The sequence below is a fragment of the Sphingomonas sp. PAMC 26621 genome (assembly GCF_000251145.1).
GTDB lineage: Bacteria > Pseudomonadota > Alphaproteobacteria > Sphingomonadales > Sphingomonadaceae > Sphingomonas.
The window spans coordinates 113,746-210,544 of sequence record NZ_AIDW01000036.1; the positions used below are offsets into that span (position 1 = coordinate 113,746).

The 96,799-nt window shown below is 63.5% G+C and carries 124 protein-coding genes, 2 tRNA genes and 2 pseudogenes (1 of these 128 cut by a window edge); 68 read left to right on the forward strand and 60 right to left on the reverse strand.

Features of this window, described 5'->3' with window-relative positions; genetic code table 11:
• Nucleotides 1-54: the 5' portion of a hypothetical protein gene (locus RI03_RS24140; protein ID WP_170318391.1), read on the reverse strand. Its footprint begins 84 nt before the window's first position; only the first 54 of its 138 coding nucleotides appear in the window; the start codon lies at nt 52-54; its stop codon lies off the left edge, out of view.
• 68 nt (nt 55-122) lie between these two features.
• Here RI03_RS24140 and RI03_RS17085 point away from each other — a divergent pair.
• From RI03_RS17085 to RI03_RS17100, 5 genes are all read left to right on the forward strand, one after another.
• Nucleotides 123-197: transfer RNA gene (locus tag RI03_RS17085), tRNA-Thr, on the forward strand.
• Nucleotides 198-1,017: 820 nt separating this feature from the next.
• Entirely contained in the window at nt 1,018-1,416 is a 399-nt protein-coding gene (locus tag RI03_RS22835; protein ID WP_081504246.1) for a sigma factor-like helix-turn-helix DNA-binding protein, read from the forward strand.
• Nucleotides 1,417-2,157: 741 nt separating this feature from the next.
• Entirely contained in the window at nt 2,158-4,521 is a 2,364-nt protein-coding gene (locus RI03_RS17090; protein ID WP_010218819.1) for an FdhF/YdeP family oxidoreductase, read from the forward strand.
• Nucleotides 4,518-5,303 carry a formate/nitrite transporter family protein gene (locus RI03_RS17095; RefSeq protein WP_010218820.1) on the forward strand — a complete coding sequence of 262 codons (786 nt, stop codon included), beginning with the start codon at nt 4,518-4,520 and terminating at the stop codon, nt 5,301-5,303. Before RI03_RS17090 ends, RI03_RS17095 begins: the two co-directional genes overlap by 4 nt.
• Nucleotides 5,304-5,314: 11 nt before the next feature.
• Nucleotides 5,315-6,430, forward strand: a complete 1,116-nt coding sequence (locus tag RI03_RS17100; protein ID WP_010218821.1) for an NADH:flavin oxidoreductase/NADH oxidase — start codon at nt 5,315-5,317, stop codon at nt 6,428-6,430.
• A gap of 114 nt (nt 6,431-6,544) precedes the next feature.
• Here the strand turns inward: RI03_RS17100 and putA are convergent, their stop codons facing one another.
• Nucleotides 6,545-10,201, reverse strand: a complete 3,657-nt coding sequence (gene putA, locus RI03_RS17105; protein ID WP_010218823.1) for a trifunctional transcriptional regulator/proline dehydrogenase/L-glutamate gamma-semialdehyde dehydrogenase — start codon at nt 10,199-10,201, stop codon at nt 6,545-6,547.
• 101 nt (nt 10,202-10,302) lie between these two features.
• Here putA and RI03_RS17110 point away from each other — a divergent pair, with 101 nt between their 5' ends.
• Nucleotides 10,303-10,788: an Lrp/AsnC family transcriptional regulator gene (locus RI03_RS17110; RefSeq protein WP_010218824.1), complete on the forward strand. Its 486-nt coding sequence runs from the start codon at nt 10,303-10,305 to the stop codon at nt 10,786-10,788.
• An 8-nt stretch (nt 10,789-10,796) separates the two neighbouring features.
• Here RI03_RS17110 and RI03_RS17115 read toward each other — a convergent pair whose 3' ends face one another.
• Nucleotides 10,797-11,699 (reverse strand): glycosyltransferase family 32 protein, encoded by a 903-nt coding sequence (locus tag RI03_RS17115; RefSeq protein ID WP_238542427.1) that lies wholly within the window; start codon nt 11,697-11,699, stop codon nt 10,797-10,799.
• Between the two features lie 77 nt (nt 11,700-11,776).
• A tRNA-Val gene (locus RI03_RS17120) sits at nt 11,777-11,852 on the reverse strand.
• A 223-nt stretch (nt 11,853-12,075) separates the two neighbouring features.
• On the opposite strand from RI03_RS17120, the gene RI03_RS17125 reads away from it, so the two are divergent.
• The 3 genes from RI03_RS17125 (at nt 12,076) to RI03_RS17135 (ending at nt 14,083) form a co-directional block, all read left to right on the forward strand.
• Nucleotides 12,076-12,324, forward strand: coding sequence for a hypothetical protein (locus RI03_RS17125; RefSeq protein WP_010218827.1), 249 nt, complete (start codon nt 12,076-12,078; stop codon nt 12,322-12,324).
• A 103-nt stretch (nt 12,325-12,427) separates the two neighbouring features.
• Nucleotides 12,428-12,703: a hypothetical protein gene (locus tag RI03_RS17130; RefSeq protein WP_010218828.1), complete on the forward strand. Its 276-nt coding sequence runs from the start codon at nt 12,428-12,430 to the stop codon at nt 12,701-12,703.
• Between the two features lie 141 nt (nt 12,704-12,844).
• Complete coding sequence (locus tag RI03_RS17135) at nt 12,845-14,083, forward strand: acyltransferase family protein (protein WP_010218829.1); 1,239 nt, start codon at nt 12,845-12,847, stop codon at nt 14,081-14,083.
• A gap of 67 nt (nt 14,084-14,150) precedes the next feature.
• On the opposite strand, the gene RI03_RS17140 is transcribed toward RI03_RS17135, so the two are convergent.
• From RI03_RS17140 to RI03_RS22845, 37 genes are all read right to left on the reverse strand, one after another.
• Nucleotides 14,151-14,456, reverse strand: coding sequence for a hypothetical protein (locus tag RI03_RS17140; protein ID WP_138995705.1), 306 nt, complete (start codon nt 14,454-14,456; stop codon nt 14,151-14,153).
• Nucleotides 14,426-17,506: a hypothetical protein gene (locus RI03_RS17145; RefSeq protein ID WP_138995706.1), complete on the reverse strand. Its 3,081-nt coding sequence runs from the start codon at nt 17,504-17,506 to the stop codon at nt 14,426-14,428. Before RI03_RS17145 ends, RI03_RS17140 begins: the two co-directional genes overlap by 31 nt.
• 253 nt (nt 17,507-17,759) lie before the next feature.
• Complete coding sequence (locus tag RI03_RS17150; RefSeq protein WP_010218832.1) at nt 17,760-18,032, reverse strand: hypothetical protein; 273 nt, start codon at nt 18,030-18,032, stop codon at nt 17,760-17,762.
• Between the two features lie 76 nt (nt 18,033-18,108).
• Nucleotides 18,109-18,387 (reverse strand): hypothetical protein, encoded by a 279-nt coding sequence (locus tag RI03_RS17155; protein WP_010218833.1) that lies wholly within the window; start codon nt 18,385-18,387, stop codon nt 18,109-18,111.
• Nucleotides 18,323-18,838 (reverse strand): hypothetical protein, encoded by a 516-nt coding sequence (locus RI03_RS17160; protein ID WP_010218834.1) that lies wholly within the window; start codon nt 18,836-18,838, stop codon nt 18,323-18,325. The genes RI03_RS17155 and RI03_RS17160 overlap by 65 nt, the downstream gene beginning before the upstream one ends.
• A 338-nt stretch (nt 18,839-19,176) precedes the next feature.
• Complete coding sequence (locus RI03_RS17165) at nt 19,177-19,419, reverse strand: hypothetical protein (RefSeq protein ID WP_010218835.1); 243 nt, start codon at nt 19,417-19,419, stop codon at nt 19,177-19,179.
• Entirely contained in the window at nt 19,420-19,743 is a 324-nt protein-coding gene (locus RI03_RS17170; RefSeq protein ID WP_010218837.1) for a glycoside hydrolase family protein, read from the reverse strand.
• A gap of 62 nt (nt 19,744-19,805) precedes the next feature.
• A complete protein-coding gene (locus tag RI03_RS24145; protein ID WP_170318394.1) occupies nt 19,806-19,961 on the reverse strand; it encodes a hypothetical protein in 156 nt (51 codons plus the stop codon).
• Nucleotides 19,955-20,242 carry a hypothetical protein gene (locus RI03_RS17175; protein WP_010218838.1) on the reverse strand — a complete coding sequence of 96 codons (288 nt, stop codon included), beginning with the start codon at nt 20,240-20,242 and terminating at the stop codon, nt 19,955-19,957. Before RI03_RS17175 ends, RI03_RS24145 begins: the two co-directional genes overlap by 7 nt.
• Nucleotides 20,243-20,506: 264 nt before the next feature.
• Nucleotides 20,507-20,785: a hypothetical protein gene (locus tag RI03_RS17180; protein ID WP_010218839.1), complete on the reverse strand. Its 279-nt coding sequence runs from the start codon at nt 20,783-20,785 to the stop codon at nt 20,507-20,509.
• Nucleotides 20,782-21,192 carry a hypothetical protein gene (locus RI03_RS17185; protein ID WP_010218840.1) on the reverse strand — a complete coding sequence of 137 codons (411 nt, stop codon included), beginning with the start codon at nt 21,190-21,192 and terminating at the stop codon, nt 20,782-20,784. Before RI03_RS17185 ends, RI03_RS17180 begins: the two co-directional genes overlap by 4 nt.
• The gene (locus RI03_RS17190) at nt 21,189-23,657 is read right to left on the reverse strand and encodes a hypothetical protein (protein WP_010218841.1); all 2,469 of its coding nucleotides are present in this window, start codon (nt 23,655-23,657) and stop codon (nt 21,189-21,191) included. Before RI03_RS17190 ends, RI03_RS17185 begins: the two co-directional genes overlap by 4 nt.
• Entirely contained in the window at nt 23,657-24,019 is a 363-nt protein-coding gene (locus RI03_RS24765; RefSeq protein ID WP_238542428.1) for a hypothetical protein, read from the reverse strand. Before RI03_RS24765 ends, RI03_RS17190 begins: the two co-directional genes overlap by 1 nt.
• A 441-nt stretch (nt 24,020-24,460) precedes the next feature.
• Entirely contained in the window at nt 24,461-24,823 is a 363-nt protein-coding gene (locus RI03_RS17200; protein WP_010218844.1) for a hypothetical protein, read from the reverse strand.
• On the reverse strand, nt 24,820-28,722 hold the full coding sequence (locus RI03_RS17205; protein ID WP_010218846.1) for a phage tail length tape measure family protein: 3,903 nt from the start codon (nt 28,720-28,722) through the stop codon (nt 24,820-24,822). Before RI03_RS17205 ends, RI03_RS17200 begins: the two co-directional genes overlap by 4 nt.
• Nucleotides 28,723-28,738: 16 nt before the next feature.
• Nucleotides 28,739-29,410 carry a DUF6441 family protein gene (locus tag RI03_RS17210; protein WP_010218847.1) on the reverse strand — a complete coding sequence of 224 codons (672 nt, stop codon included), beginning with the start codon at nt 29,408-29,410 and terminating at the stop codon, nt 28,739-28,741.
• 132 nt (nt 29,411-29,542) lie between these two features.
• Nucleotides 29,543-30,265 (reverse strand): hypothetical protein, encoded by a 723-nt coding sequence (locus tag RI03_RS17215; protein ID WP_010218848.1) that lies wholly within the window; start codon nt 30,263-30,265, stop codon nt 29,543-29,545.
• On the reverse strand, nt 30,265-31,500 hold the full coding sequence (locus RI03_RS17220) for a hypothetical protein (RefSeq protein WP_010218850.1): 1,236 nt from the start codon (nt 31,498-31,500) through the stop codon (nt 30,265-30,267). The genes RI03_RS17215 and RI03_RS17220 overlap by 1 nt, the downstream gene beginning before the upstream one ends.
• Nucleotides 31,501-31,509: 9 nt before the next feature.
• A complete protein-coding gene (locus tag RI03_RS17225; RefSeq protein WP_010218851.1) occupies nt 31,510-31,941 on the reverse strand; it encodes a hypothetical protein in 432 nt (143 codons plus the stop codon).
• Nucleotides 31,938-32,255, reverse strand: a complete 318-nt coding sequence (locus RI03_RS17230; RefSeq protein WP_010218852.1) for a head-tail joining protein — start codon at nt 32,253-32,255, stop codon at nt 31,938-31,940. Before RI03_RS17230 ends, RI03_RS17225 begins: the two co-directional genes overlap by 4 nt.
• Nucleotides 32,255-32,443, reverse strand: coding sequence for a hypothetical protein (locus RI03_RS17235; RefSeq protein WP_010218853.1), 189 nt, complete (start codon nt 32,441-32,443; stop codon nt 32,255-32,257). The genes RI03_RS17230 and RI03_RS17235 overlap by 1 nt, the downstream gene beginning before the upstream one ends.
• A gap of 83 nt (nt 32,444-32,526) precedes the next feature.
• A complete protein-coding gene (locus RI03_RS17240) occupies nt 32,527-32,859 on the reverse strand; it encodes a DUF2190 family protein (RefSeq protein WP_010218854.1) in 333 nt (110 codons plus the stop codon).
• 5 nt (nt 32,860-32,864) lie between these two features.
• Nucleotides 32,865-33,323 (reverse strand): hypothetical protein, encoded by a 459-nt coding sequence (locus RI03_RS17245; RefSeq protein WP_010218855.1) that lies wholly within the window; start codon nt 33,321-33,323, stop codon nt 32,865-32,867.
• A 59-nt stretch (nt 33,324-33,382) separates the two neighbouring features.
• The gene (locus RI03_RS17250; RefSeq protein WP_010218856.1) at nt 33,383-35,566 is read right to left on the reverse strand and encodes a ClpP-like prohead protease/major capsid protein fusion protein; all 2,184 of its coding nucleotides are present in this window, start codon (nt 35,564-35,566) and stop codon (nt 33,383-33,385) included.
• Complete coding sequence (locus RI03_RS17255; RefSeq protein ID WP_081504247.1) at nt 35,567-37,093, reverse strand: phage portal protein; 1,527 nt, start codon at nt 37,091-37,093, stop codon at nt 35,567-35,569.
• 2 nt (nt 37,094-37,095) lie between these two features.
• Nucleotides 37,096-37,311, reverse strand: a complete 216-nt coding sequence (locus RI03_RS17260; protein WP_010218859.1) for a phage head-tail joining protein — start codon at nt 37,309-37,311, stop codon at nt 37,096-37,098.
• Nucleotides 37,312-37,313: 2 nt separating this feature from the next.
• Nucleotides 37,314-39,449: a phage terminase large subunit family protein gene (locus RI03_RS17265; protein ID WP_051007287.1), complete on the reverse strand. Its 2,136-nt coding sequence runs from the start codon at nt 39,447-39,449 to the stop codon at nt 37,314-37,316.
• Between the two features lie 2 nt (nt 39,450-39,451).
• The gene (locus RI03_RS17270) at nt 39,452-40,060 is read right to left on the reverse strand and encodes a hypothetical protein (RefSeq protein WP_010218861.1); all 609 of its coding nucleotides are present in this window, start codon (nt 40,058-40,060) and stop codon (nt 39,452-39,454) included.
• A 406-nt stretch (nt 40,061-40,466) separates the two neighbouring features.
• Nucleotides 40,467-41,024, reverse strand: a complete 558-nt coding sequence (locus RI03_RS17275) for a hypothetical protein (RefSeq protein WP_238542429.1) — start codon at nt 41,022-41,024, stop codon at nt 40,467-40,469.
• A gap of 200 nt (nt 41,025-41,224) precedes the next feature.
• On the reverse strand, nt 41,225-44,437 hold the full coding sequence (gene dnaG, locus RI03_RS22320; protein ID WP_010218863.1) for a DNA primase: 3,213 nt from the start codon (nt 44,435-44,437) through the stop codon (nt 41,225-41,227).
• A 437-nt stretch (nt 44,438-44,874) separates the two neighbouring features.
• The gene (locus RI03_RS17285) at nt 44,875-45,087 is read right to left on the reverse strand and encodes a hypothetical protein (RefSeq protein ID WP_010218864.1); all 213 of its coding nucleotides are present in this window, start codon (nt 45,085-45,087) and stop codon (nt 44,875-44,877) included.
• Nucleotides 45,087-45,314: a hypothetical protein gene (locus RI03_RS22325; RefSeq protein ID WP_010218865.1), complete on the reverse strand. Its 228-nt coding sequence runs from the start codon at nt 45,312-45,314 to the stop codon at nt 45,087-45,089. Before RI03_RS22325 ends, RI03_RS17285 begins: the two co-directional genes overlap by 1 nt.
• The gene (locus tag RI03_RS17295; RefSeq protein ID WP_010218866.1) at nt 45,307-45,504 is read right to left on the reverse strand and encodes a hypothetical protein; all 198 of its coding nucleotides are present in this window, start codon (nt 45,502-45,504) and stop codon (nt 45,307-45,309) included. The genes RI03_RS22325 and RI03_RS17295 overlap by 8 nt, the downstream gene beginning before the upstream one ends.
• The gene (locus RI03_RS17300; protein WP_170318395.1) at nt 45,504-46,214 is read right to left on the reverse strand and encodes a hypothetical protein; all 711 of its coding nucleotides are present in this window, start codon (nt 46,212-46,214) and stop codon (nt 45,504-45,506) included. Before RI03_RS17300 ends, RI03_RS17295 begins: the two co-directional genes overlap by 1 nt.
• On the reverse strand, nt 46,177-46,464 hold the full coding sequence (locus tag RI03_RS17305; protein WP_010218869.1) for a hypothetical protein: 288 nt from the start codon (nt 46,462-46,464) through the stop codon (nt 46,177-46,179). The genes RI03_RS17300 and RI03_RS17305 overlap by 38 nt, the downstream gene beginning before the upstream one ends.
• Nucleotides 46,461-46,931 (reverse strand): phage regulatory CII family protein, encoded by a 471-nt coding sequence (locus RI03_RS17310; RefSeq protein WP_010218870.1) that lies wholly within the window; start codon nt 46,929-46,931, stop codon nt 46,461-46,463. Before RI03_RS17310 ends, RI03_RS17305 begins: the two co-directional genes overlap by 4 nt.
• The gene (locus tag RI03_RS22845; protein WP_081504248.1) at nt 46,928-47,203 is read right to left on the reverse strand and encodes a carph-isopro domain-containing protein; all 276 of its coding nucleotides are present in this window, start codon (nt 47,201-47,203) and stop codon (nt 46,928-46,930) included. Before RI03_RS22845 ends, RI03_RS17310 begins: the two co-directional genes overlap by 4 nt.
• A gap of 75 nt (nt 47,204-47,278) precedes the next feature.
• Between RI03_RS22845 and RI03_RS17315 the strand changes: the two genes are divergently transcribed.
• The 10 genes from RI03_RS17315 (at nt 47,279) to RI03_RS17350 (ending at nt 52,586) form a co-directional block, all read left to right on the forward strand.
• Nucleotides 47,279-47,884 (forward strand): LexA family protein, encoded by a 606-nt coding sequence (locus RI03_RS17315; RefSeq protein WP_010218871.1) that lies wholly within the window; start codon nt 47,279-47,281, stop codon nt 47,882-47,884.
• 335 nt (nt 47,885-48,219) lie between these two features.
• Entirely contained in the window at nt 48,220-48,486 is a 267-nt protein-coding gene (locus RI03_RS17320) for a hypothetical protein (RefSeq protein WP_138995708.1), read from the forward strand.
• Nucleotides 48,487-48,595: 109 nt separating this feature from the next.
• Nucleotides 48,596-48,877: a hypothetical protein gene (locus tag RI03_RS17325; RefSeq protein WP_010218874.1), complete on the forward strand. Its 282-nt coding sequence runs from the start codon at nt 48,596-48,598 to the stop codon at nt 48,875-48,877.
• Complete coding sequence (locus RI03_RS24150) at nt 48,874-49,032, forward strand: hypothetical protein (protein ID WP_170318396.1); 159 nt, start codon at nt 48,874-48,876, stop codon at nt 49,030-49,032. Before RI03_RS17325 ends, RI03_RS24150 begins: the two co-directional genes overlap by 4 nt.
• A complete protein-coding gene (locus RI03_RS17330) occupies nt 49,029-49,472 on the forward strand; it encodes a hypothetical protein (protein ID WP_010218876.1) in 444 nt (147 codons plus the stop codon). The genes RI03_RS24150 and RI03_RS17330 overlap by 4 nt, the downstream gene beginning before the upstream one ends.
• Nucleotides 49,472-50,473 (forward strand): hypothetical protein, encoded by a 1,002-nt coding sequence (locus RI03_RS17335; RefSeq protein WP_010218877.1) that lies wholly within the window; start codon nt 49,472-49,474, stop codon nt 50,471-50,473. Before RI03_RS17330 ends, RI03_RS17335 begins: the two co-directional genes overlap by 1 nt.
• Nucleotides 50,470-50,904 (forward strand): hypothetical protein, encoded by a 435-nt coding sequence (locus RI03_RS17340; protein ID WP_010218878.1) that lies wholly within the window; start codon nt 50,470-50,472, stop codon nt 50,902-50,904. The genes RI03_RS17335 and RI03_RS17340 overlap by 4 nt, the downstream gene beginning before the upstream one ends.
• The gene (locus RI03_RS17345; protein ID WP_238542430.1) at nt 50,888-51,319 is read left to right on the forward strand and encodes a hypothetical protein; all 432 of its coding nucleotides are present in this window, start codon (nt 50,888-50,890) and stop codon (nt 51,317-51,319) included. Before RI03_RS17340 ends, RI03_RS17345 begins: the two co-directional genes overlap by 17 nt.
• Nucleotides 51,316-51,600, forward strand: a complete 285-nt coding sequence (locus RI03_RS25405) for a helix-turn-helix domain-containing protein (RefSeq protein WP_081504249.1) — start codon at nt 51,316-51,318, stop codon at nt 51,598-51,600. The genes RI03_RS17345 and RI03_RS25405 overlap by 4 nt, the downstream gene beginning before the upstream one ends.
• The gene (locus RI03_RS17350; protein WP_010218880.1) at nt 51,492-52,586 is read left to right on the forward strand and encodes a tyrosine-type recombinase/integrase; all 1,095 of its coding nucleotides are present in this window, start codon (nt 51,492-51,494) and stop codon (nt 52,584-52,586) included. Before RI03_RS25405 ends, RI03_RS17350 begins: the two co-directional genes overlap by 109 nt.
• Nucleotides 52,587-52,650: 64 nt before the next feature.
• Here the strand turns inward: RI03_RS17350 and RI03_RS17355 are convergent, their stop codons facing one another.
• From RI03_RS17355 to RI03_RS17400, 10 genes are all read right to left on the reverse strand, one after another.
• Nucleotides 52,651-53,907, reverse strand: coding sequence for a tyrosine-type recombinase/integrase (locus RI03_RS17355; protein WP_010218881.1), 1,257 nt, complete (start codon nt 53,905-53,907; stop codon nt 52,651-52,653).
• 148 nt (nt 53,908-54,055) lie between these two features.
• Nucleotides 54,056-54,583, reverse strand: coding sequence for a DUF1643 domain-containing protein (locus RI03_RS17360; protein ID WP_037515522.1), 528 nt, complete (start codon nt 54,581-54,583; stop codon nt 54,056-54,058).
• Nucleotides 54,580-54,708, reverse strand: a complete 129-nt coding sequence (locus tag RI03_RS25135) for a hypothetical protein (RefSeq protein ID WP_274517568.1) — start codon at nt 54,706-54,708, stop codon at nt 54,580-54,582. Before RI03_RS25135 ends, RI03_RS17360 begins: the two co-directional genes overlap by 4 nt.
• Before the next feature lie 148 nt (nt 54,709-54,856).
• A complete protein-coding gene (locus RI03_RS17365; protein WP_010218884.1) occupies nt 54,857-55,120 on the reverse strand; it encodes a hypothetical protein in 264 nt (87 codons plus the stop codon).
• Nucleotides 55,117-55,410: a hypothetical protein gene (locus RI03_RS17370; RefSeq protein ID WP_010218885.1), complete on the reverse strand. Its 294-nt coding sequence runs from the start codon at nt 55,408-55,410 to the stop codon at nt 55,117-55,119. Before RI03_RS17370 ends, RI03_RS17365 begins: the two co-directional genes overlap by 4 nt.
• A complete protein-coding gene (locus RI03_RS22330; RefSeq protein ID WP_010218886.1) occupies nt 55,407-55,868 on the reverse strand; it encodes a MazG-like family protein in 462 nt (153 codons plus the stop codon). The genes RI03_RS17370 and RI03_RS22330 overlap by 4 nt, the downstream gene beginning before the upstream one ends.
• Before the next feature lie 5 nt (nt 55,869-55,873).
• Nucleotides 55,874-57,112 carry a phosphoadenosine phosphosulfate reductase domain-containing protein gene (locus RI03_RS17380; protein WP_010218887.1) on the reverse strand — a complete coding sequence of 413 codons (1,239 nt, stop codon included), beginning with the start codon at nt 57,110-57,112 and terminating at the stop codon, nt 55,874-55,876.
• 3 nt (nt 57,113-57,115) lie between these two features.
• Nucleotides 57,116-57,463 carry a hypothetical protein gene (locus RI03_RS17385; protein WP_010218888.1) on the reverse strand — a complete coding sequence of 116 codons (348 nt, stop codon included), beginning with the start codon at nt 57,461-57,463 and terminating at the stop codon, nt 57,116-57,118.
• 175 nt (nt 57,464-57,638) lie between these two features.
• Nucleotides 57,639-58,115, reverse strand: coding sequence for a hypothetical protein (locus RI03_RS17395; protein ID WP_010218890.1), 477 nt, complete (start codon nt 58,113-58,115; stop codon nt 57,639-57,641).
• A complete protein-coding gene (locus RI03_RS17400; protein WP_010218891.1) occupies nt 58,112-58,510 on the reverse strand; it encodes a hypothetical protein in 399 nt (132 codons plus the stop codon). The genes RI03_RS17395 and RI03_RS17400 overlap by 4 nt, the downstream gene beginning before the upstream one ends.
• On the opposite strand from RI03_RS17400, the gene RI03_RS17405 reads away from it, so the two are divergent.
• On the forward strand, nt 58,509-58,796 hold the full coding sequence (locus RI03_RS17405; protein WP_010218892.1) for a hypothetical protein: 288 nt from the start codon (nt 58,509-58,511) through the stop codon (nt 58,794-58,796). The genes RI03_RS17400 and RI03_RS17405 overlap by 2 nt on opposite strands.
• 190 nt (nt 58,797-58,986) lie before the next feature.
• Here RI03_RS17405 and RI03_RS17415 read toward each other — a convergent pair whose 3' ends face one another.
• The 8 genes from RI03_RS17415 to RI03_RS22860 all read right to left on the reverse strand — a co-directional run bounded on the left by RI03_RS17415 (nt 58,987) and on the right by RI03_RS22860 (nt 62,103).
• Nucleotides 58,987-59,193 (reverse strand): hypothetical protein, encoded by a 207-nt coding sequence (locus RI03_RS17415; RefSeq protein ID WP_010218894.1) that lies wholly within the window; start codon nt 59,191-59,193, stop codon nt 58,987-58,989.
• Complete coding sequence (locus tag RI03_RS17420; protein ID WP_037515523.1) at nt 59,193-59,462, reverse strand: hypothetical protein; 270 nt, start codon at nt 59,460-59,462, stop codon at nt 59,193-59,195. Before RI03_RS17420 ends, RI03_RS17415 begins: the two co-directional genes overlap by 1 nt.
• Before the next feature lie 2 nt (nt 59,463-59,464).
• Nucleotides 59,465-59,818 (reverse strand): hypothetical protein, encoded by a 354-nt coding sequence (locus RI03_RS17425; protein WP_010218896.1) that lies wholly within the window; start codon nt 59,816-59,818, stop codon nt 59,465-59,467.
• Nucleotides 59,818-60,252 (reverse strand): hypothetical protein, encoded by a 435-nt coding sequence (locus RI03_RS17430; RefSeq protein WP_010218898.1) that lies wholly within the window; start codon nt 60,250-60,252, stop codon nt 59,818-59,820. Before RI03_RS17430 ends, RI03_RS17425 begins: the two co-directional genes overlap by 1 nt.
• Nucleotides 60,249-60,617 carry a hypothetical protein gene (locus tag RI03_RS17435; protein ID WP_010218899.1) on the reverse strand — a complete coding sequence of 123 codons (369 nt, stop codon included), beginning with the start codon at nt 60,615-60,617 and terminating at the stop codon, nt 60,249-60,251. Before RI03_RS17435 ends, RI03_RS17430 begins: the two co-directional genes overlap by 4 nt.
• A complete protein-coding gene (locus RI03_RS17440; protein ID WP_138995709.1) occupies nt 60,617-60,886 on the reverse strand; it encodes a hypothetical protein in 270 nt (89 codons plus the stop codon). Before RI03_RS17440 ends, RI03_RS17435 begins: the two co-directional genes overlap by 1 nt.
• A gap of 116 nt (nt 60,887-61,002) precedes the next feature.
• Nucleotides 61,003-61,341 carry a hypothetical protein gene (locus tag RI03_RS17445; RefSeq protein ID WP_238542431.1) on the reverse strand — a complete coding sequence of 113 codons (339 nt, stop codon included), beginning with the start codon at nt 61,339-61,341 and terminating at the stop codon, nt 61,003-61,005.
• A gap of 36 nt (nt 61,342-61,377) precedes the next feature.
• Complete coding sequence (locus RI03_RS22860; RefSeq protein ID WP_081504250.1) at nt 61,378-62,103, reverse strand: S24 family peptidase; 726 nt, start codon at nt 62,101-62,103, stop codon at nt 61,378-61,380.
• 311 nt (nt 62,104-62,414) lie between these two features.
• Here RI03_RS22860 and RI03_RS22335 point away from each other — a divergent pair, with 311 nt between their 5' ends.
• Both RI03_RS22335 and RI03_RS17465 read left to right on the forward strand, forming a co-directional pair.
• Entirely contained in the window at nt 62,415-62,606 is a 192-nt protein-coding gene (locus RI03_RS22335) for a hypothetical protein (protein ID WP_010218904.1), read from the forward strand.
• Nucleotides 62,603-63,079, forward strand: a complete 477-nt coding sequence (locus tag RI03_RS17465) for a hypothetical protein (RefSeq protein ID WP_010218905.1) — start codon at nt 62,603-62,605, stop codon at nt 63,077-63,079. Before RI03_RS22335 ends, RI03_RS17465 begins: the two co-directional genes overlap by 4 nt.
• 3 nt (nt 63,080-63,082) lie before the next feature.
• Here the strand turns inward: RI03_RS17465 and RI03_RS24155 are convergent, their stop codons facing one another.
• A complete protein-coding gene (locus RI03_RS24155) occupies nt 63,083-63,502 on the reverse strand; it encodes a hypothetical protein (protein ID WP_170318397.1) in 420 nt (139 codons plus the stop codon).
• Between RI03_RS24155 and RI03_RS17480 the strand changes: the two genes are divergently transcribed.
• The 46 genes and pseudogenes from RI03_RS17480 to RI03_RS17690 form a co-directional block, all read left to right on the forward strand.
• Entirely contained in the window at nt 63,490-64,017 is a 528-nt protein-coding gene (locus RI03_RS17480) for a hypothetical protein (RefSeq protein ID WP_010218906.1), read from the forward strand. The genes RI03_RS24155 and RI03_RS17480 overlap by 13 nt on opposite strands.
• Nucleotides 64,017-65,180 (forward strand): DNA-methyltransferase, encoded by a 1,164-nt coding sequence (locus RI03_RS17485; protein ID WP_010218907.1) that lies wholly within the window; start codon nt 64,017-64,019, stop codon nt 65,178-65,180. Before RI03_RS17480 ends, RI03_RS17485 begins: the two co-directional genes overlap by 1 nt.
• Nucleotides 65,177-65,410 (forward strand): annotated as a pseudogene (locus RI03_RS24770) (DUF2312 domain-containing protein); the annotation flags it as partial. The gene RI03_RS17485 and the pseudogene RI03_RS24770, both read left to right, overlap by 4 nt.
• Complete coding sequence (locus tag RI03_RS24775; RefSeq protein WP_238542436.1) at nt 65,408-65,980, forward strand: DNA translocase FtsK; 573 nt, start codon at nt 65,408-65,410, stop codon at nt 65,978-65,980. The pseudogene RI03_RS24770 and the gene RI03_RS24775, both read left to right, overlap by 3 nt.
• Nucleotides 65,977-66,879: an AAA family ATPase gene (locus RI03_RS17495; RefSeq protein WP_010218909.1), complete on the forward strand. Its 903-nt coding sequence runs from the start codon at nt 65,977-65,979 to the stop codon at nt 66,877-66,879. Before RI03_RS24775 ends, RI03_RS17495 begins: the two co-directional genes overlap by 4 nt.
• Nucleotides 66,876-67,091, forward strand: a complete 216-nt coding sequence (locus RI03_RS17500; RefSeq protein WP_138995710.1) for a hypothetical protein — start codon at nt 66,876-66,878, stop codon at nt 67,089-67,091. The genes RI03_RS17495 and RI03_RS17500 overlap by 4 nt, the downstream gene beginning before the upstream one ends.
• A gap of 114 nt (nt 67,092-67,205) precedes the next feature.
• Nucleotides 67,206-67,913, forward strand: coding sequence for a hypothetical protein (locus RI03_RS23700; RefSeq protein WP_170318398.1), 708 nt, complete (start codon nt 67,206-67,208; stop codon nt 67,911-67,913).
• Nucleotides 67,906-68,433, forward strand: a complete 528-nt coding sequence (locus RI03_RS17510; protein ID WP_238542432.1) for a hypothetical protein — start codon at nt 67,906-67,908, stop codon at nt 68,431-68,433. Before RI03_RS23700 ends, RI03_RS17510 begins: the two co-directional genes overlap by 8 nt.
• Nucleotides 68,430-68,849: a hypothetical protein gene (locus RI03_RS17515; RefSeq protein ID WP_010218917.1), complete on the forward strand. Its 420-nt coding sequence runs from the start codon at nt 68,430-68,432 to the stop codon at nt 68,847-68,849. Before RI03_RS17510 ends, RI03_RS17515 begins: the two co-directional genes overlap by 4 nt.
• On the forward strand, nt 68,840-69,562 hold the full coding sequence (locus RI03_RS23705; RefSeq protein WP_170318399.1) for a hypothetical protein: 723 nt from the start codon (nt 68,840-68,842) through the stop codon (nt 69,560-69,562). The genes RI03_RS17515 and RI03_RS23705 overlap by 10 nt, the downstream gene beginning before the upstream one ends.
• A gap of 228 nt (nt 69,563-69,790) precedes the next feature.
• A complete protein-coding gene (locus tag RI03_RS17525) occupies nt 69,791-70,153 on the forward strand; it encodes an HNH endonuclease (RefSeq protein ID WP_010218921.1) in 363 nt (120 codons plus the stop codon).
• Nucleotides 70,154-70,326: 173 nt separating this feature from the next.
• The gene (locus tag RI03_RS24780) at nt 70,327-70,896 is read left to right on the forward strand and encodes a hypothetical protein (RefSeq protein WP_238542433.1); all 570 of its coding nucleotides are present in this window, start codon (nt 70,327-70,329) and stop codon (nt 70,894-70,896) included.
• 4 nt (nt 70,897-70,900) lie between these two features.
• Nucleotides 70,901-72,046, forward strand: coding sequence for a terminase large subunit domain-containing protein (locus tag RI03_RS17535; RefSeq protein WP_238542434.1), 1,146 nt, complete (start codon nt 70,901-70,903; stop codon nt 72,044-72,046).
• Between the two features lie 153 nt (nt 72,047-72,199).
• Nucleotides 72,200-72,583 (forward strand): terminase TerL endonuclease subunit, encoded by a 384-nt coding sequence (locus RI03_RS24785; RefSeq protein WP_010218924.1) that lies wholly within the window; start codon nt 72,200-72,202, stop codon nt 72,581-72,583.
• Entirely contained in the window at nt 72,555-73,214 is a 660-nt protein-coding gene (locus RI03_RS17540; protein WP_238542435.1) for an HK97 family phage prohead protease, read from the forward strand. The genes RI03_RS24785 and RI03_RS17540 overlap by 29 nt, the downstream gene beginning before the upstream one ends.
• A 17-nt stretch (nt 73,215-73,231) precedes the next feature.
• A complete protein-coding gene (locus RI03_RS17545) occupies nt 73,232-74,626 on the forward strand; it encodes a phage major capsid protein (protein WP_010218927.1) in 1,395 nt (464 codons plus the stop codon).
• A 69-nt stretch (nt 74,627-74,695) separates the two neighbouring features.
• Nucleotides 74,696-74,962, forward strand: a complete 267-nt coding sequence (locus tag RI03_RS17550; protein WP_010218928.1) for a hypothetical protein — start codon at nt 74,696-74,698, stop codon at nt 74,960-74,962.
• A complete protein-coding gene (locus RI03_RS17555) occupies nt 74,962-76,329 on the forward strand; it encodes a phage portal protein (RefSeq protein WP_010218929.1) in 1,368 nt (455 codons plus the stop codon). The genes RI03_RS17550 and RI03_RS17555 overlap by 1 nt, the downstream gene beginning before the upstream one ends.
• Complete coding sequence (locus RI03_RS17560) at nt 76,322-77,605, forward strand: Portal protein (GP3) (RefSeq protein ID WP_010218930.1); 1,284 nt, start codon at nt 76,322-76,324, stop codon at nt 77,603-77,605. Before RI03_RS17555 ends, RI03_RS17560 begins: the two co-directional genes overlap by 8 nt.
• 6 nt (nt 77,606-77,611) lie before the next feature.
• Entirely contained in the window at nt 77,612-78,013 is a 402-nt protein-coding gene (locus RI03_RS17565) for a head-tail connector protein (protein WP_010218931.1), read from the forward strand.
• The gene (locus RI03_RS17570) at nt 78,013-78,363 is read left to right on the forward strand and encodes a phage head closure protein (RefSeq protein WP_010218932.1); all 351 of its coding nucleotides are present in this window, start codon (nt 78,013-78,015) and stop codon (nt 78,361-78,363) included. Before RI03_RS17565 ends, RI03_RS17570 begins: the two co-directional genes overlap by 1 nt.
• The gene (locus RI03_RS17575) at nt 78,363-78,872 is read left to right on the forward strand and encodes an HK97 gp10 family phage protein (RefSeq protein ID WP_010218933.1); all 510 of its coding nucleotides are present in this window, start codon (nt 78,363-78,365) and stop codon (nt 78,870-78,872) included. Before RI03_RS17570 ends, RI03_RS17575 begins: the two co-directional genes overlap by 1 nt.
• On the forward strand, nt 78,865-79,254 hold the full coding sequence (gp17, locus tag RI03_RS17580) for a tail completion protein gp17 (RefSeq protein ID WP_026046827.1): 390 nt from the start codon (nt 78,865-78,867) through the stop codon (nt 79,252-79,254). The genes RI03_RS17575 and gp17 overlap by 8 nt, the downstream gene beginning before the upstream one ends.
• A 63-nt stretch (nt 79,255-79,317) precedes the next feature.
• Nucleotides 79,318-79,743, forward strand: a complete 426-nt coding sequence (locus tag RI03_RS17585; protein WP_010218935.1) for a hypothetical protein — start codon at nt 79,318-79,320, stop codon at nt 79,741-79,743.
• Between the two features lie 33 nt (nt 79,744-79,776).
• Entirely contained in the window at nt 79,777-80,055 is a 279-nt protein-coding gene (locus tag RI03_RS17590) for a hypothetical protein (RefSeq protein ID WP_010218936.1), read from the forward strand.
• The gene (locus RI03_RS17595; protein WP_010218937.1) at nt 80,052-80,480 is read left to right on the forward strand and encodes a GTA-gp10 family protein; all 429 of its coding nucleotides are present in this window, start codon (nt 80,052-80,054) and stop codon (nt 80,478-80,480) included. The genes RI03_RS17590 and RI03_RS17595 overlap by 4 nt, the downstream gene beginning before the upstream one ends.
• Complete coding sequence (locus RI03_RS22865) at nt 80,480-80,599, forward strand: phage tail assembly chaperone (protein ID WP_010218938.1); 120 nt, start codon at nt 80,480-80,482, stop codon at nt 80,597-80,599. Before RI03_RS17595 ends, RI03_RS22865 begins: the two co-directional genes overlap by 1 nt.
• Nucleotides 80,600-80,611: 12 nt before the next feature.
• Nucleotides 80,612-84,274 (forward strand): phage tail length tape measure family protein, encoded by a 3,663-nt coding sequence (locus tag RI03_RS17600; RefSeq protein ID WP_010218939.1) that lies wholly within the window; start codon nt 80,612-80,614, stop codon nt 84,272-84,274.
• Nucleotides 84,274-84,585 carry a hypothetical protein gene (locus RI03_RS17605; protein WP_010218940.1) on the forward strand — a complete coding sequence of 104 codons (312 nt, stop codon included), beginning with the start codon at nt 84,274-84,276 and terminating at the stop codon, nt 84,583-84,585. Before RI03_RS17600 ends, RI03_RS17605 begins: the two co-directional genes overlap by 1 nt.
• Entirely contained in the window at nt 84,582-84,866 is a 285-nt protein-coding gene (locus RI03_RS22345; protein WP_010218941.1) for a hypothetical protein, read from the forward strand. The genes RI03_RS17605 and RI03_RS22345 overlap by 4 nt, the downstream gene beginning before the upstream one ends.
• Nucleotides 84,866-85,453: a hypothetical protein gene (locus RI03_RS17615; protein ID WP_010218944.1), complete on the forward strand. Its 588-nt coding sequence runs from the start codon at nt 84,866-84,868 to the stop codon at nt 85,451-85,453. Before RI03_RS22345 ends, RI03_RS17615 begins: the two co-directional genes overlap by 1 nt.
• A gap of 14 nt (nt 85,454-85,467) precedes the next feature.
• On the forward strand, nt 85,468-85,890 hold the full coding sequence (locus tag RI03_RS17620; RefSeq protein WP_138995712.1) for a DUF6950 family protein: 423 nt from the start codon (nt 85,468-85,470) through the stop codon (nt 85,888-85,890).
• 273 nt (nt 85,891-86,163) lie between these two features.
• A complete protein-coding gene (locus RI03_RS17625; protein ID WP_170318400.1) occupies nt 86,164-89,484 on the forward strand; it encodes a phage tail protein in 3,321 nt (1,106 codons plus the stop codon).
• On the forward strand, nt 89,481-89,897 hold the full coding sequence (locus RI03_RS17630) for a hypothetical protein (RefSeq protein ID WP_010218947.1): 417 nt from the start codon (nt 89,481-89,483) through the stop codon (nt 89,895-89,897). The genes RI03_RS17625 and RI03_RS17630 overlap by 4 nt, the downstream gene beginning before the upstream one ends.
• Nucleotides 89,894-90,172: a hypothetical protein gene (locus RI03_RS17635; protein ID WP_010218948.1), complete on the forward strand. Its 279-nt coding sequence runs from the start codon at nt 89,894-89,896 to the stop codon at nt 90,170-90,172. The genes RI03_RS17630 and RI03_RS17635 overlap by 4 nt, the downstream gene beginning before the upstream one ends.
• A 23-nt stretch (nt 90,173-90,195) precedes the next feature.
• Nucleotides 90,196-90,474, forward strand: a complete 279-nt coding sequence (locus RI03_RS17640; RefSeq protein ID WP_010218949.1) for a hypothetical protein — start codon at nt 90,196-90,198, stop codon at nt 90,472-90,474.
• Between the two features lie 46 nt (nt 90,475-90,520).
• Entirely contained in the window at nt 90,521-90,907 is a 387-nt protein-coding gene (locus RI03_RS17645) for a hypothetical protein (RefSeq protein WP_010218950.1), read from the forward strand.
• Complete coding sequence (locus RI03_RS17650; RefSeq protein ID WP_010218952.1) at nt 90,904-91,479, forward strand: glycoside hydrolase family protein; 576 nt, start codon at nt 90,904-90,906, stop codon at nt 91,477-91,479. Before RI03_RS17645 ends, RI03_RS17650 begins: the two co-directional genes overlap by 4 nt.
• Nucleotides 91,480-91,499: 20 nt before the next feature.
• A complete protein-coding gene (locus RI03_RS17655; protein ID WP_170318401.1) occupies nt 91,500-91,880 on the forward strand; it encodes a hypothetical protein in 381 nt (126 codons plus the stop codon).
• Nucleotides 91,881-92,126: 246 nt separating this feature from the next.
• Nucleotides 92,127-92,471 carry a hypothetical protein gene (locus RI03_RS24165; RefSeq protein WP_170318402.1) on the forward strand — a complete coding sequence of 115 codons (345 nt, stop codon included), beginning with the start codon at nt 92,127-92,129 and terminating at the stop codon, nt 92,469-92,471.
• A gap of 27 nt (nt 92,472-92,498) precedes the next feature.
• The gene (locus RI03_RS17665; RefSeq protein ID WP_010218956.1) at nt 92,499-92,873 is read left to right on the forward strand and encodes a hypothetical protein; all 375 of its coding nucleotides are present in this window, start codon (nt 92,499-92,501) and stop codon (nt 92,871-92,873) included.
• Complete coding sequence (locus RI03_RS17670; protein ID WP_010218957.1) at nt 92,870-93,172, forward strand: hypothetical protein; 303 nt, start codon at nt 92,870-92,872, stop codon at nt 93,170-93,172. The genes RI03_RS17665 and RI03_RS17670 overlap by 4 nt, the downstream gene beginning before the upstream one ends.
• Before the next feature lie 66 nt (nt 93,173-93,238).
• Nucleotides 93,239-94,132, forward strand: a complete 894-nt coding sequence (locus RI03_RS17675) for an Ig domain-containing protein (RefSeq protein ID WP_081504251.1) — start codon at nt 93,239-93,241, stop codon at nt 94,130-94,132.
• Nucleotides 94,129-95,271, forward strand: a complete 1,143-nt coding sequence (locus RI03_RS17680; protein WP_010218959.1) for a glycoside hydrolase family 30 protein — start codon at nt 94,129-94,131, stop codon at nt 95,269-95,271. The genes RI03_RS17675 and RI03_RS17680 overlap by 4 nt, the downstream gene beginning before the upstream one ends.
• Nucleotides 95,272-95,288: 17 nt before the next feature.
• On the forward strand, nt 95,289-96,359 hold the full coding sequence (locus tag RI03_RS17685; RefSeq protein ID WP_170318403.1) for a putative Ig domain-containing protein: 1,071 nt from the start codon (nt 95,289-95,291) through the stop codon (nt 96,357-96,359).
• A 25-nt stretch (nt 96,360-96,384) separates the two neighbouring features.
• Nucleotides 96,385-96,799, forward strand: a pseudogene (locus RI03_RS17690) (IS5 family transposase); the annotation flags it as partial.

Below are 96,799 nucleotides of genomic sequence, written 5' to 3' on the forward strand. Positions count from 1 at the left end.
TTCGCGAAGCGCCGCTGCCAGCCGTTTGGTCTTTTCGTCTTTTGTGTCGGCCATCGTGCATGTGCTCCTTGACATTCGCTGCTCAGCCGTCTCTTACGCCGCTTCCGCTGCAAAGTGGAATTGCTGCCGTAGCTCAGTGGTAGAGCGCATCCTTGGTAAGGCTGAGGTCGTGAGTTCAATCCTCACCGGCAGCACCAGTTTCTCCGAAAACTCAATGACTTAACTTTCCCTTCGGGGGCCCGTTCGGGGAAAAAGCCGAAGTTGAGGCGAACTGGAAGCGTACTGGAAGCAGTTGAACGCAAATTCCGTCGTCGAATCGCAGTGTATTTTTATACAGTAAAGGTGCCCAGGGGCTCGGGCTGTCCTGTCCAAAATGAGTGATTCGCCGTTGGCCAACGGAAAATCGCATCTCTGGCACGCCCGCTGCATTCCCCAATGCCGCTATGTCCCGCGTCGGCGATGAGCCTGTGGATAACCGTTGACCACGCTCGTGCTATCGGAAACCAGGTGGCTCGTGCTATCGAGAACCGAAAGCTCGTGCTTTCGAAAACCGAAATCAGCACTAAGCGTTTGGGATAAATGGCGTTTTCCCGCCCCCTAACTGAGCTAACTTAGAATCCTTCGGATTCTTTCTAACCTTGCTGCGCTCAAACGCGCGGTCGGGCGTCCCGCGCTGCCGCGCGGCCATGCTTTACGGCGCTGCGCGCCGCCGAGCCGCTTTGCGTCTCGGCCCTCCGGGTCACGATCATTGACGCTCTGGTTCGGCCTGCGACCGAACATGCGGACATCGCGGCTACGCCAGCGATGGCGTGTGCCTGCGGCACACGGATTGCCGGGGTGAGCGTCGCTCCCCTCTAGTCCCGCCACGACGGTCAGCAAGCCGGGCTTTGCCCGGCTCCTCCGCTTTGCTGCGGCCCTCCGGGTGCAGCCCGTCGCTTATCCGGGACTGCCGGTCCGCTCCTGCCGCTCACCCCGCCATTCCGGCGCCGGTTGCGCTGCTAGAGAAGGAGAAGGGCAGTGAAGGGGTTTCGTGGCCTGTTGGGGTTGGATCGCCTCCCAGAGGATGCTGGGGGCTTGGAACGCTTGGAGTATGCGATGCTCCAGATTCCGCGAATGGACCGGGAGATATTCCTCGCGCACCGGCTCGATCACATGGGCTATCCGGAGATTGCCGATGCCAGCGGCTTTTCCGTTGAAAAAGTGGAGCGCTCCATTGCGCGAGCGTTGGCCGTCATCGACCGTGCGCTACGGCTACGGGTATCACCTCATCTTCTGCCGCGTCGAGGCCGCAAAGATGGTGATCGTTCACCTTCTGCAGAATGCGCAGACTTTACTGCGATCCTTTCCCGTCGTGACCCGTTGATGCCGATCTTGTACCGACGCTGCCGACCTTCGAAGCGATATTGGAGAACATAGCTGATTCGACCGGCAGGGGAGATCCGCACGCCGAAACCGAGGACATCGAGATCCCAGATTATGCGGTCGCTGCCGTCTGAAGCCAGACGGTCGACGAGCCTTTTGTTGATCCGCTGACGTGTCGCTGCCATCTTCGTCTCCATCGCCGGGCTGCCAAAAGTTCGGGAACTGGAAGCATACTGGAAGCAGTTGGAAGCAAATCGCCGGTTAGAGTCTCGTATGCCGTTCGGTCTAAGTCAATGTGCTAAAGGGATAATCGTAGAATCGAAGAGCATGGAGTAGGCCGATTCGTATTTTGGTAAGGCTGAGGTCGTGAGTTCAATCCTCACCGGCAGCACCAGTTTCTCCTATCGTCGTCGCGCGAACTCCCTTCGGGGGGATCGCAGCGCGGCGGGGGAACGTCGGCGGCGGACGGCCGCAGCGCAACCTCGGTAGCCTTCAGCGAGATTTCGGGTGCTCATTCGCGGGCGGCCTGTGACGATGCCGAGGGAAACAAACGGGACGGCGATGGTTGACTGAACCGAGCACTTAGTAACGCGCTCGTTGTCGTCGTGTATCGTTGGGTTGCCCGTTCGCGCGCGACGGCGATCACGGAACCGTTCCACGAATTAACCCGATCACCGTTTGAGGAATTCTTGTCTTTCCCCAAGCGCGTAGCTTGCATATCGCGCTGCCTGTAAGGGCCCGAATGCAGCGCCCGCCCCTGACAGCCGCGCCGCTCGTGCGCGCCGGAGATTTACCGTGGCAACCAAGCGTCCCGAAGGTATCAAGGATTATACCGGCCCCGCCGGCGGCTGGGGTGCGCTCAAGGCGGTCGCGATCTCGCTCAAGGCGCAGCAGATCGTCACCAGCGGTGCGCAGACGCTGCTCAAGTCGAACCAGCCGCATGGCTTCGACTGCCCGAGCTGCGCGTGGCCCGACCCCAAGCACACCTCCTCGTTCGAATTCTGCGAGAATGGCGCGAAGGCGGTCGCGTGGGAATCGACCGCCAAGCGGATCGGCGCGGACTTCTTCGCGGAACATGCGGTGGAAGACATCTGGAAGCAAAGCGACCACTGGATCGAGGATCAGGGCCGCGTCACAGAACCGCTGCGCTACAACGCCGCGACCGATCATTATGAAGTCGTCAGCTGGGACGAGGCACTTTCCGAGATCGGCGCAGGGCTTGCGGCGGTGCCGCATCCCGACCAGGCCGAATTCTACACCTCGGGCCGCTGTTCGAACGAGGCGGCGTTCCTGCTCCAGTTGTTCGTGCGGCTGTACGGCACCAACAACTTCCCCGATTGCTCGAACATGTGTCACGAGGCGACGTCGGTCGGCCTCCCCAAGTCGATCGGGATCGGCAAGGGCACGGTCAGCCTCGAGGATTTCGATCACGCCGATCTGATCCTCTCGTTCGGCCACAATCCGGGCACAAACCACCCGCGGATGATGGCGACGCTGCGCGAGGTGTCGAAGCGCGGGGGGAAGATCATCGTCTTCAACCCGCTCAAGGAACGCTCACTCGAACGCTTCGAATCGCCGCAGTCGGTGGTCGAGATGGCGACCGGCGGGTCGACCCCGATCGCGAGCACCTATCTGCAGGTCAAGATCGGCGGCGATGCGGCCGCGATCAAGGGAATCGCCAAGGCGCTCATCGCGCTCGACGATGCGGCGGCAGCGACCGAAGGCACTGAGCCGGTGCTCGACCATGTCTTCATCGCCGAACATACCGCCGGGATCGACGCCTATATCGCGGACCTGCGCGAAACGACCTGGGAGGCGATCGAGCGTGGCAGCGGGCTGACCCGCGCCGAGCTCGAGAACGTGGCGGACATCTACGCCGCCTCCAAGGCGACGATCTGCTGCTACGGCATGGGGATCACGCAGCAGCGCACGGGCACCAGCAACGTCCAGCAGATCGCCAACCTGCTGCTGATGCGCGGCAACATGGGTCGCGCCGGCGCAGGGATCTGCCCCTTGCGCGGCCACAGCAACGTCCAGGGCGACCGCACCGTCGGCATCACCGAGCGCCCAAAGCCCGCCTTCCTCGACCGGATGCGCGACGTGTTCGGCTTCGAGCCGCCGCGGAACGACGGCCATTCGGTGGTCGAGAGCATCGCCGCGATGCGCGACGGCAAGGCCAAGGCGATCGTCTGCCTCGGCGGCAATCTCGCGATCGCTTCGTCGGACCCGCAGGCGTGCGCCGAGGGGTTCCGCAACATGGATCTCGCGGTCCACATCACGACCAAGCTCAACCGCACGCACCTGCTGATGGCGAAGGCGACCTACATCCTGCCGTGCCTCGGGCGGACCGAGCTCGACGAGCAGGCGGATGGCCCGCAATCAGTGACGGTCGAGGATTCGATGTCGATGGTCCACGCCTCGCGCGGGTTCCTGCGGCCGCCGGGCGAGAATGTGAAGTCCGAGATCTGGATCGTCGGGCAGATCGCCAAGGCGACGCTCAAGGGCAAGGGCGGGATCGATTGGGACGCGTATGTCGGCAATTACGATCTGATCCGCGACAAGATCGAGGCGGTCTTCCCCGATTTCGTCGACTACAATCGCCGCGTGCGGATGCCCGGCGGGTTCCACTTGACCAACTCGGCCGCGCTGCGGATCTGGAACACCGAGAACAAGAAGGCGAACTTCATCCCCACCCCGACGCTCGAGGATGATTCGACCAACGGCGACCCCGATCTCCTGCGGCTCACCACGATCCGTGCCCACGACCAGTATAACACCACGGTCTACAGCCTCGACGATCGCTATCGCGGGGTGTTCGGCCGGCGCGACGTGCTGTTCATGAACGAGACCGACATGGCGCGGCTTGGCCTCGCCGAGGGTGACATCGTCGACATCGCGACCGCGCTCGAATTCGCCCGCGAAGATCGCGTGGTGCAGAAATTGATGGTGGTGCGTTACGCGCTCCCTAAAGGGTGCTGTGCATCCTATTATCCGGAGACCCAGCCCTTGATCGCGCTCGAAGACCATGATCCGCAAAGCTTTACCCCATCGTACAAGTCGATCCCGGTAACGGTCCGCCCGGCCGGCGCCGATCTCGGTTCCGAAATCGGTGTCGCCCGTGCGGGCGTCGTCGGTAAGACGAAGCGCGTGCCGGCATGAGCGGCTACGCCCCCACGATCGACGCGTACGCAAAACTTGCCGCGGCAAAGGCCGTGGCGTTGCGGCGCTCCCCGCTCGGCTTCTTCGCGGGCGCAATGCTAGCGGGGACGTATATCGGGATCGCGATGATCCTTGCGCTCAGCACTGGCGCGGGGCTTCCCGCCGGGGTCAGGCCGCTGGTCATGGGCGCGACCTTCGGGATCGGCCTGATCCTGACGGTCTTTGCCGGGGCCGAGTTGTTCACCGGCTACGTCATGTATCTCGGCTTCGGCCTCGCGCATCGTACGATCACGCTGTGGGAAGCCGTGCAGTTGATCGTCGTGGTGTGGATCGGCAATCTGGTCGGCGGCATCATCCTGTCGGTTCTCTTCGCGGCAGGCGGCGGCGGTGCCATTTTCGCCAACGCTGACTCGATGTTCCACGCCTATGTGGCGCACAAGGTCGAGGCGAGCGCGCTTGCGCTGCTGTGCCGCGCAATCCTGTGCAACTGGCTCGTCTGCCTCGCGATCTGGACCGCAGCGCGGATGCGGGGCGATGCCGCCAAGTGTATCGCGATGGCGTGGATCCTGCTCGCCTTCGTCGCGGCCGGGTTCGAGCATTCGGTCGCCAACATGACCGGCCTTACGCTTGGCCTGCTCGTCGACCATCCGTCGATCAGCATCGCCGGCATGGCGCGCAACCTTGCGATCGTGTCGCTCGGCAATGCGATCGGCGGGCTGGTGTTCGTTTGCGGTGGTTATCTGATGGCGTCGCGGACCGACGCGGTCGCGGTCGCCAAGTAGAGGACTGAGCCATGCCGGGACCGCGTCTGTTCGAACCGCTCACGATCGACGGGCTGACGCTCGCCAACCGGATCGTGATCGCGCCGATGTGCCAATATTCGGCGGTCGACGGCTGTATGACCGACTGGCATCTGATTCACCTCGGGCAGCTTGCGCTGTCCGGGGCGGGTCTCCTGACGATCGAGGCGGCGGCGGTGGTCCCGGAAGGACGGATCACCTACGGCGACGTGGGTCTGTATGACGACGCGACGCAGGCGGCGATCGGGCGAACGCTGGACAGCGTCCGCCGGCATTCGGACATGCCGGTCGGGATCCAGCTCGCACACGCCGGGCGCAAGGCATCGACCGACCTGCCGTGGCGCGGCGGCGCGCAGATCGCCCCGGGTTCGGCCAATGGCTGGCAGACGGTTGCCCCCTCGACGCTTGGTTTCGGGACGGACGATACCGCCCCGGTCGCGCTCGATCGCGACGGCATGGTCCGGGTTCGCGACGCGTTCGTCGCCGCGACGAAGCGCGCCGCCGATCTCGAGCTCGATCTCGTGCAGCTCCACGGCGCGCATGGCTATCTGCTGCATCAATTCCTCTCGCCGCTCTCGAACAAGCGCGACGACGCCTATGGCGGCAGCCTCGAAAACCGGATGCGCTTGCCGCTCGAGGTGTTCGATGCCGTCCGTGCGGCATTCCCGGCGGGCAAGCCGGTGACGATGCGCGTCTCCGGCACCGACTGGGTCGCTGGTGGCTGGGATATCGCGGAAACCGTCGCCTTCTCCCAGGCCCTGGAGGCACGCGGATGTTCGGCGATCCACGTGTCGAGCGGCGGGCTCGATGCAGGACAACAGATCCCGGTCGGGCCGAACTATCAGGTCCCGCTGGCCCGCGCAGTCAAGCAGGCGATCGGGATTCCGGTCGTCGCGGTCGGACTGATCACCGAGCCCGAACAGGCCGAGGCGATCGTTGGGACCGGCGACGCCGACCTCATCGCGCTGGCGCGCACGATCCTGTACGATCCGCACTGGCCATGGCACGCCGCCGCCGCGCTCGGCGGCACGGTTGTCGCCCCCAACCAGTATCTCCGCTCGCAGCCGCGCCAGTATAAGGACCTGCTGCAACCACCGGCGGCGCGATAGCCGCCAGCGCTTCAGTGCTGGGCTATTGGCTATCTGCTGAAGCAGGCCGTGGCCGGGGGCGCGCATTCGGCGACGAACGCCGCGCTCCCCCTCTCGCCCACTACGCCTGCCCCGTCAGGCAAGCGTCATCAGGCTCGCATTCCCGCCGGCTGCGGTGGTGTTGATCGAGACCGACACTTCCTCGCACAGCCAGTCGAGCCGATACGCGTCCGCCCGTGTCATGAGCGTCTCGCTCGATGCCGCCTGAAGCGACACGATCGCGCCGTCGCGTGCAGCCAGCGCTTGCGAGGCGGCGGCGACGTCCGCCGCATCCCCCTCGACGAGCGCGCCTGCGAGCGCATCGACCTCGGCAAGCCCCCGCGTCGGCCAGCTGATCCGCGCCGCCACTGCCGCAGGCAGGCCCGCCGGGGCCACCGCGAGCGGACCGCCCGGGATCACCACCGCCTGATTCCCGGTCGCGAGCACCGCGCCGATCTGCCGCCAGAGGCCGTGCGCGGTCCGGGCGATGACCGCGATCCGCCCGCGCGGGTGGAGCGCGTAGCGGTTGGTCTCGCCGACCGGACCGGCCAGCTCGACGGCATAGCCAAGCCGTGAGCGATCCGCGATCGCGCCGACCGCGGCTGCCATGTCGGGCTCGCCTTGCGCCCCGAGCCAGATCGCCAGCACGTGCGCGACGGGATCCCCCGTGCCCGCCTCCGACGGCGTGGCAGCTGCAGACGCCTGCACCAGCCGCGTGAGGTACATCGGCCCGCCCGCCTTGGGCCCGGTTCCCGACAGCCCGCGCCCGCCGAACGGCTGGACCGCGACCACCGCGCCGATCGTGTTGCGGTTGACGTAGAGGTTCCCCGCGCCGATCCGCCGCGTCACGTGCTCGATCGTCGCGTCGAGCCGGGTGTGGAGCCCGAAGGTCAGCCCGTAGCCGGTCGCGTTGATCGAATCGATCAATGCGTCCAGCCCGCCGCTGCGATAGCGCAGCACATGCAGCACCGGCCCGAACACCTCGCGCCCGATTTGCGCAATGTCGTCGATCTCGATGATCGTCGGCGCGACGAAGGTGCCGAGCTCGGTCTCGGGCGCAAGCCGCGCCTGCTCGACGCGGTGCCCCGCCACCTTCATCCGCGCGATGTGATCCTCGATCCCGTCGCGCGCCTGTGCGGTGATGACCGGGCCGATGTCGACCGCGAGCCGGTCGGTCTTGCCGATCACCAGCTCCGCCACCGCGCCGCGCAGCATTGCCAGCGTGCGATCCGCGACCTCCTCCTGCAGGCACAGCACGCGCAGCGCCGAGCAGCGCTGCCCCGCGCTGTCGAACGCGGACGCAAGCACGTCGCCGACGACCTGCTCCGCCAGCGCGGACGAATCGACGATCATCGCATTCTGCCCGCCGGTCTCGGCAATCAGCGGGATCGGCGTGCCCTGCGCGGTGAGCCGCCCGGCGAGCTGGCGCTGGATCGTCCGCGCCACCCCGGTCGACCCGGTGAAGATCACCCCCGCGGTGGCGGGCGCGCCGACCAGCGCGGCGCCGACCGCGCCATCGCCGAGCACAAGCTGGACGACCGCTTCGGGCACCCCCGCCGCATGCAGGATCCGCACGGCTTCGGCAGCGATCAGCGGAGTCGGCTGCGCGGGCTTGGCGACGACCGGGTTGCCCGCGACCAGCGCGGCGGCGATCTGCCCGGTGAAGATCGCGAGCGGGAAGTTCCACGGGCTGATGCACGCGATCGGCCCGAGCGGGGTCGCACCGCCGAGCGTCGCGCGTGCCTGCATCGCGTAATAGCGCAGGAAATCGACCGCTTCGCGCACCTCGGCGATCGCGTTGGCGGCGGATTTGCCCGCCTCGCGCATGATCAGCCCCATCAGTGTCGGCATGGTCTGTTCGAGTTGGTCCGCCGCGCGATCGAGGCAGGCGGCACGGTCGCCGACCGGAGTCGCGGCCCACGATGCCGCGGCACCGGCCGCACGCTCCATTGCGGCGGTCGCCCCGACATCCGACTGCTCGAACACGCGACCCACGACGTCGCGGTGATCGGCGGGGTTGCGGACGAGCGCCGGCGCGCGACCGTCGTCGACGCCCGCGCGCCAGTCCTGCTGCGCGCTCGCAACCAGCGCGCGGCCAAGCGCGAGCAGGCTCGCCTCGTCGCTCAAGTCCAGCCCGGCGGAATTGCGGCGCGCGCCGTAAATGTCCGCGGGCAGCGCGATCTCGTCATGCGGCGCGCCGGGCATCGGCATCGCGCGGACGATCTCGACCGGATCGGCGATCAGGTCCTCGATCGGCACCGCAGGATCGCCGATCCGGTTGACGAACGACGAGTTCGCGCCGTTCTCGAGCAGGCGGCGGACGAGATACGCGAGCAGCGTCTCGTGCGTCCCGACGGGGGCATAGACCCGGCACGGCCGCGCGAGGCCATTCGCGCCAACGACCTGGTCGTACAGCGGCTCGCCCATGCCGTGGAGGCACTGGAACTCGTAATCGCCCACCACGAAATCCTCGCCCGCGAGCTGGTAGATCGTCGACAGCGTCTGCGCATTGTGCGTCGCGAATTGCGGAAACACCGCGTCGCGCGCCGCCAGCAGTTTGCGCGCGCACGCGATGTACGCGACGTCGGTGTAGATCTTGCGCGTATAGACCGGGTAGCCCGAGAGGCCGTCGACCTGCGCGCGCTTGATCTCGGCATCCCAATAGGCGCCCTTGACCAGCCGGATCATGATCCGCCGCCCGGTCCGCCGCGCGAGCGCGATGACGAAGTCGATCACCAGCGGGCAGCGCTTGCCATACGCCTGGACGACGAAGCCCAACCCCTTCCACCCGTCGAGCGCGGGATCCTCGGCGAGCGCCTCGAGCAGGTCGAGCGACAGTTCGAGCCGGTCCGATTCCTCGGCATCGATGTTGAACCCGATGTCGTAGCCCTTGGCGAGCAAGGCGAGCCCGCGCACGATCGGCAGCAATTCGCTGATCACGCGGCCCGCCTGCGCGCGGCTGTAGCGCGGGTGAAGCGCGGACAGCTTGATCGAGATCCCCGGCCCGCCATAGACCCCGCGCCCGGCGGACGCCGTGCCGATCGCGTGGATCGCCTGTTCGTAATCGCGCAGATAGCGCGCCGCGTCTGCCGCGGTCGTCGCCGCCTCGCCGAGCATGTCGTAGGAGAAGCCGTAGCCGCGCGCCTCGCGATCCTTTGCGTGCCGCAGCGCCTCGTCGATCGTCTGGCCGGTGACGAACTGCTCGCCCATCATCCGCATCGCGAGATCGACGCCGCGGCGGATCACCGGTTCGCCGACGCGCGCGACCAGCCGCGTCAGCGCGGTCGCGAGGCCCCGGTCGTCCGCACTCGCGGTCAGCTTGCCCGTGACGACCAGTCCCCAGGTCGCGGCGTTGACGAACAGCGAGCGCCCGTCGCCGATATGCGATGCCCAGTCCCCCCCACCGATCTTGTCGCGGATCAGCGAATCGCGCGTTGCGGTGTCGGGAATGCGGAGCAGCGCCTCCGCGAGACACATCAGCGCGACGCCTTCCTGGCTCGACAGCGCATATTCCTGGACCAGCGCCTGCACGCCGCCGCGCGCCTTCGATCCGCGCAACCCCTCGATCAGCGCGCGTGCGGTCCCGGCCGCGGCGCGGCGAACCGTGTCGGAGACGGTCGCGGCTTCGACCAGCGGGGGGACGCAGACCGGTTCGGGCGTGCGGATCGCCGCGGTGATCGCGGTGCGGAGCGGATCGGGGGTCCGGATCATCGGCGCGAAACGGGCGAAGGGCGTCGGCTGGTCGGTAGTCATGGCGATCCTCGGGCTGGAGACGCCGTCATACCAGCCGAGCGTATGGGAAGTCTGGCTTAAAGGGCTTGATAAAGATCGCATATCGCCCGCATTATCGCCTCATGAAAGACGATACGCCTGTAACGGGTGCACACAGAAGTGATCTTGACCGGTTCGATGCCGCGATCGTCGACCTGTTGGCGCAGGATGGCCGGATGACCGTGACCGATCTCGCCGCGCGGATCGGTCTGTCGAAGACGCCGACGCAGGTTCGGCTGAAGCGGCTGATCGACGATGGCTATATCCTCGGCTTCCGCGCGGTAACCAACCGCGCCAAGTTAGGGCTCGACCATGTCGCCTTCACCGAGGTCAAGCTGTCCGACACGCGCGAAGCCGCGCTCCGCGACTTCAACGCGGCGGTGCGCCGGATTCCCGAGGTCGAGGAATGCCATCTGATCGCGAGCAGCTTCGATTATCTGCTCAAGGTGCGCACCACCGACATCCGCCGCTATCGCTATGTCCTGGGCGAGAAGATCTCGAGCCTGCCGCATGTCGCGAGCACCTCGACCTTCGTCGCGATGGAGACGATCCTCGACCAGGACCGGTAGCGCGAGGCTTACTGCCAGGCGACCCCGCCGTCGGGGGTGCGACCGGTCAGCCGCAAGGTCTGCCGGAACACCCAGCCGGACACCGCCGAGGCCAGGCCGCGCCGGACGATCGGCGTGGTCAGCGTCGAATAATGCGCCGCGGCAAACACCGTCGCGCGCTTGTATCCGCTATATTCCAGCGAGAATTGCGTCTCGTTCTTCGCCAGGACGTGGGGATAGGCGTCGCGGATCGGATGGATCGCGCGGGTATAAGCGATCGGCCCGGTCAGCCGCAGCACGCCGATCCGCCCGACATTGGTCATCCACGGGCTGTAAGTCTCGATATTGGCGAGCACCGCAGCGATCACCGCGCGCAGATACGGATGGCCCGCCACGCCGATGACATGCCATTGCTGATATTCGCCACCGGGGATGTCGGCAATATCGTCCAGCAACCCCATGTTGAAATGGAGCTCGCCCGGTCCGTTGCGCCATTGCGCGAGGATGAAGGATTCGTCGCCCCGGATCGCGGCGTTGATCGGTCCGGTAAAACGGCTCTTGATGTCGAGATATGCGCCGCCGAGCGCATAAATCAGGAGATAGCGGAACAGATCCGCGCGCGCCGCGCCATATTCGGGGCGCAGCAGGCGATAGACCGACAGAACTTGTGCGCCATAGGTCGACCCGATGAAGGTCTCGATCGCGTCGTCCGAATAGAGCCGGAAATCCCAGTCCGGGTTTTGCGCGATCGCGTCTTCCCGCCCGACCCGTATCGCCTCGGGCAAGGCATCCGTGGCATAGGTCTGGTGCACGATTCGCGGGATCGCGGTTCCCATCGGGACCGCCAGCAGCGCCTGCGCCCAATGCTCCTCCCGCCGACGCCGCCGCGTCGCATGGAGCGCACCAAGAAACGGAATGTCAGACAGCAGCATGCGCTCATATTGCATATGCACCATGAGCGGGCAACGCGCACCGCCAAGGGCAGAAGATCGAGCATGTGTTCAGGGGGTGGTGGGCGATGACGGGCTCGAACCGCCGACATTCTCGGTGTAAACGAGACGCTCTACCAACTGAGCTAATCGCCCCCGCTACGGGAAGCCGCGTAATAGCGTGGTTTTTGACACGGGCAAGCATGCGATCGCAGAAATTTCGCGGACCAAAAGGGAAACGAACGGACGCTCAGGGAGCTAAGAGTCCCGGACTATCCCCGAACTGATTTGAACGGCTCCCCCGCTTGCCGTCATCGCGGTAGCGGACGCGTTCTTGATTTCGTAGGCGCTCGTGGAATGATGAAACGAGGAGGCCGGAATGAAGCCTATCGTCGCCGCTACACCCGACCAGGTGCGCGAGACGCTACGATCATTGGCCGTGGAGCACCGCGTGACGCTCGCCGCATTGTCGCGCATGTTGCGCCGACCGTCCGGCTATCTGTCGCAGTTCGCGCGCGGTGCTGGTCCGACACGACTGCCGGTCGACGAGCAGCAGCTGCTGGCGCAGTACTTCCGGGTCGATCCGCGGCTGTTCGGGGAACGCGAAGACTGGGAACCCGACCGGTAGCGGCCGCAGCTAGAGCTGCAGCATGGCTCCCCCTCGCTGCAGCCCGTTCCCTGTTCTGAATATGTTCTAGCCGAATCACCGTTGCGCGTGCTTCACGGCGCGGATGGCGAAGCACGACACGGCCCCGATCAACCTTGCTCTCCAGGTGCTGGCCGAGGCGGTCGCGCGGCACCCTGCCGACCCGATTACCACGCAGCCGGTGCAGCTGGCGCTTCGCACGCTGTACCCGTACCTGCGCGATCCGAAGGACCTCACGCGGTTCTGGCAGGATGCAGGCCGGACAGATCCGATATCGCTCAGCAGCCGGCGCGGGGATTACGCGGCGATCGCGACGCGGCTGGTGGCGCTGGGGTTCGAGGTCGATGCGCGGCTGCGGTAAGCGGCAGTGGGCCGGTTGGCGGGAGTAGCGGCAGGCATTTCCCCCTCACTTCCACCTCATGCCAAAGCATGATAATCGAAGCGGGCCGCAACGGTGGTTGCACACCGCGCGGCCCTAACCACCATCGCACGGAGCGCGACAATGGCTGACCTAGATATTAGCGCAACTTCGCGCGTTACGGAACACTCTCAAGCGGCAACGCCTGATACCCGGAGCCCCCACCGGTATCTCGTTCTCGATAGCATGCGCGGTATCTGCGCATGCATCATCGTGTTGCTTCACCTCAGCACCCAAGGATATATCTCGAACAGTCAGTTTGTTCGGAACGGTTTCCTGTTCGTGGACTTCTTTTTCGTACTAAGCGGGTTTGTGATTGCGGCCAGCTACGGAAGCCGCCTCTCCAAAGGGTTCTCTCCGGTAGCTTTTATGGCTCTGCGACTGGGCCGAGTTTACCCGATGCACCTTGTAATGCTGGCGCTGTTCTTGGCGTTCGAGATCGCCTTCGCGGTATCGTCAACGCAGTTTGCAGGCCGCGCTCCCTTCTCCGAGGTTTACGGTCCGGGTCTGCTGGTAGCGAATTTGGCCCTGGTGCAGATTTTCTTTGGCCCCGATCGCACAAGCTGGAATGCGCCTAGCTGGAGCATTGCTGCCGAGGTGTGGACCTATCTGGTTTTTGCGATGATCTTTCGGCTCGCCGGACGCTGGCTCGTACCGATCTGTGCGGCGATTGCCGTCGCGAGTTGCCTCTACCTCGCCATGCTGACCGATCGCTATCTTGAGGTATTTCACAACGGCGCTTTTGCCAGGTGCCTCTACGGCTTCTCGCTCGGCGTAATCGCCTATGCGGTTCAGCAGCGCATCCGATCATCGGCAAGCCAGAAGGGGTCTCAGGGTTTGTGGACGCTTGGTGAAGCTGCAATGGTCGTGGCCGTTATCGCAGCGGTCACGTTCTCCGGGCCTAGCGTTTCCTCTCTCGCGATCCCGCCGCTCTTCCTACTTGTGATCCTGCTGTTCGCTCAAGAGAATGGCCGGTTGAGCTATATTCTTACCCGCAAGCCCTTCGTATTTGTCGGGACGCTATCGTACTCGATTTACATGATTCACAGCTTCCTCGAGCTGCGGTTCGTCAACGTCATTTCCGCGGTGGGACGGATCATACACCGCCCGCTCGTGGTATCGGTTAGCGGCCACAACGAGATCGGCTTCGGTCCGTTATTTGGTGATGCGATGTCGCTGCTGATGCTTGCGATCACCATTGCCTGCGCCATCCTTAGCTACCGCTGGATCGAGCAAAAAATGAATGACCGGACCCGTAAATGGGTGGCATCGCGTTTCCATACCGGAGTGCGCGCGAGCGAGGATGCAGCGCCTACATTCTAATAATTCGGCACTATGGCGATGGGCACAGGTAAGGTTCTTTCCACCGCCATAGTGTGCCTTCCGAATATTATGCGTTCGCCGCCACCGCCGCGATCATCGGGCTGGTGCGATCCAACTCGTCGCTCTGCGACTGCCACGGAAGCTGCAATCCGGCACGACCGTACCAGACGGCATTCCCGCCGACCAAAGCGCGGTAACGCTGCAAGTAGCGCGCCACCGCCGTTCCAGCGCGGCTGTCAGACCGGATAGCTGACATCAAGGCCTGCGACGCAGTGCTATCGGGCCAACTGATCAACGTGTGCGTGTTGAACTCGTAGGACACGAACTGGATTGCATCCACGCTCAGGCCCTTTGACACCAGATATTCTGCCAACTCGTTCTTCCGAGTGCGTGCAAGGTTGACTGCAGTGTCGATCGGATCGTTACGTTAGCATAGAAGGCATCCACGCACGCCGCGAGGTTGGTGGTGTAGAGCGCCTTCGTTCGCGGGGTCCACGTCCCGAAGCCCGCATCGCTGTAGTTGCTCATGGCACTGCCACTGGCCGAGGCATCCCAGTAAGGAGCAACACCGGCCTCCTTGATGACCTTGAAGTTATCGTCAAAGTCGAGCGCGTACTTGATGGCGCTATTAACCTGCTGAATAGCCCACCACAGGAATGCAGGGAGAAGCGTGGAAGTGTCACGCCCGATTGCAGTGTAGGCAGCCTTGGCGATGTTCGACGCCACTACAAGCCGCTGAGAGACCCAGCGCACACGAGCGATGTTGGTGGCATTGGTATCATATACTACCTGCCAGTAGGCGTTCGTGGCTGCCGTAACATTTGCATTGGTATCGTTGGCGGTGACAGGTTGCAGAGCCTTCCACAGCTGATAGCCAACGCCGGGGATATTCCCGAGAACGGTATCGCCGGTGGCGAATGCGCGGGTTGGGGTTGCCGTCTTAGCCGAGCCGCTCACGTTGAAGTTGGCGTCCAGAGGGAGCGGTGTGATAGGAACTGCCCCAGCGGTTGTGGCGGAGATGGTCAATCCTGCCCGAACGCCTCGATCTGCCGAGTCATACCACTGGCTAAATTTGTCGTTCCAGTGCTCGTTGACGAACTCGATGTGGACCGGAAGGCCGGGGTTGAGGTTCGCTGCGATGTAGTCGAACTCGGATCGCATCGAGTCAGCCGTCTGGTCGAGGAACATGCATAGCCACAGGTCCTGTCCCGTCTGGTTGCACAAGTCCACGGCCATGGCCACGGACATGCGGAAGAACTGCTGGACGTTGTTAATCGTCTTGGTGCCGCCGTTGTTGTTGACAGGCCGAGCATCCATCATTCGGAAGATTTTACTCTTCGCAAATGCCATACTTGCGACGACCTCATCGGTGACAAGCTGGTTGGGCTTGGTGTCACCCTTGAGCTTCATCGTTGGACGGAAGCCCATCGTGGTGGCAGTTTTGCCGGTCGGAATTCCGCTGAAATTAATTTCAGACTGCGGCTGTCCGGCAGTGATCGTATAGTTCGTCTTTACGACCAAATCACGGGCTTTGTTATTGGTATCAAACTGGTATTCAGTACCAATTGTGTAATAGTTACCATCAAGATTGTTTGTACCGGCTGCCATACCGTTTGGATATACGATCGGGTAAGTACCGAGTCGCGCCCAGTAATACGGCAGGATCATACGGATAGAACTTTCACCAGCCTTATAGCCGTTGATGTATCCGTTCTTATCTACACCATCCAAGCCGTCATCGCTGTAACCCCAATCGACGTAGCTGCTACCCTTGCGGTAGTCGGAGCGCCGCACTTCGTCCCGGGCATAATCATTCCCGCTGTAGTACGAATAGTTGCCGTCCTGCTGACCAACACGCAGCGGGAAGATCGTCTGGCGCGCAGGGATCGCGAAGTTAAGCGCCCCGAAGGATGTGGGGTTGGAGGCATCGCGGACGTAGAACGTCGACGGGCCTGCGGCACCGGCAGGCAGCGTCGCGCTAAAGCTGTAGGTCTGGCCGCTGATGCCCGAGAAATTCGTCCAGGGCGTGACAACCGTGCCATTTGCGAGGACGACCGCATACTGAAGCTGCGCGATCGTGCCCGTGAACGTCCCGGATACAGTGGTCGTAATCTGGGAAGTGGCCGCGAGGGGGTCCGTGGCGTTCACAACCGAGACAACCGAAATAGCCGTGACATGGTTGTCGTAGATGTTGAGCGCGCGGGTGATCGGGCGCGGATAGGCTGTCGAGCTTGTGTTCTGCGCCCCGCCGATAGCCAAGGCATTCACGGCAGGAACGTCGCGAACGTCCAGGCCAAGTCCACCGCTGGCAGACGCAGACTGCGACATCTCTGCATCGTTGATGTACATTCGCATATAGCCGTTGATGATGGCAAAACGCAGCTTCGAGCCATAGGCCAACGTACCGAAGTTAATGAAGCCCGTGAGAGGAGTGCTGACGCCCCCCACCTTTTTCGAGGGCGTGAAGCCGTGGTAGCCCATATCCACATTGATGTGGTTGTTGGCGTCCGTGTAGCGCAGGCGGTTCAGGCGAACCGACCCAGGATCATCCAGCGGGCTGGTTACATAATCCATGTACACTTCAAGCTCGTGATCGGGGCCTGCCGTCGCGTGCTTCCACAGATCGTTGGCAGACAGGCCGGTGGCTACCAGTGCCCCGCCTTGGATCTTGAGCGTGTCGCTCCCGCCGACAACCTGCGTCCATCCCGCATACCCATTCAGCGAGGTATTGTCCGGGGCCGCAGACAAAGGAGCGGCGTAAGCGAGGGTCCGCAGCGCGGTCATCATCACATTGCTGAAAACGGTCACCCCGCCAACAGTGTCGCCCCGCGCGATGAAGTGGCCATCATCGAGCGTAGAATTCCAGGTATAGGTAGATGTCGTGACCGCCGGGGACATGGCGACCCCATCGCGATACCAGTTGGTCGCGATGGTCGGGTTTCCAGTCCACACCGACGACGTCGAGCTGATCGTGTTCCCGTTGATCGGTGTCCCCGAGATCGCGGGATAAGTCGTGGGAACCGGCGCGCCCGCGACTGGGGTAGCGCTTTGGATAGCCGAGGTCGGACCTTCACCAACCGAGTTGACGGCAGAAAGCGCGTAATACCGGATTGTGCCGTTCGTCAGGCCCGTTTCGATATAGGGCGACGCCGACATGATCGTGCCGACCAACGTAAGCGTACCTGGCGCTGAACCGGCATACAGCTTGTGCGCGGTAATAGCCGCACCGCCGGTAGCGCCATCGTTCCAAGTAAGGGTGTTCTGCGCATTGCCGGGCGAAACAGTGAGCGTTGGAGCTGCGGGAAGGGTCGGGCTTGGCGTAGGTGTCGGCGTTGGGGTCGGAAGCACCGACACCACGTTTCCAACCACTGGCGCGGCCAGGCCGAGCCCCTGACCGGTCTGAAGCACCAGCAATGGCACCATGACACGCGCCAGTCGGTCTTTTGCAGGGCCGTGCTGGATCACCGCGGCAACGGATGCACCACCTCGATCGTGCGCCTGCCATCAGGCTGCCGGCATCCGCCGGGTTGGCGGGGGCAGCCACGCCAGCGCGAACGCATACCGAGGCAAGCGCATCGTCGAGCGTCAGACGATGGGGCGGGTTGCCGGGAAAGCGGGAATCCCAAAGCAGAATGGTCTTCATCGGTAGATCTCCGGAAAGGAACAGGGAGGAAAATTAAGGGCGCGTGCAGGTGACGATCGCGGCGTCCGCACGCTCGCCGTAGCCGCCCGGGCCGCTCCACTCCGCGAGCTTGGCTCCGAGGACGGCAGCTAGGCGCGCGAGCGACGTCGGCAGCGCGCCGAGCGGCACGGGCCGCGCGGGCCGGGTCACGACGCAGGGACGTTGTACCTCGCGCGTGACGGTCACGGTCTTGATCTGGACCGCGGGCGGCGTAACCTTGGCGGCGCACCCGGCAAGCGCCAGCGCGGCGATGATAGCAAAGCGCATCACAGTCCCTTCAGGTTGTTGAGCAGCGCGGTCGGTGCGGCGCAGTCGGGCGAGGTCGGCAGCGTTGTGGCCAACTTCAGCAGCGTGTCGGTCCGGCCCTTGTCGGCGTCGCGCCGCGCGTCCGCCGTGGCGACGTTGGCAGCGTTCTGCGTCTTGCTATCGGCGAAGGCGTCCGCGCGCGCGCGCTGTCCGCTTCCTTGGCTGCAAGCGCTGCCTCGAGGTCCTTGATCGACGCGAGGTTGATCGCGTTCTTCTGGATCTCGGCATCGCGCTCGGCGACGTGCTGCGCATCACGCGCGTGGCACTGGGTAGCATCGGCGCGGGCGAAGAAGACGGCGATCGCGAGCACGGTCATGCCGACCCCGCCAACGATCGCCTGCCAGTATTTGGCGAGGAAAAAGCTCATGCCGTGCCCCCGTTAATTTGATCAGCAGCGTCTGCCGCCGCGCCCGCAACCTTGTCCGCAGCCTGCCCGCGTCGCCGCCGGTGCGCAGCTTCAGCCCCCAGCCCTCCGCGTCGATCTTGGCTTTCAGATCGCGCGTGACGATCGTCAGGAACGCGATCGCGACGACTCCGAGCAATCCGACTGCGGTCCACCCGAGCCACTTGATCAGTTCCATCTCGATCGACGTGCAATCAGCGATCGAGCTAGTTGCGAGCTTCGTGTCGGCCACGCGGACGCTGCACCATTTGACGGGATCGGACAGGATCCAGATCAGCCAGGCGAGGAAAGCGAGCAGCACCGGCAGACCGACGATGATGGCGATCGACGTCCACGACTTGCGACGGTTCGTGACGATGCTCATCGGGGGAACTCCGGCAGGTCGACCGTCTGACCCGACAACGCGTGCGTGCAGTCGCCCAGAAACTGGATGCGGCCATCAGTGACGAAGCTGTGGCATACTTCGGGAGGTCGCCCGGTTCGCGCTGGAACGCGAGATCAACAGCCCGGCCGGTCGTCACAAGCACGGAAGGTGTCAGCGTTGGGCGATCTAAGTCGCATTCCAGCCCCAGGCCGGACGATCGAGCCCCTCCTTGATCGTGCAGACATGCGGGGAGTTGCAACCTGGGCAGTGGAAGGCGAGGCGGGAATGGTCCGAGTTCCAGAGGACTGCTCGCTCACCGCGAATTTGGCGCGCGCCCATCACTGCGCCGCCAGCGCAGCGGCGACGTCGGCGCGAATATCGACCCGCACCGGCTTGCCGGGCAGGAAGCTCGGCTTGCTGACTGGGTAGACGTTGACGATGCCATCGAGGTGCTTCCAGCGGCCGTCGAAGAACAGGGCAGCTTCGTCCATCCGCCGTTGCTTGAGATCGCCGTCGTTCAGGTAGTGCGTCTCGAGGAACTTCCGCGCCTCAGCGACCTTGCCCGCCAGAAACACGCCCACTCAAGTCGTCGCCGCGATCGCGCCGGTGTTGTAATGGATCGACAGCGCCGCGGCGAACTGCGCCTCGGTCAGGGCGCGGCCCTTGAACGCTGCCAAGACCTCGGGCCCGTATTTGGTGCGCAGCAGCCAGATATAGACCTCGAGCACGCGCTCGATCGTCGCAGGCTTGTCCTTGTACCGATCGACCAGATGCCCGGAAGCGTCCGTCACGCCGACGCCCCATGTGCCGACTCCGACGCTGTCGCGGTACCATTCGCGGACGATGCCCTCGGCACCGACGAGTTCGCACGCGATGCGCGCAGTGATGCATCCGTTGATCGTCATGATCTCGGTTTCCCTTCGATTGGTTTGAAAGCGCGCAGCAGGTGCGCGGTCGGCTGGAGGTGTCAGTCTGCCTTCATCATGGTCTCGGCCAGGTGGCCGATCTCTTCCGCGCTTGTGAACGCGGTCGGCAGGATCTCGCGGAGCAAGACACGCGCTTGACGGGCTACCGAATTTCCGGGCGACACCCGCTCAAGCTCATCGATCACGAGCGTCAGCACGAACCGCTGCTGTCCAATCGGGATCGTCTGGCCGCGATTTGCGCCTCAGCGATCGTCATGCGCCGGGACTGCGCATCCTTCGACTGCTTAAGGGACTCGATGTCCTTCCACATCTCGGCACGCATGCGTTCCTCGGCATCGATGTCGATCTTGCGCCAGCCCCCGCGGTTCTTGATCCATGCGACCAGCGCCCCGCCGCCAAGTAGCAAATTGATGAAACCGAAGATCGCACCCCAGCCGATGGGCAGCCCGACCAGGTCCGGGGCATGGTTACCGGTCATGCTTTTGGTACCAAAGCGAGCCGGCACCCATAACCAGGGCAAGGATGAGGGCTGTCGTGTATGAGAGGACGGCGTGCACTCGAAACAGGAACGAAAGCCGGTTCAGTGCTAGAAGGAAAACGATACCCCAAACCGGGTCGAGATAGCGCCCCCGGCGTCGAAATATCCGTGCGACGGCCGGCGAAAGACAGCCGAGGCAAATCAGCCACGCACCAACGGCTGCGCCGCGAAGCGCATCAGCAAGCAACATCACGGTAGCTCCTATTATTTCGGCGCCATGCCCAGGAAGGCCGTCTCGATCGCGCGGGCGCAGTGCCCCGACTTCGATCCGAGCAGCATGAAGAGGTGGTCGATCGCCCAGGCGCATGGCTTGCCCCACCAGGCCCCCGCCATCGCCGCGCGCCCGACGCGCGAGCTTATCGTCTCGTCGGCCGAGGGGCAGTTACCGCCGAAGATCAGGTAGTAAGGCCCGGCGAGCAGCACGTAGGCGAACTGGTCGATCGCGATCAGGATCTGGATGATCCAGCGGCCGAGCCGCTTCATAGCGCCGCGATACGGTCGTAAGTGGCAGCGCTCACCCAACCCTTGCTGACCAGGTAGCCGAGGCCCTCGAGGGTGCGTGCGTCCTTGGGATCGATGTTGCCGGACGCGGATTGCGCCCGATCATAGATCAGCTTCGCTAGGGGATCCGACATCGTCGCCGTGACGATCGCGACCTGCTCTACCAACGGGAAAAGGTCGACCCACTCGTTGAAGGTGTATCGGACCGACACCGGCAGCGTCACGGCTCCCGGCACCAGCACGTCGTCGATGACGTGCCAGCCACGCGGATCCGTCGACGGATCGAATTCGATGTACGCAAACCCGGTCTCGGCATCCGGCACGATCTCTGCCGATATCGTCCCGATCACGGTCCCGGTTGCGATCTCATAAAGGGCAAGGTGGTTCATAGCGCGGTCCAGTAGACAGAGCATTGAGGATTCTGGACGATTGCCCAAGTTCGGTCTGTCGCGCGCGTGGCGACTCGCCAGCGGATCGTCAGGCCTCCCCAAACATTCAGGATGCGGATGACGAAGTTGTCTAGCCGGCCGGCTGGGCCAAACCCGGGGGTCGGCAGGCGGACGCTTGCCAGCACGCTGTTATCGGCCGCGTTCAGGATTTCGAACGACGCATAGATCGAGCCGGTCGCATCGGTCGTTGCCGCGATATTGCCGGTGAAAGTTAGGTAGACTGACCCACCGGACTTGATCGCCATATCGGCACCGAGATTGGGGATATAAGCGATCGAGGGCGTGCCCGCGCCGCCGTACGTGCCCGAGACGCTGCCAGAAGTCGTGGCCGTCATCGTGTTGCGGTCGAGTTCGTTGATCGTCGCCTGATCGAGCGTCGACAATCCGCCCTGGTTGACGAACGACGCCGCCATATTCTCGATTGTACGGTCCGCGAGCGGATCATTGGGGCCTGGCGAATAGGGCGGCAATACCGTCTGCGTCTTCGGGATGACCCCCATGCCGGGCTCCGTCAGGAACAGATACGGGTTGTTGCCCCCGTTGCCGATCATGCGGACCATCAGGATCGCCAAGGCTGCTGTGTCCTCGACAATGTCGTACAGCCCTTCGACGGGCGGACCGAAGTTTGCGGGGTCGCCGAACTGCCCGCCGCCCTGCCGCCCGCCATAGACGCTCGGCGCGTTCAAGAGCTGACCCACCTTGTTGAAGATGAGCAGGAACAGCTGCGCGATAGAACGATGCGGGGCTAGAAGGGCGCGGAAATACGCGCGGTCGCCCTTCTTGACAGGCATCATGTACCCGTTGCCGCTCGCGAGGCTGTCCCCGCCCCATGGCCCGGGGGACCAGAACACGTCGATGTAGTCGTTGTTGTTCCCGTCACCGCGGAGAGTGTCGGTGTAGGTCGCATACGCCACGTTCCTCAACCCCGAGTAGTCGGCGTTGAGGTTGAGTCCGGTGTTAAGGATCGCCGTGGGCGAACCGTTCGATCCATTCGGAGTCACCAGTGCGGACCGAATACCCGGGCGGAGGCCCTGGAGTCCGCGGACAAAGCTGGACAGGACGAACTGGTTCACGCCGGTCGCTACGGTCGTTCCGGTCGCCGCCGAATATTGGAACCAATAAGCGCTTCCGGGACCGGGAGGGTTACCCGCCGTGGGTGTCGTCGCAGTGTAGAGCCAGGTCGACCCATCATCGAGGCTGACAATGTTGCCTTCGCGGTAAGTCGTCAGGCCTAGATATGCCCCGAGCGGCACAAGCGGCGCGGTGAAAGCGATGTCGGACAGCGCGTGGACCGTCCATGCGCGTTCCGCACCGATCGAAATCTTCTGCCATGGTGCTGCGACGTCGATCTGGCTGACCGACGACACCGGTGGCAAGGCGCTGCCGTCCGCGGCGAGCGTGGTGTTGGCTGCGCCGATCGCGACGGGGGCCACGAACAGCTTGCCCAGCCACGACACACCCGCGACCGCGTTTACGCTCGCCGCGATGCTTTGGATCAACTGGCGCGCGGTAGTCTGTTCCTCGATATAGATCGAGATCGGATATGGCCGGGCGGCGTCTAGCGCGTCGAGGGACACATCGTCGATCTTGCCTGCGCCACCGGAAAAGAGCGCAATACGCCGGATGATTTGGCCTGGCAGCCGCGCCCAGCCGTCCTGGCCGGCTGAGTCGCCGCCGACTAGAAAACTGATCAGGCCGGCAGGAGGTGCACCGAAACGGGCCATCCCGACTGCCTTAGCGGTTGCCCAGCGACCTGCAGGGATCGCGGCTCCGATTAGAGCGGCATAGGAAGCATAGTCGCCGACCGAAGGTGCGAACCGGTTCAGCTTCTCGAGCGCCGTGTCGATGCTGCTGATCGCGTTATATGCCGAGATCTGGAACACGTTGTTGATGCTGTCGATCAGCTTCCCCGGGACGTAGCGTGGAGCGCCCAAAGCCAGCGGCTTCGTTTGGCCCTTCATCGTAGCGGCCCCCTCCGCGCCGCTCGTGCCTGCATATGTCGTGAGCAGCGCTGTATCGAGCCACTTGTCGTCGACCGCGAAATCTACAGCGGCGGTGCCGTTTTCGATCTTCGGCTGCGAGGAGATGCGACCGTCGAACCGCAACGTCCAGTTGTCCGGGCTGCCGCTCGTGACCCGAACTCGCGCGTCAGCAAAGGCGTAGCGCGCGAAACTCGGCCATGGCTCCGTTTGCATGATCAGCGACGATGACGGCGCGGTGATCTGACCTTCGAAAGCGCCATCAAATAGGTCGTATCGCAGCGCCGGAAGCTTCGCCAACGCAGGCCACCATACAGAGGGACCGGGTGCATGGCAGGCATCGGTGTCGTCATGGCTGCTGGCATAGAGCGATACGGGCGCGCCTGCGACAGGGTCATAGGCGTTGATTTCGACAAGGACCGCCATCAAAAGATGCTCACGAGATTGGCCTTGGCTTCGAACGCCGCCGCATTACGCCAGGTGTGACCAAGGTCGCCGACGAGCGCGCCGTAATAGGCGCGGTTCTGCCGTTGCGGGTCTGGCGCGGGGTCGGTCAGAAGTGCGACCATTTCCGTGTTGCCGATCTGCTCGAGCAGCGGTTGCGTTACGGCTTCGACCTCCGCCTTGCGGATATTGGAGAAGGTCAACCCGACCGTGCGCAGCTTCTTGGCGCGCCGGCGCAGCAATACGCCGCGCGCGGAGAAATCGAGCGAACCCAGATCGCGAACCCCGAATGCCGCGCCGTAGTTGAAATTGCGATCGAGCTGTATCCGCTTGCCAATCACCATGCGCGCGATCGTTGCGGCACCCGAAGGCAAGCCAATTACTATCCGCCAGTATCTACCAGTGATCGCAGCACCTGGTGCTTGCCACACGGAGACCCCGTTACGCGAAGTCGGCATTTCCGAACCTGCGAGAAACTGCTGAACGTTGCCCGCGGTGTAAGCACCCGGGTTGAAGACAGACCCCTGTGCCTGCGTCGCAACGTCGATCGACATCGTCCATGCCGTTGTCGCGCCCGCTGCGCCGAAGACCATTATGGTGTCCGCAGTGATGTCTGACCCCATATCCGCAACCAGCGCATGGCTTGACGATGCGGCCGCAACTGCCGACGTCCATACAACGCCAGCATAGTCGTTGCCGACAAATACAGGCTCTCCGACAGAGGTCGAACTAGCAAACGCCGCCGTAATCGGCAGCGGTTTGACGATCCAAGCATTCGCCATCGTTCACCCGTACAGTTCGTAGGTGGTCGTCTCGGTTTCGAGATCGAGCTCGACCCGCGCGACAAGGAATGTGCCGTCCACGCTCTGATCTGCGTCGACCAGGCGCACCTGCGGCAGGCCAGTCGACACCGATGGCCAGATCACGTCGGCAACGCCCACTGCGAACCGCCGGCGCTCAACCCCGATCAGCGCGCCGCGTGCAGTTGCCACCGTGGCCGATTCGCCAACGGCATCGAAATAGCCGGTTGACGGGCTTACGCTGCCGTCCCGCGCGGATGGATAGCGCGCCGCAATCGCGGTGTTGGCGAACGTGCCGGTCACGACGTCGCGCGATGCTGCCGCGATGTCCGCGGGAAGCGCACTCATTTGAGGAAGGCCCGCGGCGCGGAGATGAACCCGCCGGAGCCTCCCCCGGTATTGTCCGCGACCTGTTGCATCAGCGTCGCGATCTGCGCGAGCAGGCCGTTGGTGTCTTCGGTCATCTGGTTCCCCGTGTTAACCCCAGCGGCTGTGTCGGCCGCCGCTTTCGCCGTCGCTTCGGCGAACGGCGATGCGACTGCGGCCGTGATGGGAACAGCATTGTCGATCGACGAGATCGCCTTGTTCGTGGCCGCCTGGATCTCATCGAGCGCCTTGAAATAACCGTCGGTCGAGCCGAGCAGCTGCCGTTCAACGTCGAGGAACGACTTGGCCGCGTCCTGATATTTCGTCTGGTCCACGGCTTGGCCCGAATTGATCTGGTCGAGGAACGGCTGCAGCTGCGCGCGCGCGGTCGCTTCCTGATCGCGGAGCGAATAAGCCGACCCGCTGCCGACCTTCAGGCTGGTCATGAAGTCCTTGAGCGACTGGCTGGCGCTGTCGGTGCTGTTCTTCACCTTGTCCAACTGGAGCGTGTAGAGCTGCTGCGCCTGCGCCATTTGCTCTGTCGTCGCGCCACCTTCCTTCAGCGCGTTGACCGTCTTCTGCCATTTCAGGTTGAGCGCATCGATCGCTGCCCCGACCGGGTCGAGCGCTGCCTTCAGATCGCGCGGGACCGCCTCGATCAGCAGTGCCTTCGTGATCGCCGACTGCAGATCCTGCCCCGATGCGAGGATCGTCTGGCTGGCCTTGCTGATCCCGTTGATGACGGCATTGCTGATCGAATAACGCACCGCATACTCGATCGCGGCTTGCTGATCGCTGCCGAAGTCCTTCAACGTGCTGTCGCTGAAATTATTGTAGTTGAGCGACTTGGTCGTGGCTGTGGTGGCGACGCGATACTTGCTGTCGAACGTTCCAAGCGTCAGCGCCGGCAGGCTCTTGATCGTCGCGCCGAGCTGCTCTGCGATAGAATTGATGCCGGACGCAACCGAAGAGGCCACGCCAGTCGCCGCCGCAATCGCCTCCCCGCTCGTGCCGCTTCCTTTGTTGCCGGTTACGGTCCCGGTGCCGTTGAGCGAAACGCTCGAAGTGCTCCACTTCGGGCTATTGAATAGCCCGCCAACGACGCTGCCCAGAACGCCACCAAGCACCGCCCCGATTGGCCCGGCTGCTCCACCCAGCGACTTCAGCAACCCCGAAGCACCATCACCGATCGTCTTGCCCAGCGCCTTACCGGCAACCTGACCCAGTGCACCGCCGATGCCGGACGCGAGCGGATCGCTCTTCCCCCCGGTGATCGAGGAGAACACCGAACCGCTAAGCCCGCCAATGCTCGCGCCCTTCAGGACATCCGGCAGCGTTTTTTTAAGCCCGGCAGTAAGCGTCTGTGGGAGCTTTATACCGAGACCGTCCAAATTCTTGACGAACCGGTCGAACCCGATACCAAACACCCCGCTCGCCGTAAGCAGCTTCTCGGCACTGCGGTCGATCTTGCCAGTAACGACGATATCAGCCGCACCGTCCGGGCCGGGGCCGGATACACCGTTACCGCGCGACAGTAGGTCGTTCAGCGATCCGGTAGGTCCCGTGACACCGTTGCCCTTCATCAGCTTGTCGAGCAGCTCGGGTGCGATCCCGCCGTTATCGTTTGCCGCACCGCTGGCAAACGATGCCGATGCCGATCGGAAAGCGCGCGTCAGTTCGTCGAGCGCGGACACGTTATCGTTCGCGCCAATTCGAAGCACCTTGGCCGCATCGGTCGCCTGGCTCTCTAGAATTTCTGCCGGCGTCTGCCGACCAGTCATCTTACGGATATAGCTCTCGATATCGCGATCGATGCCGCCGAACAGCTGGTTGCTGATCAGATTGCGTTGCAGCGACTTGAAGTCGTTGACGATGCCGCCAAACAGCCCCTTCACGCCATCTGCAACGCGCCCATCTTGCAAGTCGCCGATGAAATCGTCGAAGGTACGGCGCACGTCGCCGAGCGAGTTTTCGTACACTCCGATGACACGGCGCTGATCCTCGATCTGACGGGTGATCGCTTCCTGCTGTTGCGCACCGCGGAGGAGTGCAGCGAGGTGTTCGGCATCGAGTGGGCCTTGCTGTTCCTGCAGGCGGATAGCGGCCTGCAAGGCGTCCGCCTCGGCGTCACGGCCCTGGAGCTGAAGGCGCTGCACCGCAACGCCTTCCTGCTGGTGCTGGATGAAGTCCTGAAACGGCCGGTCGAGACCATCACGGATATGACCCTTGGCAGCCTGCGCATCGGCGATCAGCTTGTCGAACCCGGGCGGCTTGCGACGCGTCAGGTCCTTGATCATATTGTCGAGCTTGAGCGTTTCCAGGCTGGCCTTGTCGACCAGGCGTGGCTGCTTATCCCACTCGGCATTGATGCGTGCGATCGCCTCGGCAGCGGACTCCGCTTCGCGGTTCTGGTCAGGCGCAACCTTCGGCTTCTTCGGCGTCTTCGGTTTGTCGTCAGCCTTGTAGGGTTTCAGGTCGTCGGGGACTGGACCGCCATTCACGACGCCAAGCGCCTGTTTCATCGCGTTCTGGTCGTTCAGCGCGGTGCCGAGCGCCAGAACCTGCTTCTTCACTTCCATCACGTCACGGCCTGCGCTGCCTGCGCTAGCCCCGATCTTGGTCATGGTTTGGTCGAGCGACGCATTGAAAGCGTTGTTGGCTGCGGTGACAGCAGCCGGCGATGCCTTGGGATCGTTCAGAACTGCGGCATAGCTCTCTGCGGCGGTCTTGTACGCGTTCAGATCTCGCGTCAGCGGGCCGAGCTGGTTGATCCGCTTGCCGACCGAGCCCATCAACGATTCGACCGGCCCGGTCATGGTGTTGCTCGAAAGCAAGGCCTTGCCGAAATCGACGAGGGTTTCCCCGGTCCCAATGGTCGAGGAACCTTTGAGAGCGGTCGCGGCCGATTTCTGGTCTTCCTGCGCCTTGAGAATGCCAGCTTGCGCCTGGAGCTTGATCGTCTGGATCAACACCTCATTGTGGGTCTTGAGCTTGCCAGTCGCGAGATCGATCACCTTGCCGATCACCGACTCCGCATTGCCAAACGAGTCAGCCGCAGTGGCCGCGTCCGCGAGGGATTTTGCCAGCTTTTCGCCGCCGTCGCTGCCCTCGAATAGCTTCAGCACGAAGGGAGCGGTAACCACCGTCGCGGCAGTCAGAACAGCGCCCCAAGGCCCCCCAAGGAAGCCGATCAGGCCCTTGGACTCGCCGGCCATGAGGCCGATTGCCTGAATGACCTGTGACCCCTGCTGCGCGAAGATCGTCATGGGCGAAATTCCGCCCTGGAAGCTCGTTGCAACGTCGTTCAGCTGGAAACCGAGTTGCTGCATGCCGGCACGTTGCGCACCCGCGCTTACAACGACCTGCCGCCCCGCATCAGCATAGCCGCGCGTCGCATCAGAAGTATGCGTCAACGCCGTGGTGGCGCTGGTCGTTTGGTTCAGTTCGCGCTGCACCTCCTGCAGCACGACAATGCGGTCGCGATGAGCGGACGCCTCACGCTCGGCTGCGATTGATGCAACTGCCGATGCGTCCGCTTCCAGTCGCAACGCTTCGGTGCCGACGCGCCCGCTACTGGACGCGGAAAGCTGTGCTTGCGACAATTCGCGTAGCGCAATCGCATGCTGGTCCGCCTGATGCGCCGCTTGCGATAGTTGAGCAATCTCTGACGACAGATCGAGCGATCCAGCGGCGGTACGCGGCATCGTGATCGCGGTCTGCGCAGATTTCTGAACCTCGGCAAAGGCCGATACAAACGGCTGGCGAATATCATTGGCCGCGCGCGTCATTCTGCCGGTGATCTCGGCTGCAGCTTTACCGCTTTCGGACGAGAATTGCTGCGCGTTCAACTGGAGGCGCGCGATAATGTCGGTCTGTGCCATGCGTTCCTCCTCTCGTTCAGGGTTGCGTGATTGCGCTTGCGGCAGCGAGGAAGCCCCGCACCATTTCACCTTCGGACGCCGCGACGATCGGCTCGACCGCGAAGGCGTTGCGGAACTTCACCAGGGGCAGCAGCACGAAGATTGGAACCGTCGCGCTAGCCCGGCCCGCCGCAATTCGACGGGCTGTGTTGCCGCGCGCGATCTGCTTGCGTCCGGACAGAACCGCATCGACGGCAACCAGCAACGACGGCTTGCCCGGGCGGTAAACGAACTGAAGCCGCATGCCGGGATTGCGGCGCTCCCATTCCCCCGGGGTCAGGTCGCGCCCTCTTCCGCGTGGTCCCGCCGCAGGCAACGGGATGGCGAGAAACTGGCCGCCCTTGCCCCGGATTGCGCCGGGCTGCGTCCAAAACTGGATTGCCCCACGTGTCCTCGACCCGCCCTTCAACCAGATCGTGCCGACCGGGTTCTGGGCCGGGCCGCTTTGCGGGAACCGTGAAGACTGCCATGCCCGCCAGAGCTTGCCCGGCACCGCCGCCTGTGTTGCGGCCTCGAGCTTTTTCTCCAGGCTGCGCGTCGCTGTCGAAACCGCCACGGTCCCCGCCGTGAGGTACCGCCGCACCAGCTTATCGGTGTCTTTGGCGATCTTCGCCGCATCGATCGAGAGATCCGCACCGTTATTCGGCATCGGGCTTCTCGTGCTGCTCGATCAACATGAAGGCATCCATCAAGGCTGCAGGCTGTTCGCCTGGGCTTCCCGGGCAAGGAAGTGGCATGCCGCCCAACGGGGAAGCGTACCGACGGCAGGCAAAGTAGAGGTCTACGACTGGCCAGATTTCCGGAGGGAGCGCGAGCCGCGGGTTCTCTTTCCAGCGCCGCTCGCCGATTTGCCATCCGCCGTCGACGGTGCGTCCGAACGCGAAGTCGTCGGGCCGTCGTCGGACTGTGACGGCCGCGGCGAGTTTCCCGCCTGATCCGCACCGTATTGCAGGGAATAGGCGCGGTTCCCGGCTACTAGTAACTCTAACGGCTGGAGCTTGGCGAGCGACTCTTCGGTGATCTGCCCGTCGCGACCACGCGCATACGGAACCGGGTCGCCGGCATCGGTTACGACATTGTCCCAGCCTGTGCAAAAGCGGCGCAACGCGACGATCGGCGCGATCTGGTTGCGGCGCTCGAGCTGCGCCACCAGGTCGCGATATTCCGGCCAGTGTTCGGCCAGAACGGCGCGCATCTCGACCAGAACACGCTTGTCCTCTTCCGTGAAGTCGTCGGTCTCGTTCGCCGCTTCCGCTTCGATCAAGCCCTGAACACGGTCCAGTTCGGGATCGTCCGCAAGCAGGGTGGCGATGCCACTGCGGATTGCGATCATCAGCTCATAGCCGAGGATCCGACCGGCACGGTGCGGCCCGGCCAGTTCAGCTTCCATTTGGCCGCGCTCGATGACCGAGGCTGCGCGGAGGTTGAACACCGGGGCGTTCGGCTTCCCTTCCAGCCACGCGGGCGTGAAGGGAACCGTCTCGGTCGTGCTGGTGACGATCATCAGTAGAACACCAGGTAGCCGTCGGTGTCGCGCGTCACTGCATCGCGACCGATTGTCAGGACCTGCAATCCGGTATCTTCCGACGCCAGCTTGCCGCGCGTGCCGTTGTCGCTGCTCACCGGCTGCGCCTTCGGCAGGACCAGCGCCCAGCGGTTACCCAACTGCGAACCATGGCGCAGCACCGCAGGCATGGTCACGCCGTTGCCGATGTCGCTGACGGTGTCACGGTTGGCGACCAGCGTGGCAAGCGGATCGACCTTCAGCATCTTCATGCGGTCGACGACCTGCCCGGCACCGAACCCGTAAATCGTGTTGGGATCGTCCGGCACTTCGATCTGGCTGCCGGGATCGAGCGACCAGGTGCTGATCGTCAGCGGCTTCATGTTCATGGACGCTGCCGGCGACTTGGACGACCCCTGCACCAGCACCGGGGCGGTGTGGCCAGCGATCACCAGAGTGGTCGGCATCGCGGCGTCGACCTTGCCCTGATAGACACCGGTCATATTGAAGGTGCCGTAGCCGGGACGCGCGCTCTTGCCATCGAGCGCAACCGTTCCGCGGCAGCCGGTGAACTTGCGCAGCGTGCCGTCGATGTAAATGTAGACCGTCGCTGACGGCTGGTCGACGAGCCGGGCCGCGCCGTCGATCGGCGACGTGTTGGCATAGGTCCAGTTCGCCGGAACGGAGACGCTGGTCGAGGCGTCGAGGGGCGGGGTGAAGGTCTCCGACAGGGTCGCAACACGCGCCGCAGAATATTCGATGATCGCCGGCGCAGCGCCCGCGCCGGTGCCTGCGCCGATGAGCAGCAACATACCGAGCAATGCCCGCACAGTGCTGGGGAAGCTGGCAGGCAGGGTCACGCTGTTCGCGCCGCCGGCGGTCACCAATGCCGCGACGATCGCCGCCGTGAACTGGCCACGCATGCCGCAGGCCTGGAACGCCGGATGCAGGGGCGGCTTGACGGTCGCGCTGTAGATCGCGCCTGCGCCCGCGCCCTTGATGCGCGACTTGAAGGAGAAGGTCGACGCCTGCCCGATGATCAGCGGCGCGCCCGCGACGAGCGAGCCGGTTGCTTCGTTCGCGGCCTCGTTGGTCCACGGGTTGTTCGTCGTGACGGAGTCTGCCTCGACCGGGATCGCGTCAACCGCCGGATCCGGCTGAGCGTCAACGTTCTCGATCGTTTCGAGCTTGATCAGGACCGCAACGTTCGTCGGTCGGATGGTCTGGTCTGCCATTATGGTCTCCTATGCGGGCTGGGCGGGATCATCCCGACGGGTTGCGTATGTGAGCGAGAAATCGATCGCGAAGCCGAGGCGCGGCTTGTCGGCTAGCGGTGCAACGGTGATCCGCATGTCGCCTTCGTCCAGCGTCTCGACGAGCCCGCCGAGGGGCGGGTCGGTAACCAGCGCGGCGACCGTCGCGGCGTAAAAGTTGTTGAGCGCGAGATAGGCGGCTTGCCCGCCCGGCTGCTCGAGGTATCCCTCGACCGTGAAGTCGATCTGATAGCGAGTGATGCCCGCCTCCAGTTCGACGATCGATTGACCGTTGTCGAAAATATGGCGCGCCGGAAACTCGACCGGATCGGACGATGGCATCAGCTCGGTTTCGGCAGTGTCGCCGATCGCGGTGAGGCGCGCCAAGATGTCGAGGAAGATATCGGAACGAACAGCGGTCACGCTGCGATCTCCAATGTCACGACCCAAGCACCCACATCATCACGGTCGACCACCTCGGTCACGGCCCACACCTTGCCGCGTCGAGTGATCCGGGTCTGTTTGTTGGGGCGCGTCGGGACTGCAATCTGTTCGATCTCTGCGGTCTTCGTGCGGGTCGTGTTGCCCGGTCCCTGAAAGGCCTCCCCCGGCTCGTCCGACCAGATCACCGGCAGGCCGAAGATCGTGGCGGATTCGAAGCCTACCGCCGGGAGATAGTCGACAGGCTCGGACATGGCGGCGCGGATCGCCGCGAGCGCTGCCGCCTCGCCGTCCATTATTCCGCAGCGTCCTTGGCAACGGCGAGCGCTGCAGTTTCAGACACGGCAACACGAATGCCGACTAGCGCCTTGGCGCATTCGGCGGAAATCTGTTCAGGGTTATCCCCAATCTCGAGCGTCGCGCCGGCATCGACATAGCCGCCGTCGTTCCGCACGGCAGCACCGTACAGTGTGATCTTCTTCATGGGATATTCTCCGAAAATAGCGGACGGCAGGGCACTTGCCGAGCCGCCCGCCAGTCTGCGCCAGGGGGCAGAAAGCCGACGGGTTAGGAAACCTGCCCAGTCAGCAGCACGCGCCCCACGGTGTCGGCCGATGCCTGCGCCTGCGCTACGACACCAACCAGCGTGTTGCTGGTTGCAGTGGTCGTGAGGTTGAAAGCCGCATTGTCCCAGTAGACTTTCTGGCCTTGGGTCCACGCTCCGGCTGCCTTGGCGAGATCCCAGACCCCGACCCGGCGCGCTTCGACCTGCGATCCCGATGCCGCATCGGCGAGCGCGACGGCGAAGAGTGCGCCGACTAGCAGTCCGCTACCCGACGAGACCGCGCGCGGCGCGATAAGGGTGAGAGTTTCACCCGGCTGCACATAGTTCTTGGCCATGAGACTTATTCCTTGCTTGGCGCGGGCTTACGGGTCCGCGACTTGGGTGCTGCCTCGGCAGCGGGTTCGGCTTCCGGGTCAGCGACAAGCGCAGGCTCCGCGGCTCCGAGGTCAGCTTCGGCAACCATCGCCTCACCTGCGACGGGTTCGGCTTCGGCCGCCGGCGCTTCCAGCGCGGTCAGGTGCGCTTCCGGCTCGGCTGCATCCGCAACATGCTGCGGTGCGACTTCCGATTGATGCGGATTGTCCGTTGCGGGGGCCTCCTCCATGCCACCGGGCGCACTGATATGCTCGACCGGCGCAGCATCATTCTGATTGGAGGTGAAATCGTCGGTCACATCGACCGCAACGGCATCTGCGAACAGCTTGGTCGCTTCGTCGGTTTCGGTGTGGATCACCCCCTCGGAGGGGTGACGCAGAACCCCGCCCACGTAGGCCGAGGTCAAGAGCTTGATGAAACGCATAGGGTATCTCCTGCTGATCAGCGGAGCGACCAGAGCCGCCCCGCGTCGCGGTTCCGCGATTAAGCGCCGGGCTGCTTGTAGCCCGAGCGCCAGTTGACGGCGCCGACGCCGTAGTCGTGGCGGACCTTCCATTCGACACCGTCAGTCCGCCACCCGTCCTGGCTGTCTGTGAACGGCTCGGTCACGCCGTTAAGGAACACGACCTCGAGCGTCGGCGACACGCTGGGGTCGGCGAAGGCGTAATAGGCAGTACCGGTAAGGCGCGGCGTATCGACGATCGTCGAGAACAGGCCATTGACGATGTTCGGCACCATGAACTTACCGGTCTGGTCCGGGTCGTACTGTGCGCCGTTGAGGCGGCGGGCCGCCCCGCCGAGGCCGATCGGGGCGAGCAGGATCGCCGGATTATTGCCCCCGAGGAACTCGTTGCCCGAAAGGTCCTTCTGCGACGCCATCGCCACGCGGATCGCGTCGAGAGTGTTCACGCCGAGCGCTGCACCGGTCGCGGCAAGGTTGCCGTGCGCCGTAGAGAACAGCTGGTTGCCGTCGTTCATCGTCGGGTTGCTGTTGAGCAGGGCGTAGACGTCGACTTCGATCGTAAGCTTGGCGGCGCGACCGAGATCGACCGCGAGGCCCGAGAATATTTCCATATCATCGTTGACGATCGCCTGTCGCGACAGGCTGATCATGTTGCCGACCGTCTTCGCCTTGATCACTTCCTTGGCGAGATCCGGGATCGGCTTGTTCTTGAACTCGCCAGCCTCATTCACCGTATCGAGTGCGCCGAACGTGCCGCGGAGATACCGGGTGTGCTGCCGGAAATCCATGACGCTGCCGATACCGCAGAACTGGCTCCAGGTGTCGGGGGCCGTGGCGTATGCCGCCTGCAGGATGCGATGGATCGCATTTTCGAACAGGACCGGGAAGTCGCTGGTCGTCTGCGTGATCACCGCACCGCGCGTCGTCATGGCTTCGCGAACGACCGAGTCCGGATCGCGCATCGACCGCGTATTCACGCCGAGGTTGTCCAGCGCCTCGCGTGCCAGATCGGCATTGCGCATGTTGCGGAACTCACCCGGATCGACGCGCGCCTCCGTCGCCGACTTGCCTGCCTTCATCGCTGCCCGTTCGACGAGCGACGCGACACCCGCGCGGACGAGAATGGCGTTGGTCGCGCCTTCACGAAACTTCTCGCGCTGGTCGAGGGTCACGCGCGCCGGGCTGCTGTGCCCGATGTTCGCCGAATCGCCGGCATCTGCGAGCTTGTCGAGGATCTTCTCGCGCGCCACAGCAAGGCTGGTACCGTCCGCGACCAAGCCGTCGATGAAATCCGAAGGCAGATTATGCTTCGTGCCGAGCGCGCGGATCCCGGCAGTGCGGGTGCGTTCCGCCGAGACGGCGTTCTGGATGTCCGCCGCGGTCAGCTGGCTGATGAGAGGATCGGCAGTTGCCGGGGTCAACGCCAATGCGCCACTGGCCGGCAGTGCGTCCCGCGCGTCGAGCGCAATGGCCGAGGCCGTGATCTTGTCGATCTCGGTTTGAGTTCCGCCGTCCTTCTGGAAAGCGGAGATCGCGGCAACCAGCGCCGCGCGGGTCTTGTAGAGGTCCATGGTTTTCTCCTGTGGACGGTGAGGAGCGGACGCGGCCGCTTTGGGCTTGCCGATCATCGCCATTGCGGAGATGCGCGGGGTCTCCGGGGCCTTGCGGAACCCGAATGCTGTGACGTCACAGGCCGCGGCGCTGGACGCCTCGGTCACGGACGTGATGAACTTCTGCTCGAGCGCCTGCTCGCTGGTCAGCCAGGTCTCGGCATCGAGCATGGGCACGAGCTCGTCGGCGGTGAGCCCGGTCTGCCCCGAATAGATGCGGACCAATTGGTCGCGGATGACATCGAGCTTGTCGGCTGCGGCACGCAGCTCGCGCGCGTCGCCGATCGCCACATCCCAAGGGTTGTGGATCATCATCAGCGCATTGTCGGCCATGATGATCTCATCACCCGCCATCGCGATGACCGAGGCCATGGAAGCTGCCAGACCGTCGATATGGATCGTGACCTTGCGGCCCGCCGTCTTCGCACCGATCAGCGCGTTGAAGATCGCCAGACCTTCCATGACGTAACCACCAGGCGAATTGACGCGGACGACCAAGTCATCATCACCGCCTGCGATCAGACCAAAAAGGGTCTTGGCATCGAGCCCGTCCCATTCGTCGCCAACGATGCCGTAAATCAAAATTTCGGTCATTTATGCCCCCTGGGCTGCACCGGACGAACCGGTGTTGGCGGCGTCTGCCGGGTTACCGACCGCGGTGACGCGGCGCGGATCGGAGTCGAAAATGAGGCCAAGCTCATCGAGCTTCTCCGCATCGGCTTTCCACTCAGCGAGGAAGGTATCTGGATCTTCACCCCGTTCGCGTGCCCACTGCGAAATCGTCTTCCCGCCGGCGCGGATCGCATCGCGGCTGGCTTTCACCTCTTCCGATGGGTTGATCATCTCACGGCCCGGCGGTGTCCAACGAACCGTTACACCGGACGTGCTCTCGCCGAGCATTTCGAGTGCTTCGATCATCCATGTGCCTACCGCGCCGCAGAACTGCGGGATGAACATGCCCCACTGCCAAGTCGACAGAGACCGCTGGTATTCGAGCCAGCCCATGCGACCGGATGAGAAATTGACGTTGGAGAGATCGCCCGTCAGAGCCTCGTATGGCGTGCCCAGACCCGCCGCGATCGCGCGGAGCGAAACCTTCGAATATTCGGCATAGCCATCGACTTTGGGCGGGTCCGAAAATTCGATCTTCTGCCCTTTTCCAAGGGTGCTGATCGTTCCGGGATCTACAAAGTCCAGCGCCGGTCCATCGGGAGTCGCTTCGTCAGTGCCAACGAGCGGCGATATGCTTGGCCCCGTCCCATCGTCGTATAGAAAGCCAGCGAAGGCCGCGGCAATCTTCTGTCTCGTCAGTTCTGCGTCTTCGAAGTCGCCGAAATCCTTCATCCGCAGCACGACGGGAGCAAACCAGGTCGCACCGTGCTCCATCTCGGGTCGATCGGCGCGAAAGACGTGGGCGACGTCTGCGGCCGGAACGAACTTTGACGCCAGCGAACTCGGCCGCGAACTCCCGGGGTGGCCGCTGTATAGCCAATATCCCTCACGTGCGCCGAGCGGGTTGAACTGCACGCCGTTGACGACGAAGCCACCGGCCACGCCAGGCGCGGTTGCCAGCGCGCCATGTTTCGACGGATCGATATAATCGGGCTCTAGGACCTGCAGCTGAAATGGCAGGGCCAATCCATCCGAGGTCCGTCGCCAGCGACGACGCATGACTGCGGCACCGCTTTCAACGATCGTGCGGGCTGCTTGCAGCTGGAGGCCGTAAAGGTCGTGCCGCCCACCAGAATCGCATGAAGTCGTGTCGAAGTGTCGCCGCGCGATCGCGTTCAATCGGTTGTCGATCACGCCGTCGCGGTAGACCTGAAAGGTGATCCCGGTTCCGACCATGTTGTTGGCGATGGTCGACACGCCGCGCGCTGCGAACGGATTGTTTCGAACGAGATCCCGCGCGATGCCGCGCAGCGCCGCCATGACTGCTGGCGACAGTTCGCCATTGGCGTCGCGCTGTGTCCGCCGCCAGCCAGCGGAGCGCCGCCCGAACGTCGCGCCGTCATATTCGGCCCGCGTGCCGCGACCAAATGCAATTCGCTGAGCTGGTGATGGCTGCGGAACTGCCTCCGGGGCGCGACCCAGAAGCCGATCAAGAAAACTGCGGGCCATGATTACAGGCCGCTGCGATAATAAGGCGTACGCCGACGCGACAATCCGCTGGTCGCCTGAGCCTGCATGTTAAGCTGCGCCTCAATCACCCCGCGCGCGGCCAGAAGATGGTCGAGGGACTGATATTCAGTACGGCGTCCATCAGCGAACGTGACCGAGCGGATACCGCTTGAGATGGCTTGGTCGAGCCGATCGAGGTCGGACTGTTGATACGCCATTCCTACCTCCTCTTTTTGTACGGGTTGGTTTTCCGCGAAGCCGGAGCTTGCCGCGGTTGTGGGTCTTCAGTTTCGCTAACCGCATCACGTACTGCCGCTGGTTCCGGCGGTGCCGTTAATGGACGATCGAACAGATTCGGCTGGGCTGCACTGGCGGGGCCATGCCGCTCCGCACGCAAGCGCGCCCAATCCGCCGCGGTCAGAGTATCGAGCATCAGCTTTTCGTATGCTGCCGTGTTGTAAACCCGGCAGTCCAACCAGTGATTTTCCCGCCCCGCGAGCGGCTTCCAAACACGTCGCGGCTGACCTCCGATCGTTTCGGTAACGATCGTCTCAGCAGTGATCTGCTCAAAATATTCGTCTGGTAGATCAACGTTGAAGTGCGCCCGGCCGCGGGCCGAAGTGATGACCCCTACCGTCTCTGTCGCCGCTGCCGTGATCGTTGACCGCAGAAAGCCGTACCAGCTCAGTTTTACTCCGAACGTGCCGACGATGAATGCTTTGTCCTCGGCACGTTTCGACGCTTGCCCGGCTTTTCTGCCTTGCTGTTCGTAACGAAGGTTTTCGCCTCGTCCGAGGATCGGCAGGGCCCAACCTGCACGTCCGAAAACTGCCAGTCGATTCGGATGCGCGCGACAGAACGCCTCGGCGGCTTCGGTGTGATAGCCCGCATCGACACAGATCTGGTCGATGCCGAACGTTTTCCCACCGGGGAAAACCATCTTGCGTCGAGCGTACTGGTCGAGGTCGGCCCAAGCCCCCTCACCTTTGACGTCGGTTGCGCCGGGAAGGAAGCGAGCATCAAGCGTCCAGCTTTCCGCATTCTCGCTCCACCCGACTTTCTCGAGGTATAACCCATCGCCCTGAACGTCGACGCCCATGGTCGTGACCAACGGGCCGACAGGGATCTGAACCGGCTGGCGAGGTCCCCACCCCTGCTCCCGCAACTCCCGCAGCTTTTCATAATCGGGCGTGCCACCCTTCAGCTCAAACTCAAACCCGTGAACCAGATTGGTCCAGGTCTTGAGCTTGTTCAAATCCCCCTGCGCTTCGCCAAACGAGACGGCCATGTCGCCCCAGGTCTGGAACGATGAAATGATGCCGGTCAGATGGAAACCACGCTTCACACTGGCCGGCATCTGCCCACGGGCAGCTTGGAATTCCTCCTCACTCATAACGCGGGGCATCTTCGCCCCTTCGATCTCGTCCGACAGCCAACCATCCGGCAGCTTCATGGAAGCCTTCTGCCAGTGCTCCACATGGTCGAACCCGCAGCACGGCGGAATTAGGTGCGCCTCAGCCTGTTTGCCGTCCGGCCACTTGATGTCGTTCCACTCCGGAACGAACCGACTACCGCATTCGGGGCATTTGAGGTGATAGCGCCGCCGATCCGACGTGGCGTAAGCACGCCCGATCTTGCTCGTACCCTTGATCGTCGGAGTCGAGATTTTCAGGCGCTTCGATAGCCCCTGTCGACGCCAGACCTTCAACCGCTGGTCGACCATGACCTCGGGCGATCCCTGCCCGTCCAGGTCGTCAGGAAACTGATCAAGATCGTCTTCAACCGCGTATCGGACGGTACGCTGCCGGAGCGACGCCGCGGAATTTGCACCGGCGAGCAGGACGAAGCCGTTGGACCGCGAAAAGCGAACCTTGCTCTTTGTCGAACCATTGCCATCCGGCGTGCCAAGCGCCCGGATGGTTCCGCCCCGCTCGGGGTTCAACTTCGGCGTATTCTCGACCATCGGCCAGAATTTCTCAGCCGCCCACGCCAAGGCAGCAGTTAGCGTCGCCTGTACGAACAACATCGGCCCCGGCGCGAGATCGGATATGAATCCTATCCAGTTCTCGGCAGAGGCCGACCCGCCCGATTGTGCGCACTTGATGACCGGGACTTCTTCGCAGGGATCATGCGGCGAAAGCGCGTCCATGATCTCGACCAGTTCGGGTGCGGTTGCGTGCCGCCATGGCCCCGGGATTGGATCATCATCCGAGAACCGTCGAAACCTGCTTGCCCATTCGGATACTGCCATACGGGGCGGCGGACGCAGGCCGGAGGCGATCGCTCCATCGAGCGCCTCAACATTTGCTCGTAGGGCCACGCCGGCTGTGTCGCCGAAGTGACTGTAGTCGAACATTCCTACTCCTCCGCCTCTTCGGCTGCAGCTACCTCATTCTCAATCGACGCTTCCTCCGCGCCGTCGTCGTCACTTGCCAAGAGGCCGCTGTCGACTTCGTCAGCGAGATCACTGAACACCTGGTCGATCTCGGCACCTCCGATCGCCATGATCGTGCGCGCGTCCCGCTCTGCGGCAAGCCGCTCTGCTATCGACCGGAACATCGAGTGCATCCGCTCGCGACAGACACGGCCTAGTTCGCCACTGCGCCGCTTCAGCTCCACCGCGGGAGCCAGCTCACCAGCTGCAAGCTTGTTCTTCAGCCGCTGGCCGATCAGCTGCTCTTCGGCAAGATCGGCCCGAACGTGGGCGGCGCTACGACGGCCGCTTAATAGATCGACGACATCGTCGCTTTGCGGTGCGGGCATCAGCGGCACGCCAGCCGTCGGACGGCCACGCATCGGATCAAGCTTCGTATTAATGCGAGCCTCGGTCCGTTCGACGTCCACCTTGAGGACCGACGTTTCCGGACACTCGCCCAAGACCAACAGGCCCTTCTTTGCCCAATTGGAAACGGCCGACTTGCCGACGCCGCGATGACGGGCGAACTCACCCTTCGTCATCAGCGTCATTTGGGGCTCCAATTCACCACCGTGAACCAGTTCAGTTCACGAGGTTCATAATCCGAAACAGGGCTTGAACAGTGAAACCCTGCGCCTTTGCCCCCCGCATACGCCAAAATACCCGGAAGGACCCAAAGGGGGCACCCCCTGGGCAACGACCGTGCCAGATCTGCCCCACCCGCCCCGCCTCTGGCTGCATCCGCCCTCGGTTCGTCGCATTTCGCGCCGCGCCGCACCTGGTCAACGCCCGACCGCATCAAGCCCGTTGGCAAAACGCGGAACGACCAGCCGTGCCCATCGAGCTGGCTGGTCGTTCCGAGGTTAGGAGAGGATGCTGCGCCGTGTCCGAAGGCCCGACCCAGTGTGACGTGGAATAGCCTGAAAAGGCCGTCGATGTGGACATTCAATATTTGCATCACGGATGATTTACCGGGTTGACGGAAGGTAGCCCCGGAAATCCGCCGTTCACGCGGCGGCATACCTCACCCATCGCGCGCTCATAACGCTTGCGTAGCCCCTCTGCGCCCCGCGTCACGCCCATCGGTCCGCGCAACTGCATCCACGGCACCTGCTTGGCACCGCGAGCGAGCGCCGTGATCACCAAGCCGATCAGCTTGCGATCAACGGGCTTGAGCGGCTCGACCCACCCGAACGCCTCTTCCATCTCAGCCACTTCGAGCCGAGTGAGCGATGCCGAACGGATCTCAGCGTCGGGCATGGCAAGGTCACCGCCGCGCGCATCGTAATCACCCGGCTCAGCGGCCACGTCCGGCCAGGCCGAGCGGATCCGCATCCAACCGCGCTCGCGGTCCGGGTTGCGCCAGCATACCAGCATCGCCTCAACTAGCCGTTCCTCGACGTCACCGAACGATAGCAGGCTACCGCGGGCGCGTTCTTCGCGCGGATCGACGACCCTTCCACCAACGGAAGCTTCATCAATCTCCCTTCCGCCAGCTTTGCTGTAGTAAACCATTAGAAAGTAGCCCTTATTTATATACCGTGGAAGGATTGGAAGGATTGGAAGGGTTTATGGAACGTGAGTTTCACGCGCCCGCGCACACCCGCGCATATGTATGTGATAAGTTGGCCGCGATCCTTCCAACCCTTCCAAGGGCGCACAAATCCGCCCTTTTCCCTTCCAGTAAGCTTCCGCGATCCTTCCATATGGAAGGGTTATGGCGGGAGATCGTCGTCGTCGTAAATGGCGGGCGAGGCAGCGCGGCCGCTATCGGTCTGCTGGCGGACATTCCCCTCGCTATCGACGAAGTCATGCGCCTCGCGGGTCAGCTTGATCCCGAGCCAGTGCATCCCGTTCGAAGCCTTCTTCGTGAGCTTCGATTTGAGAGCGCCACTGAACCCCTTCTGTGACCACTCGGTTTCGCCTGCCGCCTTTGCCCACGCAAGGAACACGGCGTAAAGCGTGGACGACTGCACAGACCCTTGTTCGTCCGGTTCGGTGCACGCCCGCAAGAAGCGCGTCGCAGGATCACTGTCAGCCTTGAACTCCGCCGTTGCATCACGAACGGAGTCCGGCTCGACGAACCCGTTATCCATCCAGTCCAGCGCACCGCGCACCATCCAAGCGAGAATGCCCGAATACTCGTCGCGGAGCTTGCGCGGCAGGCTGCGATCTTTCTCATGCTCTTCGAGATGGCTTTCCCACAAAACGACTTTGATGCGTCGCCAGATACCCTCGGTTCCCTGCGGGATCGGGGGTAGCTTGTTACAGGACAACGTCCATTTGAATGCAGGCGTGAACCAGAAGAAGCTGCGGAAGTTGTCGCGAGCCATCATCTCATCGCCGCCGGTGACGGTGTTGATCAGTGCTTCATCGACCTTCGCATCCTTGGGCGGCTCGCCTGATACGAGCAGCCGGATACTGGGCAGCACCGCCAAGCCCGGAGAAGCCGCGTCCGCGCCCTTCTTTGCGCCAACCTCCAGAAAGGTTTCCGCTTTCGTCATCGCGCCGTAATCACCGACAGCATCACGACAGACGTTCGACACCGTGGATTTGCCGTTGGCTGCGCTCGGTCCCCACCATACGTGAAAGATCTGTTCGCTGGTCTCGCCTGTCAGGTTGTAGCCCATCCATTGCCGTAGGTACCGACGACGTTTGGAATCGGGTTGGGCCCATTCAATCAGTGGCTGGAACAATGGCGCGGGAGCTTCTGGCTCGTAAGCACAAGCGGTGACCTTCGTCAGACGATCGGCGCGGTTGTGCGGCTGTAGCTCGACGCGTGAAGACGAACCCTCGCCCCCCCGAATGAACCGCAACGTGCCGTTGGTGCAGTTGAGCAGAAGAGGGTCAGTGTCGAACGTGCTCAGCTCGACCGTCACGTCACGTTTCACGAGCCCAGATATGCAGTTAATCCGCCCCGCAGCCTCAGAAGCATTCGCCCAACCAGCCAGCTTGTCAGAAAGCAGCTCAGTCTTTTTGCCGCCACCCTGCCATCGATCCATGCCGTGCGGCCGACGCGGATCTTGAAATGTTTCGTCCAGCAGAAGCTTCTCAGAAATCTCGACCCACTCGGCCCAGCCCGTATCACGGACAAAATCCGCTTCGCGCTGGATCGCTTCGATCGTAGCGACGACGCTGGCCAGCACCTCTGCCGGTGTCGTGTCTTTCTCCTGATTGAGCACGCGGTACCGCCGCCCATCCCAACCGAGCCAACCTTTCGATGTGGTGTAAAGGTAATCCTCGCCGTACCGTGCAATCCACCGTTCGGAATTACCTTTGTCGGTGCGATTGAACATGGCGCACCGCCTATCGAGCAGCATCGGCGCAACGTCATAGCCCTTGGCCATGCCAGCTTCAAAGGAACGGCGAAGGTTGCGGCCTTCCGCCCCGTTCCATTTGGCAACCCGCCCTTCCCCCAGCACGACGACGGCAGCTGCCATTGCCATGAACGGATCGATTAGCCCGCTCGCAATCATGCCGCCAAGCTTGAAGGCAAACCTACCGGCTTGCTTTGGGTCATCCCCAACCGTGTTTGGTGTGCGAGACAAGCGCAATTGCACGACACGGCGTACTCTCGCCCGGTCGGCCTCCCCCATGATAGAAAGATCGGCCACCCTTCCATGTGGAAGCATGTCATCTTCGGTCATACCGGGGGGTAGCGGGGGGAACTCGGCGTCAAAGCGTGCGCGCCAGGCGGAGAGATAGTGCGCTCGTGTTTCGTCGTCGCGGACCGTACCGGCCATCGTCGCAAGTTGCGCCCAAAGCCCCGCGCGCCCTTCGGGTCCATCCACCTCGGCCGCGGCGAGCAGCGTTTCCCACAACCACGCGTCCATCGGCTGCGCAGCGGACAGCACGTGTTCAATCGCGGCGCGGCCTTCCTCAATCGATCCGGCCGCATTGACCAGCGTGTCCGGATCGTGCCCGTCCGGGAGCATCGCGATCGTCAACGATCGTCCGGGACCGGCAAACGGAAGCGCGCGACCGCACGCCCGCAGCGCTGCTTTCTGCCCCGGCGCATCACCGTCGAACAGCAGGATTGGCCGCTCGGTCGCGCGCCAGGCGCGCTCGAGCTGGCGCTCGGTCAGTGCTGTTCCCATCGGCGCGACGCCTTCGAGGATCCCGACACGATCGAGCGCGATCACGTCGAAAAACCCCTCGCCGATGATTAGCCGACGCGCCGATCGCGCGGCCGGTGCGGCGCGATGCAGGTTGAAAAGCACCTCGCCCTTATTGAATACCGTACTATCTGGGCTGTTCAGATACTTCGGTTCGGCGTCACCGATCGCCCGCCCGCCAAAGCCGATCATACGGCCTCGCGTGTCGTGGATGGGGATCATGATGCGCTGGCGGAACCGGTCGCGCCACAGCCCGGCGTCGCGACCTTCGGTCGCTTCCATCATCAGTCCGTGCGTTTCCAGCGTTTTCGGTGGAACGCCACTGGCCGCGATCGACTTGCGAGCCGGCGCAACGCCTAACTCGAATCGCGCGATCGTCTCCGCGCCCACTCCGCGCTTTGTCAGAAGCTCGGTCGTCTTGGCATCGCCGACCAGCTCGGCCGCGTACCATGCCGCGGCTTTAGCGAGTACGTCAGCTGCATTGCTAGCTTCGTTTTCCCGTCGCTCCACGTCCGGCGATGGCGCGGGCACGATGACGCCGGCATCTTCCGCAAGCGTTCGGACCGCATCGATGAAACCAAGCCCGCTTTTATCGGTCAGCCAACGGATCGCGTCCCCGTGCGCGCCGCACCCGAAGCAATGATAGAAGCCCTTGTCATCATTGACGTAGAAACTTGGCGTTTGCTCTTGGTGAAATGGGCAACAGGCGCGAAATTCACGGCCGGCGCGATCGAGCTTAAGCGTGCGCCCAACGACATCCGACAACGTAATCCGCGAACGCAGATCATCGAGAAATTGCGTGGTAAGAGCCATTGGCTATCTCGCGCTTCGACGCGCTGAGCTTTTCGCCGCCGACCATTTCGACGGCGTCAGGTTGGTCACAGACACTGGTACGATCACCCCCGAATACGGCTGGAAAAGATCGGGGGGATGTTCGAGCATCGTCCCCCCAGCGATGGCGGACGCACAGTTCGGCAGAGCCCGTGCGTCCCGAAACTCAGATCATGGCGGAGCGGCGCTAGCGTCGCCGATCACGCGCGCGGTTGCCTGCCCCGGCTGGTTTTCCGTCAGCCACCGCGTCGCCTTGATTGCGGCCTTCGCCTCAAGATGCCGTGCGCGATTTTCCTTGGCTTCCGTGATCCGGCCGCGCAGATCCGCCGGCAGCCGTTTCCAGCAGCTCGGGCAGACGGCCTGCCAACGTGTTCGTGTTTCGCGGCAGAAAGGGACGGGGCAATCATGAGTAGCGTGCTTCACGAAGCAGCCACCTTGCTCGGCGCTCCGAGCTGGGCGGCGACATCAGGCGCAGAGCCTTTGGCGCACAGGACATCGTTCGACAGGCGCATCAACGTCGTACCGGCGCGCTCGGGGTGATCCGCGATCCAAACAACGTGGGCTGGGTTAATGAACGTCCGGATCTCTCCGGTGTCGCTGGCAATATCGATCGTGATGATCGGCACTAGCATCACCTGTCTCCATCAAATTCGTAGAAGCCGCCGCCTCGGGTCTTCACGGTCTTGTCACGCGCGTCGCGGCAGAGAGCGCACCAGCCATCAACCAGACGCTTGCTCTCATCGCCGCACTGGTGGCAGTCGCCTGGAACGCCACGCGGGACGGGCACGCACGCCGCTGCGATCGCCGTGTCATTGTCCGCAGCCTGCAGCCGCTGCGCCATGTCGATGACGTCAGCCACGGTATTGCGCCTCGAGCCGCGCCAGCTTCGCGCGCGCCGCTTCGATCTGCCGTGGCAGCCGCGATCGGCGCAGCTGCTCGACATTCTTGAGCCGCTCGATGCGCAGCTGTTCGTCCGAGGTAAGCGAACGGCCAACGGCTGCCGCCGCGATCGCGGCGATCTCCGCATCGACGGACACCCGGCGCGGCATCAGACGCCCATTCCTGTCTTCGCGCCGGTTTCGAGGATCTCGATCTGACGGAAGTCGAGATCTTCGTAGCGCGTGATCGCGATCAAGTTGGCTTGGTCAAGTTTCGCCAGATGCTTCGACACGAGGTCGGCACTGCGCACCCCCAGCATCGCCGCCAGTGAGGGGTTGCTCGGACAGCGCCGCCGATCGTCGGCCAACCGGACCAACAGATCGAGCAGCAACCGGGCCTCGGTCGGCAGCGTCGTATCGATAGCAACGGGCCGGGCATTGGCGAAAGCGAGAGCTGTTCGGCGGGCGGCGAAATCGAACAGCGAACTGCCCGGTTCATGGCGCGTCCGCCGCAAGGTGATAAGGCCCTGCAGCATCAGACGATGCGCGCGCGCACCGACGGCGCGGGGAGCTTGCGGCGCTCGAGCATAGACGCAGATGCGATCCGCCCCGGCGCCGGACACCCATGCCGAGAGACCGTCTGCCGTGGCCGCGAACGGTCCGGCGAACGGAATTAGGCACTCCGCGCCCTCGAACGGACGGTGCTGGACGTAGGCTTCCTGCCCCATGGTCAACCTCCACAGCACAGCGGCCGACGCGGCCAGGGGGGGACAAGCCGCGTCGGCACGCGCGGGACGTCGGGGTGAAATCCCGCACGCTTGCTGTTCGAGAAACGGGAAAGGATCATTCAGCCAGGGCTTGCCGATCGGCGGGCTGGTCATACCAAGCGCCCACCGCCTCGTTGTACCAGTCGAGCGGCAATACTGCCCCCTCTGTCCGGGGAACGAGATCGGTCAGCAGGAGCGATCCCGGCAACAGCGAACCATCGAGCAGCCGCCCAAGCTGGCTTTCGTCGACGAACAGGATCCGCTCTGCCGCCGTGAGGTCACCGCCGCATTCCGAGCCAATCCAGTGCGCGAGACGGCGCGCGCCTTCGTTCGCCGGGGTCGCCGTGAGGTGCATCTTGCTCATTCTTGGTTCCCTTCGATGGAAGCGAGCGCGGCATCGAGCTGCACCGCGACTTCGATTTGTTCGCGCAGTTGCTTGCGGATCGCGCGGGCCTCGGCTGGATTCACGACCTGGTCGGCGAGCGCCTTGCAAATCTCGCTGGCGATATCGCCGCCCTCCTTTGAGAGTCTGGCGAGCAGCATCAGCAGGTCGGTTCCTGACGGAGTGCACTCAGGCAGGCGCACCAGCGCGAAGCCCAGGCCCGCCGCCAGCGCACGAGTGATATGCGGCCAGCCCTCGCGATCACGCGCCAGGGGTTCGAGGTCCTGCACGACGTCGATCGCAACGAAGCTATCCGGGCGGTTGACTGACTGGTTGTCGCCAAGGACTGTCTTGCCGACGCGGCAGAATCCTGCCGAAGCTTCAAGCCCGCCGCATCCCTTGATCAACTCCGCGGTCGCGAGCTTGATGGCAATACGTTCCGGGGTCATGCCGACACCGCAGCGGAAAGATTGCCCGCGTTTCCGGATGCGTCCGAAGCTTCCGAACCGGTATCAGCGCCAGCATGGTTCAGTTCCGCGCCGGTCTCCCAGTCGATCACCAAACCTTCCCGGTCCGCAACCAGACGCAGGTGCGCCAACCGAGAGCGAGGAATGCCATTCTTACGCCAGCTGTGAACCGTCGAGGGGGAAGTCTCGGTCATTCGAGAAACCACGGTCGTGCCGCCAAGGGCATCGATGATTTGGTTGGAGACGTTTTCCATGCGCAAACATATGCGATAAACGCAAACTACCAGCAAGGGGTATTTTGCGATAATGGCAATTGCGACATTCGCATAATGCCGCTTGATGCCAGCATGGACGCGAACGACATCAAGGCGGAGCTACTTCGGCGCAATATGAGCCAGCGCGACCTTGCGCAGGCTATAGGCATGGACGAGAACCACCTCTCGAAAGCCCTAGCGGGAAAGCGCCAATTCAAGGTTCCGGAAATGGACGCGATCCGTCAGGAACTGGTGCCTGACGACGCGGATGAGGAACGCCTGCAGATCAGGTCGCTGCCGTTGCTTGGCGATGTCCCGGCAGGAAGTTTCCAGCCACAGGAGCAGCGCGGCGGTCGGCGGTTGATCGTTAGCGATCCAGACATTCCTGTTCGAGCATACGGCCTAAGGATTGTGGGCGACTCGATGGATTTGATCGCGCCAGCCGGCTCGACCGTAATTATTGATCCAGATGACAAGCAGTTATGGGCCGGTAGGCGGTACGTGATTCGCACGAGCGACGGCGAGACAACCTTTAAGGAATACCGAGATGGCCCCGCCAGGCTCGTGCCTTGCTCGACGAACCCGGCCCATAAAGAGATGCTGATCGGTGCCGAAGCAATCACTATCGAAGGGCGGGTGTTCTCTTATAACTTGCGAGACGCTCCTATGCGGACCGCCTGAGCTCTTCATAAAAGCGCCATTCTATGCTGGCCGGGGCGTCGAGGTAGAGCTGCCCCCACTCGTCAAACTCGGCCAATCCTTGGGCTACAGCGTCTTCTTCAGCCCGCCGCTCAGTAGGACGCCACGGACCCTGCGGCTCACCGAACGCGATGACACGATACTCAACAGCCACGCGAAACTCTCCCGGGAATCGATCACTAGTATGAGAACATAAAAAGAACAGATTCCGACGTAGGTCAAGACATTTGCGAAAGTCGCAAACTTTTTGATTGACCGGCAGTTTGCGTTAATCGCATATGGCCTCACAGCCGCATCCCGCGGCGGTGGAGGCTACGATGTCTGTTCGCATCGACGCGAAACCCGAAGTTCAATCCTACACGCCCCCGATCTGGGCAACCGAAACCGCTGAACGCGATCTCGCATCGTTGTTTCGCGCACGATCACTTCAGGTGTCTCGCAGTGCGCCACCCGTCGAGCAGTGCGCGGTTGAGGCCGATCCCGACTTTAAGCTGGTCGAGCGCGCCACCGTAGCGCTCATTGTCGTGTTCGTCCTGTACATGGCCGCGCAGTTCGTCCGTGCCTGGCTCGAGGGGCATCTGTGATGCGAACGCGCCTCGCGTCTGATTCTCGGTGCTCGCTACGCCGATCTCTCTCGATCGTCATCGCGGTGACGATCGCGCTGTGGCTCGTCATCATCGCGGTCACCGTCGCATGATGCTGCGTGAGCATAGCGCATTATTGCGTGGCTTCGTGTCCGCCCGCGTGAAAGGCCGCGACGTCGTCAACTTCGCCGACGAGCTGTCTGCGGCGCGCAAGGTTCTTGCCATGATTCCCGGCGAACCGGCCGGTGCGCGAAACACCCTCGCCATCATTCCTGACCTCGACGGCAAGGCCGTCGCGAACGCTCTTCGCGCTGCCGGTTTCAATCGTGCGCGGGAGATCAGCGGCCGGAAGGCCACGACCGTCGTCTACCATCGGAGGGTTCAAAAATGATCCGTCATATGATTCCGCGTCTGCAGGTCGGTCGGTATTCCGGATCTGCGCTTACCGACGACTTTGGTCCCGACGGCGATGAAGTTCGCGGCTTCGGCTTCTGCTGTCAGTGGTTCGGCATCCTGATCGAAGTATGCGTGGGGGGCGTGCGATGACCGACACCGCCAAAGCCGCGCCGATGCGCGAGGAATTGATCCGAGCTATCAACAATTATGTTACCGCAGCCGGTGTACCTAAGACCGAGTTCGACGCTGACTTTGCGGTCAAGATGATGTCCGCGATGATGGTCAGCTTTCACAAGTATGGCCGTGTTGCACAGGCATACCCGCTTAAGTTTTCGGCTAGCGATGATGTGCGGGCGCGGATGGCGAAATACCGCGCGACCGGCAACAAGCACTATCTGGTTGATGCCGCCAACTTCGCGATGATCGAAGCGATGCACCCAGGTCGCAAGGAAGGTGCTGAGTGGGCAGGCAACGACGCCGCCGACAGTCCCGGACGCACCACGGCGAGCGGTCATCGTCTCGTGCAAGAGGACAACGACGGCAACCGGATCATGGGCGAGACGATCCTGCATCATCCGGGAGATTTGTGATGACTGCCCCCGCCAAAGCCGCGCCGATGCGCGAGGATATTACGCGGGCTGATCGATTGGTAAAGCTGATATTTCCGGCGGCTGCCGCTGCTTGGGACAGAGAAATTCAAGCGAGCCTAGACAAAGGAATGTCCCGAGCAGGTGCAATCGATGATGCTTACAATCGCACCAAGAGTTTTCGGTCTGAAGTAAATTGGATTGAGTGCTGCGACCGCGTCAGGAATGCCCTCGCCCACACCGCCCGCCCCGACGTCGATATAGCATGGCGGCTTGATCGCATTCGAGATGATGGCGGGCCGCTGACAGCTTCAGATAAGGCCTTTCTTGCCGAAGCGGCTAATTGCCTTCGCACCGCCCGCCCCGACGCCGGGCCGTGCGTCGCCGCACCGGATCATGCCGATATTCTCGAAACGATCGAGAACGCCGCCGATAACTGGCAGGCCAGCGGCTACACCAGCGCGCTTGCCGAAGTGCGTGACATGGCAAACGTTGGTCGATCACTGATGGAGGCATTGCCCACCGGCTATTGCTACATGGACAGCCCCGCCGAAATCGTCTGCGATCTGCAAAACAAGTTGGAAGAAGCGACCGCCCGCCCCGACGCCGGGGATGAGGATGTCGAGCGCATGGCGTTTCCTGACATCGGCCCTGATCCCATGAAGGGCGACCAAAGGACCACCGAGGAAGCCGTAGCGCGGGTACGCGAAGCCTATGTGAAACAGCAGGCGGGCGTGCCGGATCAAACCGCGCTTGTCTGGCGCTGGGATATCGGCGTGATCCTATCGGAAAACACGCGTCTCGCATCGCGCGCCGCCGCCCGCGATGGGGTGGGCCGGGGGATGGTCGAGCGGAACGAGCAGTTAGCGGCAGCCGTTGCCAAAATACTGCCAATCGGAAACCCTCGACTGCCGGGCGATCGCGTTGTGCCGATTTACGTCCGCATGGATGAGCTTCGGGCGCTGTGGGCTCTCTCTGCCTTGGACAAGGTCCAGCCCCAATGAGCATGAGCGCGAGCTTGAGCGATGCGCGACCACGCTACGCTGACGAGCACGATACGCTCGCCAGCCTCGCCGCGCACCTGCTCGGCGAGCGCGTCGCACGCTATCCCGCTGCCGTCGCAGCTGCGAAGCTCACACAGGCCGACGCCGACACCGGTATCCGCATCATGTCGGCGATAGCCGCAAGGTGGCGCGCGATTGCCGACCGCCAGCCCCTGCCCCCGACCTGCGCCTGTTGCGGCGGTGCAAGTCTACACGAGCAGCGCGATACGCTTGCAGCGGCAGCGGCACGTACCAGCCAGATCGCGGCCAAGGATCGCGGCAACGCCAATAAGGCGGACTATGCCGCCGCTGCCACCACGCTTCTGTGGCACGCCGAGCATGCTCTCGCTGCCGAAGCCAACTGCAGGAATGGCTATGCCGAAGCGGCCTGACTCCGCGCCAGGAGCAGCCTTGTTACAAGGCTGCTCTCAGAAGGGCCACAACCGCATGCCCGGACAACAGGCGGGGGACTGGACCGCTCGCCCCTGCCCTGAGTGCATGGGGCTTTTTGAACCGAAGGTCGTCAACCAGCTGTTCTGCAAGCCGGAGCATAACACGGCCTGGAACAACCGGGCGACCAAGCGTGGTCGCGTTCTCACGCCGCTGTCGATCGTCGCGCGGGTAACCCGCAATGGCACGCGAGGCACTCCGGAAGCGCGAGAGGCGGGCCGCGTGGCATCGTCGCAACACAACACGCTGATCCAGCGCTATCGCGACGAGGATCGCGCGGCCAACGACGGAAAGGGCCGGATGGAGTGGCCGGACTTTATGATCTTGCGGATCCGGCAGGGGTTCGACCCGCTATGACTCTGCTGACCCCCGAAGAGGCAGCCGCGCGGATCCACGTCTGCACGAAGACCTTGCGCCAGCTGCGACGTGACGGGCACATTCGCTATATCGCCATCTCCGATCGCGTGATTCGGTACCGGCCCGAAGATTGCGACGATTTCATTGAAGGCCGCGTTCGGAAAGCACCAGAATGTCAGTCTACAAGCCGAAAAACTCGCCGTACTTCCAATTCGACTTCGTCTGGAAAGGTCGTCGCTTTTTCGGAACGACAGGCTGCAAAAGCAAACGCGCAGCGCTAGCGCACGAGGAGATCGAGCGGGCCAAGGCGCGCAATGGCGGCAACCTACGACCGCCCATCACCCTCGACGAAGCCTGTGGGCTCTACCAAGACAAGGTCGAGGAGCTGCCCAGTTGGATAGATACCGAACGCCATATGCGAATGCTTATGGCCGGCCTTGGCGGCGCGCATCTCTTGTCCGAAATCACTCAACGGGATCTCCTCGCACTCGTTGCGAAGCGTCGGGCGACGCTCGCCAACTCTTCCGTCAACCGTGAGATCGAGGACTGGCGCGCGATCTGGCGGTGGGCGGATAAGGCCCGTTACGACGTCGGCGAAATGCCCAACTGGGGCGCGCTGTTTCTCAAAGTCGCGAAGACCGATCCTCGTGAGTTGAGCGCTAACGAAGAGGACAAGCTCTTTGGCGAGATCCGACGTGACCTGTTCGACTTCTGCTCGTTCGCGCTGAAAACCGGGTGGCGGCTGAGCGAAGTGATCGGGCTGCGTTGGGTCGACCTGGACATGGCGAACGCGTCGGCCGTCACTCGGATCAAGGGGGGCGACATCGTCAAGCGACCGCTGACACAGGAGATGATCATCATCATCGCCAACCAGCCTCGCGTCGGTCTGATACCGAACGTGTTCACCTATGTCGCGGTGCGAACAAAGCCAGGGTTCACTGACGCCCTTGGACGCAAGCAACCAGTTCGGATCAAGGGGCAGCGTTACCCGATGACGGAAAGCGTGCTGCGGAAGCCCTGGGTGGCAGCCAAGGAAGCTGCCGGCATCGAGAACTTCCGCTTCCACGACTTGCGCCATACGCGTGGCACCAGGATCTTGCGCGCTACGGGCAATCTCGCTGTCGCGAAAGAGGCGCTGAAGCACCGGTCGATCAAAACAACGCTGCGCTACGCGCATGCCACCGATGACGATGTTCGGCAGGCTTTGGATGCAAGCGAGTCCCGGACTATCCCCGAAGCCAAGCCGCAGCACCTGCGAAAAGCTTAATTAGATCAAAGATTTAACTGGTCGTAGCTGTCAGCGGTGTAAACGAGACGCTCTACCAACTGAGCTAATCGCCCTCGCTCTCGCGAGACGCTAGGAAAGCTGCGGCTTCCGGACTGTCTCGCCGCATAACGACGGTCTGTCCATTTCCCACTTTGGCCCGCACATGGCCCGCATCCCAAACATCGGCTGCGGCCATGACCTCGCGAAACATCGTGGTCAGCACTCCTTGCGCGTTGGCGAGATAGTCCGGATCATATTTCGCGTAAACCCCCGTCGTCTTTTTCAGGACGCGGTGGCCGAGCAGCGTCTCGATCTCGTCAGTGGGCACGCGGTTAGTGCGCAGGTAGGTCGCGACCGTGTGCCGAATCGTCTTGGCGACAACCTCGTCGCCCAGCCCGAGCGCGCGCCGCAGCGTTCGCCACGCCGTCCGTTTGGAATGGACGCGCGCGCTGTTCGACGCGCGCCAGGCGCGCAGGATGGCGGCCATATCCTCGATCGCCGGCAGGATCGGATTGACCTTCTTCGTGCGCTGCCAGTGTGCCGGATGCAGGTCGACCAGCTTGCGCCCCTCGTCCCATTGCGTGCGCGGGTCGAACTGGCTCGCAGCTTCCGGCCGCGCCGCGGTGGACAGGATCAGCAGGACGAAGCGCAGCATCTCGATGTCGCCTCGCGCGAACCCGACGATCGCGCCCAACTCTTCCATCGACAGAACGCGGTCCTTCGCCTGCGACCGGTACTGGTCGGGCACAGCGGGCACCTTTGGCGCATACGGGATTCGGCCATTGTCGGCATGATGCGTCAGCGCGGCGCGGATGTCGTCGAGGTTGCGCTGGACGCTTTCGCCGCGGACGCCCTTCGCAGAGGTGTGCTTGTAATCCTTCCCGCCCCACGGGACGTCGTAGCTATGCGGGCCCATGCGCCAGACGCGGAAGCGGACGAATAGGTTCGGCGTGATGTCGGCGACGGCCAGATCAAGCCCGGTGTCGGGATCCTGATCGAGGAAACCGATGAAGCACCGCAACGAGCTCGCGATCTGCGCGGGCGACACGACGCTCTTGCCGTGCTCCTCCCAGTACAGGAACAGCAGCGGAATCACCTTTGCCTCGGTGGGATGCTGCGCGCCGCGCGCGCGGGCACTCTCGAAGTGCGCGGTGATCTTGCCCTTGGCGTCCGCTAGGCTCCGGCACCGAGTGCTGCGATAGCTGATCGATCGAGTTTCGGCGTTGTAGCTGGCGATTTGCCAGACGTCGGGCGACTTGCCGTCGCGCCGCTTGTCGAGCCAGAAATCGCCGACGATGTAGGGTGATGTTTCGCGGCCCATGTGGCCTTAAGCTCCTCGGTTTCAGCACGTTGAAGGGAATCGAGCGCGCCGACCTCGACCAGCGCGCGAAGCTCGTCCAGGCTGAAGGACGTGCCAGTTTCGTTGCGCAAAGCGCGTTTGAACTTCTTCGCCAGAGTGGTGATGTCGCTCATAGCGCACTCCAAGGTTGAGGGATGATGTCGTGCCCCACGTAGAGCGGGTGCTTCGGCGTTCCGTCGGCGTTGATCTGGAAGGCGGTGACGCGGGCGCCGGCGGCGGCGAGCAGCCCCAGCACGGCGCGCCCGCGGTCGAGGTGCCGCCCATGCGCGCCCCAAGCTGCGACCAGCGCCACCTTGCGTTCGATCGAGATCAGCGCCGCCAGACGGATCGCTTCGTCGTTCTCCGGTCCGATCGGCTCGGGATGCAGCTTCATCACGCGCGGATCGGTGGCGCGTAGGGCAAACAGATTGACGACCACCACGCCCCCATACGCCCAGGCGCGCGCGCGCTTGGCGAGACCAGCGATCGTCGGATCGAGCTTCTCGTGTGTCGCGGTCGACGGGTTCAGCATGCAGACGACGAGCGGCGGCAGCGCGCGGTCCCAGATCCACGACAGGCTGTAGCGATGGGCCTCGTCGTCGGAGAAGGTGGCGGTGCACTTCATGCCGGAGAGGTCGCTGCGTGATAGGGTCTTCATCGTTCCCCGTCCCGCTTGACGACGACGCCGGGCCGAACGAATTTCAGATCCTCGGTGATCGTGACGATCGCTTTGGTGCCGGTCTTGTAAGGTGGTGACCCGGCGGTCTCGTCCTCGAATCGCACGTCAACGTTACTCCGGGACCTTTCGCGCTCGTTGGCGCTCGAGCGCCTATTTGCAGGCAGACGGCATCTGCGATCAAACGCTCGAGCTCTTTGCTATCCAAGACTGCGTGGTGTTTCCGGACGTGAGTCTCGGTGGTGACGACGTCTTTCATTGCTGCTCGGGCTCCTCGTCCCAATGCTTGTTCAGGATATCGACGACGCGGCGGGCGATCGCTTCCGGCTCGTTTGCGTATGCCGAGACAATCAGGACCGGGAAGTTCAGGCTATGGCTGGTGCTGCCGCTCTCGTTCCGGACCGGCGCGCTCTGGTAGAGCACCGCCCAGGCCGTTCGGTCTGCCGAGTCGAGGTTACGCAGGTAGGCAGTCTGATCGGCAGACCAGCACAAGTGGTCCTTGCTTACGGCGGCGGTCATTGGATGCCAGCTCCTACTACCGGCTCATCCTTGCCGACGAAGGTGGCACTCACATCGCTAGCGACTGAGGTGCCGGTCGAGATCCGCGTCAGGATAGCGAACAGCCGGTCCATTTCGTGCTGTCCGACGATGAACGAATCCTCTGCGGTGTCCGGATGGCTGATCACGATGCTTACCTCGCAATCGGCACCGGCACGCTCTGCGAGCTCGCGAAGGAAGTCGATCGCAGTTGCCGACGCCATCTTGAGCTCGTCGAGCAGGTTCTGGTTTGCTGTCGCCATGTCGCTCATCGGATTACCTTCCCGGCATCGTTCGCGCCCGACCGAGGCTCGCTCTCCCACAATCCAGGCGGATCGAAGCGGTTGAAGCCTTTCGCGGACTGCTCGGTAGGCAGACGATGAGGCAACCCGACCTTCTCCGATGTCGCATTAAATTTTGCGGCGGTGGCTTGGGCCAGATCGATCCCATAATATGCGGCCAGCTTGTCGAGGCAGACAACGACGTCGCCGATCTCTTCCGCAAGGTCCGCGACGGTGGCGCGCGAACCCCGCCAGCTCTGCGCTTCCCGGTGCAGCTTTTTGACGACGTTCAGCACCTCGCCGACCTCTCCTCCAAGCTCGGTGGCGTGGAACAGGCCGCAAGGTAGCTCAGTCTCGCTGCACCACGTCGCCATCCGGTCCGCAGCGACGCGACGCAGCTGGGTCAGAAAGTCCTCGCGCATCGGCGCGGCGGTGGGGGTGTCGTTCATCGGTGTCAGGCTCCCACAAGGTCGCGAAAGAGGATCGGCTGTTCGCTGCCGTCGGCGAAGACGCTGTCGAGCCAGGCAGCGGCGCTGGGTTCGTCGCCGCCCCATTTATCGGGATAGGTGCGCTCGGCGATGAGACGGCGGATAAGCGCCTCCTCTTCAGCGTTGATCAGATCGATGCCGCGTTCCGGCGTGCCGGCTGCGACCGCGCCGGCGCAGACACGGCGCTGAATATCAAGAATCTGCTCAAGGGCAGCGCTCCGCGCTTCCAGCGTCAACGGTCCCATGCGTTGCGGGTTCTTCGCGATCGATCCGTCTTTTAGCCGTTCGACACCGGACTTGCGGTGTCGCTGCGCGGGCAGTCGCATCCAGCGATAGATCGGCCGCAACTCGAGCAGCGGCGTCAGGTGGGTCCACCCCGGCGTCGCGACGATGACTGCAAGCGCCGTATCTTCGGCGGCGAGTGGGCAACCGGTGCAGCCCGTACGAGCGTTGACCTCGACGGCGTCGTCACCGCCATAGGCATCCGCCAAGATCGCGGTGGGCCAGCCCCCGAATTCATCGCGCGGTGCGTAGACCTTTAGCCAATCCCAGACGATGCAAACGCCCCAGTGCAGGATCGGCGCGAGCGTTGCGATCCGACCGCGAATTCCTGGGGAGTTCGGCAGAACCTGTTGATACCAGCCCTGCCCGCACTCGGCACCGTCCTTCGAGCACGACATGCGGATGCGGCCATCGCGGACGGCGCTTTCGCCTTCACGTACGCCGGTGATCGTCAGCAGCGTACCCGGCAGGGATTTGAGCACCTCAGCCATGGCCGCGGCCATTGGATCGACCTTGATCTGGCGAGTGCACCAGCGCAGCGTGTTGTTGTTCGGCGGTGGGACGCCGCGCCCCAAGATGTACGGCATGAAGCGTTTCTCGATCGGCGCGCGGACGACGATCACCTTGATCCAGTTGCGCTCACTCAGCTTGGCCATGATCATTTCCGCGGCGGCCTGAATGGGCGGAAGTTCCTGCCGAGTGTCGGCGTACAGCACGTAAAGGCATTCTGGCCGCGGCAGTTCACCAGCGTCGATCAGATGGACGATCAGCGACAGGGTCGCGGTGCTATCCTTGCCGCCCGACCACGCGACCGCGACGTGTTCGTGCTGATCCCAGTAAGCACGGAGAGACGCGAGGGTCATCTCGACCGCTTCCTCGTGCAGCATACGCGCGCCCCGCGCAAAGAGGTTGTCGACGGCCATTGTTCAGCCTTCACCATTGTTGAGGACGGCGGCACGTGAGGCGAGCCGGTGATAGACAGGGGTGGCGGGCGCACCGACGATGAGCCGGACAATCGCGGGATGGTGGAGCTTGCCGCCGGCACCCATCCAAGTCAGGCGACCGTAGTGGATCCAGTCCTCGGGCAGCTCGGACGCGCCGAACCGCAGCAGCGGCTCGATGTCCTCCGGATGCTCGGCGAGGTAGGAGACGAAGCTCCCAGCCGTCTGCGTACCGCTGACGCCTGCGGCCTGCGCCAATGCTTCCGAGACCTCGGCGAGCCGCCTGATCACCGCGGCGGCGGCGGCGAAGTCCATCGTCGACAGGTCAGTCATGGCAGCACCGTCGCGCAGATGGCACCGACCATGACGACCGCGCATGCGAACGCAGCGCCGCCAAAGACGGTGGCGAACTCGGGGTGCCGACCACGCAGGACCCGGCTGCTCCCCCATAGGAGTAAAACGAAGAGAAAAGTGCCGGCGGCGATCGCCAACGGCAGGCTGGCGCGACTCATGCGAACTCACCGCATCCACGACCGACGAGCTCGCCGTTCTCGCCGCCCGTGAAGTCGCGCCAATGCACCCAACCCTTCGGACAGGCGAAGCCCCACTCGCGGACCTTGGGCCCGGTCATGAACAGCGACACCGCGCGCTCGCCGGGTAGGATCTCAAGACGGTGCAGCGCGTCGGCGCCGCGGCTGCCGATCCACCCGGCCTCGCGCCTGAACGAACCCTCTGGCGTGTGCTCGACGTAGCGGCCCGAGAGCAGCATCGACGTGTTCGGCCACGGGTGGTCGTGCAGCGCGCGGTCATCGTCGCTGCGCAGGATCTCGTGCAGGTAGACGTTCGCGCCCTCATTGCGCGGCACGACCCACCAGCGGCGGAGATACGGTGCGGCGGCCTCGCCGATGATGAAGTCCGGCGCACGCGCCATGACGTCCTGCGCCCATTCCGCCATATCGGCGGCGGTGGCGTATCCGATGCTCATACCGATGCTCCCGCGCCGGCACGCCGGCAGTAATCGATGAAAGAGAGGTTGCAGTCGGCGTCGAGCCAGGCCTGATAGCGGCGCTGGCTGCGCGTCAGCTTGGGCGGCGGGGGGCTGTTCGCGGCGACGAACTCCCGGCCCTCGTCGGTGACGAAGAATGCATCCATGCCGCCATACATCTCGACGTTCGCCCGGCGCTTCATCAAACCGGCCTCGAACAGCGCTATGCAGTGAGGGTGATCGTCGCTCCCGGCACCGGTGACGAAGTGCGAGCGATATTGGTCACCCTGACCATACTGGTCGACACCGAGGGCGTGCTGCAGGATATGCAGCTGGCGTGCGGCGGCGCCCGCGCGCACCGTAGGCGCAGAGACGATGATTGGACGATCAGTCATGACCGATTCCGATGTTGCGGAGTTTGAAATGCCCCTGAAGTTTCAGGGCACGCTTGCCGGCGACCCGCAATTCGAGGGTATGAAGCGGCGGGTAACGATCACCCGGGCGGCTATCCTCAAGGCGATCGACCTGCCCCTCACCTTCGCGACGCAGGACATCTACGACGAGTTCTTCTCCGACATCTGGATGCAGGTGAGGAGCGAGGCTTGGCACAAACGGCCGGAGGGCGGCGCGATCCGCATCGACGTCGAAGACATCAGGGACGGGGAGCCGGGCGGAAACTGAACCACGCTTCACGACGGCATCCCGTCATGCTGGACGCCATTAAGCAGGCGCCCGGCGGCACTATTGTCCGGCCTCCGAACAACATGGAACTCGCCGCCACGGCGATCTTCGTCCGCGCGCCTGCGCTTCTCCGCCAAGACGCGTCCGAGCAGGTCATAGTCGTAGCGCTCAAAGCGCGTACCCTCGCCGATCATAGCGCACCCCGCATACGGACCGGGCCCGTGTCAGGCGTGTGGGGCTTGGCGGCGTCCCAGCGCGTCTCATCGACTTCGAACGGCGGACGTTCGCGGTTCCGGTGGCGGCAAAGCACCTTCCCGTTGCGCGTTGGCACGGTCGACAGGCGGCGGAGCGGCAGGAAGTGACCGGTGGTCACCTCGACGTTGCGATACTGGGCCATCAGCGCACCGCCTGCGCGGCGGGTGCCTGCTGCGCCTGGTGGACGAAGACCGGGAGGGCGTTGAACAGCATCGACGCCACCAGGATCACGGCGGCGATCAGCACGACCCGCGTCAGAACGAATTCCAGAAGCTCGGCGTTGGCGCGCATCCGATCGTTCTGGCGGCGCGCTGCGCGCTCCTCGTCAGCTATGCGGAACCAGTCGGCTGGCGTAAGTTCGATCGGCGCGACTTCGCGATCGCGCTGCTGCGCGATGGGGGTGCGGTCCATCTTCATATCGTGGCATCCGTCCATTTGATCTCGCCCGAGGGCGTGATGATTTTGACACGCCGACCGTCGCGAGATTTCACGAGCAGCGGGCAACGGAGGTAGATCGTCTTGTAGATGTCCCAGGGGTCGCTGGGGTTCGGCATCAGCAGCGGCACCTGATACGACCAGACCTTCTTGGCGCTGCTGCCGGGCTTCCGCGTCTCGAGCGTGGCGATCTGCTCCTTGGTCCAGGGCGAACCCTCGACCGCGGTTCCCTGCCAGACGTCATGCATCGACGGTCGAACCTTGGGCCCGGACTGGAGCGCGATCTTAATCTCGAGCGCGGACAGGCGCGGCGTTTCTGCTGCGTCGGTCATCAGCCGGAATATCCCGTATAGGCGTGACAGGCACCGCGCGCCGCGGCGTCGAGACGCAGCGCCTCGCGATAGTCGGCATCAGCGCGGGCGAGCGCAGCCTCGGTCACGCGGACATGCTCGGCGCGGCCCTTACGCTCGGCCTCGAGCGCGACCGTCATCTGCCGCGCGCTGGGCTTGCGGTTAATCTTGGAGCGCTTGATCTCGTTGGCGTCGATCGCGAGGATCGCCATGAAGGCATCGCAGTCGAGGCCGATCCGCTCCGCACGGAGCCCGATCTCAGACGCCAGATCGCGCACATACGCTTTCACCGCAGCCTGCACGTTCAAGTCATTGCGGACCCGCTCGTAACGCAGCTTGGCCTTCTCTGCCCGCATCCGGGCGAATACCGGGCGAAGCTCTGCGATAGCCAGATCAAGGTCGGGATCACGCGTCATCGCGGCGCGCCCTCGACATACGCCCAGCGCGCGCGGTGCGGCGACGCCTTCGCGTATGCCTTGCCCGCCTCGAAATGGTCGACGCGATACTTCGCCTGCCAAGTGCGCAGGCCGATGCTGTCCTTCTCCCGGTGCGCGCCCGAGCAGAGCGGCACGGCGTGATAGTCGGGGCTCTTGAGGCCAACGCCTTTCATGCCGTCAGCATCGGAGTGCGACGCTTCCATCACGCCGGAGCAGACATGCCCCGCCCGCCCCTCAATCAGGCAGGGGCGCTTCCGCAGCCAAGCAAGGTGGGTCGGGAAACGCCGGTCGGCATCCGCCTTCATGCTGTTGCGCTGGCGCGGCCGGACATCGACGCGGAACATCAGCGCTCGACCAATACGTAATGGGTGATCCCGCACAGGTCGCCGTGGTCACGGTTCCAGCGGCGCTCCCACGCGCCCGCCCGGCGCGGCGGCTGGAAATAGTCGAACTCGGATTCGAAGACGCACTGGATCTGCACCAGCGTCTGCGGCGGGAGCGGGCAATCGCCCCCTGCCCATGCGATCGGCTGCGCCTGCTCGGCGTCCAGCCCATCAAGCAACACCTTGTCGGTGACTGCCTTGCTGAAAACTTCGGGTGGTAGCAGGGCCACTTCGATCTCCTCGCCACCTGCATGCCGCACGGCGCGGCTGATCAGGTGGCGAGGAGAACTTTATGCGGGGAGTTTCCCGCAGTCAATAGGAGCGCGGGATGTTTCCCGCTTTTTTATCAGCTGGAGGCCTTCAGGCCCACGCATTGTTTCCAAATTCCGCCAATCGTGCCGAACTTTTTGCGCCACTCCACGCGGCTGCCTGCACCTTCGGGGATCACCGTGAAGGCCATCGAAACGCCTCCATAGCCATTCTTGATCAGGACGACCTTGGACCCGTTGTCTTGGTCCAAGGCGGCCGTGTTATTCTTGTTCGCAAGGCAGAACGCGACCTTGTTGGCCGAGTCTTGCGAATGAAATGTCTCGGTGACCGGGCCATTCAAGACGGTTTGCGTAGAGGCGCAACCTGCCAAAAGAGCCGCTGCCCCCAGCGTACCCAAAACTAGGACCTTCATCATATTCCCCCGTTTCACCTCGCACAGCGCGAGGCATTCCTACATCCCGAAAGCCTCATCCCAGGGCATGACCCGGTGGACCTCCCGGTAAAGCCTCGAATCCAACCTGAAGATTGCTGGCGGATTGAATTGCTCGAGCTCGATATACGTTGCGGACCGACGCACCAGTCGCTTGATAAGCACGCCCGCGGCATCTGCGCCATCGGTACGATCTCGCAGGTAAACAACGACATAATCCCGCATATTTGGCGGGCGCTTAGGGTCGACGATGATCCCTTGACCGCTCTCGTATGCTGGCTCCATCGAAACGCCGGCGACGTACAGGCCATAGATATCGCGTCGGTTCATCAGGTTGGGTGGCCGCCGGAAACGGTCCACCACTTCTGCCATGTTCAGATCGGTTTGTTCGATCGCGAGGCTTCCATCGAAATCGCCACTGAACTGCTGTTCCCCGCCCAACGCGGTGCCGTACACAGGTATATCCTGAAGCATATCCTGTGGTTCGGGGATCAATGCTCGGATCTCGCTCGAAGGCTCAAGTCCGGCCCCTGGTTGATCAGTGGTGCCTTGCAGGTAATCAACAGTGGTTTCGAGAACCCCAGCGAGAGCTTGCAAGCGAGACGCAAGTGGTCGAGCACCACGCCGAATATCACGTATTAGGTCCGGCTTGCCCACTGCCGTAAGTGACGCTTTGCGATCACTCACGCCGAGCGCGTTCAGTCGCTCGTCGATTCGATCTATGAGAACGATATTCGGTTCAGCCATGCGGGCTTCCTCCCGCAAACCGACCGAAAACGCATGCGGGAAGTTTCCCTTGACAGGTGCGGGACGCGGCCCGCATATAGGCGTTGCAATCACGAGAGCGACGCAATGCCAGAGACGCCATTCCTTGCCGACGTAGACCGATTTCTCGCCGCTTCGAGGATGGCTGAAAGCGCGTTCGGTCGCGCCGCGGTAAACGACTGGAAGTTCATTTCCCAGTTGCGTGCTGGCCGCCGGGTATGGCCCGAGACCGAGGCGAAGGTTCGGAAGTTCATGGCTTCATATCGTCCGGCCAACCAAGAGCGGGAGGCGGCATGACGCACGCCGAGGACATCGCTCGCGGCGACGCGGAGATCGCCGCGCTCGTGGCGAAGCTCGACACCGTCCCCGGTACGCGCTGTGCCGTGTGCCGGCTCCCCGTCTGCGGGCACTCCGACGCGGAATATGCCGGTGTCGTTTGTCTCAAGGCGGATCATCAACTTCATGCAGAGAGCGATAAGGCATGAGCCTCGACCAGTCCGCGAATTTGCCGCCCCTCATTTCCCGCGAGCGCGGCCATGACGCAGTGCGCGATGCGCTGCGCCTCTTCATCGGTCGCGGTCGTCGCTATTCGGTCAAGCAGGTCTCGAACGCCACGGGCGTGAAGGATCGGGTGATCGAATGCGCGATGACCCTCGCGGCGGATCCCGAGTGCCGGTCCATTCACATTGGCGACTTGCTATCGATCGCGGGCTTCCTCGGCCCCGAGTTCACGACCGAGTGGCTGCTGCTCGCGCAACAGGCCGCGGTCGCGCTCCCCGATGCCGACGAGCCCGGGCCCGGACAGCTGGCGGCCGACGTTGCCGACGACACAGCGACGATCGTGCGCGCAGCCCGCGACGGTGTTTTTGATCGGGAGGAGCGGCGCGACCTGAAAGCGGTCGGTGCCCGGATGATTTTGCACGGCGGGGCGCTCGTACAGCTTCGCGCCATAGGTTGAGGATCAACGCCGGGGCGACCGGCAGGGAGTAACGACAATGCCGAACACCATCAGGGTGGTGGCGACGAAGGTCGCTTCTACCGGAGAGAAACTGCGCCCGGCGGCTGTGCTGCCGATGTCGCGTATCATCATCACCGGCGGCGAGTGCTTCGGCTTCATGCCGATCAGCGACGTCCGCAAGGTCCCGGTTTCGCGCGTGCTGCGAATGAACCGCCTGATCCAAGGCGCTGTATAATGGCTGACCAGCTCGACCAAGCTGCCGAGATCACCGATCTCTACCTGCAGCGCAGCATCCGCGCCGCGCGCCAGCCCGTCCCAGTCGGCGTGCCCGGCGAGTGCGAGACCTGCTTTGAGGACAGCCCCCGCCTGGTCGGCGGATGCTGTGCCCCTTGCCGCGATGGGAAGCGCCGATGACGCGCGCATGCTCCGATTGTGCTGGCCCGATCAGCCGCTGCTCGAAAGGCCGCTGCCGTGCGTGCGCAACCGCGCGCCTCAATAGTGACCCCGCGATCATTGCGCGTCGCCATGCCGCCATCAGCGCGGCGGCGGCGAAGCCTGGGGCAAACGATGCGAGGAAGGCCTCGCTCGCGCGCTACATCGCGAACATGCCGGAGGCCGAGGTCGAGCGGCGCCGCGCCAACGGTCGCCGTCTCGCGCGCGACGTGCTCAGCCGCCCCGAGGTGAAGGCAAAGGCGTCATCGGCAGAGGTCCGCGCCCGCGCCGGGCGGGCGAAGACCGAGACCATGCTCGGCTGGTGCCCACCCGCGTTGCGCGAGTCCTATCGGCACCTGCTCAAGAAGGGATACCTCGCCGCGGACGCCCGCCGGATGATCGAGGCCGAGATCCCGGAGACGGCGGCGCACACTAAGCGAGTGCTCGCCAATCACCGCGACGTTCAGCGCATCCGCGCCGAGCGTGAGCAGGCGCAGGCATACTGATGACCGCCGCGCAGATCCTCATCGGTGACGTCCGCGAGCAGCTGGCGCGAATCCCGTCGAATTCGGTCGACTGTTGCGTGACATCGCCGCCGTATTGGGGGCTGCGCGACTATGGCGTGATCGGACAGATCGGGCTCGAGCCGACGCTCGGCGAGCACCTCGCCGTGATGGTCGAGGTGTTTCGCGAGGTTCGCCGGGTCCTGAAAGCACAGGGCACCTGCTGGCTGAACTATGGCGACTGCTATGCGGCGGCACCGAACGGGAAGTCGGTAGAAGCCTATAAGGCCGACGGCAGCGATGACCGCACGTTCCGCGACAAGCCGTTCTCGACGGTTGGGCCGATCTACGATCCGAACCACCAAGGCGGCCGGAACAAGACACCAAACATCGGCGGCATCAGTGGAAAGGGTCAAGCTCCCTCCCGCGGTGCGATCGTCGCCGGTGGGTTCCTGAAGCCGAAGGATCTCTGCATGATCCCTAACCGGCTCGCGATCGCCTTGCAGGATGACGGTTGGTACGTCCGCTCGGAGATCATCTGGCACAAGCCGAACCCGATGCCGGAGAGCGTGTACGACCGCCCGACGACCGCGCACGAGAAGATCTGGCTCCTGAGCAAGGGTGAGGACTACTTCTACAACCACGCCGCAATTCGGGAGCCGGTGACCGGTGGTGCCCATGCCCGCCGTCCAGGACCGAACAGCCGTCAGAACGTCGACCGCGTGCCGGTGCCTCGTAAGGGCAAGACAGCAGCAGCTGGTAGCGGCATTCGCAACAACGAGAGTTTCTCAGCTGCGGTGGCCGACATCGTCAGCGACACGAAGAACGCGCGCAACGTGTGGACGATCGCGCCGAAGCCGTTCCGTGAAGCCCACTTCGCGACATTCCCGCCAGCGTTAGCCGAGCGATGCGTGAAGGCCGGATGCCCAACGACGGTCTGCGGTTACTGCGGCGCGACCGACGGCTGCGGTGCGATTTGCGCAACGTTCGACCGCAAGCCAGGCGTCGTGCTCGATCCCTTCGGCGGCGCTGGGACGGTCGGGCTCGTCGCGGAAGAAATGGGGCTCGGCTCCATCCTGATCGAGCTTAACCCTGAATACGCCGCGATCGCTGATCGCCGGATCGCCGAGGCGCGCACACCAATCACCAAGGGAGAACGACCATGAGCGACGTGATCGCATCCGACCAATTGCGCCTCCTGATCGAGCGCATTGAGCGGCTCGAAGAAGAGAAGAAAGGCATCGCTGACGACATCAAGGATGTCTACGGCGAGGCGAAATCGACTGGGTTTGACGTAAAGACAATCCGTGCGATCATCCAGCTGCGCAAGATGGACGTCAACTCGCGCCGCGAAGCCGAAGCTTTGCTGGATACCTACAAGGCCGCGCTCGGGATGCTCGACGGCACCCCCTTGGGCCACTGGGCGCTCGAACGTCTTTCGAAGAAGCCTGACGATCAAATCGGGGCCGAAGAGGATGCATCGACAGCCGACGGCGAGACCTACGACGCCGCGGTAAAGCTGGTGCTCACCAGCCGCAAAGCCGCGGTATCATGGCTGCAGCGCCAGTTGCGTATCGGATATAATTCCGCCGCACGGCTTGTTGAGCGGATGCAAACGGAAGGCTTGGTATCTGCACCGGATCATATCGGCCGCCGGGAAGTCATTGCACCCGCGCCGGAAGGCACCGACGCGGCTGAAACGGCCGATGTGACCGAGCCTGTAGCGCCTGAACCTACAGTCGAAGACGCCAGCGTGATAGGTCAAGAAGCGGCGCGGGCAGGTGCTCCGGTCACCGCGAACCCCTTCCCTGCACGCGACGTCCGGCGCGCAGCATGGGACGAAGCATGGTGCAAAGAATTGGGCAGCGATGGAATGGACATTCCTGATGCGCTGAAGCCGGCGGCTAAGCCCAAGAAGGAGGACGGTTCGGCACCCGCCGATGAGCCCAAGGCGGCGGGGCAATGACGGCGGCGAACTCGACCGAACGGGAAAGCCTTGAGGCGGCACTTGGCGGGAGTGGCCAGGTCGTCATGCCCGGTGATGCGCAGTCCCCGATCCTGACGGCACCGGTGCGCGCTGCGCTCCATCAGTGGCTCTTCGAGATGAACGCTGAGGACGAACTTGCAGAAGTCGGGCTCAAGCCGCGTAGTCGGTGCCTGCTCTCCGGGCCGCCAGGTTGCGGAAAGACCACCCTTGCTCATCACATCGCGGCGCGCCTCGGCGTTCCAATGCTGATTGTTCAGAGTCACGAGATCATCAGCAAATGGAAGGGCGAGACCGGACAGAATGTCGGCAAGCTGTTCCGCGAAGCACGGCGGCAGCATGGCGGCATTGCGCTGTTCTTCGATGAGTTCGACGCAATCGGTACCAAGCGCGAAAACATGAGCGGCTCCGGCGCTGATAACGAGCGCGCCGCGACCACGATTGCGCTTCTTCAAGAGTTTGATCGCTTCGACGGCCTGCTGTTCGCCGCGACAAACGTGACGGGGGCGATCGACCCGGCGCTTTGGCGCAGGTTTCAGATGCAGATCGAGATTGGCATGCCTGGCCCTGCGGAGCGGTTCGCGATCGTACGCATGTACGTGGAACCGTTTGCCGTAACTGACGAAACCGTCACGGCCATTGCGGACGCCCTTTCCGGCGCATCCCCGGCGCTGATTCGGGAAGGCTGCGAGATGATCAAGCGCAGCATTATCCTCGGACCAAAAATGAACCTTCCGACCGATCTGACATCGATCATGGAGCGGTTTGGCAACAGCGCGTCGCCTCCGGAAGGCATGCCAGTGCCGTGCCTTTGGTCAGATCGTCGCGGCGCATTGAACGACCTGCGCCGCGCACCATGGCCGCCGGAGCGCCGGACATGAAGAGCTGGATAGCGAAACTGGTGCGCGGCCGACGCTCTTCGGTGTCGGTGGATGAGCGTATTCTTATCCTCGACAGCATGCTCGAGCAGCGGTTGCAGTCGAGGAAAGCTGACCGCGGTGTGCGCCAGGAACGCTCGCGTCGCGCTGCCGCAACAAAGGTGCATGCACAGGTCGCCCGCGACCCGCTGCTGCGCGAGCAGGTAGGATTCTAGTCGGTGAGTAAGCGCCCTGCCTTTCAATTCTACCCAGCCGATTGGCGCACTGAGGCAGGTCTTCGCCTTTGCTCCATGCCCGCACGCGGGCTGTGGATCGAGATGATGTGCCTCATGCACGATGCCGCACCCTACGGCCATCTTACTGCGCTCGGCCGTCCCATGACCGCCGAAGCAGTGGCCCGGTTGGTTGGTGAAGGCGTCGGCCCGGTCAAGAAGTGGCTTGCCGAACTAGAGGCGAACGAAGTCTTCTCGCGCAACGACGATGGCGTGATCTTCAGCCGCCGCATGGTCCGTGACGAAGAGGTTCGGCAGGCACGGGCCGCTGGCGGACCGGCTGGTGGAGAACATGGCCATAAGGGGGCTTCGCACGGCGCGAAGGGCGGTCGACCGCGCAAAGAAAAAGCCCCCTTATCCGACCCAGAAAGGGGGGTTATTTTACCCCCCCCTTCTTCTTCTCCTTCATCTCCATCTGCAGAAGAAGAAGAAGATTCAGTTGCTAACGCAACTGCCGAAAATCCGGTTGAGCCCCCTGAGCCAGTCAACCCCGAGAAGGTGATGTTCGACCAAGGCAAGCGACTGCTCGCAGAGGCCGGGATCGTGAACGGCAAGGCTGGCAGCCTCCTTGGGAAATGGAAGCGCGACCACGGTGCCGAAGCCGTGATCGTCGCCCTCGGCAAAGCCCAGCGCGAAGGCGCAATCGACCCCGTCAGTTTCATCGAAGGATGTTTCCGGAATGGCCCACAATCCCGACCTGCCCGCCAATCTCGCAACGGCTTCCTCGATGCCATCATTGATGAGGAGCGCGCAGCCCGTGCTTGATCGAGCGTTCGAACCTGGCGCGGTATTCAGCGCGGCCGATATCGCGGTCATCACACCTCTGGCGAATGCTATCGCCGAGCCGCAGGTGGCTGACACGAAGTTCATTCGTCAGTCGCTGGGCGGCTTAGCTGCGTCCTTGCCCAGCCAAGCGACCGACATCATTCACGGCAACCTCAAGCTGGGCACGTACAAGGCGATGTTCGAAGGCTGCGACCCGCGTGCGCTGGCATACGCGGTGCGCCGCTGTCTGGACGAACTCGACTGGATGCCGACCGTCCATCAGATCAAGGAGCGGATGGCGATCTGGATCAGCCCCGAGGAGGCGGCGATCCGACGTGCGCGCTTCATTCTCCGAACGGGGAAGCGCGACGAGCCCGAGCAGGACATCCCGATCACTGCTGCTCAGATCCGCGCCATGAAGCCCGAATTCCGCTCAATGGGTCTGGCGGCTGGCCATCTGACACAGGACGAGATTGACGCGGCACTGTCCGAGCCGGTCGAGCAGGCACAAGCCGCATGATGCCGCTGGTCGTAACCGCGCTAATCAAGGCGGCCCCCTCCATCCGGATCGAGGTCATGTCCCCGGCCCTCCGCAAGATCCACCTCGGCGATGATCGGGCTCTGCACCACTTCACGCGGGGCGACGACGGTGAGGAATACCATTCGCACCCATGGTCATTCACCTCAGAGGTTCTGCACGGAGGCTATGCCGAAGACATCGTGGTCAGCCTTTACCCGTTCACCGTGCTGGAGAAACGCCGCCTGCCTGGTACCACGCACCAGGTTGAGGCGAACCACATCCACCGCATCACGCGATTGCTCGGCGAGGATTGCTGGACGCTAGTCATCGCGGGCCCGGCCGAGCGGGAGGTGCAGTTCTATCGGCATCGCGAGGGTGGCGTGCAGTCCCGGCGATGGGACGAGGCATGGCAATGACGGCAGTCAATTCACAGTCAGTATCAAGGTTCAAGGGGTGGGGTATGAGTAGGAAGGCAGCACGGCGCAGGGAAGATACGGATTGGTGCATCCTGCGCACCTCGGGAGGCCGGACGCTCAACCTAGCCCGCTCGCTCGCCGAGGCGGGCTTTGACGTTTGGACGCCCATTCGCACCATCAAGCGACCGCACGGCAAGCCAGACCAGAAGGGCCGGCGCAGCACGGTAGAGATTGATATGCCGATTTTGCCGACGTTCGTGTTTGCCCGTGCCGGTGGCCTCTCTGCTTTGGCGCATACCGCGGGCGATCCCGTACACCAGCATCCACCGTTCTCGATTTTCTTACATGCTGGGCGCATCCCGCTGATCGGTGCCGCCTCAGTTGCTGGGTTGCAGGAAGAGGAACGGTTCGCCGCCGAACAGATAACCGCGCTGCGTGACGCTGAGACGCGAGAGGAACAGCGCCGCATTCGTGGCGCCGCGCTGAAGACCAAACGCGAGCGGGAGAAAGCCTTGCGTGCGGAACGGCACGACTTCGCGATCGGCGCGGAGGTGTCCGTTGCCGATCAGCAGTCGTTGGCAGGGATGACCGGGGTGATAACGAGCAGCGATGGGCGCAGCGCGGTTGTCGCTTTCGGCGGTTCGCTGACTATGACGATTGAGGCTTGGCGTCTGTCGCCACATGATGTAAGCGCAGCTTTGATAGCCGCTTGATCGGCACCTGGCGCAGATGATCTTGAGCTTGTTCTCATGCGCACGCCAACCCCGCGAGAGCCAGCGCTCAGACGGTTGTCCTACGGCATGACGATAATGCAATTCATAGTTCGGTTGGCTGACTGTTCCCTCCCTGGCGGTCAGCACACCCCCTCACCGACGCGCGCGACGCGAGACATAGGCGATCAGGCATAGCCTTGATCGGCCGACTGATGGTGAGGAAAGACAATGGCCAAGCTCAAGACGCTGCCCAGTCGCCTCGGTTCACTGAGCCCGACGCGCGGCCACCTGCCAGCGCCTGAGCGGAAGCCCGAAGCCGAACGCAAGGTGTTCTCGCCTTGGCGAGCTTGGTACAACACGACGCGCTGGCGTCGCCTGCGCTGGGCGCAGCTGGTCAAGGACCGCTTCACCTGCACCCGGTGCGGGAAGCTTGAAGGCGACACCGCCAAGCTGGTCTGCGACCACGTCACTCCACACCGCGGCAGCGCGGACCTGTTCTGGGACGAGTGCAACCTGACTACGCTCTGCAAGCCGTGCCACGATAGCGCCAAGCAACGCGAGGAGCAGACCCAAGGTATGCGCGGAGCGTGACGTGCCCTGCAGCGCGCTGGCGGGCTTCCTGCGAGGCCTGACGCGGCACCAGACCGGGGGGGGTGGGTCGGACTTCGGGGCGGGTCGACGCCTTAGACCGGTAATGCTCTCACGCAGAGAAAAAACTCCTCTGGAGCGATCCGGGGTGCGACTAGGCCGCGGGAACCGATGCGATGAAGACTTCCCGCCCAACTGTCGACTGGCCAAGAATTGAACTCGAATACTGTGCCAACGAAGATTCCATTCGAGAAATAGCCGACCGGCATGCAATTTCTGACACGGCTATTCGTAAGCGCGCCAAGGCCGAAAAGTGGGTTCGATTGGTTCGCACCCCGCCAAGTGCGAACCAGTGCGAACCTGAGCTAACCGCACCGCCTCCCCGGCCTGTTGACCCATCTGAACCAGTCGACCCGGTCGCGATCGCGGATGGGGGGCGCGGCTTGGTCTGGCGTATGCTCGACGAGCTCGATGCCACCACGACACGGCGCGGCGAGCTCGAAGACATGATCATCGCAGCGACCGACGGCGACGACGATACGGCCCGGCGGGAATCGATGATGCGCGCGGTCAGCCTGAGCAGCCGCGCCAACAATCTCAAGACGCTCGCGCTGGCGTTCAAGACGCTGAACGAAGCATCAGCGCCGCAAGGCAAGAAGGCCGCGGCGCAAGAGCGTGCCACCCAGATCGGGGGCAGTTCCCGGTTCGGATCTATCGGCCCACCGAAGCTGAAGGCAGTCCAGTAGCGTGGTGACCTGGTCGACCGCGAACCTCGACTGGAAGCGCAACATCCGTGAGCGGCGATCGCTGATCCCGTTTGCTCCGCTGTTCCCGGCATCGGCTGATGCCAAGATGGCGGTGTTCACGTCGCTGAAGATCGTCGACATACCGGGTCGCCCGACGTTCGGCGAGGCATCGGACCAGTGGCTGCTCGACTTCGTGGCGGCGATCTTCGGCGCATACGACCCCGAGACCGGGCAGCAGATGATCCGGGAGTTCCTGCTCCTAATCTCGAAGAAGAATACGAAATCGACGCTAGCCGCGGGGATCATGCTAACCGAGCTTATCTGCGGCTGGCGCGAGGAAGATGAGAACCTGATCCTCGCGCCGACGATCGAGGTCGCGGGCAATAGTTCGAAGCCGGCGTTCGCGATGATCCGCGCCGACGAAGAGCTTGTCGAGCTTCTGCATATCCAGGAGCACATCCGGCTGATCACGCATCGGGTGACGAAAGCGACCCTGAAGGTGGTTGCGGCGGACAGCGCTACGGTTTCGGGCAAGAAGGCCAGCCGGGTCCTAGTCGACGAGCTTTGGTTATTCGGCAAGAAGTCGACGGCGGACTCAATGCTTCGCGAAGCGACCGGCGGGCAAGTGTCACGGCCGGAGGGATACACCCTCTACCTGACGACGCAGTCAGACGAGCCGCCCGCTGGGGTGTTCAAGGAGAAGCTGGCCTATTTCCGCGACGTCCGCGACGGCGTCATCAACGACCCGGAGAGTCTGCCGGTTCTGTACGAGTTCCCCGACGAGATGGTCGCCGCGGGCGAGCATCTCGATCCTGCCAACTTCTACGTCACCAACCCAAATCTTGGCCTTTCGGTCAGCCAGAAGTGGCTTGAGAGCGAGTTCCGCAAGGTCGAGAACGCCGAGGACGGCACGAAGCAGGTCTTTTACGCGAAGCATTTGAATGTCGAGATCGGCGTCGGTCTTCGCCACGATGCTTGGGTGGGCGCTCTCTACTGGCAGGCGGCGCGCGCGGCGCCGGAAGTCTGGGACGGCACGCTCGACCAGTTCCTTGCAATCGTCGAGGTAGTGGTCGCCGGCGGCGACGGCGGCGGGCTCGACGATCTGATGGGGCTGGCGCTCCTCGGGCGGCACAAGGTCACCAAGCAGTGACTGCTCTGGTGCCGGGCGTGGGCGCAGCAAGACGTTTTCGACCGGCGCAAAGACATCGTTTCCAACCTCAACGACTTCGCGGCCGAGGGGTCGCTGGTCAAATGCCTGACGCCGACGCAGGACCTGATTGAGGTCGCCGACCTGCTCGAGCGGGTGAAGGATCTCGGGCTGTTCCCGGAACAGGCGGCAATCGGCCTTGATCCGCAGGGCATTACCTCGCTGGTCGACGAACTGACCGGTCGCGGCTTCACGATCGACCAGATTCCGGCGATCAGCCAAGGCTTTCGGCTTTCAGGGGCGGTCTGGGGCACCGAGCGAAAGCTGAAGGACGGCACACTGATTCACGCCGGTCAGGCGCTGATGGCCTGGTGTGCGGGCAACGCGAAGGCAGAGCAGCGCGGGAACGCCGTTCTGATCACCAAGCAAATCGCCGGCAAGGCGAAGATCGATCCGCTCATCGCCGCCTTCAACGCGGTGGTGCTCATGTCCCGCAATCCGGAAGCAGCCGGTGCGGGGCCGCAATTCATGTTCATCTGAAAGGCACCCCATGGACAACAGGGCATACAGCGTCCTTGCGATCAAGGCGGTCAACGAAGACGCCCGCACGATCGAAGGCATCGCGACTACGCCGACCGTCGACCGTGTCGGCGACATCATCGAGCCGTTGGGGGTCAAGTTCACCAACCCCATGCCGTTCCTGTGGCAGCACAACCACGACCAGCCGGTCGGTACGTGTGAATTCGGTCAGCCGACTGCGAACGGTATCCCGTTCAAGGCGAAGGTTGCCAAGACCGACGAGCCCGGCCTCCTCAAGGATCTGCTCGACCTCGCTTGGCAGTCGATTAAGCTCGGCCTCGTTCGCGCGACCAGCATCGGCTTTCGGCCGATCGAATACGCCTACATGGAAGCCGGCGGCATCCGCTTTACGGAAGTGGAGGTGTTCGAGCTTTCCGCGGTCACCATCCCGGCCAATGCCGACGCCATCATCACCGCCATCAAGTCGATCGATACCGGACTGCGGCATGCGGCTGGCATCCCCGACCCAGAGATTCCTGCAAACCCCGAACGTGCCGCGTCAGGCAAGAGCGTCCGGGTCGTCAAGCTGGAGAACCCTGCCCGCGATCGGGCTCCCCCTGTTGTGATCCGCGAAATCAAGCGGCTCGCCTGATCAAAGGACGATAGACGATGAACTATGCTGCGCAGATTGGCGCATTCGAGACCAAGCGCGCCGCGCTGGTCGCCGCCAACGACACCATCATGGAAAAGGCCGCGACCGATGGGGCAACCCTCGACGCTGCCCAGACCGAAGAATTCGACGGCAACCAAGCCGATATCGAAGCGATCGACAGCCACCTGAAGCGCCTCAAGCAGGCCGAGAAGTCGGCTGGCGAGAAGGCCACCCCGGTCGCTGGCGGCAGCGCTGCCGATGCCGGGACGACCCGCGGCGGTTCGCGGATCGAAATCAAGGGCCACAACCTGCCCAAGGGTACTGCCTTCACGCGCTACGCGATGGCGCTCGCGCGCTCGAAGGGCAACCTGATGCAGGCCGCCGAAATCGCCAAGACCTGGCGCGACAGCACACCGGAAGTCGAGAACGTGCTCAAGGCTGCCGTCTCGGCGGGCACCACCACTGACACGGCCTGGGCAAAGCCGTTGGTCGAATATCAGAACATGACCAGCGAGTTCGCCGAGCTGCTTCGTCCGGCGACGATCATCGGCCGCATTCAGGGCCTTCGCCGCGTTCCGTTCGAGATCAAGATCCCGCGTCAGACCGGCGGTTCGTCGGTCGGATGGGTCGGTGAAGGCAAGCCGAAGCCGGTCAGCGCGCTCGCGTTCGACCAGATCCGCCTCGGCCGCGCGAAGACCGCAGGCATCGTCGTGATCACCGACGAACTCGCGCGGGCATCCTCGCCCTCGGCCGAGCAGGTGGTGAAGGACGATCTGGTCAGCCAGACCGCGCAGTTCCTCGACCAGCAGTTCGTCGACCCGACGAAGGCAGCAGTGCAGGACGTTTCGCCGGCGTCGATCACCAATGGGGTTACCCCCGTCGTGGCGTCGGGTGTTGATGCAGACGCCGTCCGGCACGACGCCAAGCTACTGATGAGCAAGTTCCTGGGCGCCAACCTGTCGCTGGCAGGCGCGGTCTGGATCATGACCGAGATGCAGGCACTCGGCCTCGCGCTGATGACCAATCCGCTTGGCAACCCTGAGTTCCCGGGCATGGTCATCAACGGCGCCAGCGGCGGCACCTTCATGGGCCTGCCCGTCGTCTTGTCGGAGAACGTGCCCGTCAATGCGGGCACGGGTACCCCCGTCACCGGTGCCGGTTCGCGGATCATCCTCGCCAAGGCGAACGAGATCCTGCTCGCCGACGACGGTGAGACCATGCTCGACGTTAGCAGCGAGGCATCGCTGCAGATGGAAAGCGCGCCGGATGCTCCGGCGACTGCGAACACTGTCCTTCTGTCGCTCTGGCAGAACAACATGATCGGCATCCGCGCCGAGCGCTACATCAACTGGGGCAAGCGCCGCCCCGGTGCGGTGCAGTTCATCGACAGCGCCAACTACGGCGGCGGCTGAGTCCATGTAGCTCCCGCCCGGACGCTTACCGCGCCCGGGCGGGCCACGCCGTTCTTGAAAGGATAGGCGATGAAGCACCAAGCATATTTCACTCGAGCCCTGAAGGCGAACGACCCGCGCTATGCCCGGGTATTCGGCAAGCTCGGCTACGACCGCGCCGACATCGTCTCGGACGACGCGGCAACCATGGAGCCTACCGGCACCGGCGGCGCTGGGGATGATCTGGAACAACTGCGCGCGAAATATCAGGCAGCCGTCGGCAAGAAGCCGTATCACGGCTGGGACGCCGCGGTTCTGCGCGAGAAGATCGTCGAAGCCAAAGGCCCGCAGGCCTGATGCGCTTCCTCGGCTTTGACTTCGGACGGACCAAGTCCGTCAGCCCGGTCGACGACCGGCGCGGCTGGTTCGGCATCGTCCGAGAGAGCTTCGCCGGCGCTTGGCAAGAGAACGTCGAAGTCAAAGTCGAGAGCGTACTGGCCTATCACGCCGTGTTCGCGTGCATGACGCTGATCGCGTCCGATATTTCCAAGCTACGGGTGAAGCTCGTTGCGCAGTCCGCGACCGGCATCTGGTCGGAGACGACGCGCGCTTCCTACTCGCCGGTTCTGCGCAAGCCGAACCCGTTTCAGACCCGCATCCAGTTCTGGGAAAGCTATTTCCTGTCGAAGCTGGCGCGCGGCAACACGTACGTCCTCAAGCGGCGCGACGGGCGCGGCATCGTAACCGCACTGTATGTCCTCGACCCGAACCGCGTGAAGGTACTCGTCAGCGACGAGGGAGAAGTGTTTTATGAACTCCAGGCGGACAATCTCGCCGGGTTCACCGGAGCGATCGCCGTCCCTGCGCGCGAGATCATCCACGACCGGTTCAACTGCCTGTTTCACCCCCTCGTCGGACTCTCGCCGCTGTTCGCAAACGGCTTGGCCGCAACGCAGGGCCTAAAGATCCAGAACAACTCGGCGAACTTTTTCGGCAACCAGTCCCGCCCTGGCGGCATCCTCGTCGCACCCGGGAACATCGGGAAGGATACCGCCGACGAGCTCAAGGACAATTGGCACGTCAACTACAGCGGCAAGAACGCCGGGAAGGTCGCCGTCCTTGGCAACGGAATGAAGTATGAATCGATCGCGGTGACGCCGAGCGATGCCAAACTGATCGAGCAGCTGAAGTGGACGTCCGAGGTGGTCTGCTCGACCTTCCACGTTCCTCCGTACAAGCTCGGCATCGGCAATCTGCCGACGAACAGCAATGTCGAAAGCCTGAACCTCGAATATTATACCCAGGCGCTGCAATCGCTGATTGAAGCCGCTGAGCTTTGCTTGGATGATGGCCTTGGCATCGGCGAAGGCTTCGGCATCGGAACGGAATTCGATCTCGACGGCCTGTTGCGCATGGATACGGCTGCGCTCGTAGAGGCCGAGTCCAAAGCGACCGGCGCCGGCATTAAGAAGATCGACGAGGCGCGCCGGCGCCTTGACCTCGAGCCCACCGAAGGGGGCGACACGCCCTACCTGCAGCAGCAGAATTACAGCCTCGCAGCCTTGGCGAAGCGCGACGCCAGTGTTGATCCGTTTGCGAGCGCCGGTACCGCCGCCCCGGGCACAGCGGCCGATCCGGCGAACGACAACGCCGTCGCAGAACAGCAAGCGCGCGCGACGATCGCGCTGTTCGAGAAAGAACTTCGGGAGGCCCTGAATGCTTGACATGAAGGCGCTTGCTCAAGCCACCGCGACGGTTGTCCGAGAGATCCTCCCTGCGCTTCTGAAGCAGGAAACGGCACCGCTGCTCCAGCGCATCGCAGAGCTTGAGGCTCGCGAACCGCTGCCGGGCAAAGATGGCAAGGACGTCGACATCGACGAACTCGCTGCCATGATCAATCGTGCAGTGGCCTTGATCAAGATCCCGGCCGCGCAGCCGGGCGTCGACGGCAAAGACGTCGATATGGCGGAAGTGCGCGCGCTTGTGCTTGCCGCCGTTGCAGACCTGCCCCCGGCCGAGCCCGGCAAGGACGCTGACCCTGAGTTGGTTCGCTCGTTGGTCGCCGAGGCGGTCGCCGCGATCAACGTTCCCGAGCCGAAGACCGGCAACGACGGCAAGGACGTCGACATGGATGAGGTCCTGGCGTTAATCGTCGCGGCGGTGGCGGACCTGCCCCCGCCGCAAGCGGGGAAGGATGCAGATCCCGAGCTCGTTCGATCGCTGGTCGCCGAAGCGGTCGCTGCGATCGAAATTCCTGCAGGTAAAGACGGCAAGGACGTCGATGCCGAGCAGGTCCGCGCGCTTGTGCAGTCCGCGGTCGCCGCGTTGCCGCCCGCGCCGCCCGGGAAAGACGCCGATCCGGATCTCGTTCGATCACTGGTGGCCGATGCCGTTGCCGCGATCGACCTACCGCAGCCGCGTGATGGCAGGGACGCTGACCCGGCTGCCGTAAAGGCGCTCGTCGATGAGGCAGTCGCAGCCTTGCCGCCGGCGGCCCCGGGCAAGAGCATTACTGCTGAGGACGTCGCCCCCCTGATCAGGGAGGAAATCGCTAAGTCTGTTGCGGATGCCGTTGCCGCTCTGCCCCTCGCCAAGGACGGGGTCGGCGCGGCTGGAGCGGTGATCGATCGTAACGGTTCGCTCGTCTTGACGCTCAGTGACGGCAAGATGGTCGATCTTGGTCGCGTGGACGGCAAGGACGGACTCGACGGCACCAGTCCCGAAGATATGGCAGTCGAACTGCTCCCGGACGGTCGCACCGTGCGGTTCGTGTTCGTCAAAGGCGAGAAGGAATTCGCCTTCCAGGTCCCGTTCCCGGTCGTGCTTGACCGCGGCGTGTTCAAGGAAGGTACCGCCTATGAGCACGGCGATGCGGTGACGTTCGGCGGCTCGCTGTGGATCGCGCAGCGCGCGACTGGCGAGAAGCCGGAAGGCAACAACACCGGATGGCGTCTCGCGGTCAAGAAAGGTCGCGACGGCCGCGACCTGAACAAGGAATAGGCGGCGATGACCGTCGACCAGATGCGGGCCATTATCGGTGCGGGCCCCGATGTGCCGGATGAAGAAGTCATCGTCCGGTACGGAAGCTTCGCCGCGGCGCAAGCCGATCGTGGTCTGCCGATCGAGGAGGTTCGCGCTCAAGTCCGCCTCGAGCGGACCGACTCCTCGGAGGATAGCTACCTCAACCTGCTGATCCTGGCAGCGGCGCGCGCGGTGCGCAACGAGTTGAAGCGCCCCGTCGACCTCACACTTGATGACCCCGACAATGACGTCATCAAGGTCGCGATGCTGCTGCTCATCGCTCACTGGTTCGACAGGCGCGAGCCGGCTTCAGTCGGCTCGCAAAGCTCAGAGCTTCCGTTCACCGTCACGTTCCTGCTGGACCCTATCCGAAAGTGGGTGTGCTGATGGCTGCGCTCGGGTTGGCCAGCCGCCTCAAGCACAAAGTTACGATCCAAGAGCCAAACGTGGTCGACAACGGCAAAGGCGGCCGCAAGACCCCGGCTGGTGAAGCCGCATGGAAGGATGTTGCGACTAACGTACCCGCCGAGGTCTATCCGCTGCGCGGCGGGGAAGCGCTCAGCCTCGGTGTGCAGCGCGCGACCCAAATCTACCGCGTCACGATCCGCAAGCGTCAGGGTCTGACCCCCAAGCATCGGCTGCTCTGGCAGGGCATGGTCCTCGACATCAAAACTGCCCCGCCATGCACCGATGGGCAGTCAAACGTGATGACCTGCGAGAGCGGAGCGATCGGCTGATGGCGCGCTCGAAGCTGCGAGGCATTGGCCGTTTCAAGCGTCTGCTGCGGCGTATGCCCGAAGCGGCCCGCGGTGAAATCGTCGTCGAACTGAGTGTGACCGGCCGTCAGATCAAGCAGGCCATACAGGCGAAGGCACCCCGGAAAAGCGGTGCGCTTCGAGAGGGCATCGAAAGCAAGGTGCTACCGAAGTCGCTGCGGCTTCAGGTTGGCCTCTTGGGCGGCCGACGCGGGAACCGGGATCTGTTCTACGGGCGCATCCAGGATCTTGGTCGCAAGGCTCAGGTGGTTCGAGTGCTCCGCCGACACAGCGACTTCGCGCACACCTTCAACCGGAACGGCACCCGGAAAAAGACCGTCGAGTCGGCCTACCTCATGCGGGTGCGGGCGATGGCGCCGAAGCGGTTCATCACCGGTCGCTTTCCTGAACTTCGCCAGGCGTTGAACGCCAACCTGCGCGGTATTCTAACCCGCTCGCTAAGCCGCATTGCCGGAGGTTCTGATGAGTAAAGCGAAGGCGATGGTTGAAGCGGCTGCATTCGTAGCGCTGGATACCGGCATCACCGGGGCAACGGTTTTTCAGGATGCCCCGGAGAACGCCCCGACGCCGCTAGTGATCATCGGTGACCTGAAGAGCGCCCGGCTGCCACTTAAGGGGGCCGACGCTGACCGCCGCGTAACGATCGCGATTGTTACCATAGTGGAAGCTGAGGAGCGTGCGCCGCTGCTCGCGTTGCAGGAGCAGATCGAGGACGCGCTGGATGGTCAGAACCTCGAGCAAGACGGCTGGACGCTCGCATTCGAGTTCGAGGACGACGACGCCGTCCTGAGCGAGGATGGCTCAACTTACACCGGCATCACCAGCTTCACCGTGCTCGCGATCGCGCCTTAGCCCCCCCTTTCCACGCAACCTACCCGCCGCGCATCGCCCGCGCGCATTCACAGGAGAATCACCATGGCAAAGAAACTCGGCAGTGATTACCGCTTGTTTGTCCAGTCGACGACGGCTGGCACGTTCAACCAGCCCGCAGGTCAGGGCAATCTCAGCATTGATCGCGGCAAGGCGTTCTCGTCGAACGCGACCAAGGATCAGGAGGGTGTCGACACCCAGGCGCCGGGCTTGCGCACCCTGACGATCAAGCAGGATCTGACGCCCGATCTGCCGGACGCCAACGGCTACACTCGGATCGAGACGCTCGACAAGTCGAACGCCGCCGAGGTTTACCAGATCCGGAAGAAGCCGTTCGCGACCGGCGACATCGTGTTCGAATGCTCGATGTACACCTCGATCGATAGCTCCGGCTTCGACCAGGGCGCGAGCGTCAAGTCGCCGCTGACGCTGCAACCGGCTGCACAGCCGACGATCGACACGCTCCAGTAAGCGCGACGCCGCCCCTCCCATAAGGATCCCCGGATGATCAAGATCAATGGCAATTCTCTTCCGACCAGCAAGCCGCAGGATCTGGACGAACAGCTGATCGCCTCGACCGGCCACGGCGTGCGCGAGGTGCATGCGTTGCTCGGCGGAGGGCCCGGGCTTGCTGCTCGTGCCCTCGCCCCGTTCCTCGGCAAGGACGCCCCTGCGCTGAACGAACTCGCCTGCGATATCGCAGCGGACCCGGATTCCATCGGCGCGATCGCTAAGCTGTATGCGCTGCCGGCGGACGTGGTCGTAGAGGTCACCGCGCAGTGAGCGACCTCGATACTGCAGCGTTCGCGAACGCGGATCGGGGTGAGCTTTCCCTGATCCTCGACGGCGCTACCATGGTGCTGCGCCCTACCTTCGAGGCGCTGACTGAGATCGAGCAGACTCTCGACCGCGGCTTGGTGGATCTGGCGCGAGATGCCTTGGCTGCGAAGCTGAAGCTAGCCGAGACGGCGCAGATTGTCACCGCTTGCGTCCGCGCCTGGGGCAAGGAGGCAGGGGACAAAGGCGCGTCGGGAGCGAACGCAACCCGCATCGCCCGTTTGATCGTCGACAGCGAAGGCGGCCTTCATAACGCACTGCGTACCGTCGGCGCGCTGCTCTCGCTCGCGGTCACCGGCGGGTACACCGCATCGGGGGAACTGAAGCCGTCGACGATGACGACGACGGAGAAAGCCCCCGTCGACGGCTGATGGGCACGGCCGTCGTCCTGCTGGGATGGCGGCCGGGCGATTTCTGGCATTGCACACCGGTCGAGTTCTGGACCGCGATGAAGGCGTTTGAGCGCGCCAATCCCCCGAACCCATCCTGACAGGAGGCGTCTATGGCTGATCAGACTGAACGCCTGCTGTTGCAGGTCGACGCCGCGACCGAGTTGCTGCGTCGCAATCTGGCTGAGGGCGAGAAGCCGCTCGACCGGTTCGAGAAGCGTGCCGCGAAGATGGCGGAGAACGTCGACGGCTCGATCAGCAACATGGGCAAACGCTTCAGTGCGTTCGCCGAGCTTGCGGATACCGCGGCAACACGCGCGCAGAAGTCGTTCGAGGCCAGCTTCAGCCAGGTTCAGCGGCTCGCCGCCACGGCAATCAAGGGTCCGACGATCGATGGCGGCATCAATCTGGGTGCCGACGATATCCGTGCCGGCGCAGCTGCCGCGCAGGACCAGGCTCGAGCGTTCGCGTTGATCGGCGAGGCGGCGGAACGCGCGGCGGCCGCCGAACGCGACACGTCGGAAGCGACGCGCCTATTCATCCAGGCCACGAACGCTTCCCGCATCGAAGCCGAACAGAAGGCAGCCGCCCTTCTGGCTGAGGCAGGCGCGCTGGAACGCGTCGAGATCGAGCTACGGCAGAGCGCTGAGGCGACCGAACTCTTCGTCACGAAGCATCAGCGGATCGCCGAGGCGGCGGCTGAACAGCAGCGCCTCTCCACCGCGACTGCTGAGACCGCTCGGGAACAGAAGGCTTTGGGTGCGTCCGCGGACGCCCTGCGCGCCTCGATCGACCCAATGTATGCGGCACAGCAGCGGTTCGATGCAGAACTGACGCGTGCCGAGACGCTGCTGTCGGCTGGAACGATCAGCACCCGCGAGTATGATGCGGCTGTGCGCGTTGCCACCGCGGCCTTGCAGGCACACGCCGCCACGGTGACGGGCGTTGTGGAGCAGGATCGCTTGCTCGCCGCGAGCGCGGAAGAGGCGGCCCGCGGACAGCGCGCGCTTGCGGCCGCAGCCGATATTGTGCGCGCCGAACTCGATCCGATGTTCCTTGCGCAAAAGCGGTTCGACGACGAGTTGAACCGTGCCGACAGCCTTCTGGCGGCAGGTGCGATTCATCAGCGCGAGTATGCCGCGGCAGTCGAACAGGCGCGTGCCAACCTTTACGCACATGCGCAGTCCGTCGCCGGTAGCGGATCGGGTACGAAGGCGCTGTCGACCAACACGAATGCCCTGCGGTACGCGATGCAGGGCCTGTCCTATCAGGTGCAGGACACGTTCACCCAGTTGAGCATGGGCGCGAACGTCCTCCAGGTCGTTGCTATCCAGGGTGGCCAAACGGCTGGCCAATTTGCCAACCTCGAGGGCAAAGCGGGATCGTTCGCCCGGTTCATGATCGGCCCGTGGGGATTGGCCATTACCGGGGCGCTGTTGATCCTCGGGCCACTCACGAAGGGCATGTTCGAGTTCAGTGACGCCACGAACGACGCGGTTGAAAAGCTGAAGAAGGACGCGATCGAGAGCGATGTCACTGCCCGCGCGAAAGCCCGGTTCGCCGGCACTGTCGAAGGGCTGACGGGGGCTCTCAAGGATCAGGACAAGGCGCTTCGTCAAACGGCTGACAGCGAGCGGTCGTCGGCCGAGCGCGCCAATATCGCGGCGCGTGCGAAGCGCGACGAGGCTCTCGCAATCCGACAAACGACGGTTGCTCGCCTGGCGGAAGCCGAGGCGCGGCTTGGCGACTTCTCGTCGACCGGCGGTACAACTGGTGCGGCTGCGCTTCAGAATCAGGCTCGAAGCGATCAGGTCAACAAACTGAAGGCTGAGCGGACGAAGGCTGAGGCTGCCGTCACCGCGGCCGAGCACCAGCTGAATGTGACCCGGGTCGACCTCGCGGCGGAGCAAGCTGCGACCTCGATCGATCCAGTTCGATCCGTAACGAAGGCGATCGACGACAAGATCAGCGCGCTCAAGAATGAGCTGCGCACGCAGGCTCGGCTCGGTCAGGTCGTCGGCGCAGAATCATTGAAGCGGCTCCGGGAACTGGAAGCCCAGAAGAAGGCCGCAACCGATCTGGCGCAGGCCAACCAGCGCGCGGCGAATGCCAAGCCGAACAACAACCAGATCGGCCGCGAGGTCAATGTGGCCGAGGCCACCAGCATCATTGCGGGTATCGGCGGGCATGTGACCAGCGGTCTACGCTCGAACGAACGGCAGGCGCAGCTGTATGCCGACAAGCTCGCCGGTCGGCATGCCGGACCGGTCGCCAAGCCAGGCACGAGCGACCACGAGCGCGGCCAGGCGATCGACGTCGCTTACGGCCCCGGCATCAGCGTCGCATCGATCCGGCAGGCATTTGCCAAGGAAGGCGTCGCGATCCGTCAGCTGATCGACGAGCGCGACCAGAAGGTGTTCCACGTCGCCTTCGGCAAGAAGGGGCCGAACCAGCAGACGGTCGACAGCCAGGCGGAACGCGCGCGGCAGAAGGTGTTGAACGACGACATCGCCTACAGCCAGGAAGAGCAGCAGGCCCGGCAGCGGCTCACGGCGGCAACGCGCAAATCAGCCCAGACCGAGGATCAGCGCGACGCCGAACTGGTCGCAAGCATCAACGCCGAGGCCGACAGTCGCAAGCAGAAGATCGATCTGCAGCAGGACAAAGGAATGTCCAAGGCGCGGGCGGACAATCTGCGCTCGTTGAACGAACAGACCCGCACGCAGGAGTTGCAGAACGCTGCGGCCGACCGCGCAACGCGAGTCATCGAGCAGCGCTACAACGTCGACAAACAGAACCTCGAGTCACAGGTCGCACTGCTCCGCATCAGCGAGGACATGGCGCCGACCGAGCGCGATCGGCGTCGCATTGCCGAGCAGATCCTCGAGGCCGAGCAGACGCTTCGCCGTCAGGCGCTCGAGCGCGTGCGCGACACCTCGAAGGATCCGGAAGCGGTCATGTCGGCGCAGCGTTCGCTCAGCGCGCTGCCAGCGCTGGAAGGTGCCGAGCGCGGCCAGCTTGCCCGGCAGAACGCGTCCCCGCTCGATGCCTACCGGGACCGCCTCAAGTCGGCGACCGCCGATACCAACGCTGCGCTTCAGGGCGTCGCGGTCAACGCGCTCGGCTCGCTTGAGAGCAGCGTGTCCTCGTCGATCGGCAAAGTGCTCAAGCTGAAAGGCGCGTTCGGCGAGATGGCGTCGAGCATCATCGCCGACCTGGCACGGATCGCGATCGAAAAGGCGATTGTCAGTGTGATCGGAAGCCCGCTCGGCTTTGCCAACGGCGGTTCCCTTGGCGGCATCCCTGGGCGCGCGGATGGCGGATCGTTGGGCGGACTGATCAGCGGACCTGGGCACGGCCGTTCCGACAGCATCCTTGCGCTGCTTTCGGGCCCGGGGGGCGGCGCAGTGCGGTTGTCCAATCGCGAGTTCATCATGAACGAAGGCGCGGTGAACTATTACGGCGCGAGCGCCATGGCCGCGATCAACGCGCGCCGCCTGCCGCGCTTCGCCAATGGCGGATCGCTCGGCGGGTCGCCGTCCCTGCCCAACCTGCGCGCGCCGCGCCTGCCCGCAGCGGCGTACGGTGCTGGCGCATCCCGGCGCATGCAGCTCGACGGCAACATCACCGTCAGTCCGAGTCCGGAGTTCGACGCCAAGATCGAAGGTGTCACCCTGCGCACGGTTGGCGCGACTGCGGAGCCGATCATGGCCGGCGCGACTGCGCGCACGATGCGCAAGCTCAACAGGCCGGAACTACCGGGGGGGTTCGACTGATGCTGATCACCATCCCGTCCGACCCCGTCGCGTCCGATATCGATTGGACGATTGACCAGCCCGGCCAGGCCAACCGGGGAGAGTTCACCGCGAAGCGGCGGGTTACCCTTTTAAGCGCAGCTCCGCGTTGGTTCGCTAAGGTCACCCTGCCCGCGATCACCGGTGAAGACCGCGTGTTCGAATGGCGCGCGTTCGTGGTCGACTGCGACGGCATCGCCAACAGCTTTCGAATCATTGCTTGCGAGAGGGACCAGATCGCCGGATCGTTGGACGTTCGCGTGAAGGGCGCCGATCAAGGCGACACTTGTTGATCACGTCCGGATGGGGCGCGGCTGGGCTCAAACTCAAACGCGGACAATTTATCACGCTGGGCGACCAGTTGCTGATGCTTAATGCCGCGGTCGTGGCGGACGGTGACGGCAACGCCACGCTTGCGGTTAAACCGTACATTCGGGTGGTGCCGGCGGACAAAGCGCCCATCGAGGTCAAGCGCCCCTACGCGGTGATGGCGATGTCGGATCCAAAGAACGGCTGGAAGGTCGGCATCGGACAGAAGTACGGCGTTTCGTTCGACTGCGAAGAGGCTTTCTGATGGATAGCCGCCCCGACGATGCCGCCAACGCCGCCCTTTCGGCAACGGTTCGCAAGCCAGTCACCTTTTGCTTTCTGGACCTTGCCGACGGTCCGATCCGGGTCACCAACGCACCGTACAGCTTCGCATTCGCCGGGACGGGCGATGAGGATCTTGACGGCTTCACCTTCACCGCGATCGATCCGCGCGTCGTGTCGGTCGGCGCGGTGAAGGCGCGTGAGGGCGGCACCGATACGCTGTCGCTCCAACTGTCCGGCCTCGCTGGCGTCGACGACGAGCTGATGACGCAGATCGGCAACCGAGCAAACTATGTCGGCCGTGACTGCCGCCTCTGGCGCGCAATGCTCGACCCGCAGCAGCTGACCCGGATCGGCGCGATCTGGTCGTATTACACCGGCTACATGTCAGTCCCGAAGATCGTCGGTGATCGCACAAGCCAGACGATCAATCTCGACGTCGAATCGTACCTCGCGTTCTTCAGCCAGGCGTCGAACCGGACTTATCTCGATCAGCAGAGCTACGACCCGAACGACCGGTCGGCCGAGCTCGCGATCGCGATCGCCAATGGCGCCAACCGAAAATCCTGAACGGGGAGTCGATTATGTACCGTCTACCCGATTGGGAAACGCGCCTCGCCGCGTATCTCGAACCTCTTCGCGCGCTCCCCTTCGCATGGGGGCAGCATGATTGCTGCACTTTCGCGGCTGGCGCGGTAAAGGCCATGACCGGTACGGATCCGATGCCGGAATTTCGCGGCCACTACACGACCCCGCGCGGCTCGGCGCGGGCGCTGCGCCGGTTCGGCGCAGGGACCTTGCCGGCCACGCTGAACAACAAGTTCGAGACGGTTGATCCGTCGCTCGCGCACCGCGGTGACATTATCATGTCCGACGGGCTGCTCGGCATTTGCCTAGGCCCGTTCCTCGTCGCGGTCGGTGCCGAAGGCGATCGCGAGGGACTGGTGCGGATCGACCGCAACCGCTGGGTCGCGCCCCGCGCCTGGCACGTTCGGTTCGGTCTGTAGCGGATGGCCAAGGCCCTAAAATTTGCTGCTCTCGCGGTTGGCGCTGTCGCTCTGATCGCGACCGGTGTTGGCGCCGTTGCGCTCGGCGGGCTTGCTGGGTCGCTCACCATCGCCGGTGTTTCGACTAGCACCTTGCTGCTCGCTTCGGCTGGCCTGTCTGTCGCTGCCGGGCTCCTTCAGAAAGCTCCGAAGGTCACCGCGTCGCAGACGGACCGGCTGACTGCCAGCATTGACCCCCGGGCTTTCCGCAAAACGGTGCTCGGACAAACCGCGATGCCGGTCGACGTCCGGTACGAGGAGTGGTCGGGCAACAATCAGGAGTTCTGCGACTGGATCGTTGCTTTCGCCAGCCATGCGATCGACGGGCTTGAGGAGGTATGGCTCGATACCGAGTTGGCGTGGTCGGCGACGACCGGCTACTCTGCGAAGTACAACGGCTATTTCTCGATCCCGAACCTCGTGCTCGATGGCACCGGCCAGAACGCCTTCACGTTCGGCAGCGGCCAATGGAACCACAACACTGCCCGCCTGACCGGCTGCGCATACGCGCGCTTCCGCTTCAAGGTGACCGGGAACAACAAGAAGGCAGAGAGCCCCTTCTCGAGCGGGATCCCCAGCAGGATCACCGCCATCGGGCGCGGCGCCAAGCTGTACGATCCGCGCCGCGACAGCACCGTTGTCGGCGGGTCGGGCCCGATGCGCTGGAACGACCAGTCGACTTGGCGCTTCACGACCGACGACGGCATCGTGATCGGCGAGAACCTGCCGCTTCAGATCCTCCGCGTCATTCTTGGCTGGCGGATTAAAAATCCGAGCAACGGCGTGATGAAGTTGGCAACCGGCGCGGGCGTACCCGGGCGGCGCATCAGTTTTCAGTCGTTCCAGACTGCCGCGAACCTCGCCGACGAACTCGTCAACCGCGCAGCCGGCGGGAACGAGCCGCGCTACCACGGCGCGAGCGTGATCTCCGAAGGCGACGACCAGAAGACCGTCCTCGATATGCTTTGCTCGGCATGCTGCGGGCGGTTCCGCGACACAGGCGGCAAGCTGGCGCTCGCGATCTCCCACAACGATCTCGCGGCGGCGGCGGTCGATGACGGCTTGAACGATGACGATGTCGTCGGCGCGTTCACCTGGGATCCCGATCCTTCGCTCGAATCAACGCCGAACGTGGTCCGCGGCCGGTACGTCGACGCAACGTCGGCCTCGCTGTACCAGCTGATCGACTATCCCGAGGTTCGGTTGCCCAGCCCGGACGGGCAGGATCGAATTCTGACGCTCGACCTTGGCGTCGTCGAGAGCCCGAGCCACGCGCAGCGCGTCGCTAAGCAGGTCCTGCAGCGTCGGCAATACTCGCGCCAGTTCGCCGCACCGTTCGATATCCGCGCGTGGAAATACACCGTCGGCGACGTGCTGCCCTTCACCTTCGCCCCGCTGGGGTTCCGCCGCGGAGTGTTCCGCGTGAAGGAGCAGGAGCTCGGGCAGAACGGCACCTGCAACATGGTGCTGACCTTCGAGACGCCAGCCTTTTATCAGTGGGATGCAGACGACTCTTTGCCGGTCCAGGGTGCCGAGCCGATCGTCTACGACAGCACGAACAACCCGCTGATCCTGGCGATCGACGACGCAGCGACCACGGCGTTCTGGAACGGCGTAACCGGCGACGGCAAGCCAGCGGACAACGCCACGAACAGCGCAGATCCGAACAGTCCTTTCGGCTCGGGTACCGTCAGCCAGTTTGAAACGGAAGTCGCCGCGGCCAAGGCGCAGTTGGCCTACATCGACGGCGAGATCGTCACGATCAATAAGGCGGTCGCTGACGCAGACGACCGCATCGACGCTGCCGACAAGGATGCGAAAGACGCACTCGCATCGGCGGTCGACATCCTCAATGACAAGGATGCAAAGCTTAGCGAACGCATCGATAGCGTGGAGGCAGACGGCGGTTATGACGACACGTCGGTGCGGGCGGAGATCAAGCGCGTCGATGACGCGGCGGTAACACGCGATGGTACGATCGCCCGACAGATCGACAGCGTCATTACCGACTTTAAGGCAGGCGACACCGCAGCAAACAGCCGGATCGATCAAGTCGCGACGACTGCGTCCGATGCGAAATCGGCAGTCGGCAGCCTAAGCACCAGCGTTGATACCCGGTTCACGGGGGTGAACACGACGCTGACCAACTACAATGGCCGCCTTACGACGCTATCCACTGACCTCCAGGGCTATGCCAGCCGGACCGGGACGCTGGAGACGACCGTCGGACCGGCGGACGGCAGCAAGCAACCCCTCATGTCGCGCGTGACGACGGCGGAGAACGCGATCGCCAACTTCCCCGGCAGTTACGCTGCGGCGTCGCGCGCCGCTGCGCTTGAGGCGCAGGTCAACGGCGAGGCGGATAGCCGACTGCTCGGCCGTGCAAATGACCAGGCCACAGTGATCGCCGATGCAAAAGTTGGCGCGGTTGCGCAAAGCCTATCGACCCTGTCTGCCCGGATCCGTCAGGGGTCGCCGAACCTTTTGGTCAACAGCGACTTTCATGACGGGCGCAACTATTACGGGACAAGCGGCCCCGGCTGGTCAGTACAAAAAGGCTACTACCCAGGCACGTTTTTGCAGAAGGACGGCACTGAGCACGCTTACATGTGGCAGGACGTAAGCGTTCAAGGAAATGTGTCCTATTCTATCAGCGCCAACTTTGGCAACGATCAGCCGGACAGGGTTTTCCTGTATATTCAGTGGTTCGACGCGAACTATAACTACCTCGGCAACGGCCCCGATATTCGCAACCGCGGCGGTGGTTGGACCCGCGAAAAGAGCGTTAACCTAGTTGCCCCCTCGAACGCCGCAATAGGTCGTCTGATAATCGACACCAACGATAACGTTGGCGGCACGGGCCGTGTCAACAATCTCCAAATGCAAGAAGGCCCGGCTACCGATTACCAGCCCGATCAGTCGCTTGGCGTTATCTCAGCGTCGATCACACAACAAGCTGGCGCGCTCGCCGGGATCGACGGGCGCACGAGCGTCTACTGGTCGGTCACGGGTACGACCGCGGACGGCAGCACAAAGATCGAGCTGCTCAAGTCCGACGGCAGCGCTGGCCTCTTCTACATCGGTGCAAATCTGCTGGTCGACGGCAATGCGATCTTCAACGGCACCGTGACGATCCGCGCGCTCGACCGATCGACCATGACCGCGACCACGGCCGGGAGCGTGTCGGGCACCTATGGTGGCGCTGGCAACCCCTCACTCATCTACATTCCGAACCTTGGTGCCGATATGGCGATCAGGTCCGGCGGCTCGCTCTATTTCACCTTCACCGGTAACATCGCTGCGACGACGGACTCGAGCGGCTCCGTCTATGCTTCGTTCGAGGTCCTGAACGCGGCCGATAACAGCGTGCTCGCGAGCGTCCGCCTGCCGACGCCCGGGTTCGGGCCGAGTGGACGGCTCGACAACTTCGTCATCCGAATCCTGAATGTCTGGGGCGAACTGACGATCCGATGGCGGGTCGCCTCACGCACGACCGATCGGACCTGGTCCATCGTCCAGAACCCGCAATGCTCTGTCTATTGGACCGCGCTATGAACCACCTTGCCCTCTACGATATCGCAACCGGCGCGGTGGTCGGCACGATCTCGGCCGACATTGTGCCGGAGGCGGACGCCGGATTTGCGTACATCGAATACGACCCGCTGACGGATCCGCGCGGTTGGACGGTCGAGAATAATGCGCTTGTGCCGGCATCAGTGCCGGTGACGGTGTCGGTCCCGGTCCGCTACACCTTTAACGAGTGGGTCGATCTGTTCTCGCTGGCCGAGCAGGTCGCGATTGTCACGGCAACGATGTCGGATCCCTTGGCGAAGCTGATCTATGACCGAGCCCAGTCGGCATCCGGCAACATCGATCCCAAGGACGCGCGCACTCTTGAGGGCCTCGGATACTTGGTCAGCAAGGGTTGGGTGAGCACGGCCACACACGACCGGATCGCCGCGTTATGAAGCGGCTCGGGCGCTGGATCATCCAGTTCCTGATCGCGATCGACCAGTTCGCTTACGTGCTGCTCGCCGGGCCGTACTATCTCATCTTCGGCGGTGCCTGCCCCTCGGCGGATGAGACGATCAGCTCGCGCGTCGGCCGCGCAGCGATGGCCGGGGCTTGGTGGGGCAAGCCCTGCGCCTGGGCGATCGACCACCTCTTCATGCTGCTCGGATCGAAGCCCGGGCACTGCGCCCGCGCGATCGAGACGGCCTTCCTCGGCATGGCGCCGAAATAACTCCTCTTCGAAGGGACACTGCTATGTTCTGGCTGCGGCTCATCAACCTCGCAGGCTGGCTGCTTGTGCTCGCGTACATGGCACCAGCGGTCCTTGGCATTCTGCGGGGAAAGCCGCGCGACGGCGATCCACCCCGCCTGATTTACGCCGCGTTCGCGTTGTTGGTGGTCGGCTTCAACCTCCGTTTCCTCGCTCTTTCAGAGTCCGTCGCGTTTCACTTCGGCTTGCTGATCCTCAGCATCGTCGTTGCCGGGTTCACGATCCGCGCCGCGCGCGCATACGGGAGGGGCGCGCATGTCTAATCACCCGGTGACGGTTGCTGTTCAAGGCTGGACCTGGTCGGCGGGGTTGCTCGCTACCCTCAACGCGGTCGTGATCGGCGTCGCGGTCGCGCTGGTGAAGGCTTGGCCCGCTCTCAAGAAGATCGCGAACGATCGCGAAAAGACCGCGCTGGAAGCCCGCGGCGAAGACATGATCAAGATGAATGAGCGCGTCGCGGCGCTTGAGGCTCGGGTCGAAAGTGCATCGCAGGCCGCGCACTCCGCTGAGATGAAGCTCGTTTACGCGGTCAACGCCGTGCAGCTGCTGGCAGCCCCGATCCGTGCCGCCAACCCGAATGATCCGACACTGTTGCAGGCGATGGAACTGCTCGCGGCGGCAACCATCGGCGGGATGCCCGGCTGGGCCCCAAAGATTTCGGCCGAACTCACCAAAATCAAAGGTGTAGGCGAATGATGATCAACGGCAGCATCACCGCGCGCATTGCTTGCGAGCTCGCTGGGGCGGAAGGAATCGTTCCCGAGTGGTATCTCGACAGCGCGACACCTCCGGTCGGCACTTGGGGGATCGGCGTGACCGATTCATCGGGCCATCTGGTGGCGCGGTACAAGGACAAGCCCGCCACAATCAAGCGCGTGCTCGAGGTCTATATCTGGCTGCTGCGGACCACATACGGGCCTGAGGTGCTTGCGGCGTTCAAGGGACGCACGCTGACCGAGGCGCAGTTCGCGGCGGCGCTGTCGTTCCATTACAATACCGGCGCAATCGCCGCGACGGCTTGGGTGAGCCTGTTCCTGGCGGGCAAAGTCGCCGAGGCGCGGAAGTTCCTCGAAACGCACTATCTCAACGACGGCGACCTCAAGCCGCGGCGGATGGACGAAGCTGCCCTGTTCTTCGACGGGAAGTGGAAGCACCTCGACGGCATCGTCAACGTCTACCCGGTCAGCAAGCCGAGCTACCTGCCCGGGAGGCCGGTACGGGTCGATATTCGCGCCGACGTCGCCGCGGCCCTGGCGGCACAGTCGTGAGCGTCTTCACGAACCGTCGCGTGTCATGGACGTCGATCGCCATCATCGTCGGTCTGCCGGTGCTGCTGGCTTTCCTCGCCTGGCTGATTTGGATCCTGTCCGATCCCGTCAAATGGTGCAGCGTCCGCGTGGCCGACACGAAGCTCGCCACCAGTTCGATCGCTGACTGCACCTCGATCGAGATGGAGCTGATCAAGTGGCTCGGGTGGACCGCGGTCGGATTGCTCGGGGTCGTAGCGATCGCGTTCCTGACCATCGTCACGCGCGACTTGAAAGCCAAGATCGACGCGGAAGGCTGGGGCTTGAAGCTGCGCACCGGCGGCGATGCGGGTGAGGCGGCGGACCAGGTAGCCGGCGCGGCGGCGGATGCCGCTGCCGACATCAAGAGCGGTGTCGCATGACGGGCCTCGGAACATGGTTCGCCGCGCGCGCCGCGCAGATCGTCTTCATCCTCGGCGTCGCCGTCTTGGTCGCAACCGTTATTTCGATCCGCTCGTGCGGATCCGCGCAGACGGCGAAGACCGAGACCAAGCTCGCAATCGGCCAAGGGGCCGCAGCGATCGAGAGCGGGTCCGATGCGGTCAACACCGTTGGCAACGCCGCGGGCAACGAAACCGAGATCCATCAGACAGCGAAAGAGGGAACCCATGCGATTCAAGTCGCGCCTGCGGGCAACAGTAACGATGCCGCTGATCGCGCTGCTTGCCGGCTGCGCAGCTACCGTAATTCGGCCAAGTGCGTCACCCTGCTCGGCCCTGCTTCCTGACGAGTGGACGGTCGGCGTTGCGCCGGCAGCGCAGCCGGAGAGCGCCAAACTTGCGGACGGCCACGATGACGCCCGGCCTTGGCAGAGCGGCTTCGTTGAGCAGACCGGACAGCTGGAGGTTGCGAACGGCCGTTACACCGCCGCGGTCGGCATCGTCGGACGCTGCGAAGCTCGTGATGCTGCGGCAATCGCGAAAGCCCGCCCCAAGGTGCTCGGCATCTTCTGATCTGCCTCCAACACAGGAAGGATGCCCGTGGCCAATCCACCCGATATCAAGACATTCCCACGGCGCATCGATCCGAACATGCCGCGCCGGGGCTTCTATCCGGTGCTGACGCGCGGAAGCGAGGTCCGCGACATCCTCCAGCCCGGGGAGGAAGTCACGTCGTTCACAGTCACGCCGAACGCCGAGGCGACCGCTGCGGGGTTGGTGGTCATGACGGATGGCGATTTCGCGCCGCGCTATGCCGACCGGGTCTTTGCCTTCTGGGTCGAGATCGCGACGGCGATGCGCGGCAGTTCGATCTTCAACGGCACCGGCATCGTGTTGGGCGTGGAGCTCAGCTTCACCACCAATTTCCAGCAATCTGACCAGATCACGGTCGGCATCCGGGTGGTGAACAAATGACCGAAGAAACCGAAGGACTTGTACTCGGCGGGACCGTTCACAACGGCGAGCGCGTCCGCGCGACGTTCACCTTCTACCAGGGCATGGTTGGTATCCGCGATCGCGGCGACGTGCGGGAGGTGTCGTTCTTCGCCACTGCGAAGCCCTACACGCCCCTCAACGTCCAAGGCTTGGTCGACGGGAAGCTGGTCGAGGTTCTGACCATTGCCGAGCGCCACCTCGACGCAAATGGCACCGAACCGCGCCCCGGCGAAACGCGCGTCGTGACGCTGACCGTCGCGCCGGTCTGGCTCAACTAGGAGAACGCCGTGGCTCTCGCTCCGCTATCGCAGACGCTCGTCCTTACCGCGGACGGCTCCCCCTACTTGCTGACTGAAGCCGTCAAGATCCCGATTGGGGCGATAGCGCCTCCCCCCAGCCCGGAAACGACATACGCCAACTCGACCGAGATGTTCGCAAACCAGGACGGATTCCTAGCAAGCCTGACCGCCCTCCAGCAAAGGATGATCGCCTTGGATCCTGGGACTACCAGCTATCTCGTCGACTTTGGCACCGGGGCCAACACATCGACCGGAGACACGGTCTTCGCCGCGCTGACCAAGCTGCAAAACTGGATCGCAGCCGTTGAGGCGGTGGCAAACGCCCCGTCATTCTCCGGCAACCCGACGATCTCCCCAGCCAGCGGCGACACATCGATTACCTATACGGCCGCCGATCCGACAATCTTGAACGGCACGATCACTACCCGCCAGTGGCTGCTCGGGACCACCGTGATCGGGACCGGCACCACCATCGTCCCAGGCGCGGGCAACACCGGCCAGCTTACCCGAAAGTTGACCGGCACCGGGACGGATGGATCGACCATCACCTCAAAATCGACCGCAGTGACTGTGGCGGCGGCGGTACCGCCAGTTACGATCAGCGGGACACCCGGATCTGCCACGGTCGGCACCGCATACTTGTTCACGCCGACGACCAGCGGTGGCAGCGGCACGAAGACGTTTGCGCTCACCGGCACCCTGCCAGCGGGGCTGTCCCTTAACCCGACAACCGGCGCCATCAACGGCACGCCGACGGCGGCCGGCACGAGCTCCGGTCTCAATGTCACCGTCACCGACAGCAGCGGCAGCGCGAACCTTGGCAGCTTCGCGGTCACCGTGTCGGCGGCAACTACCCCCTCAACCGGAATACTCGCGAACGGCGTCTGGAATGACGCCGCGACGTGGGACGATACTCAATCTTGGAAGGATGCAGCATGACCGTACTCCCGCAGATCCTCAACGGCTCGGATGGTAAGAACGCACGCGATACGATCAACTCGCTCCTGCCGCAGGGCAAGTTCACCCCGACCCCGGTCGCATTGCGCACGCCCCTCAACATGTCCACGCTGATGCAGTCGACAACGATGACGGCGTTCGCACCGATGTCCGCGCTGCCTGGGACTGCCATCTTCGTCGACCCGACTGACCAGTACCAGCTGATGCACGGCGCGGGCGCGGCTCTTACCGAAAGCACCTGCTACGTCTTGAGCACTAACTGCACGCCGACGCAGCGCCGTGCAGCGTTGCAGGCGGCATTTGGTGATGACGGTTTCAGCACGTCGCGGATCTGCATCGGGACGAGCGACTTCACTCATCGCGGCACCGGCGGCTACTACACCTATGCGGACAATGACGACGGAAGCGATCTGACGCTCCCGAATTTTACGATCCAGAAGGACCTGGAGTATATCGTTCCGGTGCTGCGCGAGGCATTGTCGATCAATCCGCGGCTGAAGTTCATCGCAAGCCCGTGGTCGCCTCCGAAGTTCATGAAAACGATCAACTCGCTGATCGGCACTGTCGGCGGCGTGGTCAACAGGTTCAACGGCACCGCGAACAACTTCACCGCGTATGCCAACTATTTTGTGAAGTTCCTGAAGGCCTACAAGGCCTTGGGAATCCCGGTGTGGGCGGTGACGATCCAGAACGAGCCGCACTACGGTCCCGACAGTTATCCTGGTTGCGTCTGGAGCGGCGTCGATATGGCCGCGTTCATCAAGGTCCTGGGCCCGGCGCTGGCGCTCGCGGGTCTCGGCAGTGTGCGGATCCTGACCGGGGATATGAACTGGAAGGCAACGACCGGCTACAACGGCGCGAGCGGGGACCTGCTGCTCAACGTATGGGCCGACACACGGCGGCGGGTTACTGCGCCGGCGCGGCCTGGCATGGGTACAATACGGGCGGCTCCGTCAACGGGCAGCACGAGTTCGAGGATCAGCGCGCCAAGAACTGGATCAATCGCGAGATCCACTTCACCGAAATGTGCGCCGTCGGTGCGCTTTCGAACAGTCAGATTCTTCAGCAGCATTTGGCGAACGCCATCATCGGCGGCATCCGCGCAGGCGCCAGTTCTGTGACGTTCTGGAACCTCTTTTTGCAGCCGCTCAGCAACAGCCGCTACCAGCCGTTCGCACCGAATTATGCGCAGGTGGCGCCGTGCGCGACGATCTCGACCGATGGCAACGGCACCATGACCAGGCGGTCCGACTACATGGCTCTGGCGCATCTGTTGAAGGCCATGCAGCCCGGTGCCCGACGGTGCGCCAGCACCACGTTCGGCGTGGGCGAGACGGATCAGGACGTCCAGTCGGTAGCATTCGCCAACCGGGACGAGTCCGTCGGCGTTTTGCTTTACAACAACGGCTCCGCGAGCAAGACAATCTCGCTGGTCGATGCTCCGACCGGGTTCGTTTCGCTGCTCACCATCGCGGCTGGCGATATCGTCAGCGTGAATTATGTCGCGCCGCGCGGGGTAGCATCGGCAGTAACGATCGCGGCTCCCGGGGCACTAACGGCGCTTTCCGTAACCTCGACCAACGCGATCAACATGTTGACGTGGACGCCCCCGGCTGCGCCGGATGCAAGCGGGCTAAGCGGCTTCCTAATCCGACGCGGCACAGCCGCGGGGGTGATGACGCAAACGGTTGGCGCGGCCGGGCCGACGGCGATATCGTTCGCCGAGATTGATGGCACTCCCGGAACGCGATACTTCTATCAGGTCTTCGCGATCGCAGCTGGCGGGTTGAGCGCAACCAGCCCAGAGGCGGATGTGCTAACGTCCTCGGCAGCGGCTACGCCCGTTTCCATCAGCGGCACACCGGGAGCGGCAACTGTCGGCACGGCGTACAGCTTCACGCCAACCACAGCAGGTGGTAGCGGCACCAAGACGTTCGCACTGACGGGCACGCTTCCGCCTGGCTTGGCATTCGCTACCACGACCGGCGCGATCACCGGCACCCCGACGACCGCCGGCACGACTGCTGGTCTGAACATCACCGTTACCGACACTACGGGTAGCGCAAGCCTCGGCACGTTCTCGCTCGTAGTCGCGGCGGCAGGCGCGGCCTCGAAGCCGGGGCCTGGTCTTCTGGTATCGGACGATGTCGGCCAAGGCGTCGCTACGACGCTAGGGTCAGGACCCATTGATCTGAGCGGCTCGATCTGATTCAGGCTCCGTGAGGAGACCGAGGATGAGCGACCTGTACTGGCTGACCGACGAGCAGATGGCGCGGCTCGAGCCGTATTTTCCCAAGAGCCATGGCAAGCCACGGGTTGATGACCGGCGGGTGTTGAGCGGTATCGTGTTCGTCAACCGCAACGGGCTGCGCTGGTGCGATGCCCCTCGGGAGTATGGCCCACACAAGACGCTCTACAACCGATGGAAGCGGTGGGGCGAAAGGGGCGTGTTCCTGCGCATGATGGAAGGGCTGGCCGCCGCGAGCGCCACGCCCAAGACGATCATGATCGACGCGACCTATCTGAAGGCGCACCGCACGGCGTCCAGCTTGCGGGTTAAAAAGGGGGCCTTGGGCGCCTCATCGGTCGCACCAAAGGCGGTATGAATACGAAGCTGCACGCCGTCACCGATGCAGAAGGCAGACCGCT

What these genes read in the sequence shown, in the direction of transcription:
- RI03_RS17095 (WP_010218820.1), top strand. Translation starts at nt 4,518, where the DNA reads ATGAGCGGCTACGCCCCCACGATCGACGCGTACGCAAAACTTGCCGCG.
- RI03_RS17100 (WP_010218821.1), top strand. Translation starts at nt 5,315, where the DNA reads ATGCCGGGACCGCGTCTGTTCGAACCGCTCACGATCGACGGGCTGACG.
- putA (WP_010218823.1), bottom strand. Translation starts at nt 10,201, where the DNA reads ATGACTACCGACCAGCCGACGCCCTTCGCCCGTTTCGCGCCGATGATC.
- RI03_RS17110 (WP_010218824.1), top strand. Translation starts at nt 10,303, where the DNA reads ATGAAAGACGATACGCCTGTAACGGGTGCACACAGAAGTGATCTTGAC.
- RI03_RS17115 (WP_238542427.1), bottom strand. Translation starts at nt 11,699, where the DNA reads ATGCTGCTGTCTGACATTCCGTTTCTTGGTGCGCTCCATGCGACGCGG.
- RI03_RS17125 (WP_010218827.1), top strand. Translation starts at nt 12,076, where the DNA reads ATGAAGCCTATCGTCGCCGCTACACCCGACCAGGTGCGCGAGACGCTA.
- RI03_RS17130 (WP_010218828.1), top strand. Translation starts at nt 12,428, where the DNA reads ATGGCGAAGCACGACACGGCCCCGATCAACCTTGCTCTCCAGGTGCTG.
- RI03_RS17135 (WP_010218829.1), top strand. Translation starts at nt 12,845, where the DNA reads ATGGCTGACCTAGATATTAGCGCAACTTCGCGCGTTACGGAACACTCT.
- RI03_RS17145 (WP_138995706.1), bottom strand. Translation starts at nt 17,506, where the DNA reads ATGGTGCCATTGCTGGTGCTTCAGACCGGTCAGGGGCTCGGCCTGGCC.
- RI03_RS17150 (WP_010218832.1), bottom strand. Translation starts at nt 18,032, where the DNA reads ATGCGCTTTGCTATCATCGCCGCGCTGGCGCTTGCCGGGTGCGCCGCC.
- RI03_RS17155 (WP_010218833.1), bottom strand. Translation starts at nt 18,387, where the DNA reads ATGACCGTGCTCGCGATCGCCGTCTTCTTCGCCCGCGCCGATGCTACC.
- RI03_RS17160 (WP_010218834.1), bottom strand. Translation starts at nt 18,838, where the DNA reads ATGAGCATCGTCACGAACCGTCGCAAGTCGTGGACGTCGATCGCCATC.
- RI03_RS17170 (WP_010218837.1), bottom strand. Translation starts at nt 19,743, where the DNA reads ATGACGATCAACGGATGCATCACTGCGCGCATCGCGTGCGAACTCGTC.
- RI03_RS17175 (WP_010218838.1), bottom strand. Translation starts at nt 20,242, where the DNA reads ATGACCGGTAACCATGCCCCGGACCTGGTCGGGCTGCCCATCGGCTGG.
- RI03_RS17180 (WP_010218839.1), bottom strand. Translation starts at nt 20,785, where the DNA reads ATGAAGCGGCTCGGCCGCTGGATCATCCAGATCCTGATCGCGATCGAC.
- RI03_RS17185 (WP_010218840.1), bottom strand. Translation starts at nt 21,192, where the DNA reads ATGAACCACCTTGCCCTTTATGAGATCGCAACCGGGACCGTGATCGGG.
- RI03_RS17190 (WP_010218841.1), bottom strand. Translation starts at nt 23,657, where the DNA reads ATGGCGGTCCTTGTCGAAATCAACGCCTATGACCCTGTCGCAGGCGCG.
- RI03_RS24765 (WP_238542428.1), bottom strand. Translation starts at nt 24,019, where the DNA reads ATGGTGATTGGCAAGCGGATACAGCTCGATCGCAATTTCAACTACGGC.
- RI03_RS17200 (WP_010218844.1), bottom strand. Translation starts at nt 24,823, where the DNA reads ATGAGTGCGCTTCCCGCGGACATCGCGGCAGCATCGCGCGACGTCGTG.
- RI03_RS17205 (WP_010218846.1), bottom strand. Translation starts at nt 28,722, where the DNA reads ATGGCACAGACCGACATTATCGCGCGCCTCCAGTTGAACGCGCAGCAA.
- RI03_RS17210 (WP_010218847.1), bottom strand. Translation starts at nt 29,410, where the DNA reads ATGCCGAATAACGGTGCGGATCTCTCGATCGATGCGGCGAAGATCGCC.
- RI03_RS17215 (WP_010218848.1), bottom strand. Translation starts at nt 30,265, where the DNA reads ATGATCGTCACCAGCACGACCGAGACGGTTCCCTTCACGCCCGCGTGG.
- RI03_RS17220 (WP_010218850.1), bottom strand. Translation starts at nt 31,500, where the DNA reads ATGGCAGACCAGACCATCCGACCGACGAACGTTGCGGTCCTGATCAAG.
- RI03_RS17230 (WP_010218852.1), bottom strand. Translation starts at nt 32,255, where the DNA reads ATGGACGGCGAGGCGGCAGCGCTCGCGGCGATCCGCGCCGCCATGTCC.
- RI03_RS17235 (WP_010218853.1), bottom strand. Translation starts at nt 32,443, where the DNA reads ATGAAGAAGATCACACTGTACGGTGCTGCCGTGCGGAACGACGGCGGC.
- RI03_RS17240 (WP_010218854.1), bottom strand. Translation starts at nt 32,859, where the DNA reads ATGGCCAAGAACTATGTGCAGCCGGGTGAAACTCTCACCCTTATCGCG.
- RI03_RS17245 (WP_010218855.1), bottom strand. Translation starts at nt 33,323, where the DNA reads ATGCGTTTCATCAAGCTCTTGACCTCGGCCTACGTGGGCGGGGTTCTG.
- RI03_RS17250 (WP_010218856.1), bottom strand. Translation starts at nt 35,566, where the DNA reads ATGACCGAAATTTTGATTTACGGCATCGTTGGCGACGAATGGGACGGG.
- RI03_RS17255 (WP_081504247.1), bottom strand. Translation starts at nt 37,093, where the DNA reads ATGGCCCGCAGTTTTCTTGATCGGCTTCTGGGTCGCGCCCCGGAGGCA.
- RI03_RS17260 (WP_010218859.1), bottom strand. Translation starts at nt 37,311, where the DNA reads ATGGCGTATCAACAGTCCGACCTCGATCGGCTCGACCAAGCCATCTCA.
- RI03_RS17265 (WP_051007287.1), bottom strand. Translation starts at nt 39,449, where the DNA reads ATGTTCGACTACAGTCACTTCGGCGACACAGCCGGCGTGGCCCTACGA.
- RI03_RS17270 (WP_010218861.1), bottom strand. Translation starts at nt 40,060, where the DNA reads ATGACGCTGATGACGAAGGGTGAGTTCGCCCGTCATCGCGGCGTCGGC.
- RI03_RS17275 (WP_238542429.1), bottom strand. Translation starts at nt 41,024, where the DNA reads ATGGTTTACTACAGCAAAGCTGGCGGAAGGGAGATTGATGAAGCTTCC.
- dnaG (WP_010218863.1), bottom strand. Translation starts at nt 44,437, where the DNA reads ATGGCTCTTACCACGCAATTTCTCGATGATCTGCGTTCGCGGATTACG.
- RI03_RS17285 (WP_010218864.1), bottom strand. Translation starts at nt 45,087, where the DNA reads ATGCTAGTGCCGATCATCACGATCGATATTGCCAGCGACACCGGAGAG.
- RI03_RS17295 (WP_010218866.1), bottom strand. Translation starts at nt 45,504, where the DNA reads ATGCCGCGCCGGGTGTCCGTCGATGCGGAGATCGCCGCGATCGCGGCG.
- RI03_RS17300 (WP_170318395.1), bottom strand. Translation starts at nt 46,214, where the DNA reads ATGACCAGCCCGCCGATCGGCAAGCCCTGGCTGAATGATCCTTTCCCG.
- RI03_RS17305 (WP_010218869.1), bottom strand. Translation starts at nt 46,464, where the DNA reads ATGAGCAAGATGCACCTCACGGCGACCCCGGCGAACGAAGGCGCGCGC.
- RI03_RS17310 (WP_010218870.1), bottom strand. Translation starts at nt 46,931, where the DNA reads ATGACCCCGGAACGTATTGCCATCAAGCTCGCGACCGCGGAGTTGATC.
- RI03_RS22845 (WP_081504248.1), bottom strand. Translation starts at nt 47,203, where the DNA reads ATGGAAAACGTCTCCAACCAAATCATCGATGCCCTTGGCGGCACGACC.
- RI03_RS17315 (WP_010218871.1), top strand. Translation starts at nt 47,279, where the DNA reads ATGCCGCTTGATGCCAGCATGGACGCGAACGACATCAAGGCGGAGCTA.
- RI03_RS17320 (WP_138995708.1), top strand. Translation starts at nt 48,220, where the DNA reads ATGTCTGTTCGCATCGACGCGAAACCCGAAGTTCAATCCTACACGCCC.
- RI03_RS17325 (WP_010218874.1), top strand. Translation starts at nt 48,596, where the DNA reads ATGATGCTGCGTGAGCATAGCGCATTATTGCGTGGCTTCGTGTCCGCC.
- RI03_RS24150 (WP_170318396.1), top strand. Translation starts at nt 48,874, where the DNA reads ATGATCCGTCATATGATTCCGCGTCTGCAGGTCGGTCGGTATTCCGGA.
- RI03_RS17330 (WP_010218876.1), top strand. Translation starts at nt 49,029, where the DNA reads ATGACCGACACCGCCAAAGCCGCGCCGATGCGCGAGGAATTGATCCGA.
- RI03_RS17335 (WP_010218877.1), top strand. Translation starts at nt 49,472, where the DNA reads ATGACTGCCCCCGCCAAAGCCGCGCCGATGCGCGAGGATATTACGCGG.
- RI03_RS17340 (WP_010218878.1), top strand. Translation starts at nt 50,470, where the DNA reads ATGAGCATGAGCGCGAGCTTGAGCGATGCGCGACCACGCTACGCTGAC.
- RI03_RS17345 (WP_238542430.1), top strand. Translation starts at nt 50,888, where the DNA reads ATGCCGAAGCGGCCTGACTCCGCGCCAGGAGCAGCCTTGTTACAAGGC.
- RI03_RS25405 (WP_081504249.1), top strand. Translation starts at nt 51,316, where the DNA reads ATGACTCTGCTGACCCCCGAAGAGGCAGCCGCGCGGATCCACGTCTGC.
- RI03_RS17350 (WP_010218880.1), top strand. Translation starts at nt 51,492, where the DNA reads ATGTCAGTCTACAAGCCGAAAAACTCGCCGTACTTCCAATTCGACTTC.
- RI03_RS17355 (WP_010218881.1), bottom strand. Translation starts at nt 53,907, where the DNA reads ATGGGCCGCGAAACATCACCCTACATCGTCGGCGATTTCTGGCTCGAC.
- RI03_RS17360 (WP_037515522.1), bottom strand. Translation starts at nt 54,583, where the DNA reads ATGAAGACCCTATCACGCAGCGACCTCTCCGGCATGAAGTGCACCGCC.
- RI03_RS17365 (WP_010218884.1), bottom strand. Translation starts at nt 55,120, where the DNA reads ATGACCGCCGCCGTAAGCAAGGACCACTTGTGCTGGTCTGCCGATCAG.
- RI03_RS17370 (WP_010218885.1), bottom strand. Translation starts at nt 55,410, where the DNA reads ATGAGCGACATGGCGACAGCAAACCAGAACCTGCTCGACGAGCTCAAG.
- RI03_RS22330 (WP_010218886.1), bottom strand. Translation starts at nt 55,868, where the DNA reads ATGAACGACACCCCCACCGCCGCGCCGATGCGCGAGGACTTTCTGACC.
- RI03_RS17380 (WP_010218887.1), bottom strand. Translation starts at nt 57,112, where the DNA reads ATGGCCGTCGACAACCTCTTTGCGCGGGGCGCGCGTATGCTGCACGAG.
- RI03_RS17385 (WP_010218888.1), bottom strand. Translation starts at nt 57,463, where the DNA reads ATGACTGACCTGTCGACGATGGACTTCGCCGCCGCCGCCGCGGTGATC.
- RI03_RS17395 (WP_010218890.1), bottom strand. Translation starts at nt 58,115, where the DNA reads ATGAGCATCGGATACGCCACCGCCGCCGATATGGCGGAATGGGCGCAG.
- RI03_RS17405 (WP_010218892.1), top strand. Translation starts at nt 58,509, where the DNA reads ATGACCGATTCCGATGTTGCGGAGTTTGAAATGCCCCTGAAGTTTCAG.
- RI03_RS17400 (WP_010218891.1), bottom strand. Translation starts at nt 58,510, where the DNA reads ATGACTGATCGTCCAATCATCGTCTCTGCGCCTACGGTGCGCGCGGGC.
- RI03_RS17415 (WP_010218894.1), bottom strand. Translation starts at nt 59,193, where the DNA reads ATGGCCCAGTATCGCAACGTCGAGGTGACCACCGGTCACTTCCTGCCG.
- RI03_RS17420 (WP_037515523.1), bottom strand. Translation starts at nt 59,462, where the DNA reads ATGGACCGCACCCCCATCGCGCAGCAGCGCGATCGCGAAGTCGCGCCG.
- RI03_RS17425 (WP_010218896.1), bottom strand. Translation starts at nt 59,818, where the DNA reads ATGACCGACGCAGCAGAAACGCCGCGCCTGTCCGCGCTCGAGATTAAG.
- RI03_RS17430 (WP_010218898.1), bottom strand. Translation starts at nt 60,252, where the DNA reads ATGACGCGTGATCCCGACCTTGATCTGGCTATCGCAGAGCTTCGCCCG.
- RI03_RS17435 (WP_010218899.1), bottom strand. Translation starts at nt 60,617, where the DNA reads ATGTTCCGCGTCGATGTCCGGCCGCGCCAGCGCAACAGCATGAAGGCG.
- RI03_RS17445 (WP_238542431.1), bottom strand. Translation starts at nt 61,341, where the DNA reads ATGATGAAGGTCCTAGTTTTGGGTACGCTGGGGGCAGCGGCTCTTTTG.
- RI03_RS22860 (WP_081504250.1), bottom strand. Translation starts at nt 62,103, where the DNA reads ATGGCTGAACCGAATATCGTTCTCATAGATCGAATCGACGAGCGACTG.
- RI03_RS22335 (WP_010218904.1), top strand. Translation starts at nt 62,415, where the DNA reads ATGACGCACGCCGAGGACATCGCTCGCGGCGACGCGGAGATCGCCGCG.
- RI03_RS17465 (WP_010218905.1), top strand. Translation starts at nt 62,603, where the DNA reads ATGAGCCTCGACCAGTCCGCGAATTTGCCGCCCCTCATTTCCCGCGAG.
- RI03_RS17480 (WP_010218906.1), top strand. Translation starts at nt 63,490, where the DNA reads ATGACGCGCGCATGCTCCGATTGTGCTGGCCCGATCAGCCGCTGCTCG.
- RI03_RS24155 (WP_170318397.1), bottom strand. Translation starts at nt 63,502, where the DNA reads ATGCGCGCGTCATCGGCGCTTCCCATCGCGGCAAGGGGCACAGCATCC.
- RI03_RS17485 (WP_010218907.1), top strand. Translation starts at nt 64,017, where the DNA reads ATGACCGCCGCGCAGATCCTCATCGGTGACGTCCGCGAGCAGCTGGCG.
- RI03_RS24775 (WP_238542436.1), top strand. Translation starts at nt 65,408, where the DNA reads ATGCTCGACGGCACCCCCTTGGGCCACTGGGCGCTCGAACGTCTTTCG.
- RI03_RS17495 (WP_010218909.1), top strand. Translation starts at nt 65,977, where the DNA reads ATGACGGCGGCGAACTCGACCGAACGGGAAAGCCTTGAGGCGGCACTT.
- RI03_RS17500 (WP_138995710.1), top strand. Translation starts at nt 66,876, where the DNA reads ATGAAGAGCTGGATAGCGAAACTGGTGCGCGGCCGACGCTCTTCGGTG.
- RI03_RS23700 (WP_170318398.1), top strand. Translation starts at nt 67,206, where the DNA reads ATGCACGATGCCGCACCCTACGGCCATCTTACTGCGCTCGGCCGTCCC.
- RI03_RS17515 (WP_010218917.1), top strand. Translation starts at nt 68,430, where the DNA reads ATGATGCCGCTGGTCGTAACCGCGCTAATCAAGGCGGCCCCCTCCATC.
- RI03_RS23705 (WP_170318399.1), top strand. Translation starts at nt 68,840, where the DNA reads ATGGCAATGACGGCAGTCAATTCACAGTCAGTATCAAGGTTCAAGGGG.
- RI03_RS17525 (WP_010218921.1), top strand. Translation starts at nt 69,791, where the DNA reads ATGGCCAAGCTCAAGACGCTGCCCAGTCGCCTCGGTTCACTGAGCCCG.
- RI03_RS24780 (WP_238542433.1), top strand. Translation starts at nt 70,327, where the DNA reads ATGAAGACTTCCCGCCCAACTGTCGACTGGCCAAGAATTGAACTCGAA.
- RI03_RS17545 (WP_010218927.1), top strand. Translation starts at nt 73,232, where the DNA reads ATGAACTATGCTGCGCAGATTGGCGCATTCGAGACCAAGCGCGCCGCG.
- RI03_RS17550 (WP_010218928.1), top strand. Translation starts at nt 74,696, where the DNA reads ATGAAGCACCAAGCATATTTCACTCGAGCCCTGAAGGCGAACGACCCG.
- RI03_RS17555 (WP_010218929.1), top strand. Translation starts at nt 74,962, where the DNA reads ATGCGCTTCCTCGGCTTTGACTTCGGACGGACCAAGTCCGTCAGCCCG.
- RI03_RS17560 (WP_010218930.1), top strand. Translation starts at nt 76,322, where the DNA reads ATGCTTGACATGAAGGCGCTTGCTCAAGCCACCGCGACGGTTGTCCGA.
- RI03_RS17565 (WP_010218931.1), top strand. Translation starts at nt 77,612, where the DNA reads ATGACCGTCGACCAGATGCGGGCCATTATCGGTGCGGGCCCCGATGTG.
- RI03_RS17570 (WP_010218932.1), top strand. Translation starts at nt 78,013, where the DNA reads ATGGCTGCGCTCGGGTTGGCCAGCCGCCTCAAGCACAAAGTTACGATC.
- RI03_RS17575 (WP_010218933.1), top strand. Translation starts at nt 78,363, where the DNA reads ATGGCGCGCTCGAAGCTGCGAGGCATTGGCCGTTTCAAGCGTCTGCTG.
- gp17 (WP_026046827.1), top strand. Translation starts at nt 78,865, where the DNA reads ATGAGTAAAGCGAAGGCGATGGTTGAAGCGGCTGCATTCGTAGCGCTG.
- RI03_RS17585 (WP_010218935.1), top strand. Translation starts at nt 79,318, where the DNA reads ATGGCAAAGAAACTCGGCAGTGATTACCGCTTGTTTGTCCAGTCGACG.
- RI03_RS17590 (WP_010218936.1), top strand. Translation starts at nt 79,777, where the DNA reads ATGATCAAGATCAATGGCAATTCTCTTCCGACCAGCAAGCCGCAGGAT.
- RI03_RS22865 (WP_010218938.1), top strand. Translation starts at nt 80,480, where the DNA reads ATGGGCACGGCCGTCGTCCTGCTGGGATGGCGGCCGGGCGATTTCTGG.
- RI03_RS17600 (WP_010218939.1), top strand. Translation starts at nt 80,612, where the DNA reads ATGGCTGATCAGACTGAACGCCTGCTGTTGCAGGTCGACGCCGCGACC.
- RI03_RS17605 (WP_010218940.1), top strand. Translation starts at nt 84,274, where the DNA reads ATGCTGATCACCATCCCGTCCGACCCCGTCGCGTCCGATATCGATTGG.
- RI03_RS17615 (WP_010218944.1), top strand. Translation starts at nt 84,866, where the DNA reads ATGGATAGCCGCCCCGACGATGCCGCCAACGCCGCCCTTTCGGCAACG.
- RI03_RS17620 (WP_138995712.1), top strand. Translation starts at nt 85,468, where the DNA reads ATGTACCGTCTACCCGATTGGGAAACGCGCCTCGCCGCGTATCTCGAA.
- RI03_RS17625 (WP_170318400.1), top strand. Translation starts at nt 86,164, where the DNA reads ATGCCGGTCGACGTCCGGTACGAGGAGTGGTCGGGCAACAATCAGGAG.
- RI03_RS17630 (WP_010218947.1), top strand. Translation starts at nt 89,481, where the DNA reads ATGAACCACCTTGCCCTCTACGATATCGCAACCGGCGCGGTGGTCGGC.
- RI03_RS17635 (WP_010218948.1), top strand. Translation starts at nt 89,894, where the DNA reads ATGAAGCGGCTCGGGCGCTGGATCATCCAGTTCCTGATCGCGATCGAC.
- RI03_RS17640 (WP_010218949.1), top strand. Translation starts at nt 90,196, where the DNA reads ATGTTCTGGCTGCGGCTCATCAACCTCGCAGGCTGGCTGCTTGTGCTC.
- RI03_RS17650 (WP_010218952.1), top strand. Translation starts at nt 90,904, where the DNA reads ATGATGATCAACGGCAGCATCACCGCGCGCATTGCTTGCGAGCTCGCT.
- RI03_RS24165 (WP_170318402.1), top strand. Translation starts at nt 92,127, where the DNA reads ATGCGATTCAAGTCGCGCCTGCGGGCAACAGTAACGATGCCGCTGATC.
- RI03_RS17670 (WP_010218957.1), top strand. Translation starts at nt 92,870, where the DNA reads ATGACCGAAGAAACCGAAGGACTTGTACTCGGCGGGACCGTTCACAAC.
- RI03_RS17680 (WP_010218959.1), top strand. Translation starts at nt 94,129, where the DNA reads ATGACCGTACTCCCGCAGATCCTCAACGGCTCGGATGGTAAGAACGCA.